Annotated in this window: 103 protein-coding genes and 3 tRNA genes (1 of these 106 cut by a window edge); 55 read left to right on the top strand and 51 right to left on the bottom strand. The window is 74.2% G+C overall.

Annotated elements, in window-relative coordinates; all coding sequences use genetic code 11:
• Positions 1–309 carry the 3' portion of a YceI family protein gene (locus ASF50_RS15985; RefSeq protein ID WP_056905154.1) on the top strand. The gene continues 300 nt to the left of window position 1, outside the view, so 309 of the gene's 609 nt are visible here — the last part of the coding sequence; its start codon lies off the left edge, out of view; its stop codon occupies positions 307–309.
• A 375-nt stretch (positions 310–684) separates the two neighbouring features.
• Positions 685–1437 carry a DedA family protein gene (locus ASF50_RS15980; RefSeq protein ID WP_056905153.1) on the top strand — a complete coding sequence of 251 codons (753 nt, stop codon included), beginning with the start codon at positions 685–687 and terminating at the stop codon, positions 1435–1437.
• 72 nt (positions 1438–1509) lie between these two features.
• Here the strand turns inward: ASF50_RS15980 and ASF50_RS15975 are convergent, their stop codons facing one another.
• From ASF50_RS15975 to ASF50_RS15960, 4 genes are all read right to left on the bottom strand, one after another.
• Positions 1510–2271, bottom strand: a complete 762-nt coding sequence (locus ASF50_RS15975) for a TetR/AcrR family transcriptional regulator (protein WP_082500426.1) — start codon at positions 2269–2271, stop codon at positions 1510–1512.
• Positions 2272–2338: 67 nt separating this feature from the next.
• Positions 2339–2977, bottom strand: coding sequence for a hypothetical protein (locus ASF50_RS15970; protein WP_056865053.1), 639 nt, complete (start codon positions 2975–2977; stop codon positions 2339–2341).
• Between the two features lie 19 nt (positions 2978–2996).
• Positions 2997–4121 (bottom strand): FUSC family protein, encoded by a 1125-nt coding sequence (locus ASF50_RS15965; protein ID WP_156718344.1) that lies wholly within the window; start codon positions 4119–4121, stop codon positions 2997–2999.
• A gap of 133 nt (positions 4122–4254) precedes the next feature.
• The gene (locus tag ASF50_RS15960) at positions 4255–4881 is read right to left on the bottom strand and encodes a TetR/AcrR family transcriptional regulator (RefSeq protein WP_056905151.1); all 627 of its coding nucleotides are present in this window, start codon (positions 4879–4881) and stop codon (positions 4255–4257) included.
• Positions 4882–4993: 112 nt separating this feature from the next.
• Here ASF50_RS15960 and ASF50_RS15955 point away from each other — a divergent pair, with 112 nt between their 5' ends.
• Together ASF50_RS15955 and ASF50_RS15950 are read left to right on the top strand one after the other, a co-directional pair.
• Entirely contained in the window at positions 4994–6370 is a 1377-nt protein-coding gene (locus ASF50_RS15955) for a cytochrome P450 (protein ID WP_056905150.1), read from the top strand.
• A 70-nt stretch (positions 6371–6440) separates the two neighbouring features.
• Complete coding sequence (locus tag ASF50_RS15950) at positions 6441–7268, top strand: SDR family oxidoreductase (protein WP_056865056.1); 828 nt, start codon at positions 6441–6443, stop codon at positions 7266–7268.
• A gap of 381 nt (positions 7269–7649) precedes the next feature.
• Here ASF50_RS15950 and ASF50_RS15945 read toward each other — a convergent pair whose 3' ends face one another.
• Positions 7650–8087, bottom strand: coding sequence for a DUF1707 domain-containing protein (locus ASF50_RS15945; protein ID WP_056905149.1), 438 nt, complete (start codon positions 8085–8087; stop codon positions 7650–7652).
• A gap of 177 nt (positions 8088–8264) precedes the next feature.
• Here ASF50_RS15945 and ASF50_RS15940 point away from each other — a divergent pair, with 177 nt between their 5' ends.
• From ASF50_RS15940 to ASF50_RS15925, 4 genes are all read left to right on the top strand, one after another.
• Entirely contained in the window at positions 8265–9359 is a 1095-nt protein-coding gene (locus ASF50_RS15940; protein WP_082503288.1) for an ABC transporter ATP-binding protein, read from the top strand.
• Positions 9356–10198, top strand: coding sequence for an ABC transporter permease (locus tag ASF50_RS15935; RefSeq protein ID WP_056905148.1), 843 nt, complete (start codon positions 9356–9358; stop codon positions 10196–10198). The genes ASF50_RS15940 and ASF50_RS15935 overlap by 4 nt, the downstream gene beginning before the upstream one ends.
• A 185-nt stretch (positions 10199–10383) precedes the next feature.
• Positions 10384–11721 carry a sensor histidine kinase gene (locus ASF50_RS15930; RefSeq protein ID WP_056905147.1) on the top strand — a complete coding sequence of 446 codons (1338 nt, stop codon included), beginning with the start codon at positions 10384–10386 and terminating at the stop codon, positions 11719–11721.
• Positions 11718–12332: a response regulator transcription factor gene (locus tag ASF50_RS15925; RefSeq protein ID WP_056905146.1), complete on the top strand. Its 615-nt coding sequence runs from the start codon at positions 11718–11720 to the stop codon at positions 12330–12332. The genes ASF50_RS15930 and ASF50_RS15925 overlap by 4 nt, the downstream gene beginning before the upstream one ends.
• 149 nt (positions 12333–12481) lie before the next feature.
• Here the strand turns inward: ASF50_RS15925 and ASF50_RS15920 are convergent, their stop codons facing one another.
• The 3 genes from ASF50_RS15920 to ASF50_RS18610 form a co-directional block, all read right to left on the bottom strand.
• Positions 12482–13549 (bottom strand): LLM class F420-dependent oxidoreductase, encoded by a 1068-nt coding sequence (locus ASF50_RS15920; RefSeq protein WP_235557711.1) that lies wholly within the window; start codon positions 13547–13549, stop codon positions 12482–12484.
• Positions 13550–13723: 174 nt separating this feature from the next.
• Positions 13724–14194 (bottom strand): DUF1707 domain-containing protein, encoded by a 471-nt coding sequence (locus ASF50_RS15915; protein ID WP_056905145.1) that lies wholly within the window; start codon positions 14192–14194, stop codon positions 13724–13726.
• Positions 14191–15087, bottom strand: coding sequence for a PadR family transcriptional regulator (locus ASF50_RS18610; protein ID WP_082503287.1), 897 nt, complete (start codon positions 15085–15087; stop codon positions 14191–14193). The genes ASF50_RS15915 and ASF50_RS18610 overlap by 4 nt, the downstream gene beginning before the upstream one ends.
• A 288-nt stretch (positions 15088–15375) precedes the next feature.
• Here ASF50_RS18610 and ASF50_RS15905 point away from each other — a divergent pair, with 288 nt between their 5' ends.
• Positions 15376–15795, top strand: a complete 420-nt coding sequence (locus ASF50_RS15905) for a VOC family protein (RefSeq protein WP_056905144.1) — start codon at positions 15376–15378, stop codon at positions 15793–15795.
• Positions 15796–15903: 108 nt separating this feature from the next.
• Here ASF50_RS15905 and ASF50_RS15900 read toward each other — a convergent pair whose 3' ends face one another.
• From ASF50_RS15900 to ASF50_RS15885, 4 genes are all read right to left on the bottom strand, one after another.
• A complete protein-coding gene (locus tag ASF50_RS15900) occupies positions 15904–16356 on the bottom strand; it encodes a DUF427 domain-containing protein (RefSeq protein ID WP_235557710.1) in 453 nt (150 codons plus the stop codon).
• A 77-nt stretch (positions 16357–16433) separates the two neighbouring features.
• The gene (locus tag ASF50_RS15895; RefSeq protein WP_056865064.1) at positions 16434–16730 is read right to left on the bottom strand and encodes an antibiotic biosynthesis monooxygenase family protein; all 297 of its coding nucleotides are present in this window, start codon (positions 16728–16730) and stop codon (positions 16434–16436) included.
• Between the two features lie 44 nt (positions 16731–16774).
• Complete coding sequence (locus ASF50_RS15890; RefSeq protein ID WP_056905142.1) at positions 16775–17611, bottom strand: DUF6885 family protein; 837 nt, start codon at positions 17609–17611, stop codon at positions 16775–16777.
• A gap of 62 nt (positions 17612–17673) precedes the next feature.
• Positions 17674–19059, bottom strand: a complete 1386-nt coding sequence (locus ASF50_RS15885; protein WP_056905141.1) for a glutamine synthetase family protein — start codon at positions 19057–19059, stop codon at positions 17674–17676.
• Positions 19060–19207: 148 nt separating this feature from the next.
• Here ASF50_RS15885 and ASF50_RS15880 point away from each other — a divergent pair, with 148 nt between their 5' ends.
• From ASF50_RS15880 to ASF50_RS15870, 3 genes are all read left to right on the top strand, one after another.
• Positions 19208–20497 (top strand): MFS transporter, encoded by a 1290-nt coding sequence (locus ASF50_RS15880; RefSeq protein WP_235557709.1) that lies wholly within the window; start codon positions 19208–19210, stop codon positions 20495–20497.
• Between the two features lie 79 nt (positions 20498–20576).
• Positions 20577–21362 (top strand): hypothetical protein, encoded by a 786-nt coding sequence (locus ASF50_RS15875; RefSeq protein ID WP_156718343.1) that lies wholly within the window; start codon positions 20577–20579, stop codon positions 21360–21362.
• On the top strand, positions 21359–22102 hold the full coding sequence (locus ASF50_RS15870; RefSeq protein WP_156718342.1) for a peptidase E: 744 nt from the start codon (positions 21359–21361) through the stop codon (positions 22100–22102). The genes ASF50_RS15875 and ASF50_RS15870 overlap by 4 nt, the downstream gene beginning before the upstream one ends.
• A 76-nt stretch (positions 22103–22178) precedes the next feature.
• On the opposite strand, the gene ASF50_RS15865 is transcribed toward ASF50_RS15870, so the two are convergent.
• Positions 22179–22682: a mycothiol transferase gene (locus ASF50_RS15865; RefSeq protein ID WP_056905139.1), complete on the bottom strand. Its 504-nt coding sequence runs from the start codon at positions 22680–22682 to the stop codon at positions 22179–22181.
• 89 nt (positions 22683–22771) lie between these two features.
• Positions 22772–24499 carry a DUF429 domain-containing protein gene (locus ASF50_RS15860; protein ID WP_056905138.1) on the bottom strand — a complete coding sequence of 576 codons (1728 nt, stop codon included), beginning with the start codon at positions 24497–24499 and terminating at the stop codon, positions 22772–22774.
• Between the two features lie 250 nt (positions 24500–24749).
• Here ASF50_RS15860 and ASF50_RS18605 point away from each other — a divergent pair, with 250 nt between their 5' ends.
• Positions 24750–25358 (top strand): GNAT family N-acetyltransferase, encoded by a 609-nt coding sequence (locus tag ASF50_RS18605; RefSeq protein WP_228942778.1) that lies wholly within the window; start codon positions 24750–24752, stop codon positions 25356–25358.
• A 100-nt stretch (positions 25359–25458) separates the two neighbouring features.
• Here the strand turns inward: ASF50_RS18605 and ASF50_RS15850 are convergent, their stop codons facing one another.
• The 4 genes from ASF50_RS15850 to ASF50_RS15835 all read right to left on the bottom strand — a co-directional run bounded on the left by ASF50_RS15850 (position 25459) and on the right by ASF50_RS15835 (position 30952).
• A complete protein-coding gene (locus ASF50_RS15850; protein WP_056905137.1) occupies positions 25459–26664 on the bottom strand; it encodes a PQQ-dependent sugar dehydrogenase in 1206 nt (401 codons plus the stop codon).
• A 75-nt stretch (positions 26665–26739) separates the two neighbouring features.
• Complete coding sequence (locus ASF50_RS15845) at positions 26740–27585, bottom strand: Fpg/Nei family DNA glycosylase (protein WP_056905416.1); 846 nt, start codon at positions 27583–27585, stop codon at positions 26740–26742.
• Positions 27586–27737: 152 nt separating this feature from the next.
• Positions 27738–29336 (bottom strand): aldehyde dehydrogenase family protein, encoded by a 1599-nt coding sequence (locus tag ASF50_RS15840; RefSeq protein ID WP_082503285.1) that lies wholly within the window; start codon positions 29334–29336, stop codon positions 27738–27740.
• The gene (locus ASF50_RS15835; protein WP_056905136.1) at positions 29333–30952 is read right to left on the bottom strand and encodes a GMC family oxidoreductase; all 1620 of its coding nucleotides are present in this window, start codon (positions 30950–30952) and stop codon (positions 29333–29335) included. The genes ASF50_RS15840 and ASF50_RS15835 overlap by 4 nt, the downstream gene beginning before the upstream one ends.
• Before the next feature lie 354 nt (positions 30953–31306).
• Here ASF50_RS15835 and ASF50_RS15830 point away from each other — a divergent pair, with 354 nt between their 5' ends.
• The gene (locus tag ASF50_RS15830) at positions 31307–31585 is read left to right on the top strand and encodes an HU family DNA-binding protein (protein WP_056865071.1); all 279 of its coding nucleotides are present in this window, start codon (positions 31307–31309) and stop codon (positions 31583–31585) included.
• 102 nt (positions 31586–31687) lie between these two features.
• Here ASF50_RS15830 and ASF50_RS15825 read toward each other — a convergent pair whose 3' ends face one another.
• Positions 31688–32164 carry a hypothetical protein gene (locus ASF50_RS15825; protein ID WP_056865072.1) on the bottom strand — a complete coding sequence of 159 codons (477 nt, stop codon included), beginning with the start codon at positions 32162–32164 and terminating at the stop codon, positions 31688–31690.
• A gap of 56 nt (positions 32165–32220) precedes the next feature.
• Between ASF50_RS15825 and ASF50_RS15820 the strand changes: the two genes are divergently transcribed.
• Together ASF50_RS15820 and ASF50_RS15815 are read left to right on the top strand one after the other, a co-directional pair.
• Complete coding sequence (locus tag ASF50_RS15820) at positions 32221–33309, top strand: WXG100 family type VII secretion target (protein ID WP_056905134.1); 1089 nt, start codon at positions 32221–32223, stop codon at positions 33307–33309.
• Complete coding sequence (locus ASF50_RS15815; protein WP_056865074.1) at positions 33306–33734, top strand: hypothetical protein; 429 nt, start codon at positions 33306–33308, stop codon at positions 33732–33734. The genes ASF50_RS15820 and ASF50_RS15815 overlap by 4 nt, the downstream gene beginning before the upstream one ends.
• A gap of 81 nt (positions 33735–33815) precedes the next feature.
• Here ASF50_RS15815 and ASF50_RS15810 read toward each other — a convergent pair whose 3' ends face one another.
• Positions 33816–36659, bottom strand: coding sequence for an alpha-amylase family glycosyl hydrolase (locus tag ASF50_RS15810; protein ID WP_056905133.1), 2844 nt, complete (start codon positions 36657–36659; stop codon positions 33816–33818).
• Positions 36660–36779: 120 nt separating this feature from the next.
• Between ASF50_RS15810 and ASF50_RS15805 the strand changes: the two genes are divergently transcribed.
• Complete coding sequence (locus ASF50_RS15805) at positions 36780–37520, top strand: ABC transporter permease (RefSeq protein WP_056905132.1); 741 nt, start codon at positions 36780–36782, stop codon at positions 37518–37520.
• 17 nt (positions 37521–37537) lie between these two features.
• Here the strand turns inward: ASF50_RS15805 and dnaB are convergent, their stop codons facing one another.
• Positions 37538–38971 carry a replicative DNA helicase gene (gene dnaB, locus ASF50_RS15800; RefSeq protein ID WP_056865078.1) on the bottom strand — a complete coding sequence of 478 codons (1434 nt, stop codon included), beginning with the start codon at positions 38969–38971 and terminating at the stop codon, positions 37538–37540.
• A 487-nt stretch (positions 38972–39458) separates the two neighbouring features.
• Between dnaB and ASF50_RS15795 the strand changes: the two genes are divergently transcribed.
• From ASF50_RS15795 to ASF50_RS15785, 3 genes are read left to right on the top strand one after another with little or no spacing between them, the layout of a single operon-like run.
• Positions 39459–40784 (top strand): MATE family efflux transporter, encoded by a 1326-nt coding sequence (locus tag ASF50_RS15795; protein WP_235557708.1) that lies wholly within the window; start codon positions 39459–39461, stop codon positions 40782–40784.
• 43 nt (positions 40785–40827) lie between these two features.
• Positions 40828–41382, top strand: coding sequence for a hypothetical protein (locus tag ASF50_RS15790; protein WP_056905131.1), 555 nt, complete (start codon positions 40828–40830; stop codon positions 41380–41382).
• Positions 41383–41442: 60 nt separating this feature from the next.
• Positions 41443–42645, top strand: coding sequence for a hypothetical protein (locus ASF50_RS15785; RefSeq protein ID WP_056905130.1), 1203 nt, complete (start codon positions 41443–41445; stop codon positions 42643–42645).
• A gap of 128 nt (positions 42646–42773) precedes the next feature.
• Here the strand turns inward: ASF50_RS15785 and rplI are convergent, their stop codons facing one another.
• The 4 genes from rplI to rpsF all read right to left on the bottom strand — a co-directional run bounded on the left by rplI (position 42774) and on the right by rpsF (position 44623).
• A complete protein-coding gene (rplI, locus tag ASF50_RS15780; RefSeq protein WP_056865082.1) occupies positions 42774–43220 on the bottom strand; it encodes a 50S ribosomal protein L9 in 447 nt (148 codons plus the stop codon).
• 14 nt (positions 43221–43234) lie between these two features.
• Positions 43235–43471, bottom strand: coding sequence for a 30S ribosomal protein S18 (gene rpsR / locus ASF50_RS15775; protein WP_056865083.1), 237 nt, complete (start codon positions 43469–43471; stop codon positions 43235–43237).
• Positions 43472–43595: 124 nt separating this feature from the next.
• On the bottom strand, positions 43596–44186 hold the full coding sequence (locus tag ASF50_RS15770; RefSeq protein ID WP_056865084.1) for a single-stranded DNA-binding protein: 591 nt from the start codon (positions 44184–44186) through the stop codon (positions 43596–43598).
• Between the two features lie 146 nt (positions 44187–44332).
• Positions 44333–44623, bottom strand: a complete 291-nt coding sequence (gene rpsF, locus ASF50_RS15765) for a 30S ribosomal protein S6 (RefSeq protein ID WP_082500432.1) — start codon at positions 44621–44623, stop codon at positions 44333–44335.
• 285 nt (positions 44624–44908) lie between these two features.
• Here rpsF and ASF50_RS15760 point away from each other — a divergent pair, with 285 nt between their 5' ends.
• A complete protein-coding gene (locus tag ASF50_RS15760; RefSeq protein WP_235557707.1) occupies positions 44909–45901 on the top strand; it encodes a serine/threonine-protein kinase in 993 nt (330 codons plus the stop codon).
• Between the two features lie 200 nt (positions 45902–46101).
• Here the strand turns inward: ASF50_RS15760 and ASF50_RS15755 are convergent, their stop codons facing one another.
• Positions 46102–47265: a hypothetical protein gene (locus ASF50_RS15755; RefSeq protein WP_156718341.1), complete on the bottom strand. Its 1164-nt coding sequence runs from the start codon at positions 47263–47265 to the stop codon at positions 46102–46104.
• Positions 47266–48012: 747 nt separating this feature from the next.
• On the opposite strand from ASF50_RS15755, the gene ASF50_RS15745 reads away from it, so the two are divergent.
• From ASF50_RS15745 to ASF50_RS15735, 3 genes are all read left to right on the top strand, one after another.
• Positions 48013–48837: a deoxyribonuclease IV gene (locus ASF50_RS15745; RefSeq protein WP_056905126.1), complete on the top strand. Its 825-nt coding sequence runs from the start codon at positions 48013–48015 to the stop codon at positions 48835–48837.
• Positions 48838–49088: 251 nt separating this feature from the next.
• Complete coding sequence (locus ASF50_RS15740) at positions 49089–50258, top strand: lipid II:glycine glycyltransferase FemX (protein ID WP_235557706.1); 1170 nt, start codon at positions 49089–49091, stop codon at positions 50256–50258.
• A gap of 4 nt (positions 50259–50262) precedes the next feature.
• A complete protein-coding gene (locus tag ASF50_RS15735) occupies positions 50263–51345 on the top strand; it encodes an alanine racemase (RefSeq protein WP_056905125.1) in 1083 nt (360 codons plus the stop codon).
• On the opposite strand, the gene ASF50_RS15730 is transcribed toward ASF50_RS15735, so the two are convergent.
• Together ASF50_RS15730 and ASF50_RS15725 are read right to left on the bottom strand one after the other, a co-directional pair.
• Positions 51306–52817, bottom strand: coding sequence for a glycosyltransferase family 87 protein (locus tag ASF50_RS15730; RefSeq protein ID WP_235557705.1), 1512 nt, complete (start codon positions 52815–52817; stop codon positions 51306–51308). The genes ASF50_RS15735 and ASF50_RS15730 overlap by 40 nt on opposite strands.
• Positions 52818–52823: 6 nt before the next feature.
• A complete protein-coding gene (locus ASF50_RS15725) occupies positions 52824–55160 on the bottom strand; it encodes a transglycosylase domain-containing protein (RefSeq protein WP_235557704.1) in 2337 nt (778 codons plus the stop codon).
• A 218-nt stretch (positions 55161–55378) separates the two neighbouring features.
• Between ASF50_RS15725 and ASF50_RS15720 the strand changes: the two genes are divergently transcribed.
• Both ASF50_RS15720 and ASF50_RS15715 read left to right on the top strand, forming a co-directional pair.
• Positions 55379–56005 (top strand): PadR family transcriptional regulator, encoded by a 627-nt coding sequence (locus tag ASF50_RS15720; RefSeq protein WP_056865091.1) that lies wholly within the window; start codon positions 55379–55381, stop codon positions 56003–56005.
• Between the two features lie 12 nt (positions 56006–56017).
• Positions 56018–57103 (top strand): inositol-3-phosphate synthase, encoded by a 1086-nt coding sequence (locus ASF50_RS15715; RefSeq protein WP_056865092.1) that lies wholly within the window; start codon positions 56018–56020, stop codon positions 57101–57103.
• A gap of 148 nt (positions 57104–57251) precedes the next feature.
• On the opposite strand, the gene ASF50_RS15710 is transcribed toward ASF50_RS15715, so the two are convergent.
• The 3 genes from ASF50_RS15710 to ASF50_RS15700 form a co-directional block, all read right to left on the bottom strand.
• Complete coding sequence (locus ASF50_RS15710) at positions 57252–58445, bottom strand: MerR family transcriptional regulator (protein ID WP_056905124.1); 1194 nt, start codon at positions 58443–58445, stop codon at positions 57252–57254.
• A gap of 97 nt (positions 58446–58542) precedes the next feature.
• Positions 58543–59016, bottom strand: a complete 474-nt coding sequence (locus tag ASF50_RS15705) for an SRPBCC family protein (RefSeq protein ID WP_056905123.1) — start codon at positions 59014–59016, stop codon at positions 58543–58545.
• A gap of 32 nt (positions 59017–59048) precedes the next feature.
• A complete protein-coding gene (locus ASF50_RS15700; protein ID WP_414855746.1) occupies positions 59049–60512 on the bottom strand; it encodes a CCA tRNA nucleotidyltransferase in 1464 nt (487 codons plus the stop codon).
• A 75-nt stretch (positions 60513–60587) separates the two neighbouring features.
• Here ASF50_RS15700 and ASF50_RS15695 point away from each other — a divergent pair, with 75 nt between their 5' ends.
• From ASF50_RS15695 to trxA, 7 genes are all read left to right on the top strand, one after another.
• Positions 60588–63110 carry a DUF6049 family protein gene (locus ASF50_RS15695; protein ID WP_056905122.1) on the top strand — a complete coding sequence of 841 codons (2523 nt, stop codon included), beginning with the start codon at positions 60588–60590 and terminating at the stop codon, positions 63108–63110.
• On the top strand, positions 63107–64900 hold the full coding sequence (murJ, locus tag ASF50_RS15690) for a murein biosynthesis integral membrane protein MurJ (RefSeq protein WP_082503281.1): 1794 nt from the start codon (positions 63107–63109) through the stop codon (positions 64898–64900). Before ASF50_RS15695 ends, murJ begins: the two co-directional genes overlap by 4 nt.
• Positions 64901–65176: 276 nt before the next feature.
• Positions 65177–67342, top strand: a complete 2166-nt coding sequence (locus tag ASF50_RS19950) for a protein kinase family protein (protein WP_056905121.1) — start codon at positions 65177–65179, stop codon at positions 67340–67342.
• Positions 67339–68082, top strand: coding sequence for an RNA polymerase sigma factor SigM (gene sigM, locus ASF50_RS15680; RefSeq protein ID WP_082503280.1), 744 nt, complete (start codon positions 67339–67341; stop codon positions 68080–68082). The genes ASF50_RS19950 and sigM overlap by 4 nt, the downstream gene beginning before the upstream one ends.
• A 139-nt stretch (positions 68083–68221) precedes the next feature.
• Complete coding sequence (locus ASF50_RS15675) at positions 68222–69058, top strand: hypothetical protein (RefSeq protein WP_056905120.1); 837 nt, start codon at positions 68222–68224, stop codon at positions 69056–69058.
• 177 nt (positions 69059–69235) lie between these two features.
• Complete coding sequence (trxB, locus tag ASF50_RS15670) at positions 69236–70261, top strand: thioredoxin-disulfide reductase (protein ID WP_056905119.1); 1026 nt, start codon at positions 69236–69238, stop codon at positions 70259–70261.
• An 85-nt stretch (positions 70262–70346) separates the two neighbouring features.
• Positions 70347–70679, top strand: coding sequence for a thioredoxin (trxA, locus tag ASF50_RS15665; protein WP_156697989.1), 333 nt, complete (start codon positions 70347–70349; stop codon positions 70677–70679).
• Between the two features lie 30 nt (positions 70680–70709).
• Here the strand turns inward: trxA and ASF50_RS15660 are convergent, their stop codons facing one another.
• A complete protein-coding gene (locus ASF50_RS15660) occupies positions 70710–71399 on the bottom strand; it encodes a GNAT family N-acetyltransferase (RefSeq protein WP_056905118.1) in 690 nt (229 codons plus the stop codon).
• Between the two features lie 153 nt (positions 71400–71552).
• Here ASF50_RS15660 and ASF50_RS15655 point away from each other — a divergent pair, with 153 nt between their 5' ends.
• Both ASF50_RS15655 and ASF50_RS15650 read left to right on the top strand, forming a co-directional pair.
• On the top strand, positions 71553–72872 hold the full coding sequence (locus ASF50_RS15655; protein WP_056905117.1) for a PLP-dependent aminotransferase family protein: 1320 nt from the start codon (positions 71553–71555) through the stop codon (positions 72870–72872).
• Complete coding sequence (locus tag ASF50_RS15650; RefSeq protein ID WP_319804932.1) at positions 72872–73642, top strand: lysophospholipid acyltransferase family protein; 771 nt, start codon at positions 72872–72874, stop codon at positions 73640–73642. Before ASF50_RS15655 ends, ASF50_RS15650 begins: the two co-directional genes overlap by 1 nt.
• Before the next feature lie 101 nt (positions 73643–73743).
• Here the strand turns inward: ASF50_RS15650 and ASF50_RS15645 are convergent, their stop codons facing one another.
• The 8 genes from ASF50_RS15645 to rpmH form a co-directional block, all read right to left on the bottom strand.
• On the bottom strand, positions 73744–74793 hold the full coding sequence (locus tag ASF50_RS15645) for a ParB/RepB/Spo0J family partition protein (RefSeq protein ID WP_056905115.1): 1050 nt from the start codon (positions 74791–74793) through the stop codon (positions 73744–73746).
• A complete protein-coding gene (locus ASF50_RS15640) occupies positions 74790–75710 on the bottom strand; it encodes a ParA family protein (RefSeq protein WP_156697963.1) in 921 nt (306 codons plus the stop codon). The genes ASF50_RS15645 and ASF50_RS15640 overlap by 4 nt, the downstream gene beginning before the upstream one ends.
• A gap of 206 nt (positions 75711–75916) precedes the next feature.
• A complete protein-coding gene (gene rsmG, locus ASF50_RS15635; RefSeq protein WP_082503278.1) occupies positions 75917–76612 on the bottom strand; it encodes a 16S rRNA (guanine(527)-N(7))-methyltransferase RsmG in 696 nt (231 codons plus the stop codon).
• Between the two features lie 102 nt (positions 76613–76714).
• Positions 76715–77338, bottom strand: coding sequence for a protein jag (locus ASF50_RS15630; protein WP_414855745.1), 624 nt, complete (start codon positions 77336–77338; stop codon positions 76715–76717).
• Positions 77335–78336, bottom strand: a complete 1002-nt coding sequence (yidC, locus tag ASF50_RS15625; RefSeq protein WP_056905113.1) for a membrane protein insertase YidC — start codon at positions 78334–78336, stop codon at positions 77335–77337. The genes ASF50_RS15630 and yidC overlap by 4 nt, the downstream gene beginning before the upstream one ends.
• Before the next feature lie 3 nt (positions 78337–78339).
• Positions 78340–78609, bottom strand: coding sequence for a membrane protein insertion efficiency factor YidD (gene yidD / locus ASF50_RS15620; protein WP_056865107.1), 270 nt, complete (start codon positions 78607–78609; stop codon positions 78340–78342).
• The gene (gene rnpA / locus ASF50_RS15615) at positions 78606–78938 is read right to left on the bottom strand and encodes a ribonuclease P protein component (protein WP_056865108.1); all 333 of its coding nucleotides are present in this window, start codon (positions 78936–78938) and stop codon (positions 78606–78608) included. Before rnpA ends, yidD begins: the two co-directional genes overlap by 4 nt.
• Positions 78939–78963: 25 nt before the next feature.
• Positions 78964–79101 (bottom strand): 50S ribosomal protein L34, encoded by a 138-nt coding sequence (gene rpmH / locus ASF50_RS15610; protein WP_056156542.1) that lies wholly within the window; start codon positions 79099–79101, stop codon positions 78964–78966.
• A gap of 555 nt (positions 79102–79656) precedes the next feature.
• On the opposite strand from rpmH, the gene dnaA reads away from it, so the two are divergent.
• From dnaA to ASF50_RS15560, 11 genes are all read left to right on the top strand, one after another.
• Entirely contained in the window at positions 79657–81090 is a 1434-nt protein-coding gene (dnaA, locus tag ASF50_RS15605; protein WP_082503277.1) for a chromosomal replication initiator protein DnaA, read from the top strand.
• 461 nt (positions 81091–81551) lie between these two features.
• A complete protein-coding gene (gene dnaN / locus ASF50_RS15600) occupies positions 81552–82691 on the top strand; it encodes a DNA polymerase III subunit beta (RefSeq protein ID WP_056865110.1) in 1140 nt (379 codons plus the stop codon).
• Between the two features lie 58 nt (positions 82692–82749).
• Entirely contained in the window at positions 82750–83667 is a 918-nt protein-coding gene (gene gnd, locus ASF50_RS15595) for a phosphogluconate dehydrogenase (NAD(+)-dependent, decarboxylating) (RefSeq protein WP_056905111.1), read from the top strand.
• A 13-nt stretch (positions 83668–83680) separates the two neighbouring features.
• Entirely contained in the window at positions 83681–84949 is a 1269-nt protein-coding gene (gene recF, locus ASF50_RS15590) for a DNA replication/repair protein RecF (RefSeq protein ID WP_056905110.1), read from the top strand.
• On the top strand, positions 84942–85583 hold the full coding sequence (locus tag ASF50_RS15585) for a DUF721 domain-containing protein (RefSeq protein WP_056905109.1): 642 nt from the start codon (positions 84942–84944) through the stop codon (positions 85581–85583). Before recF ends, ASF50_RS15585 begins: the two co-directional genes overlap by 8 nt.
• A 184-nt stretch (positions 85584–85767) precedes the next feature.
• The gene (gyrB, locus tag ASF50_RS15580; RefSeq protein ID WP_082500440.1) at positions 85768–87951 is read left to right on the top strand and encodes a DNA topoisomerase (ATP-hydrolyzing) subunit B; all 2184 of its coding nucleotides are present in this window, start codon (positions 85768–85770) and stop codon (positions 87949–87951) included.
• A gap of 138 nt (positions 87952–88089) precedes the next feature.
• Positions 88090–90765, top strand: coding sequence for a DNA gyrase subunit A (gyrA, locus tag ASF50_RS15575; protein WP_228942018.1), 2676 nt, complete (start codon positions 88090–88092; stop codon positions 90763–90765).
• On the top strand, positions 90765–91355 hold the full coding sequence (locus ASF50_RS15570; RefSeq protein WP_056865115.1) for a DUF3566 domain-containing protein: 591 nt from the start codon (positions 90765–90767) through the stop codon (positions 91353–91355). The genes gyrA and ASF50_RS15570 overlap by 1 nt, the downstream gene beginning before the upstream one ends.
• A gap of 117 nt (positions 91356–91472) precedes the next feature.
• Positions 91473–91549: transfer RNA gene (locus ASF50_RS15565), tRNA-Ile, on the top strand.
• 73 nt (positions 91550–91622) lie between these two features.
• Positions 91623–91748 (top strand): DLW-39 family protein, encoded by a 126-nt coding sequence (locus tag ASF50_RS19760; RefSeq protein WP_228941994.1) that lies wholly within the window; start codon positions 91623–91625, stop codon positions 91746–91748.
• Between the two features lie 68 nt (positions 91749–91816).
• Positions 91817–91889 (top strand) — tRNA-Ala (locus ASF50_RS15560).
• A gap of 29 nt (positions 91890–91918) precedes the next feature.
• On the opposite strand, the gene ASF50_RS15555 is transcribed toward ASF50_RS15560, so the two are convergent.
• Positions 91919–92836: an HNH endonuclease gene (locus ASF50_RS15555; RefSeq protein WP_056905107.1), complete on the bottom strand. Its 918-nt coding sequence runs from the start codon at positions 92834–92836 to the stop codon at positions 91919–91921.
• 226 nt (positions 92837–93062) lie between these two features.
• Here ASF50_RS15555 and ASF50_RS15550 point away from each other — a divergent pair, with 226 nt between their 5' ends.
• From ASF50_RS15550 to ASF50_RS15530, 5 genes are all read left to right on the top strand, one after another.
• Positions 93063–93971, top strand: a complete 909-nt coding sequence (locus tag ASF50_RS15550; protein WP_056905106.1) for a hypothetical protein — start codon at positions 93063–93065, stop codon at positions 93969–93971.
• A 694-nt stretch (positions 93972–94665) separates the two neighbouring features.
• Positions 94666–95652 carry an SURF1 family protein gene (locus tag ASF50_RS15545; protein ID WP_056905105.1) on the top strand — a complete coding sequence of 329 codons (987 nt, stop codon included), beginning with the start codon at positions 94666–94668 and terminating at the stop codon, positions 95650–95652.
• The gene (locus tag ASF50_RS15540; RefSeq protein WP_056905104.1) at positions 95649–96089 is read left to right on the top strand and encodes a DUF3817 domain-containing protein; all 441 of its coding nucleotides are present in this window, start codon (positions 95649–95651) and stop codon (positions 96087–96089) included. The genes ASF50_RS15545 and ASF50_RS15540 overlap by 4 nt, the downstream gene beginning before the upstream one ends.
• Complete coding sequence (locus tag ASF50_RS15535; RefSeq protein WP_321163146.1) at positions 96086–96943, top strand: patatin-like phospholipase family protein; 858 nt, start codon at positions 96086–96088, stop codon at positions 96941–96943. Before ASF50_RS15540 ends, ASF50_RS15535 begins: the two co-directional genes overlap by 4 nt.
• Positions 96940–97995 carry a 1-acyl-sn-glycerol-3-phosphate acyltransferase gene (locus ASF50_RS15530; protein ID WP_235557702.1) on the top strand — a complete coding sequence of 352 codons (1056 nt, stop codon included), beginning with the start codon at positions 96940–96942 and terminating at the stop codon, positions 97993–97995. The genes ASF50_RS15535 and ASF50_RS15530 overlap by 4 nt, the downstream gene beginning before the upstream one ends.
• A gap of 125 nt (positions 97996–98120) precedes the next feature.
• On the opposite strand, the gene ASF50_RS15525 is transcribed toward ASF50_RS15530, so the two are convergent.
• Positions 98121–98924, bottom strand: a complete 804-nt coding sequence (locus ASF50_RS15525) for a hypothetical protein (protein WP_056905103.1) — start codon at positions 98922–98924, stop codon at positions 98121–98123.
• Between the two features lie 165 nt (positions 98925–99089).
• Here ASF50_RS15525 and ASF50_RS15520 point away from each other — a divergent pair, with 165 nt between their 5' ends.
• Positions 99090–99602, top strand: coding sequence for a peptidylprolyl isomerase (locus ASF50_RS15520; protein ID WP_056865121.1), 513 nt, complete (start codon positions 99090–99092; stop codon positions 99600–99602).
• A 128-nt stretch (positions 99603–99730) separates the two neighbouring features.
• Here ASF50_RS15520 and ASF50_RS19755 read toward each other — a convergent pair whose 3' ends face one another.
• A complete protein-coding gene (locus tag ASF50_RS19755; protein ID WP_227488773.1) occupies positions 99731–99907 on the bottom strand; it encodes a hypothetical protein in 177 nt (58 codons plus the stop codon).
• Here ASF50_RS19755 and ASF50_RS15515 point away from each other — a divergent pair.
• A complete protein-coding gene (locus ASF50_RS15515; RefSeq protein WP_235557701.1) occupies positions 99897–100601 on the top strand; it encodes a rhomboid family intramembrane serine protease in 705 nt (234 codons plus the stop codon). The genes ASF50_RS19755 and ASF50_RS15515 overlap by 11 nt on opposite strands.
• Before the next feature lie 353 nt (positions 100602–100954).
• On the opposite strand, the gene ASF50_RS15510 is transcribed toward ASF50_RS15515, so the two are convergent.
• A complete protein-coding gene (locus ASF50_RS15510) occupies positions 100955–101413 on the bottom strand; it encodes a cell division protein CrgA (protein ID WP_056865123.1) in 459 nt (152 codons plus the stop codon).
• 92 nt (positions 101414–101505) lie between these two features.
• Here ASF50_RS15510 and ASF50_RS15505 point away from each other — a divergent pair, with 92 nt between their 5' ends.
• The gene (locus ASF50_RS15505; protein WP_082503276.1) at positions 101506–102387 is read left to right on the top strand and encodes a DUF881 domain-containing protein; all 882 of its coding nucleotides are present in this window, start codon (positions 101506–101508) and stop codon (positions 102385–102387) included.
• Here the strand turns inward: ASF50_RS15505 and pknB are convergent.
• The 7 genes from pknB to ASF50_RS15470 all read right to left on the bottom strand — a co-directional run bounded on the left by pknB (position 102363) and on the right by ASF50_RS15470 (position 111561).
• A complete protein-coding gene (gene pknB, locus ASF50_RS15500; protein ID WP_082503275.1) occupies positions 102363–104237 on the bottom strand; it encodes a Stk1 family PASTA domain-containing Ser/Thr kinase in 1875 nt (624 codons plus the stop codon). The genes ASF50_RS15505 and pknB overlap by 25 nt on opposite strands.
• Positions 104234–105928, bottom strand: a complete 1695-nt coding sequence (locus ASF50_RS15495; RefSeq protein WP_082503274.1) for a serine/threonine protein kinase — start codon at positions 105926–105928, stop codon at positions 104234–104236. Before ASF50_RS15495 ends, pknB begins: the two co-directional genes overlap by 4 nt.
• Positions 105925–107424, bottom strand: a complete 1500-nt coding sequence (locus ASF50_RS15490; RefSeq protein ID WP_056905101.1) for a peptidoglycan D,D-transpeptidase FtsI family protein — start codon at positions 107422–107424, stop codon at positions 105925–105927. The genes ASF50_RS15495 and ASF50_RS15490 overlap by 4 nt, the downstream gene beginning before the upstream one ends.
• A gap of 76 nt (positions 107425–107500) precedes the next feature.
• On the bottom strand, positions 107501–108913 hold the full coding sequence (locus ASF50_RS15485) for an FtsW/RodA/SpoVE family cell cycle protein (protein WP_056865127.1): 1413 nt from the start codon (positions 108911–108913) through the stop codon (positions 107501–107503).
• On the bottom strand, positions 108913–110328 hold the full coding sequence (locus tag ASF50_RS15480) for a PP2C family protein-serine/threonine phosphatase (RefSeq protein ID WP_082503273.1): 1416 nt from the start codon (positions 110326–110328) through the stop codon (positions 108913–108915). The genes ASF50_RS15485 and ASF50_RS15480 overlap by 1 nt, the downstream gene beginning before the upstream one ends.
• Positions 110325–110801, bottom strand: coding sequence for an FHA domain-containing protein (locus ASF50_RS15475; protein ID WP_056865128.1), 477 nt, complete (start codon positions 110799–110801; stop codon positions 110325–110327). Before ASF50_RS15475 ends, ASF50_RS15480 begins: the two co-directional genes overlap by 4 nt.
• On the bottom strand, positions 110794–111561 hold the full coding sequence (locus ASF50_RS15470; RefSeq protein ID WP_227488770.1) for an FhaA domain-containing protein: 768 nt from the start codon (positions 111559–111561) through the stop codon (positions 110794–110796). Before ASF50_RS15470 ends, ASF50_RS15475 begins: the two co-directional genes overlap by 8 nt.
• 174 nt (positions 111562–111735) lie before the next feature.
• Here ASF50_RS15470 and ASF50_RS15465 point away from each other — a divergent pair.
• Positions 111736–111819: transfer RNA gene (locus tag ASF50_RS15465), tRNA-Leu, on the top strand.
• Positions 111820–112161 lie beyond the last annotated feature (342 nt).

Below are 112161 nucleotides of genomic sequence, written 5' to 3'. Positions count from 1 at the left end.
TTCTTCGACGCCGAGAAGAACCCCACCATCACCTTCACCTCGACCGACGTCAGCCGCGACGGCGACGACTGGACCATCACGGGCGACCTGACGATCGCCGGCACCACCAACTCGGTCGCCATCGAGTTCGAGCAGACCGGCTCGGCCACCGACCCCTTCGGCAACACCCGCGTGGGCTTCGAGGGCGCCTCGGCCCTCAACCGCAAGGACTTCGGCCTCACCTGGAACGCCGCCCTCGAGACCGGCGGCGTCCTCGTCTCCGAGAAGATCAAGCTCGAGTTCGACATCTCGGCGATCAAGAACGTCTGATCCACCCGTCCCCGGCAGGGGACGCAGCGACACCGCGCCGACCGGCACACCCGGCGGCGCGCGACACCACACGACGGGGCCCCGGTGATCCGGGGCCCCGTCGTCGTCCGCCGACGCGACCCCGGTGGGTCCACCGCCGCCCACCGCCGCCCGCCGCCGCAGGGCCGCCCCGGGCCCCGCCTCGGCGCGTCCGGCCAGGCTGTCGGCCCAGACCCGCACCTGTCGGCCCACGCGTCGGGCGACCAGTGCGGGTTTCACCGGCCGACCGGTGAAACCCGCCACCAGCCACAGCGACCCAAACGGAATAAATCCTCCGGTTGCGTTGTCGGACCTGTCGTCCCACCGCACCCGGCGGCGGACGGAGCGGGGGACCCGATGACCTTCCTGCTGGGCTTCCTCCTGGCGCTCGCCGAGTCGTCGCTCGGCCTGGGGGCCGTGCTGCCCGGCGAGGTCGCGATCACCGGGCTGTCGGCGGCGACCGACGGGACCGGAGCCTCGGCCCTGCTGGTGCTCGCGGTGGCCCTCGGGGCGACCAGCGGCGACCACCTCGGCTACCTGCTGGGCCACCACACCGGGCCGCGGCTGCGGGCCGGCCGTCTCGTGGGGCGCCTCGGTGTGGCGCGGTGGGACCGGGCCACCGACCTCGTCGCCCTCCACGGCACGACCGCGGTGCTGGTGAGCCGCATGCTCCCCTTCGTGCGCACCGTCATGCCCGCGGTCGCCGGCGCTGCCCACCTGCCCTACCGGCGCTTCCTGCCCGCCTCCGTCGTCGGTGCGCTCGCGTGGGCCTCGGCCTGGGTCGTCGCCGGCAGCGCGATCGCGGCCAGCGGCGTGCTCGACCACCTCGGCACCGCCGTGGTCGTCCTCGCCGCGTCGCTCGTCGTCGTCCTGGCCGCACGCCACGTCGTACGCCGGCGCCGCGCGGCCGGTCGCACGCTCGCACCCGTGGCCGCCGTGGCCCCGGTGGCCCCGGTGGCCGCCGTGGCGGTGCCGGCACGCGGACCGGTCGACCGGGAGTCGACCGGCGGGCACCTGGCCGCCGGGCACCCGGACAGCGGTGAGCCGAGCAGCGAGGAGCCTCCCGGGTCCCGACGCCCGCGGTGTCGCGACCGGCTGCCCGTCTGCTGAGCCGTCCCCACGGGTCCAGCCGCCCTCGAGCCCGACCTCGGTCCCGGCCGTGACCGACAGGTGGGGCCGGCCTCAGCGCCGGCGGCCCGGACGGGCCTTGTGCGCCACCCGGGCCAGCTCGGCCTCGTCGGGGCAGGCCCGCGGCAGCGGCGTGGGCCGCTCGGGGCGGGCGCGCAGACCGTCGAGCAGGATGGCGAGGTAGCGGCGCCACAGGTCAGGGGTGGCCTCGGTGCCGATCTGGGAGACCGCGCGGGAGAGCACCGCCAGGTCGAGGGGAGCGACGTCGTCGCGCAGCAGCCCGGCGGCCTGGGCCCGCGCGACGACCGCGCCGACCGCCGGCTGCATGCGCTCCCGGGCCCGCTCGAGGCGCTCGGCCCCGCGCAGGCCGTCGCCCAGCACCTCGCTGAGCCCCCGGTCGCAGGACTGGGCCGCGACCGACTCCTCCAGGAACCACACCAGGGCCTCCCACGGGTCCTCCCTCTCACCCGCGCGCGCGGTGAGCGCGACCAGCTCGTCGAGGCGCCGGGCGAAGAGGGCGTCGATGAGGTCGTCGCGGTCGGGGAAGCGGCGGTAGACCGTGCCCACGCCCACCCCCGCGCGACGCGCCACCTCCTCGAAGCCGGCCTCCAGGCCGCGCTCGGCGAAGACCGCGCTGGCGGCGTCGAGGATCAGGCGCCGGTTGCGCTCGGCGTCGGCGCGCAGCGGCCGCTGGCCGTCCTCCACACCCGGGTCGCCCGGGTCACCCGGATCGGGCGCACGGCCCGGGTCGATCGAGCCACCGGGGTCCGGGTGCGCGGGGTCGGCCGCGTGGGGGCGCTGCGAGCCGGGAGCCATGTCCGGCACCGTAGCCGCCGGCGGCAGGCTCCGCTCGCGGCGAGGACCGGCGGCGCCGCTCCCGCCCTCAGCCGCGCTGGGCCCCGGGCACCTCGACGGTGGTCACCACGGTCGTGACCGACGGCCGGCGGGGCGTGGAGGAGAAGCCGAAGCGCGGGGGCGGGCTCACCGGCGCCAGCGCGCCGAGGTCGCGGCCCTCGAGGTGCCCCGTCGCGGCGCGCACGCGGTGGTGGTCGGTGGCGCCGTACCACTCCCGTCGACCGCCGCCGGCGCTGCCGCGGGTGCGGACCCCGCGCAGCACGAGACGGGCCACGACGTCGGTGAGCGAGCACCAGGCCGGGCTGGTCGCCACCCGGTCGGGCACCAGGGCCAGCAGCCGGCCCAGCGCGGTGCGGCGGCCGACGACGAGGTCGAGGTCGAGGGAGGGCGAGCGCACGGACCAGGCGGTCGCCGTGGCCACCGCCGTCACCGGCTCGATCCGCACCTCGTCGAAGGAGTACGTCGCCCCGATGAAGTCGGCCGCCTCCCGGTGCGGGGCGATCAGCACGCGGTGCCCGTCGGGCCCTTCCACCATCGCGTCGGAGAAGCGGCCCAGCGGGGTGTCGTGCCAGTGCCCGACCACCACCCGCACCCCGCTGGCGCTGCCGACGCCGGCGATGCGACCGACGAAGCGCTGCCGACGGGGACGCCCTGACCGGCGGGTCACTGGGGGGTCACTGGGCTGGTCACTCGGCGGCCTCTCCGCCCGCGGCCACCCGGGCCCGGCGGCGCACGACCGTGGACAGCGGCAGCGGCGGCTGGCCGAGGGGGTTGGCCGCGGCGACCTCGTCCATGGCGTCGAGGATGTTGCGCAGGTTGATCATCAGGCCGCCGAAGACCGGCCACAGCTCCGGGGTGGGCTCCTGCGCGCCGATCTGGTCCACCAGCACGTTGAGCCGGGAGCGCACCTCGCGCAGCGGCTCGGGATCGGCGTCCTTGACCGCCTCGCCGGCGGCCACCAGCAGCGCGACCCACCCGGCCCGGAAGGGGTCGGCCCAGTCGTCGCGGCAGGTGGTCTCGTGGCCGAGGGTGCGCGCCATGCTGCGGGTCTCCGCGACCGCCTGCTCCATGCGGCGCAGCAGGGAGTACCACTGCCGGGGGTCGCGCAGCTCGTGGGCCGAGCGGCGCGGGTTCATCCGCGCGCTCTCGCGGGCCTGGCGCACCAGCGACCAGGCGTTGTCGAGCTCGCCGTCGAGGTCGCGGGTGCGGTCGATCCAGTCGTCGACGTCCTCGTCGCTGCAGCCGTCGGTCAGCCCGCGACCGATGTCGACGAGGAGGGCGCCGATGGCGTCGTCGATGCGGTCGAGCGCCACGACCGCCGTACGCCGCCGCAGCGGCGGCCACACCAGCAGGTTGACCAGCAGGCCGACGCCGATGCCGATCGCGGTGTCGGCCAGGCGCGAGACGAGCATGCCGTCGTTGTCGGAGAAGCCGGTGGTGAGCACCACGAGGGCCGTGGCCGCCACGGCGGTGGACTCCTCGCCGAACCACGGCAGCGCGCCGATGGCCAGCCCGAGCGCCAGCACCATGACCACCGCCGCGGTGTCGAGGCCGAGCACGTTGCCGGTCGCCCAGGCGAGCAGCACGCCGGTCACGGCGGCGGCGACCTGGCGCACGCCGCGCGAGAAGGTGCGGTAGACCGTGGCGTGCACGACCAGCAGCGCCGCCCACGGCGCCAGGAACGACTGCGGCAGCTCGAAGACGCTCGTGGCCAGCACCCAGGCGAGCACCGCCGCGAGCACCGTCTTGGCCAGCTGCGTGACGTCGTTCCAGAAGATCGGGTCGCGCGCGCGTGCAGTCCAACCGGGCATCAGGCGACCGTAGCCAGCGCCGGCGACCGGCGTCACACCCCGGTGGTCGAGCAGCGCTCGCGTGCTCCGACGCCGCCGGGCCGGTCGGCCCGCGCCGGTCGGGTCGGGATGGGTCGGGCCGGATCGGGCCGACTCAGTCCTGCGCGCCCCGGGCGGTGGCCGCGAAGGCGCGGGTGGCGGCCTCGACGATGTCGTCGGGGGTGACGTCGAGCGTGCCGTCGAGCCAGGCGGTGACCAGCTCCTGGACCCCGCCGACGAACATCAGCCCGGCGAGGTCGCCGGGCTGGCCGGCCCACGCGTCGTCGCCGTAGAGCGCGCGTCCCTCGCGTGTGGCCAGCTCGGCGAAGGCGCGCAGCAGCGCGTTGCGCGCCGGACGCAGCTCGGGGCGCCCGGGGGCCTCGAGCATGGTGACCCGGCCCTTGCGGGGGTCGTCGGTGATGATCGCGACAAAGGCGCCGATGGCGGCGCGGATGCGCTCGGTGGGCCCGCCCTCGGTCTCCTCGATCGCCGCCAGGGCGGCCACGGTGATCTCGTCGCCGACCTGCTGCATGGCGGCGGTGAGGGCCTCGTCGAGGGAGGCGAAGTGCTCGTAGAAGTACCGCTCGGTGAGGCCGGCCTCGGCGCAGATGCGGGTCATGGTGACGCGGGGTCCGCCGTCGGCGCCCCAGACGTCGAGGGTCGCCGCGAGCAGCTGGGCGCGGCGGGTGGCGGCGCGCTCCTGCGCCGACCTGCCGCGATACCTCCCCGCCTTGACCGCCATGGGCCCATCCTCACACCCGCTGCGCGCCCGTCCCAGGGACCGGACCGGACCGGTGCGGCCCGGGGGGCCGAGGACATTGACAGGACGTCCTGTCTGAATCACTCTGGACGACGTGACCCAGGCCACGTCCCGCACCCCCGACCCGGCCGCCGGCGCGACGGCCCGCCCGCTCCCCGCCGTCGCCCGCGAGCACCGCGGCTGGCCCGTGATCGGGCGCAGCCTGGAGTACGCCCGCGACCCCGTCGGCCTCTTCGAGAAGCAGTGGGCGACCTACGGACCCGTCTCCCCGCTGCGCATCCTGGGCGACCCCTGGGTGATGCTGCTCGGCCCCGACGCCTGCGCCACGGCGCTCACCAACCCCGACAAGGCCTTCGTCAACGGGCCGGCCTGGAGCTACCTCGTCGGCCCGTTCTTCGACCGCGGCCTCATGCTCCTCGACGGCGAGGAGCACCACGTGCACCGCCGGATCATGCAGCAGGCCTTTACCCGCCCGCGGCTGGAGGGCTACGCCGCGGCCATGCACGCCCCGATCGCCCGCGGCCTCGACGCGTGGCGCCCGGGGCCGGGCTTCCCGGCGTACCCCGCCCTCAAGGTGCTCACCCTCGACGTCGCCGCCGAGATCTTCATGGGCGGGGCGGAGGGCACCGACCGCGCCGAGATGGCCCGGGTCAACGCCGCCTTCATCGACTGCGTGCAGAGCGCGGCCGCCCTGGTGCGTCGCGACCTGCCTGGCACCCGCTGGCGCAAGGGACTGCGTGGGCGGGAGGTCGTCGAGCGGTTCCTGCGCGACTACCTGCCCTCGCGGCGCGCCCGCGAGAGCGACGACCTCTTCTCCCAGCTGTGCCACGTCGAGAGCGAGGAGGGCGAGCGCTTCTCCGACGACGACGTCGTCAACCACATGGTCTTCCTCATGATGGCCGCCCACGACACCTCGACCATCACCCTCTCCACGATGCTCGAGCTGCTCGGCAAGCACCCCGCCTGGCGCGAGCGGTGCCGCGCGGAGTCGCTCGCCCTGGGCGAGGCGCCCACCCTGGCCGAGCTCGACGCGCTGGTCTCCCTCGACCTGGTGATGAAGGAGTGCCTGCGGCTGCGCGCCCCCGTGCCCGTCGTCGTGCGCCGCACGGTCAAGGAGACCGTCGTCGAGGGCGTGCGGGTGCCGGCCGACCGCTACGTCATCGTCGCCCCCCAGTTCAGCCACCTGATGCCCTCGCTGTGGAGCGAGCCCACGGCCTTCGACCCCGAGCGCTTCTCCCCCGAGCGCCGCGAGGACCGCTCCCACCGCTTCTCCTGGGAGCCCTTCGGCGGCGGGGTCCACAAGTGCCTCGGGCTGTTCTTCGCCGGCGCCGAGGTCAAGGCGGTGATGCACCAGCTGCTGCGCCGCTTCGACTGGAGCGTCGACCCGGCCTACGTCGCGCCGATGAACAACCACTCGCTGCCCTTCCCCGCCGACGGCCAGCCCGTCGACCTCGTCCACCGCACCGCCTGACCCGCCCCTCCCCCGCCCGACCCGCACCCGCACCCGCACCCGCACCCGCACCCGACCGCAGGAGACCACCGTGACCGCACCCCGCGACCTCACCGACGCCCTCGTCGTCATCACCGGAGCCGGCCGCGGCATCGGCCTGGCCACCGCCCACCGCTTCGCCGCCGCCGGCGCCCGTGTGGTCATCGGCGACCTCGATGACGACGTGGCCGCCAAGGCCGCCGCCGCGGTCGGCCACGACGCCGTCGGGCTCGTGGTCGACGTCGCCGACCGCGGCTCCTACGCCCGCTTCGTCGAGCAGGCGGCGGCCCTCGCGCCGGTCGACGTGCTCGTCAACAACGCCGGCATCATGCCGCTGACCCCGCTGCTCGAGCAGAGCGACGACTCCGTCGACCGCACGCTCGAGATCAACCTGCGCGCCGTCGTCACCGGCACCCGCCTGGTCGCCCCGGCGATGGTCGCGCGAGGGCGCGGCCACGTCGTCAACGTCGCCTCCGCGGTCGGTCGGCTCGGCATGGCGGGCGCGGCGGTCTACAGCGCCAGCAAGTTCGGCGTGCTCGGGTTCTCCGAGGCCGCCCACGCCGAGCTGCGCCCGCACGGCGTCGACGTCTCCACGGTGCTGCCCACCGTGGTCGCCACCGAGCTCGCCGCCGGCGTCCACGCCACCCGGGGCATGCGGGCCTGCACCCCCGAGGAGGTCGCCGACGCCATCGTCTCGGTCGCGCAGCGCCCCCGGTTCGAGACCTGGGTGCCGGCCCACGCCAAGGGCGTCTTCCACTCCTCCAACGTGCTCCCCCGCCGGGTGCGCGACCTGGTCGGCCGCGCCATGGGTGCCGACACCACCCTCACCGACGTCGACGTGGCCGCACGCGCCGACTACGAGCGGCGCGCCAGCCGCTGAGTACCGCTCCGCCGCCGACGCCCGGACGGCCTGGCGTCACGACGGTGCGGGGCGCGACGGCAGCACGTGCGGCCGGTGCCTGCGGGAACACCGCAATTGCGCGGACCCGCACCGACCCCACGGACAGGTTTGCGCGGTCCCGGCAACCCCCCGCCCCCGACACCTGCCCAAGCAGCGCGTTTGCGCGGACCGGCACCGACCCCACGGACAGGTTTGCGCGGTCCCGGCAACCCCCCCGCCCCCGACACCTGCCCATGCAGCGCGTTTGCGCGGACCGGCACCGACCCCACGGACAGGTTTGCGCGGTCCCGGCAACCCCCCGCCCCCGACACCTGCCCGAGCAGCGCAATTGCCCGGTCCCGCACCGGTCCGGCGGGAGGGTCAGGACCGGGGACGCCGGGGCCGGATGACCAGCAGCACGACGACCACGAGGGTCACCAGGAACCACCGCCGGCCCTGGGTGAGCGACAGGAAGACCCCCGCGCCGGTGACGGCCAGGACCAGCCAGGTGGTGAGGCTCGTGCCGCTGCGGACCGGACCGTACGGCGTCGAGGCCGGCCCGCCGACGACGGGCGGGTAGGCCGGCGGCGGTCCGGGGACCGCGGCGGCCGGAGCCTGGGAGGCCCAGCCCGGCTGCTGGTGCGGGCCCGGCAGGTCGGCGAAGAGCGGCACGAGGTCGCCCCGGGTGGTGGCGGCCCAGATGCGACCGACCCGGTCGGAGTGCTCCTCGGCGGTGAGCATGCCGCGCGCGTACATCGCCGCGAGGTAGGCCGAGGCCTGCTCCCGCTCGGCGTCGCCGATGCGCAGCTGGTCGCTCATGACACCACCTTGCCCCACCGCCGGGCGGGCCACACCCCGACCCCGCCGCTGCGCGACCACCGCGTCCCTCGCCCACGAGCACCCATGACACCTGTCATGGTCCGAGCGTGCACGGCCCACGTGGACCGGTGAGTGCACGCACTGCCGCCCGGCCGCTGCGACGGGGAGGCTGGACGCATGACACCGACCCCCCGCCGCCCGAGCACCAGCCGCCCCGGCCGCCCCGGACCCTCGCCCCGCCGGTCGCCGGGCGACGCGGCCGGCACCCCGACCGGGGCACCCGCCATCGAGCTGCGCGACCTGCGCCGCACCTACGGTCGCGGCTCCACCGCCTACGACGCCGTGCGCGGGGTCGACCTCGAGGTGGCGGCAGGGTCGGTCACCGCACTGCTCGGCACCAACGGGGCCGGCAAGACCTCCACCCTCGAGCTGGTCGAGGGCCTCGCCGCGCCGACCGGAGGGGAGGTCAGGGTGCTCGGGCTCGACCCCGTGGCCGACCGGGCCCGGGTGCGACCGCGCACCGGGGTGCTGCTGCAGTCCAGCGGCTTCCCCGCCGACCTGACCGTGCGCGAGACGCTGCGCATGTGGGCCGCCACCGTCACCGCACCGCGCCCGGTGGAGGAGTCGCTGGAGCGCCTCACCCTCGCCGACCGCGCCGACGTCAGGGTCGGCGCGCTCTCCGGGGGCGAGCAGCGCCGCCTCGACCTGGCCTGCACCCTCATGGGGCGTCCTGAGGTCGTGCTGCTCGACGAGCCCACCACCGGGCTCGACCCCGAGTCGCGACGCGACGTGTGGCAGATCGTGCGCGACCTGCGCGACGACGGCGCCGCCGTCCTGCTCACCACGCACTACCTCGAGGAGGCCGAGGCGCTGGCCGACCACCTCGCGATCATGCACGCCGGGCGGGTCCGCCGCGCCGGCACGCCCGCCGAGATCGCCGAGGGTCACCCCTCGACGGTCAGGCTCGACACCCCCGACCGCACCCTGCCGGCCCTGCCGGCCGGCCGGGTCGAGGACGACGGGCGCACCACCACCCTGCACACCACCGACCTCCAGGCCACGCTGACCGCGCTGCTCGCCTGGGCCGACGCCGAGGGTGTGCGCCTCGACCGGCTCGACGCCCGCACCGCCAGCCTCGAGTCGGTGTTCCTCGCCATCGCCGAGGGCCGCGACGCCGCCTCCCCGGCCCGGCGCTCCGACCCGATCCCCAGCGAGACGACCGCGACCGCCGACCAGGCCAGGGCCACCGCCACCGAGGGAGCCGCCCGATGAGCACCACCACACCCCGCACCGAGCCCACCGCCCCGGCCGCCCCGGCCACCGACGCCGCCGGCGGGTCCGAGCGCGGAGCCGGCGTACGGCGGGTGCGCGGGCTGGCCCGCGCCAACGCCACCCTCATGACGCGCAACCGGCTCACCCTGCTCTACGCCGTGGTGCTGCCCGTGCTGCCGCTGGTGCTGCTGCTCACCGGGCCGCGCGGCGACGTCGCCGTCGGCGCCGCCACCGTGGTGACCGCGCTGATGATGACGCTGCTCTTCCCGGTCTACTACAACCTGCTCTCGCAGTTCGTGACCCGCCGCGACGAGCTCGTCCTCAAGCGCCTGCGCACCGGGGAGACCCGCGACGCGGAGATCCTGGTGGCCCTGGCCCTGCCCGGCCTGGTGGTCGCGGTCCTCGTCTCGCTGGTCACGGTGGTCGTGGCGCTCGCGCTCGGCGCGCCCGCCCCGGTCAACCCCGTCCTGTACGCCGGGGCCGTGCTCCTCGGCGCCCTGATGTCGGTCGCGCTGGCCTACTGGACCGCCGCCTGGACCCGCAACGCCGAGGCCGCGCAGATGACCAGCCTGCCCGTCATCCTGCTGCTCGTGGTCGGCCAGGTGGCGATCAGCTTCCCCGACTCCGTGCAGCGCTGGACCGACTGGACCCCCGGCGCCGCCCTCACCGCGCTCGTGCGGATCGGCTGGTTCGGCCTCGACGACGGCTCCACCACCCCCAGCCTCGACCTCGCCGACACCTGGTCGGTCGGGCTCCAGCCGGTGCTCGTGCTGGTGCTCTGGACCGCCGTCGGCCTCGACCTGGCCCGCCGCTCCCTGCGGTGGGAGCCGCAGCGCTGACCCCTTGCCGACCGCAGCTGCCGACCGCAGCTCGCGTCGCCCGGGCCCGGACGTGTCTAGGGTGGTGAGGGGGCGAGCGGCGCGGTCGGCGCGGTCGGCACGATCAGGGCCCGCCCCGCGGCACCCGCCGCCGCCCCCCCCTCCCCCGCAGCGCACCGACCACCCCCCTCCCCCGAGAGGACGCCATGAGCCCGACCGACGCCCACCTCGGCGACCCCCCTCTCGACGACCCCCCTCTCGACGACGCGCGGCCGGCCGGCGCGGGCGCGGGCCCCGCCCGAGGTCGTGACGCCGCACGGCGCGGGCGCTGGAAGCGCTGGTCGGAGCGCAGCGAGGTCGAGCGCGTGGACCTCTACACGCGCCAGTCGATCTACCTCCTGCTCTGGTCGAGCACGGGCTTCATCCTGTGGCGTGGCTCCGCGGACTGGGGCGAGCAGCCACCCGCCCTGGTGGCGCTCGTGGTCGCAGCGGTCGCGGTGACCTGCGCGCTGGGCACGCCGGTCGTGCGCGACGTCGCCGCGCTCTACCCCGCGGCGCGCCCCGTGCCCTGGCGCAGCGTCGGCCCCCTGCTGGCGGCCACCGCGGTGGTGCTCGTCGGCGACCGGCTGCTGCCCGACGGGCTGCGCGGGGTCGGCGCCATGGTCGTCCTCAGCGTGCTGAGCTGGAGCGTCGGCGGGCTGCGCGACGACCGGGTCTCCGCCGCCCTCGTCGCAGGCCTCGGGCTGGTCTTCTGGGCCACCACCGGGCTGCTCGTCGCCGGTCTCGGCGCCGCCGGCGTCACGGCCTTCTTCGTCTTCACCGCGCGCGTGTCGCTGTGGCTGCTCGGCGTGGTCTCCGAGCTCGACCGCGCCCGCGCCCTCCAGGCCGATCTCGCGGTGGCCGAGGAGCGGCTGCGCTTCTCCCGCGACGTGCACGACGTGCTCGGGCGCCGGCTCTCCGCGATCGCCCTGCAGTCGGAGCTGGCCGCCCGGCTCAGCGAGCGCGGCGACACCGCGGCCGCCGCGACCATGCTGGAGGTGCGCGGCGTCGCCCACACCGCCCTGCGCGAGGCACGCGCCCTGGCCCGCGGCTACCGCGCCACCGACCTCGCCCAGGAGCTGGAGGGGGCGCGCTCGCTGCTCGACGCGGCCGGCATCGCAGTGGCCCTGGACGTCGCCGACCTCCCCACCGCCTGGCACGAGCCGGCCGGCTGGGTGGTGCGCGAGTGCGTCACCAACGTGCTGCGCCACTCCGCCGCCACCCGGGTCGAGATCACCTACGCCGCGGGCGCCCTGGTCGTCGGCAACGACGGGGTCGGCCCGGCCGGTCCGGGCCCGACCCCCGGCAGCGGGCTCACCGGACTGCGGGAGCGCCTGGCGCCCCTCGGCGCCCGGCTCGACGCCGGTACGACGGGCCTCACCGGCAGCACCGGCAGCAGCGGCAGCGATGGCGGCAGCAGCGGCGGCGACGGCGACGGCGGGACCGGGCGGTTCGTCGTACGGGTCAGCGGTCTGGACTCCCCGCCCGCGCAGGTGACGCCGTGAGCACGACGATCCGCGTCCTGCTGGCCGACGACGAGCACCTCATCCGGGCGGCACTGGCCCAGCTGCTCGCCCTGGAGGACGACCTCGAGGTCGTCGCCCAGGCCGCGTCGGGCCCCGAGGCGGTCGCCCAGGCGGTCGCTGCCGAAGTCCACGTCGCGGTGCTCGACCTGCAGATGCCGGGGCTCGACGGCATCGCGGTCGCCGAGCGCCTGGGCGCCGACCTGCCGGGCTGCGCCACCGTCATCGTCACCAGCCACGGGCGACCCGGTCACCTCAAGCGGGCGCTCGCCGGTGGGGTGCGCGGCTTCCTGCCCAAGACCACGTCGGCCGCGACCCTGGCCGCGGTGGTGCGCACCGTGCACGCGGGCGGGCGCCACGTGGACCCCGAGCTCGCGGCCGAGGCGATCGCCGCCGGCGACAGCCCCCTCACGCCCCGTGAGGCCGACGTGCTCGAGCTGGCCGCCGACGGCGCGCCGGTGGAGGAGATCGCCGAGCGCGCGTCGCTCTCACCCGGCACCGTGCGCAACTACCTGTCCAACGCCGTCGGCAAGCTGGGCGCCGCCAACCGCCACGACGCCTGCGCGATCGCGCGGCGGATGGGCTGGATCTAGGCGCCCTGCTGCTCCTCGCCCTGCTGCTCCTCGCCCGGCCGGCCCGGCCCGGCCCGGCCCGGTCAGGCCGGGCCGGTCCAGCCCGGTCCAGCCCGGTCCAGCCCGGCCCAGCCTGGTGCAGCCGCCCGCGGCGGTGGACGGCAGGCGGGTCAGCCGAGCAGCCCGGCCATCGTGCGCATGACGTCGGGGCGGGGCGGCACGATCATCGTGGTCAGCAGCGAGTCCTGCCAGCGGGGCAGCTCCGCGGCGATCTTGTCGCGCGGGCCGACGAGCGCGACCTGCTCGACCATGGCCAGCGGCACGGCGGCGACGGCCTCCTCCTTGCGACCCGAGAGGTAGAGCTCCTGGATGTGCTCGCACTCGGCCTCGAAGCCCATCCGGGCGAAGACGTCGTAGTGGAAGTTGGCGCCCTTGGCGCCCATGCCGCCGATGTAGAGCGCGTAGTGGGGTCGCAGGGTGTCGGCGGCGGCCTCCACGTCGTCGTCGAGCACGACCTGCACCATGCAGGCCACCTCGAAGTCCTCGGCGCTGCGGCGCGCGCCGGGGCGGGCGAAGCCCTCGGCCAGGGCGGCGCGGTAGTGCTCGTCGTGGGCCGGGGAGTAGAAGAGCGGCAGCCAGCCGTCGGCGATCTCGGCGGCCATGGCGACGTTCTTGGGGCCCTCGGCGGCCAGCAGCACCGGCAGGTCGGGGCGCACCGGGTGCAGCGTCGAGCGCAGCGCCTTGCCCAGCCCGGTGGTCGGCAGGTCGCCGCCGGTGACCGCGGCGCCGCCGGTGAAGGGCACCTGGAAGTGCTCGCCGTCGAGCTGGAGCCTCTCGCGGGCGATCGCCTGGCGCACGAGTGCGACGTACTCCCTCGTGCGGGCCAGCGGCTTGGGGTAGGTCTGGCCGTACCACCCCTCCACCACCTGCGGGCCCGAGGCGCCGAGGCCGAGCACGAAGCGACCGCCGCTGAGGTGGTCCATGGTCATCGCGGCCATCGCCGTGGCCGCGGGCGTGCGCGCGGACATCTGCATGATGGAGGTGCCCAGGCGCAGCGTCGAGGTCTGCCCGCCGAGCCAGGCGAGCGGGGTGAGGGCGTCGGAGCCGTAGGCCTCCGCCGACCACACCGAGTCGAGACCGAGGTCCTCGGCCAGCGCCACCGCCTCGGCCTGGCCGGGCGGCGGGCCGGCGCCCCAGTAGCCCAGGGAGACGCCCAGCCGCAGCCCGCCCGCGCTCATCGCGACGCCCCGGTCACGTGCGGCGGCGTGCGGGCCGGCTGGACCGGCTGGGCCGGCTGGACCGGCTGGATCGGCGGTGCGGTGAGCGGGTGGCCCATGCTCGTCCTCCTGGGGTGGTGTGACGCCCATCATGCCCGGCCGCGCCGACGGCGGCGCGACACGACGGGCCGGTGCTCACCCGGCCTGGGGCCGACGCGCCCGCTGCGGGCGCGCCGCGCGGTGGCGGGTGTGGACGAAGAGCCACGCCCCGAGCCCGAGCAGCAGCAGCGGGAGGTGGGTGACCACGGTCAGCACCAGCAGCACGGCCAGCACGGCGACGACGGGCGCGGGCAGCCCGCGCGGTCGCAGCGCCCGGCCGCCCGACCAGTACGCCGCGCGTCCCGGCACCCAGCGACCCGGGTCGCGCGCGGCGCCGCCGGACCCGGAGCGCTGCGCGAGGGTCGCCGGGAGGAGGCCGTCGGGCCATTGGGCGGGCAGGTCGGCGAAGAGGGGGCCGAGGTCGGCCCGGGTGCGCGCGGTCCAGACCCGCTCGAGACGCTCGGCGTGCTCGTCGTGGTCGAGGCGGCCCCGGACGTAGTGCTCGCCCAGCGCGGCCGCCGCCTGCTCCCGCTCGGCGTCGCCGATGCGCAGGTGCTGCTCGCTCATGACTCGTCCGCCTCCCGGGCGGTCCCGTCGCGCGACCGGTCGGTCGGCGCGCCCTCGGCGCGCTCCGCGGCCGGGCCCCGGACGTGGTCGTGGCCGGTGCCGTGGCCGCCGTACCCGCCGGCCTCCCCGCCGGTCTCCTCGCCGGTCTCCTCGCCGGTCTCCTCGCCGGTCTCCTCGGTGTCACCGCCGTCGGCGAGCACGCCGTAGAGCTTGCGCCGGGCGTCGACGAGCACGTCGACGGCGGCGCGGCGCTGGGCGTCGGTGCCGGTGGTGACGATCTGCCACACCGCGCTCATCACCTGGCCGATCTCCGGGCGCAGGTCGACGCGCGGCCCGGTCGCCGCCTCGCGGGCGGTGGCCTCGAAGGGCGCCCAGACGGCGTCGAGCTCGTCGCGGTGCGTCGCGACGTACTCCTCACCGGCCGGCGTGAGGCGCAGGGTGCGGCGGCTGCGCTCGTCGTCGGACTCCACCAGGCCCTCGTCCTGCAGCTGCGCGACGGTCGGGTAGACCGAGCCGGGGCTGGGGCGCCACGCGTCGCCGGAGCGCTCCGCGATCTGCTGGATCACCTGGTAGCCGTTGACGGCCTCGCCCGCCTCACCGGCGGCGCGCAGCACGTCGAGGATGGCCGCGCGCACGTCGCCGCGCCGCACCTTCGGGCCCCGCGAGGCCTCCGGGTCGCCGAGGCCGAAGAGGCCCGCGAGCCACGGCGGGGGGCCGGGGCGTCCCCCGCGACCGCGGGGTCCGCCGGGTCCGCCCGGTCCGGGACCGAAGGCTCCGAAGGGGCCGCCGAAGCCCGGCCCGGGCCCCCAGCCTCCGTGGCGGTGCTGGGACCAGAGCGCCTCGGCGCGGTCGGCCCACTCCCGCTGCTGCTGCTTGTCGAATCCGTGCCTCATGGCCGGACTCCTCTCGCCCGTCGCGCCCGGCGACCGACTGTCGTCGAGTGTTTCGCGATATATCGTGAGCGTACGTCGGGGTGGTGGTGGTGACAAGGGCCGCGCGGGTTTCACCAGCCGGCTGGCGAAACCCGCACCAGTCGGCCGGTGCGCGGGCCGACAGGTGCGGGTCCGGGCCGACAGGTGGCGCCGACCGGCCGCGGCGGCGTGGCGGCGGCGTGACGGGCGGGATCGCGGCCGGCGTGGTGGCGGCGGGGGACCGGCCCGGGGTCGGCGTAGGTTCACCGGATGACGACGCCCACCTTCCGCCTCGCCTCGACAGTGCTCGGCGCGCGCGACCCGGAGGCCCTGGCCGCCTTCTACGTCGCGCTGCTCGGCTGGCGCCACCGCGACAGCGCGCAGGAGCGCGCGGCCGACCCGGGGTGGGTGGTCGTCAAGCCGGTCGGGCCCGACGGCGCGGTCGACCCGGCCGCCGCGGGGCTGGCGTTCCAGCGCGAGGACGACCACGTGCCGCCGACCTGGCCCCCGGCACCGGGCGCGCAGCAGATGCAGGCGCACCTCGACGTGGCCGTCGACGACCTCGCCGCCGCGGTCGCACGGGCGCTGGAGCTGGGCGCCGTGCTGGCGCCGCACCAGCCGCAGGACCTCGTGCGGGTGGTGCTCGACCCGGAGGGCCACCCGCTCTGCCTGTTCGCCCCCGGCGGCTGAGGACGCGCGCCAGCGTCGCGCGGGTCGCGGTGGCCTGGGACGGTCACCGGGGGCCGGGTCACCGGGCGCCGGATCGCCGGGGGCGGGGGCGGGCTCAGCCCGGGCGGGTCACCAGCCCCAGGTGCCGGGGGCGCCCTTGAAGGGGCCGACGACGCGCGAGGTGATCCAGCCGCCGTAGAAGCCGCCCTCCTGGGGCACCACCACCTCGTCGTTCACCGTGATCCGGTCGACCGAGGCCGGCATGATCGCGATCGCCCCGGTGATCGCCTCGAAGCCGGGGGTGGGCGTGAGGTAGGTCCAGGCGGCGCGCGGGGCGACGGTGTCGCCGGAGACGAGGTCGAAGTAGGTGGCCAGGCCCTTCCACTCGCAGAAGCTGTTGCCCTCCGCGTCGCGCAGCGCGCCGTCGACGAAGGCCTCGCGGGGCAGGTAGTAGGTCGGGGGGTGGCTGGTCTCCATGACCCGCCAGCTGCGGGTCGTGCGCGCCACGACGACGCCGCCGAGGGTGACCTCGATCGACTCCTTGCTCTCGTCGAGGGCGGGCGGGCGCGGGTAGTCCCACACCGATTCCTGTCCCGGACCGGGCTTCTCTCGCTTCAGCGGGTTCAAGGGGCGCACACCCCGACCCTAGGCGGCCGCGCTCACGCCTCCATCACCCTCTCGGCGTGCTCCACGACCGGGAAGGGGTCGTAGAAGTGGTGCAGCATCGCGCGCCACTGCTCGTAGGCGGGCGAGCCGCGGAAGCCCTCGGTGTGGTCCTCGAGGCGCTCCCACTCGACGAGCAGGAGGTAGGTGCCGGGGCGCTCCACGAGCCGCGAGAGCGTCAGCCCGCCGAAGCCGGGCGAGGCGGCGATGATCGAGCGCGCCTGGGCGAACGCGGCCTCGAAGGCCTCCTCCTGACCGGGGCGGACGGGCAGCAGGGCGTGCTCGAGGACCATGCGCGCAGGCTAGCCGCCGTACGCCGCCGCGGCGCCGGGCCCGCTCAGGTGGCCCACACGCCGCGGGGCAGCCCGGCGGCGTCGACGAGGCCGGCCACGGCCGCCTCGTCCTCGCGCCCCGCCAGCAGCAGCAGGCCGCGCCCGGGCGGGGCGGCGAGCGCCTCGGCCAGCGCCTCGACCGCCACCCAGCGGCAGCCCGGCGGCAGCCCGGGCGCGCCGAGCTCGGCGTAGGTGTCGCCCACCAGCGCCCGGCCCCCGGACTCGGACCCGGGGCCAGACCCGCCCTCGGGGTCGTGGGCGAGCAGCACGACGAAGTGCCCGACGTCCCAGGTGGCGCCGGGCGGGCTGATCGGGCCGGTGCGCACGTTGGCGACCACCCCCACGGGCCGCCCGGCCGCCCGGAGCCGCTCCAGCAGCGCTCCGAGCGCGCCGGAGTCGAGCGCCGACCCGGGCACGGGCACGACGACCACGCGGTCGCCCGCCGCGGCCTCGACGCCGCGCAGCAGACCGGTCGCGTCGGTGCCGCTGTGCTCGAGCGCGGCGGCCCGGGGCAGCTCGTCCCAGCCGGTGCGCAGCAGCGGGGCACCCTCCGGTCGCCAGTCGGCGACGTCGTGGGGCCAGATCGCGGTGCCGGCGGCCACCGCGATCGCCGTGGCCGAGGGCACCGCGGGGTCTGCCGGGGACGGCGCCGGGCCCTGCGTCGCCGCCGGCGCCGCGGCCCGGGTGCTGGCCGGCGGGGCGGCCCCGGTGGACGCGGGCGACGCCAGCACCGCGTGCAGGGCCAGGGCGGCGGCGAAGGGTCCGCAGAGCTGGTCGGGCTGGGGCAGCGCCGGGCCGTGGGCCGCGAGCACGCGCTCGGCGCCGGGCAGCAGCCCCGGCACCGCGGGCGGTCCTGCCTGGGTTCGGGCCGGGGTCGGTCGGTCGGGCACCGGTCGACCGGGCATCAGTACAGCCACCGGTGGGAGGCGACGACCTCCTCGACGGTGTGCTCGGCGGCCCAGGCGGCGTCGGAGTCGCGGCAGGCGACAAAGGCGCCGAGGAGGTCGGCGCCGAGCACGTCGCGCACGAGCGCGCTGCCCAGCAGGTGGGCGCGCTGCTCCTCGTGGGTGGTGGCGAGGGCGACGATCCCGGCGGCGTCGCGGCGCGCGTCGTCCCAGGCGCCGACGTCCTCCTGCACCGGGTCGGGCAGCTCGGCCCCGTCGCGCACCCCAGCGAGGCCGGCGCCGATGACCACCGCGAGGGAGAGGTAGGGGTTGGCCGAGGCGTCGCTGGCCTTGAGCTCCACGTTGGTGTGCTCGGGGCCCAGCAGGCGCGAGGCGGGCACCAGCCGCAGCGCGGCCTCGCGGTTCTCGACGCCCCAGAAGCCGTAGGCGCCGGCCCAGTAGCCGGGCCGGCGGCGCAGCAGCGACCCCGCGCTGGGCGCGGTGACGGCGACGATCCCGGGCAGCTCGCGCAGCAGGCCGGCGAGGTAGCCGCGGCCCACGTCGGAGAGCCCGTGGGGGCCGTCGCCGGTCAGCGCGTTGCGGCCCTCGCGCACCAGTGAGGTGTGCAGGTGCCAGCCGTTGCCGGCGCCCGCGGCGGTCGTCACCGGCGCGAAGCTGACCCGCAGGCCCTCGGCCCGCGCGGCCGACTGCACGGTCTGGCGCACCAGCACCTGCGTGTCGGCCATGGCCAGCGGGTCGAGCGCGGAGAGGGCGAGCTCGACCTGCGACTCGCCGTACTCCGCGTGGAGCTGACCGATCGCGATGCCGTCGGCGGCGAGGTCGCGCAGCAGGCGACGGGTGAACTCGTCGACCTCGCGCAGCGCGTTGGGCCCGTAGGCCGGGCCGTGGTGGGCGGGGGTGAAGTCCTCGCCCTCGCGCACGACGACCATCTCCACCTCGAAGCCGGCGCGCACCGCGAAGCCGGCCTCGGCGGCGGCGTCGACCTGTCGCTCCAGCACGCTGCGCTGGCAGTAGGGCCACGGGTCGCCGTCGGCGTCGAGCTGGCGGCCGTGGACCCAGGCCAGGCCGGGCTGCCCGGCGAGGGGCACGACGCTGTCGGCGCGGTCGACCACGGGCACGAGCCGCACGTCGCCGGAAGGCGTGGCGAGTCCCTCGTGGGCGAAGGTGATGACGTCGTGGGAGTCGAAGACCGCGAAGACGGCCGTCACCCCGACCCCGCGGCGCGCGGCGGCCGGCAGCTCGGCGGTGGGCACGGTGCGGGAGCGGACGATGCCGTTGTTGTCGACCCAGCCGATGGTGACGCCCACGACGCCCTCGCGGGCCAGGCGGTCGGTGAGCTCGTGGACGTCGGGGGCGTGGACGTCGGGGACGCCGGTGGCGGTCATGACGGCACGCTACCGGCGGCGCGCCGGCCCTGCCCCGCCCATCCACAGCCGGCCCGTCCACAGCCGGCCCGTCCACGGCCCGCCCGTCGGGGAGGGCCACCCCGGGCGCGGGTGGGAACAGCGCGGACCCGACGTAGGTTGGCGACCCGTGGGCATCCGGGACCTCGTCGCAGACACGCGACCGCTGCAGAACCGTCACTTCAAGCGGCTGTGGCTGGCCAACATCGGCACCGTCGTCGGCGCCCAGCTCACCGTCGTCGCCGTGCCCGCGCAGATCTACGCCGACACCGGCTCCTCGGCCTACGTCGGCCTCACCGGCCTCTTCGGGCTGGTGCCCCTGGTCGTCTTCGGGCTGTACGGCGGCGCCCTGGCCGACGTCTTCGACCGCCGCACCATCCTGCTGGTCACCACCGTCGGGCTCATCGTCACCAGCGCGCTGTTCTGGCTGCAGGCCGCCGCGGGCTCGACGAACGTGTGGCTGCTGCTGTGCCTCTTCGCGGTGCAGCAGGCCTTCTTCGCCGTCAACCAGCCCACCCGCAGCGCCGTGCTGCCCAAGCTGCTGCCCCCCGAGCTGCTGCCGGCGGCCAACTCGCTCAACATGACCGTCATGCAGGCCGGCGCCATCGCCGGGCCGCTGGTGGCGGGGGTGCTCATCCCCGTGCTGGGCTTCGAGTGGCTCTACCTCATCGACACGATCACCCTGCTGGCCACGCTCGGCGCGGTGCTCGGCCTGCCGAGCCTGGCGGTGGTCGACGCGGCCACGACCACCCCCGGCCTGCGCTCGGTGGTCGAGGGCCTGGCCTACCTGCGCCAGCAGCCGGTGCTGCTGATGTCCTTCGTGGTCGACCTGATCGCGATGGTCTTCGGCATGCCCCGCGCGCTCTTCCCCGAGATCGCCGCGGTCGACTTCGGGGGTCCCGAGGAGGGCGGCATCGTCTTCGCGCTGCTCTTCGCCGCCATCCCCGCCGGCGCGGTGCTCGGCGGCGTGCTCAGCGGGTGGGTCTCGCGCATCGAGCGGCAGGGTCTGGCCGTCATCGTGTGCATCCTGGTCTGGGGAGCGGCCGTCGTCGGCTTCGGCACGGCGGTGCTGCTGGCCGGCGTCGACGGGTGGCGCACCCCGATGCTCGTGGTGGCGCTGCTGATGCTCATGGTGGGCGGCGCCGCCGACATGGCCTCGGCGGCCTTCCGCAGCTCGATGCTGATGACCGCCGCCGACGACGCCGTGCGCGGGCGCCTGCAGGGCGTCTTCATCGTCGTGGTCGCCGGCGGCCCCCGCATCGCCGACGTCGCCCACGGCGCGGCCGCCGCCTCGGTCGGCGCCGGGGCCGCCGCGGCCGGCGGCGGGGTGCTGGTGGTCGTCGGCACGGTGGTCGCGGCGCTCGCCGTGCCGTCCTTCGTCCGCTACCGCCTCACCCGCACCGCTGCACCCCTGACCTGAGCGACCGGGGGCGCCACCCGGCTCGGGCCTCGGCCCCCGGGGTGGAGCCGGGCGGGCCGGCGCGGCCTAGGTTGAGGTGATGAGACTCCCCCCGCTGCCCGGTCCCTCCGACGTCAGGTGGCTGGTGGACCAGGCCGTGGCCGCCGGTCCCCGCGTGGTCGGCCTGCTCGCGGGCGCCGAGGCGCTGCTGGCCTCGGCCCAGGGGCTGGTGGGCGAGGCCCGGCTGCTGCTGGAGCGCGTCGACGCCACCCGCCTGGCCGCCGACGAGGTGGTCGCGGAGGTCGACCGCACCCGGGCGCGGGCCGACCGGGCGCTCACGTCCTTCGAGCCGCTCGCCGACCGGGTCGCGGGCCTCCTCGACGACGTCGAGCCGCTGCTGGGCCGCGCCGACCGCCTCGTCGGGCAGGCCGCGCCGCTGCTCGGCCGCGCCGACGGGCTGCTGGACGCCGGGGCGCCGCTGGTCGAGCGGGCCGGCAGCCTCCTCGACGAGGGCGCCCCGCTCGTGGGCCGTGCCGAGGCGCTCGTGGGCCGCGCCGAGTCGATGGTCGAGCGCGTCGAGCCCCTGCTCGAGCAGGTCGTGCCGCCGCTGACCCGGCTGCTGCCGGTGCTCGACCGGCTCGCCGAGACCACCCACCCCCACGAGGTCGACGCGATGGTCGCGCTCGTCGACCAACTGCCCCTGCTGGCGCAGAAGATGGAGTCCGACGTCGTGCCGATGCTGGAGTCGCTGAGCAGCGTCGCGCCCGACCTGCACGACCTGCTCGACGTCTCCCGCGAGCTCAACGAGATGCTGGGCAAGCTCCCCGGGCTCCGCGGCATCAAGAAGCGGGTCGAGCGGGAGCAGGACGAGGAGGAGAGAGCGTGAGCACCACCATCCTGACCCTCGGCGGGGGCGGCTTCCTGATGGAGCCCGACAACCCGCTGCTCGACGACTTCCTGCTCTCGCTGGCCACCCGCCGGCGCGGTGCCGGCGACCGGCCGCGGGTGCTCTACGTGCCGACGGCCGCCGGCGACGACCAGGGCCGGATCGCCGACTTCGAGTCCGCCTTCGCCGAGCGCGCCGAGACCGACGTGCTGAGCCTCTTCCGCCGCGACGGGCGCGACCTGCGCGAGCAGGTCCTGGCCGCCGACGTCGTCTACGTCGGCGGCGGCTCCACCCTCAACCTGCTGGCCCTGTGGCGCCTGCACGGCCTCGACGAGGTGCTGCGCGAGGCCGGGGAGGCCGGGGTGGTGCTGGCCGGGATCAGCGCCGGCATGAACTGCTGGTTCGAGGGCTCGGTCACCGACTCCTGGGGCCCGCTCGACGCCCTGCCCGACGGGCTCGGGCTGCTGCGCGGCAGCGCCTGCCCGCACTACGACGGCGAGGCCGAGCGGCAGCCGACCTACGTCGACCTCGTCGGGCGCGGCGTCCTGCCCTCCGGCTACGCCGCCGACGACGGCTGCGCGCTGCTCTTCCGCGACGGCGAGCTGGTCGAGGCGGTCTCCTCACGCCCCGACGCTCGGGCCTTCCGGGTGCACCGCACCGGCGACGCCGACGGCCTCGACGACGCCATGGAGGCCGTGCCCGTGGCCGAGAGCCCGGTCGACGTCCGCTACCTCGGCTGACCTCGGCCGCCCGCCCGGGCCGCCTCGGTGCGGGTCGGGCGGCGCGGGTCGGGCGGTGCGGGTCGGGCGGTGCGGGTCAGGCGCCGAGCAGCCCGCGCACGTAGGCGGCCTGGCCGACGTGCTGGAGGTCGTCGTTGACCACGCTGACCAGGCGCACGGCCAGGGTCACCGGCGGGTCCCAGTGCTCGTCGACGACCCGGTCGAGGTCCTCGGCGCCGAGCGTCGCGACGTACGCCGTGGTCTGGGTGTGCACCGCGCGGAGGTACTCCACCAGCAGGTCGGCCTCGGTCCGCAGCGCCCCGACCTCCTCGCCGGACTGGCCGTAGCCGATCGCGGCGTCGTCGTAGGGCAGGTCGAAGCGGCGGGCGAAGCCCTGCGCGGTCCAGACCTGCTCGAGGTCGGCGACACCGGCGACGTGGTCGTCCTGCACCCGCGCGGCGTGCCAGACCAGCCAGCCGATCGGGTTGGCGTCGGCGCCCGGGCGGTGGGCGAGCTGGTCGGCGTCGAGCCCGTCGACCGCGGCGGTGCCCGCCTCGAGGATGCGCTCGAAGGCGTCGGTGAGCAGCTGTGCGGGAGTCATGACCCGAACCTACGTCGACCCCGCCGCCGCGCTCCTCGCCCGCCCGGGCGGGCGCGGCTCCGGGGAGCGGGTCGCCGGTCGGGCGCGGGTCAGCCGCGCAGCCGCTCCAGCCGGGAGGCCAGCAGCGCGACGCGGTGGGCGTTGCCGTGCAGGTCGACGTAGGTCTGGCCGAAGGAGGCGAGCAGGGCGTCGTCGAGGCGTCGCACCGCGCCGGGCGGGTAGCGGTAGTCCATGCGGGCGTTGAGGTCGAGGTCGGCGACCGGGCGCAGGGCGGTGGCCAGCTCGTCGAGGGAGGTGATCCCGAGCTCGAGCAGCAGCCCGGAGATCCAGGCGTAGTGGTCGGTGCGCGACCACCCGGCGTCGGCGTACTGCCCGGCCAGGAAGGCCGCCAGCTCGCGCGCGTCGAGGCGCGGGTCGAGGTCGCCGTCGATCTCGTCCTCGGAGGTCCCCACCGACCCGCGCGGCCCGGCGCGCAGCCGGTCGCGGATCTCCGCGAACTCCCGGTCGGCCAACTCCAGCAGGCCCGCGGCGAGGGTGAAGCGGCGGTCGAAGTCGGCGGCGTGCTCCTCGGGCACGACGCCCTTGTAGCGGATGTCGTGCTCGAACTCCGCCCATGCGTGCTGCAGCACGGTGCGCACCTGCACCTGGGCGGTGCGGCCCTCGAGGTGGGCCAGCGCCGGGTCGCCCTCACGGGTCGGGTCGGGGGTGATGAGGAGGTGGCGGCTGGCGTAGCCGAAGCCGCCGGCGCTGATGGCGTCCTGGCCCATGTCGCGGTCGTCCTTGACGACGACCTGGTCGCCGAGCAGGTCGGCCACCGCGTCGACGTCGCTGACGACGTAGGCGATGACCCGCACGCCGACCTGGTCGGTGATCTGGGTCAGCGGGTCGGAGTAGAGCGGCACGCCGGCGCTGGTGCGTCCCGCCTTCTCGGCGAAGGACGCGACGCTCTTGGCCCGCGAGGTGACGGTGAGGTAGTTGATGCCGGCCTCGTCGAGGATCCGGGTGACCAGGGCGGCGGCCTCCTCGGCGGCCAGGCGGAGCTCGGCGTGCTCGGCGTCGTAGGCCCGCACGGCCGCGCGCACGACGTCCTCGCGGGCCAGCTCCGGCTCTGCCCCGGGCAGCGCGGGGGTGACGATGTAGCCGGTCTCGAGGTCGCCGTAGGTCGTGACCCGGTCGGGCGAGCGGGAGGCGAAGAGCGCGACGTAGGCGCAGACCACCGCGTCGACCTGGTCCTCGACCACCCGCAGCTCGCTCTTGCGCGTGGCCTGCTCGACCTGGGCGCGCAGTCCGCGCCAGGTCTCGTCGACGTCGACGACGGTCTCGACGTGCGACATCAGCGTCAGCAGCGCCTCGCGCAGGCCGTCGAGGTCGCGGCCGCGCTTGTTCTTGTACTTCAGCGTGCGCGGCAGGTCGAAGAGCACCACCGTCGCCGGGTGGGGGTAGACCTCGATCGCGCGGCGGCTGCGCGCCGAGCGGGGGTCGATGTCGAGGTCGAGGCGCTCCGCCACCCTTCCTCCGCGCGTGCCGTGCGCGAACTCCGGCTTGCCGGTGTTGGCCGGGTGGGCGCCGGCCTCGAACCGGCGGAAGTCCTTGCTCAGCGCCTTCTCCGCGGGCCGCGACCCGGTCGGGTTGGTCACCACGAGCGGCGCGTCGATGGCCACCAGGCAGTCGCCGGTCACGTACGGCGCCAGCGCCTCCGCGATCTCGTCGTCGGAGCGCACCGCCGAGAGGTGCAGCAGCCGCGACGTCCCGTCCACCACCGCCAGGCCCGTCGGGCTCCGGTCGCCCCACGCGAGGTCGACGCCGATGAAGTACACCCCCTCACCCTGCCCTATCGGCCCTGGCCGCGGGGCGGGAGAGGTGGTTGGGCGGGTCGTGGGGTGTGGGTCGTGGGGCTGCGGGTTTCACCGGTCAGCCGGTGAAACCCGCACCTGTCGGCCCGGACCTCCCACCTGTCGGCCCGGACCCGCACATGTCGGCTCGCGCGTGGGCCGACCAGTGCGGGTGTCGCCGGCCGGCTGGCGAAACCCGCGTGACCGCCCCCGCCCGACCAGGCACCATCGAGGCGTGAGCGAGCACGCCGTGGCCGACCCGTCGGACCCGCTGACCCGGGTGCCGTGGCCGGTGAGGACCGAGCGGCTGCTGCTGCGACGCGCCGAGCGGGCCGACGTCACGGCCACCTACGCGATCCGTCGTCGCCCCGAGGTGCACGAGTGGCTGTCCTCGGCCGCGCTCGGGCCGGGGGAGTACGCCGCGATGTTCACCCGCCCGCAGCGGCTGGCGACGTCGCTGGTGGTCGAGCGGCGCGAGCGGCCCGGCGTGGTGGTGGGCGACCTCATGCTCGCCGTCGAGGACGCCTGGGCCCAGACCGAGGTCGCCGACCGCGCGGCCGGCACGCAGGCGCGGCTCGGGTGGGTCCTCGACCCGGCGTACGGCGGGCAGGGCCTGGCCACCGAGGCGGTCGGGGCGCTGCTCGGCGTCTGCTTCGACGCCCTCGGGCTGCGCCGGGTGGTGGCCGACTGCTTCGCCGACAACACGCCGTCGTGGCGGCTGATGGAGCGCGTCGGGATGCGCCGCGAGGCCCGCACCGTGGGCGACTCGCTGCACCGCTCGCGCGGCTGGCTCGACGGCCTCACCTACGCCCTGCTGGCCGAGGAGTGGCGCGCCCGCTCGTGACCGGATCCCGCAGCGCGCGGTGCCGCCCGGTCGACGGGCGAGTCAGCGGCCGCCCGGTCGACGGGCGAGGGTCTGCGACCGAGCGCCAGAGACCGACCGGTCAGCGGGTCAGCTCGAGCACGCGGTCGTCGCCGCCGCGCACGTCGCCGCGGCCGTCGGTGTTGGAGGTCGCCAGCCACAGCCCGCTGCCGTCGGGCAGCGTAGTGACCGTGCGCAGCCGGCCGTACTCCCCGGCCAGGTGCGAGACCGGCTGCCCGACCTCGTCGGTCCGTGCCGACCCGTCGGCCCCGGCGCCGGACCCGTCGAGCGGCACCTCCCACAGCTGCTGGCCGCGCAGGGCGGCCATCCACAGCGAGCCGTCCCAGAAGGCCAGGCCCGAGGGGGAGGCGTCGGCGGTGCGCCAGACGGCGACGGGGTCGACGTACTCCGGCTCCCCGCCGGTGCCCTCGACCCGCGGCCAGCCGTAGTTGGCGCCGGCCTCGATGAGGTTGAGCTCGTCCCAGCTGGCGTCGCCGAACTCCGAGGCCCACAGCCGGCCCTCGTCGTCGAAGGCCAGGCCCTGCACGTTGCGGTGCCCGAGGCTGTAGACCGCGTCGCCGAAGGGGTTGCCCGGGGCGGGCTCGCCCTCGACGGTGTAGCGCAGGATCTTGCCGCCCAGCGACTCCGGGTCCTGGGCCAGCTCGACGTCGCCGGTCTCGCCGGTGCTGACGTAGAGGTAGCCGTCGGGGCCGACCAGCATCCGTCCGCCGTGGTGGTAGGTCGCGCCGGCGGGGATGCCGTCGACGATCACCCGCGGCTCGCCGAGGCGGCGACCGTCCCAGCTCATCGCGGCGATCCGGTTGTCCTCGGCGGTGGTGTAGTAGGCCAGCACGGTGCGCTCGTCGGGCGTGGCGGCCAGACCCAGCAGTCCGGCCTCGCCGGTGGGCTCGGCGGCCTCGACGGTGGCCACGACGCGCGGGCGGCCGGGGTCGCCCGCGGGCAGCAGCTTGATGTCGGTGGTGTCGCGCTCGCTGACCAGCGCGCCGCCGTCCTCGAGCAGCACCATGCCCCAGGGGCTGGTGAGGCCCGTGGCGACCTCGGCGACGTCGAGGTCCTCGCCGGTGCGCGGGGCGTCGGCGCCCCGGTCCTCCCCGGCCGGCTCCTCCGACGCGGTTGTCGACGGCTCGGCCGTGCGGGTGGCGGGGTTGGGCTCGCCGGTGGCGGCCGTGTCCTCGTCACCGCAGCCGACCAGCACGGCCGCCAGCAGACCGGTGGTCGCGAGGGTGGCGAGACGGCTCGGGAGGCGGCTCGGGAGGCGGGAGGTCATGCAGCCATGGTGGCAAGAGGGCCCAACCGGGCGGCCGCGATGTTTCACGTGGATCCGCCGCGCCTCAGCGGCCGCTCACGGGTCGGGCTGGCAGGTGGGGCACCAGAACACCCGCCGTGCGCCGAGCTCGGCCGCCTCGACGGGGGTGTCGCAGATCCGGCAAGGCAGCCCCGTGCGGCCGTAGACGTACGTCGCGTCGACGCGACGCGGGCGCCCCGCCGGCCGCTCGCGGTGGTCGGGCTCGGTGGTGACGATGCGCCCGGCCCTGACCCCGGCCTCCATGAGCACCTTGAGGTCCTCCCACAGGTGGCTCCACGTGGTGGCGTCGAGGTCGCGCCCGGGCAGGAAGGGGCTCACGCGGCTGCGCAGCAGCACCTCGGCGCGGTAGACGTTGCCGATGCCGGCCACGACCGACTGGTCCATCAGCAGGGTGCCGATGGGGGCGCGGCTGCGCCCGATCCGGCGGGTGGCGGGTGCGGGGTCGCAGGCGGGGTCGAGCGGGTCGGGCCCGAGACGGTCGAGGATCGCCTGGCGCTCCCCCGGGGTCAGCAGCTCGCAGGCCGTCGGGCCCCGCAGGTCGAACCAGTGGGAGTCGCTGACCAGGCGCAGCCGCAGCGCACCCCGTGGCGCCTCGGGCTCACCGCAGCCGTCGGCCCACTTGCCGTAGAGGCCGAGGTGCACGTGCAGCCACCGGTCGTCGGGTCCGGCGGGAGCGTCGCGGCCCTGCGGCCAGGCCGCGGGGTCGACGTAGCGGTGGAAGAGGTGCTTGCCGCGGGCGTGGGTCTGGGCGAGCACCCGCCCGTCGAGCAGGGCCGCGCCCTCGGCGAAGCGGCCCTGCGGGCTGCTGGCCGCGACGCGGTGGCCGACGAGCAGGCGGTCGTGGCGCCGGGCCAGGCGGTGGATGGAGTGGCCCTCGGGCATGCCCACCAGTGGAGCAGGCCGCTCCAAGCCGCCGTGCCGTGGCCGGGGTCCCGCCGACGCAGCGGCGGGACCCCGACCGGACCCGGCCGGACCCGACCGGACCCGGCCGGACCCGGCCGGACCCGGCAGGACCGGAGCGGACCGGAGCGGGCTCAGTCCTTGCGGGTGCGCAGCGGCTTGCGCGGCTTCTTCGGCAGCTGGCTGGCGCGCCCGTGCAGCGCGGTGAGCAGGGTGGCGAAGGTGGTGTCCTGCTCGGGGGTGCGGTCGAAGGTCGTCAGGTTGAGCACCGGCTTGAAGCGCTGGCGGGTGACGGCCTTGGCGTAGGTGAACTCCTTGAGACCGTCGGGGCCGTGGATGCGCCCGAAGCCGGAGTCGCCGACCCCGCCGAAGGGCAGCCCCGGCACGGCGGCGAAGGAGATGACGGAGTTGACCGCGGTCATGCCGGTGCGCAGCCGGCGGGCGATCTCGGGCCCGCGCTTGGCGGAGAAGACCGTGGAGCCCAGGCCGTACTTGCCGGCGTTGGTCAGCGCGACCGCCTCGTCCATGTCGCGCACCTTGCGCACGGTCACGGTGGGCCCGAAGGTCTCCTCGGTGACGGCGAGGGAGTCCTCGGGCACGTCGACGAGCACGGTGGGCTGCACGAAGCGCTCCCCGACCGTGTCCTCCCCGCCCACGACCGCGCGCCCGCCGCGCTGCAGGGCGTCGCTGACGTGGCTGCGCACGACGTCGACCTGGCTGGCCATCGTCATCGGGCCCAGCTTGGCGGCGGGGTCGTTGCCGGCGTGCACGGCGCGGGCGCGGTCGCTGAGCTCGGCGAGGAAGCGGTCGTAGACCTGCTCGTGCACGTAGACCCGCTCGACGCCGATGCAGGTCTGCCCGGCGTTGGAGAAGGCACCCCAGGCCGCGGCGTCGGCGGCGGCCGTGACGTCGGCGTCGGCGTCGACCAGCAGGGCGTCCTTGCCGCCGGCCTCGATCACCACCGGCGTGAGCCGCTCGGCGCAGGTGGCCATCACCCGCTTGCCGGTGGCCGTCGACCCGGTGAAGGCGAGCTTGTCGATGTCGGCGCGGCACAGCGCGGCGCCGGTCTCGCCGAAGCCGGTCACGACCTGGAGCAGGGCGCGGTCGCCGACGACCTCGCGCAGGCTGTCGGCCAGCCAGCGCCCGACGCCGGGGGTGAGCTCGCTGGGCTTGAACACCACGGCGTTGCCGGCGGCCAGGGCGTAGGCGATCGAGCCCATGGGCGTGAAGACGGGGTAGTTCCACGGGCCGATGACGCCGACCACGCCGAGCGGGAGGTACTCCACCGACGCCGTCTGGTTCGACAGCAGCAGGCCGGGTGAGACCCGCTTGCGGCCCAGCACCTTCTCGGCGTGCGCGCCGACCCAGGCCAGGTGGTCGATGGCCAGGCCGATCTCGAGGGCGGCGTCGGCGTGGGGCTTGCCGGTCTCGGCGTGCACGACGGCGGCGAGCTGGCCGAGGCGCCGGGTCATCACCCCGCGCCACTGGGCGAGCACCTCCTTGCGCCCGTCGAAGCCGAGCGCGGCCCACCAGCCCGCGCTCTGCCGGGCGCGGGCCACCGCGGCGTCGACCGCGGCGGCGTCGTCGACCGGGTGGGTGCCCACGACGTCGCCGGTGGCGGGGTCGAGGGAGTCGAAGGTCGGTCCGTCGGCGGGCCCGCCCTGGCCCTCCGGCAGGCCGAGGCCCTCGGCGTGGGGGTCGGCGTGGGCGTCGAGACCGGTGTCGAGGCTCATCGGTGGTCCTTCCCGGCGGCGGTGCGGCCTCGCAGGAGGTCCGCGGCGCGCTCGCCGATCATGATCGAGGGGGCGTTGGTGTTGCCGCGGGTGACCATCGGCATGACGCTGGCGTCGGCGACGCGCAGGCCCTCGACGCCGCGCACGCGCAGCTCGGGGTCGACCACGGCGCGCTCGTCGGAGCCCATCGCGCAGGTGCCGACGGGGTGGTAGAGGGTCTGGGTCTGGGCGCGCACGTGCTCCACGATCTGCGCGTCGGTGGGGTCGGCGCCCCAGCCCTGCATCGTGGGCAGGCCGGGCCCGACGACGTGGGCCGCCAGCGGCCCGGTCGCGGCGACCTCCAGCATCCGGCGCACCCCCGCGGTCATGGCGTCGAGGTCGGCCTGGTCGTCGTAGTAGCCCGGGTCGATGTCGGGGTGCCAGCGCGGGTCGGTCGAGCGCAGCCGCACCGAGCCGCGGCTGGCCACGTGCACCAGGGTCGGGGCGAGGGTGACGTTGCGGGTAGTGGGCTCGTGCAGGCCGTTGTCGTAGAAGCCGGTCGGCGCCACGTGCACCTGCAGGTCGGGTGCGGCCAGGTCGTCGCGGGTGCGCCAGAAGCCGCCGCCCTCGCCGATGTTGGAGACCAGCGGCCCGGTGCCGGTGGCCTTGGCCCGGGCGAACTGCACCAGCGTGTTGTGGTCCATCAGGTCGGTGGTGTCGCGGGTGCGGAAGACCAGCGGCACGGCCGGGTGGTCGTGGAGGTTCTGGCCCACGCCCGGCAGGTCGACGAGCACGTCGACGCCGACCTCGCGCAGGTGGGCCCCCGGCCCGATGCCCGAGAGCATCAGCAGCTGCGGGGAGTTCACCGCGCCGCCTGCGAGCACCACCTCGGCGTCGACGTACGCCGTGCGCACGGTCGGGCCCTGCTGGTAGCTGACCCCGACCGCCCGGCCGCCCTCGACCAGCACCTTCTCCACGAAGGCCCCGGTGCGCACCGTCAGGTTGGGCCGGTCGGCGGCGGGCTCGAGGTACGCCTTGGCCACCGACCAGCGCCGTCCCTTGCGCTGGGTGACCTGGTAGAGCCCCGCCCCCTCCTGCTCGGCGCCGTTGAAGTCGTCGGTGGGCTTGAAGCCCGACGCGACCGCGGCGTCGACGAAGGCGTGGGTCAGCGGGTGGGTGTAGCGGCGGTCCTCGACGTGCAGCGGGCCGTCCTGGCCGTGGTGGGGCCCGCCGAGGCGGGTGTTGCCCTCGGAGCGCACGAAGTAGGGCAGCACGTCGGCGTGCCCCCAGCCGGTGGCGCCGTGGGCGTCGCGCCAGGTGTCGAAGTCGGCGTGGTTGCCGCGGATGTAGATCATGGCGTTCATCGACGAGCAGCCGCCGAGCGCCTTCATGCGCGGCCAGTAGGCACGCCTGCTCTCGAGCTGCTTCTGCTCGGTGGTGGTGTAGTTCCAGTCCCACCGGGTCTTGAAGAGGTTGGCGAAGGCCGCGGGGATGGTGATCTCGTCGGCGTCGGCCGCTCCCCCCGCCTCGAGCAGCAGCACGGAGACCGACGGGTCCTCGGTCAGCCTGGCGGCCACCACCGCTCCGCCGCTGCCGGCTCCCACGACCACGTAGTCGAAGCTCTCGCGCTCGGCCACGGCACCTCCTCGCCCGGGCGGCCCCTGCCGGGCCGCGATCCCCCGAACCTACGGCGTGGTGGTGGGCGTCACAACGCGCTGTCCACGGCGTCCGCGGTGCGCGGACGTCCGCCGCCGACGCCGAGGCGCCCGCGGAGGGTCAAATCCGCGCCAGATCGGGCTCTTCCGGCCCGACGGCGGGCCCGTGACCGGTGCGTCGACTTGGCAGGAGCCCCCTCGGCGCGGTGGGATCGAGGCTGCGCCGTACGACGACGGCACCGGTCGCAGGCCCCACAACCCTGTGGACGAGCCCCGTCGTCGTCGCGTCATCCGATACTCGACCGGGGTGCTCCGCACCCGAGAGGTGGTTCCACCATGAACAAGACCGAGCTCCGCGACGCCGTCGCGTCCGCCGCCGACATCACCGGCGCCCAGGCCGACAAGGCCGTCAACGCCGTCATCGACTCCATCACCTCGGCCCTCGCCGCCGGTGACAAGGTCACCATCCCCGGCTTCGGCACCTTCGAGACCCGTGAGCGCTCGGCTCGCCAGGGCCGCAACCCGCAGACCGGCGAGACCATGGAGATCGCGGCCAGCACCGCTCCCGCGTTCAAGGCCGGCGCCCAGCTCAAGAAGGCCGTCGCTAAGAGCTGACCCGACCCCGGCCGACCGGCCGGACGTCGTACGACGAGGCCGCCCCCGGGACTCCCGGTGGGCGGCCTCGTCGCGTCCGGGCCGGGCCGGGCCGCCCCCGGCTCAGCGGCCGAACCAGCGGTCGGCCTCGACCGGGTCGGTCGGCTCCTGCAGCTCGGGCTCGAGGGTGGCGCCCGCGCGGGCCGCACGCTCGCGCAGCTGGCGGATGAAGCCCATCCGGCCCGGGTTCACGATGTCGTCGCCCTCGGAGATCATCCACAGCTGGATCGCCTTGCCGTGGCGCGGCTGCACCCAGGCGGCGGCGAAGGTCGAGAGACCGACCTGGGTGATCTCGCGCAGGTCGAGGCGGCGGCGCGAGAAGCGGCCCTGCGCCACGAGGTGGTCCTCGTGCACGGTCACCTTGCGCCACAGGTTCGACACCATGGCGAAGCCGAGCACGACGAGCACCAGTCCGACGGGGTTGAGGCGCACCGCCACCAGGAAGAGACCGATGAGCAGCATCGGCACACCCGGCAGCACGGCCACCATCCGCTGCGTGGAGTGGGGTCGGCCGACGAGGTCGTTTGAGGTGGTCGCCACGAGGAGACCCTACGGGTGGCCGTCCGCCCGTCCGGTCACCCAGCCCAGGAGCAGCCATGTCCTTCCAGGTCGTCCCCCCCGACATCGACGCGTTCGCCGACTTCCTCACCAACTACGGGGGTGGTGCCACCATGAGCGGCGCCTGCCAGGAGGCGCAGTCCTACGTCGCCTCCTACTCCGGGGTGCCGCACGACGAGGGCGACCTCTTCGCCGACATCTACCTCGCCAACCGCGGCGTCGTCGAGCGCCTCGACGCCTCCTACCAGCAGCTCAGCTTCGTCTTCGGCGGGTGCGGCATCTCGCTGCGACAGGCGGCCGGCATCTACCGCCAGACCGACGACGCGCAGTCGGCGCGGATGGACGGGGTCCTCCCTGGCACGGCCGCCCCGCCGATGCCGGAGTCGACGGGCAGGCGGCCCGACGCCGGCGACACCACCTCGGCCTTGTCGGCCACGCCGTCCAAGGACGCGCCCATCCCCGACATGGTGCACTGGATCATGGACAAGGCCGGGTGGTTCTCCATCGCCGGCATGGCCATGAAGATCGCCAGCGTGCTGGGGCTCGACCCCGTCAAGGAGCTCACCCAGTCCGTCCTCGGCGACTACGACGAGCTGGCCCAGGCCGGCCACGCGGCCGAGGCGCTGGCCGACTTCGACCGCGCCCTCGCCGCCGCGCTCGAGCAGGGTCTGGTCACCGTGCGCTCGACCTGGAGCGGTCACGCCGCCGACGCGGCCCAGGCCTACTTCATGGAGCTGTCGGGCGCGATCACCGACCACGCCACCGAGCTCGACGAGCTCGGCGCCAAGTACGCCGAGCTCGTGCAGTGCTGCGCCCAGATCGCCGAGGTCGTCGGCGGGGCGCTGGCCACCGCCATCGATCAGGTCCTCATCTGTGTGGCCGAGCTGGCCGCCGCGGGGTGCCTGGCCAGCGTGCCCGGGATCAACGTCATCATCGCCGCGATCGGCGCTTACCAGGTCTTCGTGACCCGCGAGGCCATCGCGCTGTTCCTCAAGTACACCGGCAACATCGCCACGGTGGTGGAGAGCTTCGTGGGGCTGGTGCTCTACGTCGACCAGGCCTTCAAGGACACCGACACCACCGACCGGTTCCCGGCGATCCCCTTCACCAACGGCGTCCCCGGATGAGCGCCACCGGAGGCCCCACGGAGCCCGACTACTCCGGCATCGACGCGATGACCCGCGGCGACCAGCGCCAGGCCCGCCAGCTGCGGGCCACGCTCGCCGTGATCGCGCGACGCACCGAGGACCCCGACCTGCGCCGGCTGTGCGTGAGCGTGCTCGGCGGCGAGCAGAGCGTGCGTCGCGTCTTCGAGCACCCGACCTTCTGGGCCATGGCCAGCCGCAACTACGAGAACCTTGAGGAAGGCATCGCCCGTCTCTCCCCCGAGGAGCGCGAGCAGGTCACCGAGCGCCTGCACGACCCCGGCGGGGACATCACCGACGACGCGGTGGTCCAGACCCTCCAGGAGGAGGGGCGGATGCCGCCCGAGGACCCGCCGCCCGGCGGCGCTCCCGGCCGCGACGACCGGGGGCCGAGCCGCTGGGGGTGACCCCGGCGGTGACCGGGCCGGTGACCGGGCCGGTGACCGGGCCGGGCCGCGAGTCGTCGCGGCCCGGCTCGCACCGGGCGCTCAGCCCGCGGGCTCGACCGACGGCACGTGGCTGACCTGGTCCCAGGTGAAGAGGTAGTCACCGCCGCCGGCGGGCACGTCCAGGGCGAGGTTGTCGCCGCCGGCCGCGCCGCCGGCGCCGTAGTTCTCCTCCCAGCCGCCGTCGACCGCGATCTTCCAGCTGTAGGAGCCCGCCGGCAGCGCGAACCTCGCGTGCCAGCGCCCGTCGGTGGGGTCGAAGGCCAGCCGGCTCTGCTCGCAGGCGGGGTCCCAGTCGCCCGGGCACCCGATCTCGCTCTGCAGGTCGCCGGCCACGACCACGCTGTCGCGCTGGGCCACGGGCTCGGCGGTGCGCACCGTGACGACGTCGCTGCGCACGGCGGGGGTCCCGGGCTCGAGCAGCGTGGCGCGGTAGCGGACCCGCGAGCCGACGGGCAGCTGGGTCACGTCGTCGCGCCAGGTGTAGACGGGCGAGGAGGAGTCGACGCCCAGGCGGGTCCAGTCGCCGGCGCCCACGCGTCGCTCGAAGCGCACCCGCTGGTCGGCTCGCTCGGGGTCGACGCCCGCGGTCACCGTCACGGGGTCGATGCTGCTCACCGTGCCGGCCTCGTCGGCCCCGGCGTCGAGGGTGAGCGCCGGAGCGGCGACCCGGGCCGCGCGCACCTGGCTCGACCGGGTGTGCCCGGCGTTGTCGAGGACCACGGCGCGGTAGTCCACGCGCGCCCCGGTGGGCAGCGCGCTGGTGTCGTGGAAGACGCGGTAGGGCGCGGAGTCGTCGGTGCCGATCGAGCGCCACGACCCGCCGGCTCGTCGGGCCAGGAAGGTGACCTCGGCGAAGGAGGTGGTGTCGACGTCGGCGCGCACCTGCATCCGGCCGCGGGCGGCGGCCGCGGGCGCGGGGCGGTCCAGCTCGATCCGGGGCGCGCGGGTCGAGGCCGGCAGCGCGCGGGTGGCGCGGTAGACCACGGTGGACAGCGGGCCCACCTCGACGGGCAGGCTGCGGTCGCGGCCGGTCACGAGGTCGGCCGGCCCGTCGCCGTGCACCAGCCGGAAGCCGGCGCGAGCGGCGTACGTCGGGACCGCTGCGGTGCGTGCCTCGGTGGAGTTGTTGACGGCCACGACGTACTCGACCTGCTCGCGGGCGTCGGTGCGGGAGAAGGCCACGACGCCCGGCCCGTCGTCGGCGTGGCGCACCTGGAGGGCGCCGTCGCGCAGGGCGGGGTGCTCCTCGGTGAGCGCGTCGAGACCGGCGATGGCCTGGTAGAGCGGGTGGTCGGTGACGAAGTTGTCGTCGGCGCCGGTGCGGTCGGTGCCGAGCTGGGTGTCGTCGGCGTACTCCGGCACCTGGCTGGCGAACATGGTCTGGCGCGCCAGCTGGTCGCCGCCCTCGCCGGCGAAGCCCTGCTCGTCGCCGTAGTAGACGACCGGGTTGCCGCGGGAGAGGTACATCAGCTCGTGGGCCAGGACGTCGCGGCGCAGCAGCTCCGCGTCGTCGGCGCCCGGGTTGTCGGCGCGCAGGAAGTGCGCGAAGCGGCCCATGTCGTGGTTGCCGAGGAAGGTGGGCAGCTGGTAGGCGTTCGAGTCGGCGTCGGTGTACCAGTCGTCGGCGGTGAAGAAGCGGGCCACGGCCGCGGCCGAGCCCCCGCGCGAGGCGAACCCGCGGGCGGCGTCCTGGAAGGGGAAGTCGAGCACCGACTGCATCCGGTCGGTCGTGGTGTAGCGGGAGGTGAAGGCCTTGGCCGCGGTGCCGCTGCCGTCGAGGGCGACCTCGCCGAACATGAAGAAGTCGTCCTTGCCCTGCGCACGGGCGTAGTCGACCATCCCGGGGCCGAACTCCTGCCAGAACTCGTCGTTGACGTGCTTCATGGTGTCGATGCGGAAGCCGTCGATGCCGAAGTCGCCGACCCACGTGCGGTAGATGTCGAGCATGCCCTCGACCACCTCGGGCCGCTCGGTGAAGAGGTCGTCGAGGCCGAAGAAGTCGCCGTACTGGCTGTCCTCGCCGGTGAAGGTGGTGTTGCCGCGGTTGTGGTACATCCGCGGGTCGTTGAGCCACGCCGGGACCTTGAGGTCCTCCTCGCCCTCCTCCAGCACCGGGGTGTAGGGGAAGGACGTGGCGGCGTCGAGCTCGGGGAAGGCGCGGCCGGCGACGTCGCGGTCGTCGAAGGCCCGGCCGCCGGCGGTGCGGTAGGGCTCGACGTCCTTGGGCACGTAGGCGGTGCGCGCACCCTCCTCGTAGCCGATGACGTCGGCGGTGTGGTTGGTGATGATGTCGAAGAAGACCTTCATGCCCCGCTCGTGGGCCGCGTCGACGAGCGCCGCGAGGTCCTCGTTGGTGCCGAGGTGGGGGTCGACCTGGGTGAAGTCGGTGATCCAGTAGCCGTGGTAGCCGGCCGAGGGGCCGTCCTCCAGCTGCACCGGCTTGTTCTTGAAGACCGGCGTCAGCCAGATCGCGTCGGTGCCGAGGCCCTGCACGTAGTCGAGCTGCTCGCGCAGGCCGACCAGGTCGCCGCCGTTGAAGAAGCCCTTGCCGGTGGGGTCGAAGCCGGTGACCTCGCGCTCCCCCTCGAGGCCGCCGCGGTCGTTGGAGGGATCGCCGTTGGCGAACCGGTCGCCCATGACGAAGTAGAAGCTCTGGTCGGTCAGGTCGCCGCGCAGCGAGTGCCGGGCCCGCGCCGCCGGCCGCGGGTCAGCGGCCGGGGCACCGGGCGACCCCGTCGTGGTGGTGCCGGTCGCGGTGGCTGCGGACGCCGGGTCGGCGGCGGCCGGCGAGGTCGCCAGCGGCGCGGCGGCCAGAGGGGCGAGGACCGCGGCGACGGCGAGGCCGAGGAGGGCGGGACGGGCAGGACGGGTGGTGCGTGGCATGGGAGCTCCCGAGATCGATCCGGTGACGTGCGTCACAGCAGGCGACACCGTAGTGGGGGCCGCCGACACCCGTCACCTCCGGGACCCCGCGCGTCCCCCCGCCTCGGGGAGACTGGGCGCGTGACGGCCTGGCAGGACCACCTCGGGTTCGGCCTGGGTCTCGGCGCGCTCGTGGCGGCGACGGTGCTGCTGGCCCGGGCGGCGGGGCTGTCCCTGGGGCTGGCCCCGCTCACCGCGCTGCTGCGGGCCGTGGTCCAGCTGGGCGTCGTGGCGCTGCTGCTGCGCGGCATCCTCTCCGCGCCCTGGACGGTCGTGGCCTTCCTCGCGCTCATGCTGGCCACGGCGTCGTGGACGGCCCGCGGCCGCCTGCGCGGGCTGTGGGGCGGGCGCCGCGCGGCCGTGCTCGGCGTCGTCTGCGGCGCCGTGGTCGCCCTGGGCGCGGTGCTCGCGCTGCGCCTGGTCGAGCCGGAGGTGCGCTACGTCGTGGCCGTGGCCGGCATCGTCATCGGCAACGCGATGAGCGCCGCGACCCTCACCGGGCGCACCTTCCTGCGCAGTGCCACCCAGCGGTCCGGGGAGGTCGAGGCCTGGCTCTCGCTGGGCGCCACCCCGACCCGGGCGCACCGCGACATCGGCCGCGAGGCCACGCGCGAGATGCTCCTGCCCACGCTCGACCAGACCCGCTCGACGGGGCTGGTGACCCTGCCCGGCGCCTTCGTCGGCGCGCTCTTCGGCGGCGCGAGCCCGGCCGAGGCCGCGCAGTTCCAGCTCGTGGTGCTCGCGGCCATCGCGCTGGCGATGACCGTCACCGGCGTCGTGGTCACCCGGCTGGTCGGTCGCTCGCCGTACGTCGCGGCGTGAGCTGCCCGGCGACCGGGTCAGTGGGCCATGTCGACGAAGCGGCTGTAGTGGCCCTGAAAGGCCACGGTGATGTCGCGGGTCGCGCCGTTGCGGTGCTTGGCCACGATGAGGTCTGCCTCGCCGGGGCGGGTCGACTCCTTCTCGTAGACGTCGTCGCGGTGGAGCAGGATGACCATGTCGGCGTCCTGCTCGATCGAGCCCGACTCGCGCAGGTCGCTCATCATCGGGCGCTTGTCGCCGCGCTGCTCGGGGCCACGGTTGAGCTGGGAGAGCGCGATGATGGGCAGCTCGAGCTCCTTGGCCAGCAGCTTGATCTGGCGGGAGAACTCCGAGACCTCCAGCTGGCGCGACTCGACCTTCTTGCCCGAGCTCATCAGCTGCAGGTAGTCGATGACGATGAGCTTGAGGTCGTGGCGCTGCTTGAGCCGGCGCGCCTTGGCCCGGATCTCCATCATCGTCATGTTGGGCGAGTCGTCGATGAACATCGGCGCCGAGGAGACCTCGCCCATCTTGCGGGCCAGCTTGGTCCAGTCGTCGTCGTTCATGTTGCCGTTGCGGATGTGGTTGAGCGGCACCTTCGCCTCGGCCGAGAGCAGGCGCATCGTGATCTCCGAGCGCGTCATCTCGAGGCTGAAGAAGACGCTGGAGAGGTTGTTGTGGATCGAGGCGGAGCGGCAGAAGTCGAGGGCGAGGGTCGACTTCCCCATGGCGGGTCGGGCCGCGACGATGATCATCTGGCCCGAGTGCAGGCCGTTGGTCAGGTCGTCGAGGTCGGCGAAGCCGGTGGGCACGCCGTAGAGCCCGTTCTCCCGGTTGCCGATGGCCTCGATCTCGTCGAGGACGCCGTCCATGATGTCGGAGAGCGGCGCGTAGTCCTCGGTGCTGCGCTTGTCGGCGATCTTGTAGACCTCGGCCTGGGCCTGGTCGACGATGTCGTCGACGTCGCCCTCGCCGGCGTAGCCGATCTGGACGATCTTGGTGCCGGCGTCGACGAGGCGGCGCAGGACCGCCTTCTCGTGGACGATCTGGGCGTACCACCCCGCGTTGGCCGCGATCGGCACGTTGGCCGAGAGCGTGTGGAGGTAGGGCGCCCCGCCGATCTTCTGCAGCTCGCCACGGCGCTGGAGCTCGTTGGCCACGGTGATCATGTCGACCGGCTCGGAGCGGCCGTAGAGATCGATGATCGCGTCGTGGATCGTCTCGTGGCTGGGGCGGTAGTAGTCGACGCCGCGCAGCACCTCGGAGACCTCGGCGATGGCGTCCTTGGAGATCAGCATCGAGCCGAGCACCGACTGCTCGGCGGCCATGTCCTGCGGGGGCGTGCGCGCGCCGGGGGTGGTCGGTCGCTCGCCCGGCGCGTAGGAGACCGGGCCGTCGCCCCAGTCCTCGAAGGGCGGCTCGTCGAGGGGAGCGGAGCCCCCGGAGTGACCGGCCTGCTCGGTGACGCTCATGCTGTGGCTCCTCCTCGTCCCGACCCCGGACCGTGCGTCGGCGACCCCGTCACCGGGTCGCGCCGGGGGTGCCCGGCCGCTGCCGACGGTAGGGACGTCCACCGACAGTCGTCGGACCGTACGTGGTCGGAGGGGGTCGGCGACACCACCTTGTCCACAGGCCCTGGGGATAACTCGGGGCGACCCGTGGACGACACGCGTGGCGTTGTGCACCGCCTGGGGACAACCCTGTGGACAACAAACGGACTTTCCCCGACCGCACCGCGCTGACCTGCGCAAACAGTGCTGAGGCCATGTGGAACCAAAGTATTTTCACGCCGTGGGCGTTCACACCCCGGCTACCGGGCGGATGCCTGGGTGTTTGTCGACAAAGCACCGGGCCCGTGCGATATGCACAGGCAGGCCCGAGTTATCCACTGGTCGCCACGGACTACGGCGGTCAGGACCGGAACGGCCGGGAGCCCCTTACGTGACTACACTGCGACCCGTGCGGCGGGCCGAGGACAGGGAGATCCTGCGCCTGGCCGTGCCGGCGTTCCTGGCCCTCGTGGCCGAGCCGCTCTTCCTGCTCACCGACGCCGCCATCGTGGGCCACCTCGGCACCCCGGAGCTGGCCGGTCTCGGCATCGCCGCCGTGGTCCTCCAGACGGCCGTCGGCCTGTGCGTCTTCCTCGCCTACGGCACCACGGCGGCCGTCGCGCGCCACCTCGGCGCCGGCGATACACGGCGGGCGATGGCGCAGGGCGTCGACGGGGTGTGGCTGGCCGTGGTCATCGGCGCCGTGGTGACCGTCGGCGGCGTCCTGGGCACCACGCCGCTGGTGGCCGCCTTCGGCACCGGACCCGAGGTCGCGGCGCAGGCCGAGACCTACCTGCGCCTGGCCTTCCTCGGCACCACTCCCCTGCTGGTCATGCTGGCCACGACCGGCATCCTGCGCGGCCTCCAGGACACCCGCACCCCCCTGGTCGTCGCCGTCGCCGGCAACCTGCTCAACGTCGTGCTCAACGTGCTGCTCGTCTACGGCCTCGACCTCGGCATCGCCGGCTCCGCGATCGGCTCGGTGCTGGCCCAGGTCGCCTCCGCCGCGGCGCTGCTCGCCGTCGTCGTGCGCGCCGCGCGACGCGAGGGCGCCCCCCTGCGGCCCGACCTCCCCGGCATCCGAGCGGCCGGCCGCGCCGGCGTGCCGCTGGTGGTGCGCACCCTCACCCTGCGGGCGGCGCTGCTCGTGACCACCTACGCCGTGACGCTCGGCGTCGTGGGCGGCGCCCAGGACGTCGACCTCGCCACCCATCAGCTGGCCATGACCCTGTGGACCTTCCTGGCCTTCGTGCTCGACGCCATCGCCATCGCCGCCCAGGCCCTCACCGGTCGCGCCCTCGGGGCCGGCGACCTGGCGGGCACCCGCGCGACCACCCGCCGCATGCTGCAGTGGGGCGTGGGCGCCGGGGTCGTGACCGGCCTGGGACTGGCCGCGGTCAGCCCCGTGCTCGGGCGGCTCTTCACCGACGACCCCGCCGTCGCCGAGCGACTCGTGCCGGTGCTGCTCGTCGCCGCCCTCGGACAACCGGTCGCCGGGGTGGTCTTCGTGCTCGACGGCGTGCTCATCGGTGCCGGCGACGGCGTCTACCTCGCCTGGGGCGGCGTGGCGACGCTGCTGGTCTACGCCCCGGTGGCGCTGCTGGCCGCACCGACGGGCGGGCTCGTGCTGCTCTGGGTGGGGTTCAGCGCGGTGTTCATGGGGGCGCGTCTGGTGGTGCTCGTCGCGCGCGCCCGCGGCGACGCGTGGATGGTCACCGGCCCGGCTCGCGCCTGACCGCCCCTCCGGCGGCGCAGGGGCGCGGCCTACCATCACGGCCATGAAGCCGCTCCAGTCCGTCGCGATGGGGCTGCTGATCATCCTGCTCGTCGCTCCCGTGCGCGGCCACGACCTGCTCGCCGACCCCGTCGGGTGGGTCCTCGTGCTGCTCGGCGTGCGCGACCTGCCGGTCGCGCGTCGCCTCCCGCTGCTGGCGCTGGGGGCCGTGGCGGGCGCGGTGTCGGTGGCGGTGTGGTTCCCCGAGGTCGCGACCCGCCTGGCCGAGGGCGACCCGGCGCTGCTGTGGAGCGCCAACCTGCCCCAGCTCGCGCTCGTGCTGCTGCTGTGCCACGAGCTGGCCGAGCGGGCGCGGGCCGCGGGCGACACCCGCGCGTCGGCCTGGCTGCGCACCCTGCGGCTGCTCGCCGTCGTCGTCGCCGTCCTGCCCCCGCTGGTCTTCGGCGCCGGCGTCGCCGCGCTCGAGGTGCCGGCGTACGTCACCGCGCAGCTGCTGCTGCTCGTGCTGGTCTGGCTCGGCTTCCGGTACGCCGCGCGCCCCTGGGCCACCCGCGAGCAGTTGTCTGGAGCAGCTGGGATTCCCGGCGCGGCTTCGTAGCCTGGGCGGGCCCCGGGGCGTTGTCCAGCCACCACCGGTCCCGCTGCCCCAGGAGTCGTCATGCCCACCTCGCCCCGCGTCCGCCACGTCCGCCGCGTCGGACGCCGCGTCGGACTCCTGGCCACCGGCGGTCTCGTCGCCGGGCTGCTCCCCCTGGTCGGCCCCGCCGGGGTCGCACAGGCCGCCGAGGCCTGCACCACCGAGGTGGCACCTCGCAGCGTGCTGGGCCTGCCCACCGGCCCGCCGTGCGACGACATCGCCCCGCCGGAGACCACGATCACCGCGCTCACCCGGCCGCCCAACGCGGCCGGCTACCTGCGCACCGACGACCTGACCTTCACCTTCTCGGGGCGCCACACCGACGGCGACACCGACCCGATCTCCTTCGAGTGCCAGCTCGACGACGACGGCGCGTCGACCAACGACCGCTGGGAGGCCTGCCAGAGCCCCCGGACCTACCAGGACCTCGACGACAGCTCCGCGGCCCCCTACACCTTCCGGGTGCGCGCGATCGACACCGCCGACGACGCCATCGACGCCACCGCGTCACCCGGTCTGCTGGTCGCGGGCGCCGAGACCGACCTGCCCGACCTCGACGAGTCGGCCGCGGTGAGCGTGGTGCGCGTCGACACCGTCGCACCCAACACCTTCGTGCTCAGCTCCCCGCCCCAGCTCGAGGGCTACCGATTGCCGATCGCCGACTCGCTGAGCCCGCAGGTGCGACTGGCCGCCGACGAGGGCGGCTCGACCTTCGCCTGCGACGTCGACGGCGCCGCCGTGCCGTGCGCGGAGGGTGTCACGACCCTGCGCGGCCTCGGGCCGGGAGACAAGACGCTCACGGTGCGTGCCACCGACAAGGCCGGCAACACCGACCCCACCGTCAAGGACAGCACCGCGGTCTTCGCGGTGCCGGCCGACCTCACCGCGGGCGACGGCGGCCGCTGGCGCTCGCTGCGCTCCGCCGACGCGCTGGGCGGCAGCTTCCTGGAGACCCGGGAGAGGGGCGCGACCCTGCGCTACTACGGGCGCAACGTGCGCGAGCTGGTGCTCATCGGCCCCAGCGGTCCCGGTGCGGGCAGCGTCGAGGTCAAGATCGGCCGGGCCCGGAAGTGGCAGCCGGTGGACCTCGCCACCCCGACCGTGGACCGCCAGCACCTCTACACCGTGCGCGACCAGAACAGCCCGCTGCGCACCGGCACCATCCGCATCCGCGTCACCAGCGACGGTCGGCCCGTGCGGCTCGACGGCATCCTGGCCCACTGACAGCGGGCCACTGACACCCGCCCAGCGACACCGAGGGCCCCGGGAACGCCGGACGGGGCCGCCCCTCCCGGAGGAGGGACGGCCCCGTCGGCGTGAGGGCCGCCGAGCGGCCCGGGGTCGTGCTGGGATCAGCCCTTGACGACGTTGAGGGCCACCGTGGCGGACACCTCGTCGTGCAGCTTGACCGACACCTGGTGGGCGCCGAGCGAGCGGATCGGGTTGGTCACCGCGATGGTGCGCTTGTCGACGGCCTCGCCGGTCGCGTCGGTGACCGCCGTGGCGATCTCGGTGACGCTGACCGAGCCGAACATGCGGCCACCCTCGCCGGCGCGCACCTTGACGGTGACGGGCGAGGCCTCGAGCTTGGCCTTGATCTCGGCGGCGTGGTCGTGGTCGCGGACCGCGCGCGAGGCGCGGGCGGCCTTGATCGACTCGACGGTCTTCTCGGCACCGCGGGTCCAGCGGATGCCGAGGCCGCGCGGGACGAGGTAGTTGCGGCCGTAGCCGTCCTTCACCTCGACGATGTCGCCGGGGGCACCGAGACCGGTGACTTCCTGGGTCAGGATGAGCTTCATCTTCTCCGCTCCTCTCAGCGACCGGTGGACGTGTAGGGCAGCAGGGCGACCTCGCGGGCGTTCTTGACCGCGGTGGCGACGTCGCGCTGGTGCTGGACGCAGTTGCCGGTCACCCGACGCGCGCGGATCTTGCCGCGGTCGGAGATGAACTTGCGGAGCAGGGTGGTGTCCTTGTAGTCGACACCGGTCGCCTTCTCCTTGCAGAACTGGCAAACCTTCTTCTTCGGCTTGCGGATCACTGCCTTGGCCATTGTGGTGCTTCCTTTCTAGAAGCCCGTCCCGGAGTGGCTACCAGGTCGGAATGGTTGAGGTGGACGGACAGGACGCCGGTCGAGCGACCGGCGGTGGTGCGGGTCGTGCAGGTGGTGCAGCGCGTCAGAACGGGGGCTCGTCCTGGACGCCGGGGGCGGCCCAGGGGTCGTTGCCGGCCGCAGGGGCGGGACGGGACTGCCCGCCGCCACCGCCGCCGCCGTAGCCACCGCCGGACCCACCGGCACCGCCCGAGGGAGCGGGGCTGGCCCACGGGTCGTCGCCGCCCTGGGAGGACCCGCCCTGCGAGCCTCCCTGGCCGCCGCCGGAGTAGCCGCCCCCGCCGCCCTGACGGGAGGCGCGGGTGACCTTGGCGGTGGCGAACTTCAGCGACGGACCGACCTCTTCGACCTCGAGCTCGAAGACGGTGCGCTTCTCGCCCTCGCGGGTCTCGTAGGAGCGGGCCTTGAGGCGGCCCTGCACCACGACACGCATGCCGCGCTGCAGGGACTCGGCGACGTTCTCCGCGGCCTGGCGCCAGATCGAGCACCGGAGGAACATGGCTTCGCCGTCCTCCCACTCGTTGGTCTGACGGTTGAAGGTGCGCGGAGTCGAGGCGACCGTGAAGTTGGCGACCGCGGCCCCGGACGGGGTGAAGCGGAGCTCCGGGTCGTCGGTCAGGTTGCCGACCACGGTGATGATGGTCTCGCCGGCCATGGGTTCTCCCTCAGGGTGTCGGGTGGTGCGTGCGCATCAGTCGGGTCCGATGTCGGTGCTGCCATGGTGGCGGCAGCCGCCGACAACGGCCAGAGGTCCTCCACAGGCGGCGGGGACGGGCTCGGGGCCCGACCTGCCGCCACGCCTCACTTGGCGTCGGGGCGGATGACCTTCGTGCGCAGGATGGACTCGTTGAGCGTGAGCTGGCGGTCGAGCTCCTTGACCGTGGCCGGCTCGGCGTTCAGCGAGATCACCGCGTAGATGCCCTCGGCGTTCTTCTTCACCTCGTAGGCGAGGCGACGACGTCCCCAGACGTCGACCGACTCGACGGTGCCACCGTCCTTGGTGACGACGTTGAGGTACTTCTCGAGCGAGGGCGCGATCGTGCGCTCCTCGAGGCTGGGGTCGAGGATGACCATCACTTCATAAGCACGCATAGCGGTCTCCACCTCCTCTGGACTCGGCGGCCACGGTCTCTCCGTGGCAGGAGGGCTGTGCGTCGCCCGAGCCCCGGCGCACCGGGGACATCGAGCGTGTCCCGCGCGAGCCCGATCCCATCGGTGGGGAGCGCGCGCGAGGACACTCGAGATTACCAGCGCCCCGACGCCGCCCGGCAATCCCCGTCCCGGCCGCCCCCGGGTCGCCCCCGGGCCGGCCGGCCCCGGTCGGGGGGCTGTGGAGAGCCGCTGCGGCGAGCCGGCGCTCCGGCTAGCGTCGTCACGGTGAGCCCGGTGCCGCCGATCCCGCCCCTGGCGGGTCGCTTCGTGCTGGCCGACCAGGTCGGCGCCGGCGGCATGGGCAGCGTCTGGCGGGCGTGGGACCTGCGTCAGGAGCGCTTCGTCGCCGTGAAGGTGCTGGGGCAGCACGACGCCTCGCTGCTGCTGCGCTTCGTGCGCGAGCAGTCGGTGCGGGTGCGCCACCCCCACGTGATCGCCCCCCACGGCTGGGCCGCCGACGACGACCTGGTCGTCCTGGCCATGGACCTCGTGCGCGGGGGCTCGCTGCAGTCGCTGCTGGAGACCCACGGCCCCCTGCCCGCCGACTTCGTCGCCGTCGTGCTGGACCAGCTGCTGCAGGCGCTCGCCGCCGTGCACGCGGCCGGCGTGGTCCACCGCGACGTCAAGCCGGCCAACCTGCTCCTCGACGCGACCGGCTCGGCGCGGCCGCACGTGCGCCTGGGCGACTTCGGTGTGGCCGCGCTCGCCGAGGACGTGCGCCTGACGCGCACCCCCGGTGCCGTCGGCACCGACGGCTACATGGCCCCCGAGCAGGCGGCGGGCGAGCCCCCCGACCCCGGCCAGGACCTCTACGCCGCCGGCGTCGTCGCCCTCCAGCTGCTCAGCGGTCGTGCCCCGACCCGCTCCGGACCGCCACCCACACCGCCCCCGGGGCGTCTCGTGCCGCTGCTCGACGCCCTGACCGCGCACGACCCCCGGCGACGGCCGGCCTCGGCGGCCGCGGCGCTGGGCCTGCTGCGGCGGGCCGGGGTGCCGTCGGGCGCCCCGTGGAGGGACGGTCCCCGGCCCCCGGTGGTCGTGGACCGGCTCGGACCCCCGCCCTGGCCGGCGCCGCCGGGGGCGCGGCCCGTGACGGACCCCTCCCGGGCCCGCCCGCCCGACCGCGCGCACCGATGGGCCCTGGGGCTGGCCGGCGCGGGCTGCCTCGGTGGCGCCGGCGGGCTCGCCGCCGCAGGCGTCCGGCTGCTGGCCGGCTGAGCGTCACCCGGCCCCACGCGCCCACCTCCCCGGGCGGAGGCGGACCCCCGGACGCGGACCCGGGGACGCGGACCCGGGGACCGCGTGCGCAGGGCGCGGGCGAGGGCACCAGCGGGACCAGACCCCGGGAGGACATGGCGCGGCGCCGGTCCGGCGTCGCCGAGCGCGGGCACGACCGAGGGCGAGGGCTCCGCCTCGGGTCAGCGACGCCGGGCCCGGCGCAGCAGGACCGTCCCCGCGCCGCCGAGGGCCACCGCGCCCAGCAGCAGTGCCACGCCACCGACCGTGCGGCCCGGGACCGCGGGGGTCCGGGCCGCCGACTCCCCGGAGGCGTCCGCGGGCCCGGCAGCGCCGACGTCGCCGCGCGCGCCGGGCCACGCCGCGGGTGACGCTCCGGTGGGGAGGGGCAGGTCGCGCGGCGGACCGGCGTACGACCAGCCGGCGCCGGTGCGTGGCGCGCCCGGCACCGCCGCGGTGGTCACCGTGACCTCGGCCGTGCCCGACCCCGCCACCCACAGGGCGACGAGGTGCACCCCGGGCTCCGACGCGGCGCCCGCGCCGGGGTCGCCGCCGGCCCGGGAGGCGGGGGTCACCACCGCGCCGTCGGCCCCGAGCACGAGCGGCCCGGGCCCGGCGCGGCCCCGGGAGCCGGCGTCGGGCGGGCTGGCCAGGCCGCCGGCGGGGCCGACCAGCGCCAGCTCCGCGGCCGGCCGGCCGGGCAGGGGGTCGACGTCGGCGCGCACCGCCAGCTCCTCCCCCACCCCGACCGGCACGCCGAGCCAGCCGACCCGCCCGCGGGCGAGCGCGACGTGGACGCCCGCGCCCGGCTCGAGCACCGGTGCCGTGGCGGGCGACGCGGCCGCGACGACCGTGGTGGTGGCGACGCCCGGGTCGGGGTGCGCCCCGGCGCCCGGGGCCGGCTCCGGCAGCGACGTCCCACCCGGCGCGGGGACCTCCCACACGTCGAGCTCGTAGGCACTGCCGACCGGCACCCCGGACGTCCGCACGGCGAAGACCGCGACCCTGAGCTCGGCCCGGGCCGGGCAGCCGCGGGCCTCGGCCGACCAGGCGACGTCGGTGGACAGGGGCATCCGCGCCGCGCGGGTCAGCGGCGAGCGGTCGGAGCGCCCGCAGGGCACGAAGCCGCCACCGTCGGCGCGGGGGTAACCCAGGAGCACGGTCAGCCGACCGGGCCCCGGGGCGCCCGTGCCTGCGGGAGCGCCCTGGCCACCCTGGCCGCCCGGCCCGTGGGTGACGGTGGCCCCGACCACCACGGTCGAGCCGGGCAGGGTGCGGCGCACGGAGTAGATGTTCTGCGAGGCGGGCTCCACCGTGCGGTCGCGGTAGCGCCCGGTCGTGAGCACCGGCGGCCGCCGGGGACCGGTGGCCCCGTCGACCGGGCGGAGCCCCTCGTCGCCGACCGACCCTCGCGCGGTGAGCGGGCCGCCCACCGCGGGGCCGGTCGACCACGCGGTCGCCGCGACGGGGCTTAACAGGGCGACCACCACGGCGGTGAGCGCGACGGCGACCGCGGCAGCAGCGGCGAGGCGGGACGCACCACGACGCGGGGCACCGGTGGCGACGGGAGCACCGGGAGCACCGGGAGCACCGGGAGCACCGGGAGCACCGGGAGCACCGGGAGCACCGGGAGCACCGGGAGGCCACGGAGCCACGCTCCCCCCTCCCGGTCGTCGGCCTGACCCTCCGAGGCTGTCACCGCACCCGCTCGCGCGCGACCGCTCCTCCACAGGCACCGTTCCACAGGTGGGCGGGCCCGTCAGGCGCGCCCGCGGACGGTTTGCGTGGTTGCGGCGGTCCTCAACGCGCGGCGACGGCGCGAGCCACGCAAAGCCACACCCAGCACCGCCCCCGCTCCGCGCAATTGCGCGATCCACGACCCAGCACCACGCGGCCGCAGCCAGCACCGCCCCCGCTCCACGCAATTGCGCGATCCACGACCCAGCACCCCCGGGCCACACCGCCGGCCGCACCCCCGGGCCACACCGCCGGCCGCACCCCCGGGCCGCACCCCCGGGCCACAGCGCCGGCCGCACCCCCGGGCCACACCGCCGGCCGCACCCGGCGTCGGCGGACGCTCGTAGGGTGGCGCCATGAGCGAGGCAACCCAGGCAGCGGGGCAGGCAGGCATCGAGATCGGGGCCCACGTCGACCAGGTCGACCCGATCACCGAGGCCCAGGAGCGGAGCGCGCCGCTGGTGCAGCTCTTCCTCGGCGACCCGCAGAGCTACAAGGGTCCGGTGGTGGCCTACGCCGGCGGCGCGGCCGGGCTGCGCGACGCCGCCGAAGCCGCGGGGGTGGCCCTCTACGTCCACGCCCCCTACGTCATCAACGTGGCCACGACCAACAACCGCATCCGCATCCCGAGCCGCAAGCTGCTCCAGCAGCACGTCGACGCCGCCGCGGAGATCGGCGCCCAGGGGCTCGTCGTGCACGGCGGCCACGTCGGCAAGGCCGACGACCCGGAGAAGGGCTTCGACAACTGGCGCAAGGCCGTCGAGGCCACCGACCTCAAGGTCCCGCTGCTGATCGAGAACACCGCCGGCGGCGACAACGCCATGACCCGCCACCTCGAGCGCATCGGCCGGGTCTGGGACGCGATCTCCGGCGCCGAGCAGGCCGACCGCGTCGGCTTCTGCCTCGACACCTGCCACGCCCACGCCGGCGGCAACGCGCTGGAGAGCGTCGTCGCCGACGTCCTCGCGATCACCGGGCGCATCGACCTCGTGCACTGCAACGACAGCCGCGACGACTTCGACTCCGGCGCCGACCGCCACGCCAACTTCGGCGCCGGACGCATCGACCCCGACCTCCTCGCCGCGGTGGTCCGCGACGCCGGCGCCCCGGTCGTCTGCGAGACCCCCGGCCCCGCCGAGGCCCACGTCGCCGACTTCGCCTGGCTGCGCGCGCGGCTCTGACGTACGCCGGCCCCCGTCCCGCCGCCGCCCGCACGACCGGGCCCGCACCCCTGGCCCGCACCCACGGCCCGCACCACCGCCCGCACCACGACCCCCACCACGACCCCCACCACGACCCCCACCACGACCCCCACCACGACCCGCACCACGACCCGCACCACGACGGGCGCCCCGTGGCCCGCACCACGGCCCACGAGGGGGCCGCGGAGGGGTGCCGGGACCGGCCGGCGAGGACCGGTAGCCTCGCAGCCGTGCCCCGTGACAAGACCGCCAGCGCCCTGAGCGTGCGCCCGATCTCCGACGCGGAGCACCTGGCCTTCCTGGCCACGCAGCGCTCCGCGAGCTTCCTGCAGACCCCCGCGTGGGGCCGGGTGAAGGCGGAGTGGCGCCGCGAGTCGATCGGCTTCTTCGAGCCCGGCGGCGCCGCCCCCGTCGGCGCCGCGCTCGTGCTCTACCGCCAGCTGCCCAAGCTCAGGCGCTACCTCGCCTACCTGCCCGAGGGCCCCGTGATCGACTGGGCCGGCGACGACCTGCGCGCCTGGCTCGACCCGCTCACCGAGCACCTGCGCGGCCAGGGCGCCTTCGGTGTGCGCATGGGCCCGCCCGTGGTCCTCCGCCGGTGGAGCGCCGCCCAGGTCAAGGCCGGCATCGCCGACGACGGCGTGCGCACCCTGGGCCAGGTCGCGCCCTCCGAGCGCGACCACACCGGCGCGCGCGTGGTCTCGCAGCTGCGCGAGCTGGGCTGGTTGCCGCAGCAGGTCGAGGGCGGCTTCGCCGCCGGTCAGCCGCAGTACGTCTTCCAGGTGCCGCTGCGCACGGCCGACGGCAGCCCCCGCAGCGAGGACGACGTGCTCAAGGGCATGAACCAGCTGTGGCGGCGCAACATCAAGAAGGCCGCCAAGGAAGGCGTGGTGGTCACCGCCACCACCGGCGCGGCCGAGGCCCTGGCCGAGCTCGAGGCCTTCCACGCCCTCTACGTCCACACCGCGGAGCGCGACCACTTCACCCCGCGACCCCTGTCCTACTTCCGCACCATGGTGGAGGCCCTCGCCGCCGAGGACCCCGACCGGATCAAGCTCTTCCTGGCGCGCCACGAGGGCGACCTGGTGGCCGCGACCATCGCGATCCGTGTCGGCGCCCACAGCTGGTACTCCTACGGCGCCTCCTCCACCGAGAAGCGCGAGGTGCGCGGCTCCAACGCCGCCCAGTGGGCGATGGTGCAGGACGCCCTGGCCGCCGGCGCCGACGTCTACGACCTGCGCGGCATCACCGACACCCTCGACAGCGACGACTCCCACGTCGGGCTGATCCAGTTCAAGGTCGGCACCGGCGGCGAGGCCGTCGAGTACGCCGGCGAGTGGGACCTGCCACTGAGCACGGTCCTCTACAAGGCCTTCGACCTCTACATGAAGCGGCGCTGACGACATGAGCCTCACCCTGACCGTCGACGGCGAGCGCTGGCGCCAGCACCTGCTCGCCACCGCCGAGAAGCACCCCGGCCTGGTGCCGGTCTGCAAGGGCAACGGCTACGGCTTCACGCTGGGCCGCCTGGCCCGCAGGGCCCAGTGGCTCGACGAGCGCGGCCACGGCGTCGACACCATCGCCGTGGGCACCTACGACGAGCTGCCGCACCTGGTCAGCCGCTTCGACGGCGACCTCCTGGTGCTCACCCCGTGGCGGCCCTTCGAGTCGGCGCTGGAGGTCGACCCCGCGCTGTCGGGGCGCCTGGTGCACACCCTGAGCCGCCCCGAGGACGTGCGCGACCTGCTGGCGCGCCAGCCCGACGCCCGCTTCGTGCTGGAGCGCCTCACCAGCATGCAGCGCCACGGCCTGAGCGCACGCGACCTGTGGGCCGTCGCCGCCGAGCTGCGCTCCCACCCCCGGGCCCGGCTCGAGGGCATCGCCTTCCACCTGCCGCTGCAGCAGGGCTCCCACGTCGGCGAGGTGCACCGCCTCATGACCGACGTGGCGGGCGCCGAGCTGCCCGACACCCCCGGCGCGCGCACCATCTGGGTCAGCCACCTGACCGACGCCGAGCTGGCCGAGCTGCGCGCGGCGTACCCCGACTTCCGGCTGCGCCCGCGCATCGGCACGGCGCTGTGGCTGGGCGCGCGGGAGGCGATGCGGGTGACCTCGACCGTGCTGGACGTGCACCCGGTCAGCCGGGGCGACGCCTTCGGCTACCGCTCGCGCACCGCCCCCAAGGACGGCCACCTGCTCATCGTCTCCGGCGGCACCGCTCACGGCATCGGCCTGGAGGCGCCCACGGGCGACTCGAGCATCAAGGCCCGCGCCGGCGCCCTGGCGCGGGGCGGCCTCGACGCCGTCGGGTTCGTGCGCTCGCCCTTCTCCACCGACGGCAAGCAGCGACTCTTCGCCGAGCCCCCGCACATGCAGGCCTCGATGCTGTTCCTGCCCGGCGGCGCCCGCGTGCCGCAGGTGGGCGAGCTGGTCGACGTGCGGGTGCGCTACACCACCACGTCGTTCGACCGCGTCGTCGTCGCCTGACCCGCCCCGCCGCCCGGCGGCAGGCCCGGCGCGGCTGAGCCCCGACCCAGGTCGGGCGCGGCCCGCACGGGGTCGCGCTCCGGGCGCAGCACGTCGCGCACGACGAGCGCGGTGAGGTAGAGCTCGCCGGCGACACGCACGACGATCGCGACCCAGTAGAAGCCGGCGTCGCCGCCGCCGCCCGGGGCGAGGTAGCCGCCGAGGTACCACCACACCGAGGCGAAGTAGAGGATCTCGGCGCCCTGCCAGACCACCTGGTCGCGCCAGCGCGGGCGGGCCAGCACCGCCAGCGGGAGCAGCCACAGGACGTACTGCGGCGAGTAGACCTTGTTGACCAGCAGGAAGCCGACCACGACGAGGAAGCCGAGCTGGGCCAGCCGCGGGGTCTGCGGGGCGCGCAGCCCCAGCACCAGCACGCCCAGGCACCACGCGCCGAAGAACAGCCACGAGCCGACGTTGACGGTGTGAGCGGTGATGTCGGTGTCGAGGGCGTCGCGCGCCACCAGCCACAGCGAGCCCAGGTCGGGTCCGCGCTCGGAGTTGAAGCTCCAGAAGACCCGCCACTGCTCGGGTCCGGTGAGCAGGGCCGGCAGGTTGGCCACCAGCCACGCCGCCACCGCCACCGCGATGGTGACGCCGAGGTCGCGGTAGCGCCGCTGGCGCAGGCACACGACGAGCACCCCGCCGAGCAGGAAGAGCGGGTAGAGCTTGGCCGCCGTGCCGAGGCCGACCATGACTCCGGTGAGCACGGGCCGGTCGCGCGACCAGGCCCACACCGCGCCGGCGGTCAGGGCCACGGCGAGCAGGTCCCAGTTGATCAGCCCGGTCAGCAGCAGGGTCGGCGAGGCGGCCAGCATCGCGGCGTCCCAGGGGCGGCGCCGGTGGGTGCCGGCCACGAACCACGTCGTGAGCAGGGCCAGCGCGGCGAAGACCAGCGCGCTGACGACCATGAACCACCGGATCTCCTGGCTGACCTCGGGGTCGACGAAGAGCTGGTCGGTCGCGAGCGCCTGACGGGGCGCGAGGTCGGGCCACCCGACCACGGCCTGGGTGAGCAGGCTCGTGCCGTAGGCGAGGTAGGAGATCCCCACGGGGTACTCCATGACCTCGGGGAAGCGCTCGCGCACGGCCGGGTCGTCGGAGTAGGGCCAGGCCCGCTCCACCAGGCCGCGGCCGGTGTAGAGGTAGGGCAGGTCGGAGTAGCACATCTGGGCGTAGCCGGCCTGGTTGTCCTGCCAGGTCCGCTCGAAGCACCCGCTCTTCTGCACCATGCCCAGGGCGAAGCACACCGCGGTGAGCGCGAGCAGCACCCGCACCGGCGTCCACCACCGGTGGCGCCCGGCGTGCTCGCCCACCGGGCCGCCGAGGCCCTCGCTGAGCGCGCGGGCCACGGCGTCGTCGCGCGTGGGGTGGACGTGGCCGTCGAGGGGGCGCACGCCGGTGGCCCCGGCGTCGCCGGCGACCTCACCCACGCGGGGTCACCACGGCCAGAGCCAGCCGGTCGTCCAGGGTGACCGGGCCGCCATCACGGGAGTGGACGTCGCCGTCGTACGCCGCTCCGCGGGACCCGTGTCGGCCGCGGGCGAGGGGCTCGCGCCCCGGCTCCCGCCCTGGGAGGGCGTCGGGCTGGGCGTCGGCTCCTCGGGCGGGGGCGGCGGCAGGATCGTCGGGTCGTCGGTCGGCTCGGTGGGCGTCGGCTCCTCGGTGGGCGTCGGCTCCTCGGTCGGGGTCGGCTCCTCCGTGGGCGTCGGCTGGGCCGAGGGGGTCCGGCTCGGCTGCGGCTGGGGCTGCGTGGGCGCCGGCTCGGGGGCCTCGGTGCTCGGCGGCACGTAGTCCTCCTGGCCGTCGGGGGCGTCGCCGTCGACGTAGACGGGGTCGGCCAGCTCCTCGACCTCGCGGCCCTCCATCAGCGGCTGCATCACCGCCAGCCAGGTGTCGGTGGGGTAGTCGGAGCCGAAGTACGACGGCAGCCAGCCGTCGAGCTGGTCGTCGCCGTCGCCGCGCACGTACATCACCGCGGTCGACAGCTGCGGGGTGAAGCCGACGAACCACGCCGAGGAGACCTCGTCGTCGTCGTTGGTCGCCGTGCCGGTCTTGCCCGCGGCCGGTCGGCCCAGGTTGCTCGCGGTGGCGCCCGTGCCCTCGAGCACGGTCTGCTCCATCGTGTAGGACACGTCGGCGGCGATGTCCTCGTCGAGCGCGCGGCGGGTGGGGCCGTCCCACTCGTAGTCGTCGCCGGTGGGGCTGACGACCTTCTCGATCAGGTGCACGTCGGCCCGCTCGCCGCCGTTGGCGATGGTGGCGTAGGAGTTGGCCATGTTGATCGGGCTGATCCGCGCGCGACCGAGGGTGATGAGGGTGTCCTCGGGGCTCAGGTCGACGCTGGTGCGTGGGATGCCGGGGTACTCCTGGTCGGCCTCCGGCGGCGGCACGCCCATCTTCTCGGCCGTCTCGTAGATCTTGGCCGGGCCGTCGTCCATGCTCGCCGACATGTCGACGAACGCGGTGTTGATCGACTGCTCCATGGCGTAGACGCCGTCGACGCTCGAGCCGTAGTCGTTGCCGAGCCCGTCGGGGCCCACACCCTCGTTGCGCACCTGCAGGCCGTCGGGGAACTCGTAGGGGGAGTTGCCCTCGAAGCTGTCACGGATGGAGTAGCCCTGCTGGATCGCCGTGGCCAGGGCGAACGGCTTGAAGGTCGAGCCCACCATGCCGCCCTCGACGGCCCAGTTCAGCTGCGACTGCAGGTAGTCCTGGCCGCCGTAGAAGCCGCGCAGCGCCCCCGTGCCGGGCTCGACGCTGGCCACCGCGATGTGCAGCTGCTTGTCGCCGAAGCCCTCGGGCTTGGCCGCGAGCACGCCGTCCTCGGCGGCCTTCATCGCCTGCGGGGTCAGCGTGGTGGTGACCTCGAGGCCCCCGCCGTCGATCTCCTCGTCGGAGTAGCCCAGCCGGCGCAGCTCGCTGCGCACGAGGGTCAGCACGTGGCCCTTCTGGCCGCCGTAGGTGCTCTCGGCGTCGATCTCGGGGAACGTGGGGAGCCGCTTGAGCGCCTTCTCGGCGGCGGCGGGCTCGACCATGTCGAGCTCGGCCATGCTCTCGAGCACGTAGTCGTAGCGGCCCTTGAGCTCCTGCCGGGCGTCGCGGCCGTTGTCGGGGTCGAGGTTGGTCGGGTTGTTGAGCACCGAGGCGAGCACCGCCGACTCGCGCAGGGTGAGGTCGCCGACGTCCTTGGTGAAGTACGCCTGCGCCGCCGCCTGCACGCCGTAGGCGCCGCGACCGAAGTAGATGGTGTTGAGGTAGTTGGTGAGGATCTCGGTCTTGCTCTGCTGGCGCGCCACCTTCAGCGACAGGATCGCCTCCTTCACCTTGCGGGTGTAGGAGCGCTCCTGGGTGAGGTAGAGGACCTTGACGTACTGCTGGGTGATCGTCGAGGCGCCCTGGGTCGACTCGCCGGTGGCGTTGTTGAGGAACGCCCGCGCGATCCCCTTGGGGTCGATGCCGCTGTCGGTCCAGAAGGTGCGGTTCTCGGCGGCGACGACGGCGTCGCGCAGTTCCTGGGGGATCTCCTCGAAGGCGACCGGCACGCGGTTCTGGGTGGCGTAGCTGCCGATCTCCTCGGTGCCGCCGGCGTAGTAGACGAACGACGTCTGCGCCTCGAAGTCCTCGTTGGCGTCAGGGATGTCGGTGACGGTGTAGAGGTAGTAGAAGCCGCCGGCGGCCAGCAGCAGGCCCACGACCCCGAGGATCGAGAGCCACTTCACCGTCTTCAGCACGCGGCGCTTCAGGGCACCCTTCTGCTTCGGGGCCCGTGTCACGGGGGGCCCGTCGGCCCTGCGCTTGCCACTCACGTCGTCTCTCCCGGGGGTGCTCGAGGGTCGTCCCGGCCCGCAGCGCGCCGCGCGGCGCCCCCGGACCGTCCCTCAGGGTACGCACCCGGCCCGCGCCGGCACCGGCGTACGACGTGTCACGCGACACGGTGACCTGGATAGGTCCAGCGTTCGCGTTCGCCGGATATATCGCTACGATAGGTCGTATGGCACGTCGTGGAGAGACCATCGAGCTGGCAGTCCTCGGGCTGCTGCACGAGGGACCCATGCACGGCTACGAGCTGCGCAAGCGGCTCAACCTCATGCTCGGGTGGGGGCGGGTGCTGTCCTACGGCTCGCTCTACCCCACGCTGAAGAAGATGCTCAAGGGCAGCCTCATCGAGGAGGTCGCGGCCACGCAGGCACCGGGCACCCCGGTCAGCCGCCGGCCGCGCATCGTCTACCAGGTCACCGACGCCGGCCACCGCGAGTTCGAGCGGCTGATGTCGGAGGTCGGTCCCACCGCCTGGGAGGACGACAACTTCGACATCCGGTTCGCCTTCTTCGGACGCACCGACATGGAGATCCGGCTGCGGGTGCTCGAGGGACGGCGCACCCGCCTGCAGGAGCGGCTGGACCGGGTCCAGGGCCAGCTCTCGATGACGCAGAAGGAGGTCGACCGCTACGCGGCCGAGCTCCAGCGACACGGGGTCGAGTCGGTCGAGCGCGAAGTGCGCTGGCTGTCCGACCTCATCGACGCGGAGCGGGTCGCCGACGACCTCGCCCGTCGTCCCGACCGCATGACCAGCACGACCACACCGCCCGCGAGCCCCGCGGCCGACCAGCAGAAGTAAGGAAGGAATCCGATGGGTTCGGTTCGAGTAGCCATCGTGGGAGTCGGCAACTGCGCCACCTCCCTCATCCAGGGTGTCGAGTACTACAAGGACGCCACCCCCGACACCACCGTGCCTGGTCTCATGCACGTGATGTTCGGCGACTACCACGTCAGCGACGTCGAGTTCGTGGCGGCGTTCGACGTCGACGACAAGAAGGTCGGCAAGGACCTCTCCGAGGCCATCAACGCCTCCGAGAACAACACGATCAAGATCGCCGACGTGCCGACCCTCGGTGTCGAGGTCCAGCGCGGCCCGACCCTCGACGGCCTCGGCAAGTACTACCGCCAGACCATCGAGGAGAGCGGCGCCGAGCCGGTCGACGTGGTCCAGGTTCTCAAGGACACCCAGGCCGACGTCATCGTGTCCTACCTCCCGGTGGGCTCGGAGGAGGCCGACAAGTTCTACGCCCAGTGCGCCATCGACGCCGGCGTGGCCTTCGTCAACGCCCTGCCCGTCTTCATCGCCTCCGACCCCGAGTGGGCCAAGAAGTTCGAGGACGCCGGCGTCCCGATCGTCGGCGACGACATCAAGAGCCAGGTCGGCGCCACCATCACCCACCGCGTGATGGCGAAGCTGTTCGAGGACCGCGGCGTCGCGCTGGACCGCACCTACCAGCTCAACGTCGGCGGCAACATGGACTTCAAGAACATGCTCGAGCGCGAGCGCCTGGAGTCCAAGAAGGTCTCCAAGACCCAGGCCGTCACCTCCAACCTGCACGGTGAGCTCGCGGACAAGATCCACGACCGCAACGTGCACATCGGCCCCTCGGACTACGTCCAGTGGCTCGACGACCGCAAGTGGGCCTACGTCCGCCTCGAGGGTCGCGCCTTCGGCGACGTCCCGCTCAACCTCGAGTACAAGCTCGAGGTCTGGGACTCCCCGAACTCCGCCGGCATCATCATCGACGCCCTGCGCGCCGCGAAGATCGCCAAGGACCGCGGCATCGGCGGCCCGATCATCTCGGCCTCGTCCTACCTGATGAAGTCCCCGCCGGTGCAGCTGCCCGACGACGAGGGCCGCCGTCGCGTGGAGGCCTTCATCCGCGGCGAGGAGTGACCTAGCAGCACCGGTCACCCAGCAGCACCCAGCAGCACCCGGCAGCGCCGGTCCCCGCGAGGGGGCCGGCGCTGCCGTCGTACGTCGGCCGGGCCGGGCCGGGCCGGATCGGATCGGGCCGGATCGGGTCGGGTCAGGTCGGGTCAGGTCAGGCCACGTCGACGACGACCACGGCGAGGTTGTCGTCGGCGCCGGCGGCCTCCACCGCGGCGACGACGGCGTCGGCGACCTGCTGCGGGTCCCCGCCACCGGCGAGCAGGTCGGCCAGCACCGCCGGTCCGACGCGACCGTGCACGCCGTCGGTGGTGAGCACCAGCCGGTCGCCGGGCCGCACGGCGTGCACGGCGAGGTCGGGCTCGGCGGGGCGGCCGCTCTCGAGCGCACGGTTGAGCTGCACCCGCCGCTCGTCGGAGCGGGCCTCCTCGGTGGTGAGGCGGCCCTCGTCGACGAGGGTCTGCACGACCGTGTGGTCGCGGGTCAGCCGGGTGAGCCGGCCCTCGCGCACCAGGTGGGCCCGCGAGTCGCCCACGTGGGCCACGACCAGCTGACCGGCGTGCAGCGCCAGCGCCGTCAGGGTGGTGGCGTCGCCGGGCGCGAGCGCCGCGGCGGCCCGGGCGAGCACCGTCTCGACGGCGCCCAGCGCCGCTGCCCCGTCGAGCCGACCGTCGAGGAGCCCGTCGAGGAGCCCGTCGCGCTCGGCGGCCGCGAGGGCGGCCACGGCGCGCTCGCCGCTGCCGCCCGCCGAGCCCACGCCGTCGGCGACGGCCACCAGCCGGGTGCCGACCAGGACGGCGTCCTCCTGGGTGGCCCGGCCGCCCTGCTCGAGTCGGGCGGCGCAGCGCAGCGTCGGCCCGGGGAGCGCGGGGCCGCCGGGGTCGGTGCTGCGGTCGGTGCTGCGGTCGGTGCTGCGGTCGGTGCTGTCGTCCGGGGTGGGGCGGGGGTCGTCGGTGCTCATCGGGGTCTCCTCGTCCGGCGCGTGGCCGAGCTCGTCGACGAGGGACGCCAGGAGGGCGCGGGCGCTGGCCGTGTCGGCGCTCAGCTGGCGGCCGTAGGAGACCAGCTCCGCCACGGCAGCGGCGGGCCCGAGCCCGGCCACCACGCGGATGCGGGCCAGCGGCATGCCGACCAGACGCAGCCGCGCGACCAGCCGGGCGCGGGGGAGCTGCTGCTCGGCGTACCAGCGGTAGCCGGTGTGGGGGTCGACCTCGGCCGGGTCCAGCAGGCCCGAGTCGTCGTAGAGCCGCAGCGCCTTGGGCGTGAGCCCGCTGGCGCGCGCGAAGTCGCCGATGCTCATCAGCCGCGGTGGGTCCGCGGTGCCGCTCCTGCCGGCCGGTCCGTCCACGCCGCCTCCTGGGTCCTCGTCACCGGTGGGGGATCCACCGGTGAGGAGACCGTGGGGCCTGCCGCAGGGTCAAGGTCAAGGGCCCCACGGCCCGGGCTCAGCGCTCGAGCTCGGCCTTGATCCGCTCCAGCGTCTGGCGCATGCCCTGCCGGAGCTCGCCGACGAAGGTCGGCACCCCGCCCATGGCCACGCCCACCAGCTTGTTGGACAGCGTCGAGATGCCGTCGGGCGCCTCGCGGCGCTGCACGATCCGCGTGCCACCGCCGTCGGTGGGCTCGAGGGTGAAGGACCAGATCGTGCGGTTCTCCGCGACCCGGAAGGCCACGCTGGTGTGGGGCTCGAAGCGCACGACCTTGGCGGTCGTCGGCCACACCAGCGCGCCGCGGTGGTTGACGTTGATCATGCGGCTGCCGAGCCTCACCGGCCCGCCGGGGATGAACGTGCGCAGCACCTGGGGGCTCCACTCGCGCATGCGGCGCAGGTCGGAGACCAGGGCCCAGGTCTGGGCGGGGGAGGTGGAGACCTCGATGGAGGCCTCCAGCTCGTCGGGGGCGGCTGTGGTGTCGGTCATGTCCGGACCGTACCGTCAGTACGCCGCCCGCGTCAGCGTGTCGACCACCATGCGAGGAGCTCCTCGCGCGCCACCTCGGGCTCGACCGGTCCGCGGTCCATGCGCCGCTCCAGCAGCCACCGGTAGGCCTCGCCGACCTCGCGGCCCGGCGGGAGGCCCAGCAGCTCCATGATCGCGTTGCCGTCGAGGTCGGGTCGCAGGGCGTCGAGCTCCTCGGCCTCGGCCAGGACGGCGATGCGCTCCTCGAGCTCGTCGTAGGTGCGCCGCAGCCGCTCGGCCTTGCGCCGGTTGCGGGTCGTGCAGTCGGCGCGGGTCAGCACGTGGAGTCGCTCGACCTGGTCGCCGGCATCGCGCACGTAGCGGCGCACGGCGGAGTCGGTCCACTCCCCCGAGCCGTAGCCGTGGAAGCGCAGGTGCAGCTCGACCAGCCGGCTGACCGCCTCGATCTGGTCGTTGGAGAAGCGCAGCGCCTTCATCCGCTTGCGGGTCATCTTCGCGCCGACCACGTCGTGGTGGTGGAAGGTGACCGTGCCGTCGTCGAGGAACTTGCGGGTGCGGGGCTTGCCCACGTCGTGCATGAGCGCGGCGAAGCGCGACACGAAGTCGGGCCCGCCGCCGAGGCGCTCCTCGAGGTCGATCGACTGCTCGAGCACCGTGAGGGTGTGCTCGTAGACGTCCTTGTGGCGGTGGTGCTCGTCACGCTCCAGCGCCAGCGCCGGCAGCTCGGGCAGCACCTTCTCGGCCAGGCCGGTCTCGACCAGCAGGGTCAGCCCGAGGCGCGGGTGCGGGGCGCAGATGAGCTTGACCAGCTCGTCGCGCACCCGCTCGGCGGAGATGATCGAGATCCGGTCGGCCATCGCCGTCATCGCCGCGGTGACGCCCGGGTCCACGGTGAAGCCGAGCTGGGCGGCGAAGCGTGCGGCACGCAGCATGCGCAGCGGGTCGTCGGAGAAGGAGTCCTCCGGCGTGCCGGGTGTGCGCAGCACCCGGTGGGCCAGGTCGACGACGCCGCCGAAGGGGTCCTCGACCTCGCGGCCGGGCAGGCGCACGGCCATGGCGTTGACCGTGAAGTCGCGCCGGCCCAGGTCGCCGGCCAGCGAGTCGCCGTACTGCACCTCGGGGTTGCGCGAGGACGGGTCGTAGACCTCGGAGCGGTACGTCGTGATCTCGACCTGCCACTCGCCGCGGCGGCAGCCGATGGTGCCGAAGGCGCGCCCCATGTCCCAGGTCGCGTCGGCCCAACCCTTGATCAGCCGCTCGGTCTCCTCCGGGCGCGCCGAGGTCGTGAGGTCGAGGTCGTTGTGGGCGCGGCCCAGCATGGCGTCGCGCACCGGCCCGCCGACCAGGGCGATCTCGTGGCCCGCGGCGCTGAAGCGGCGGCCCAGCTCGTCGATGACCTCGGCGATGCGGTCGAGCTCGGTCGTGACGGCCCGTTGCACCTCGACCACGCTGAGGGGGCCGGGGGTGCGCAGCGGTGCGGGATCGTCGGTCGACACGGGCGGGCAGTCTATCCGCGCCCGGGCGGTGCCGCGCTCCCCGGGAGCCACAGCGACACCGTCTAGCATCGGGGGGTGTCCCGCCCGTCCTCGCTGCTGCCTGCCCTCGCGGCGGTGGTCGCGGTCGCCGGTGGCGCCGCGGGACTCGGGCCGGGCGTCGCACCCGCCGTCGCGTCCGCCCCGACGAGCCTGTCCGCCGCGCCGCCGCCCGCCACCGTGCAGCCCGGGTCGGTGCTGCGCCCGGCGACCGGTCCCCTGCCGCGCCGCGCCGAGGAGGAGCCGGTCGAGCCGCTGTCGGTGACCATCGAGTCGATGACGCCCTCGGTCGTGCCCGAGTCGGGACCGGTGCGCGTGACCGGCACCGTGACCAACCTCGACGACACCGCGTGGTCGGCCATCAACCTCTACCCCGTGGTGGGCGACGCGCCGCTGACCACCGCCGGCGACCTCCGGGCCGCCGTGGCCTCCGACCCGCTGTCCTACGTCGGGGAGCGGATCACCGACCCCGGGCCCTACGACACGATCGACTCCCTGGCCCCCGGCGAGAGCGCCGACTACCGGATCACCCTGCCCAGCAACCGCATCGAGGTCACCGAGCCGGGCGTCTACTGGTTCGGCGTGCACGCCAACGGCGAGAACGAGGACGGTCGCGAGGACACCGCCGACGGCCGCGCCCGCACCTTCCTGCCCCTCGTGAGGCTGCGGGAGCGCTCGCTGCCGGTCTCCATCGTCGTGCCGCTGCGCCGCCAGCTCGACTACACCCCCGAGGGCGCGCTCGACGACGTCGCGGACTGGGACGAGGACCTCGGCGAGGGCGGCCGGCTGCGGTCGCTGCTCGACTTCGGGGCCGCGGCCGGGTCGCGTCCGGTGAGCTGGCTGGTCGACCCCGCGCTCACCGACGCCGTCACCCGCCTCGCGGCCGGCAACCCCGAGCGCTCGCTGGCCCCCACGATCGACCCGCAGCAGCCCGGTGGCGACGGGGAGGGCTCCGACGGGGACTCCCCGGCCGACGGCGGGTCGGGCGCCGTCGGCGACACGGGGGACTCGTCCGGCTCCCCCTCCGCCTCCCTCGGCACGGCCGGTGCGGAGCCCACGAGCCCCGGCGACCCGACGACCGGACCGGGTGACGGGGGCAGCGGCGAGGGCGACGACGAGGGCGAGGACGTCGACCCGCTCGACCCGGTGACAGCCGCTGCGGCCGAGACCGGCCAGACCTGGCTCGACGACCTCGGCGACGCCCTGGGCGCCAACAGCCAGGTGCTGGCGCTGCCGTACGGCGACGTCGACGTGGCCGGAGCGCAGGCCCACGACCCTGACCTCTACGACCGCGCCCGGCGTCGTGGCGGGTCGACCCTGGCCCCCTTCGGCGTGGAGACCACCCCGGCCATCGGCTCCCCGGTGGGCTTCCTGCCCGGGGCCGCCGTTGCGGGTGCGGTCGACGGCGAGACCGTCCTCCTCACCGATCGCGCCGTGCCCCGCGACCGGGCGGCCGAGCTGCGCGACGACGCCGGCACCCTGCCCGCGGTCGCCTCCGTCGACGGTCGCCGGGTCGTGCTCACCTCCTCCGGCGCGGTGGCGGGCGGACCCGGACCGGGCGAGCAGCGCACCGCGACCGCCATGCGTCAGCGGATCCTGGCCGAGGCCGCCGTGCGCGTGCTGGCCAAGGGACGCCACCACCCGCTGGTCACCGTGCTGCCCTTCGACTGGCTCCCCGAGGACGGTGAGGAGTTCTTCTCCGGCCTCGACCAGGGCTGGGTCGACCTGGCCACCGTCGAGGACGCCACCGCCGACGAGACCGCGCGCGACGCCTCCGTGGCCGGCGACGCCCTCACCTACCCCGAGCACCAGCGCGAGATCACGCTCCCCGCCTCGGGCTTCCAGGCCGCCGACGACCTCATCACGGCCGGCGAGTCGCTCCAGGACCTGCTGACGCTCAACGACCAGGTGGGCACCGCCGTGCTCGACCAGGCCCTGGCCTCGGTCTCCTACACCGCGCGCACCGCCCCGCTCGACGCCCTCGCCTCGGCCGGCGCCGCGGAGGCGAGCATCGACGCCCTGCGGGGCCAGGTCGACGTGATGGCGCCTCGGGCGGTGACGCTGTCGAGCGAGAGCGGGCGCTTCGGCGCCACCATCGTCAACGGCCTCGACCAGCCGGTGACGATCCGGCTGCGCTACGAGTCCGACCGGCCGATGACCATCGAGGGACCGCCCGGCAGCATCGAGGTGCCGGCCGACAGCGCCACCACGGTGCTGCTCAACGCCAGCACCTCCGAGCTCGGCGTGCACGACCTGCGTCTGGTGCTCACCGACGAGGAGGGCCGCGTGCTCGGCTCCAGCGACGACCTCGCCGTGCGCTCCGCGCAGGTCAGCCAGGTGATCTGGCTGATCATGGGCACCGGCCTGGTGCTGCTCTTCGGCACCATCGGCCTGCGCCTCGTACGCCGGCTCCGCGACGCGCGACGCGGCGGGCCGTCCGACCAGCCGTCCGACCAGCCGTCCGACCGGCCCTCGGACGCCGGCCCCGCCGACGACCTCCCCGCCACCACCCCCGGCAGCGCCGGCGACCCGGCGCCCGCGCCGAGAGGCACCCCCGCATGAGGCACCGCGCCCCCGGCCCCCCCGTCGTCGGCTACAGCGACGCCGCCGACGCCGTCGACGACCCCACGGGCTCCTTCGAGGCCGTGGGCGCCGCCCGCGAGGAGGCCCGCCCCTCCGACTCCTCCGACCCCGGGAGCCCCGGCACCGCCGAGTCGTCGGCGGCCGAGCAGCGCTCGATCCTGTCCTCCAGCGCGGTCATGGCCGCCGGCACGGTGGTCTCGCGGCTCAGCGGCTTCGTGCGCTCGGCCCTGCTGGCCGCGGCGCTGGGCATCCAGCTGCACGGCGAGATCTTCACCGTCGCCAACACCATCCCCAACATGCTCTACATCCTGCTGGCCGGCGGGGTGTTCAACGCGGTGCTGGTGCCCCAGCTCGTGCGCTCGATGAAGCACGACCCCGACGGCGGAGAGGCCTACGCCAACCGGGTGGTCACCCTCGCGCTGCTGTTCCTCGGGGCGGTGACGCTGCTGCTGGTGGCGGTGGCGCCCTGGGTGATGGCGATCTACCTGCCCGACTCGTGGCCGCCCGAGGCGCGCGACTCCGCGATCGACTTCGCCCGCTACTGCCTGCCGCAGGTCTTCTTCTACGGCATGTTCGTGCTGGTCGGGCAGATCCTCAACGCGCGCGGCCGCTTCGGGCCGATGATGTGGGCCCCGATCGCCAACAACGTCATCGCCGTCGCGGTGCTGGTGGTCTACCTGGTGGTCTTCGGCGCCGCCTCCGGTGCGGAGGTCGTGGGCCCCTTCAGCGCCTCCCAGGAGCTGCTGCTGGGCCTGGGGTCCACGCTCGGCATCGCCGCGCAGCTGCTCATCCTCGTGCCCTACCTGCGCTCGGCCGGCTTCCGGTTCCGCCCGCGCTTCGACTTCCGCGGCACGGGCCTGGGCCACACCCTGCGCCTGGCCCGCTGGACGGTGGCCTTCGTCATCGTCAACCAGGTCGCCTACACCGTGGTGGTGCGCCTGGCCGGCACCGGCGTGGCCGACGGCAGCGCCGACGGCACCGGCAACGCCGTCTACGCCTCGGCCTTCCTCATCGTGATGGTGCCCCACTCGATCATCACGGTCTCGCTGGCCACGGCGATCCTGCCGCGGCTCTCCCAGCGCGCCGCCGACGGCGACCTCGCCGGGCTGGGCCGCTCGCTGGGCGCGACGCTGCGCACCTCGCTGGCCGTGCTGCTGCCCTTCGCCGCGCTGCTGCCGGTGGTCGCGCCCGAGGTCGCCCGGGTGGTGTGGGGCTACGCCGCCGCCTCGCAGTCGTGGCCCAACGCCGTGCCGACGCTGGCCCTCTTCGGCCCCGGGATCGTGCTCTTCACCGTCCACTACCTGATGCTGCGCGGCTTCTACGCCCTCGAGGCCACCCGCACCGTGTTCTGGATCCAGTGCGGCGTCGCGGCCACCAACATCGGCGCGGCCGTCGTCCTCGTGGCCCTCGCCGACGCCGCCGCGACCTCGGCCGCCCTGGCCACCGCCTACGCCGCGGCCTACCTCGTCGGCACCGCCGTCTCCTACTCCGTGCTCGAGCGCCGCACCGGCGACCTCGGCGGGCGCACGACCTCGCGCTTCCTGGTGCGCCTTGGCCTGGTGGTCGCGCTGTCCACCGGCCTGGCCTACGCCGTCTCGGCCCTGCTGGGCGACCTGCCGCTCGACGCCGCCGTGCTGCCGACCCTGGCCCGCGGCGTGGGGGTGACCCTGGTCGACGTGGTCGCCTTCCTGGCGCTGGCCCGGGTCTTCCGGCTCACCGAGGTCACCGACGTGCTGGCCACCGTGACCGGGCGCCTTGGGCGCCGCTGACCCGGGGCTCCTCGCACTCCCCGCACTCCCCCCGGTCCCCCCTGCCCCTCTCTCCTGCCCCTCCCCCGGGACCCGGCACCACCGGCCCGGCGCCCGGGCGAGGCGCGGTCCGGACCCGGCGTACGGCACCCGGCGCGGGCGTCTCGCGGCTGTGCGACGTCGGTCGCCCCGTCCCGACCCGGGCGCCTACCATGGTCCGGGCGCCGCTGGCGCCCGCGCGCCCGGCTCACCCGGGCCCGACGCCCGCCCCCAGCGCACGAAGGAGCCAGGACCGCGGTGCCCCACTCGATCAGGCACGGAGACCAGCTCGCCGGTCGCTACCGGCTGGTCGACCTGCTCAGCGAGAGCGGCGACGGTCGCTTCTGGCGGGCCCACGACCGCGTGCTCGAGCGGCAGGTGGCGATCCACGTCATCGCCGCCGACGACGACCGGGCCGCCGGTCTGCTCGAGGCCGCGCGACGCTCGGCCACGGTGCACGACCCCCACGTGCTGCGCGTGCTCGACGCCGAGCGCACCGACGCCCTCTGCTACGTCGTCAACGAGTGGGGGTCGGGCACGTCGCTCGACATCATGCTGGCCGCGGGCGGCCCGCTGGCCCCGCGGCGGGCGGCCTGGCTGGTCGCCGAGGTCGCGGCCGCCGCCGCCACCGCCCACCGGGCCGGGGTCTCCCACGGGCGGCTCAACCCCGAGAACGTCCTCGTCGACCGCAACGGCTCGGTGCGGCTGATCGGCCTGTGCGTCGACGCCGCCCTCCACGGGCTGACCCACACCGACCCCGACGACGACCTCACCGACCTCGCCGGCCTGCTGTACGCCGCCCTCACGGGCCGGTGGGCCGGCATCTCCGGGTCGGTCGTCGTGCCGGCCCCGCAGGAGCACGGGCGCCTGCTGCGACCGCGCCAGGTGCGCGCCGGCATCCCCCGGATGCTCGACCAGCTGTGCGACAACGTCCTCAACCCCGCCACCGCCGCCCAGCGGGGCCACGACCCCCGCTGCCCCGCCACGGCCCAGGCTCTCGCCGACCAGCTGGTCGAGTTCGTCGGCGACCCGGTCGGCATCCCCGAGGAGCTCGCCACCCGCCTGGTCGATCGCGGCGACGAGACCATCAGCCTGCCCGCGGTCCCCGGACCGACCCCGGGCCCGGCCCCCGTGACGACCGCGGTGCCGACCACCGGGCCGACCGTGGTGGCGTCGCCCGCCGCGGCCCCGCTCCGCTCGAGCGACCCGCTGGGTCCCGCGCCCTCCCCGGCCTCCCAGACCCCCGGTGCGGAGCCTGCTGACCAGGAGCCCACCACGGTCGTGCCCCTGACCGCCGGGACCCCCGAGACCCCCGCCGACACCACCGACACCGCCGACACCGCCGGTGAGAGCCCCGACGCGGCCACCGACGCACCCACCACCGTCGTGGCGCTCCCCGACACCGCGACGCACCCGGCGGACGACACCACCCGGGCCGCGCGCGCCGACGAGCCCGCCCGCCCCTCGGCGCTCGGCGACGGGCTGCTCGCGGGCTCCTCCCCCACCCCGGTGGCCGCCGAGCAGCCCACCCAGGCCGGGCTGCCGATCTTCGACGACGAGACCGACGACGTGTCCTGGCTGCAGGCGCGCAGCGAGCCGGTGCCGCCTCCCCCGCCCTTCGAGGACCCGCCCGAGCGCCCGCTCTTCGCCCCCGAGCCCGACGACGGCGGGCCCGTGCGTCGCGCCCGCCCCGGCGCCGAGCAGGCGGAGTCGGGGGAGTTCTGGCCGTGGGGGCCCGCGGCGCCGCCGCCCCCGCCGGGCACCGACGACGCCGACCCCGACGACGGCGCCGCGGGTGAGGTCCCCGGTCGCAACACCTTCCGCCTGGCCGCGGCGCTGCTGCTGGGCCTGGTGCTGCTCGTGGGCGTCGTGGTCGCCGTCAACGTCGGCCGCGGTCGCACCCCGCTGGGCGCCGAGCCGGAGCCGGAGGGGTCGAGCTCCCCGAGCGCGTCGTCGTCGGCCACGCCCACCGCGGCGCCGACCCCGCTCACGGGGCTCAGCGCGAGCGACCTCGACCCCCAGGGCGACCCGCCGCAGGAGGAGTACCCCGAGCTGACCCCGCTCGCCGTCGACGGCGACCCCGCGACGGTCTGGCGCACCGCGACCTACCTCCAGAACTTCGGGCCGGGCGGCCTCAAGACCGGCGTGGGCCTGGTGATCGACCTCGGCGGCGAGCAGGAGGTCAGCGAGGTCGACCTCACGCTCGTCGGCGAGGGCACCACCACCGCGCTCTACGTCACCGACACCGCCCCCACCGACGTGGAGGGTCTCGACCCCGTGGCCGAGACCTCCGGCGGCACCCAGCAGCAGGCGGTGCTCGACGAGCCCGCCGCCGGCTCCTACCTCACGGTCTGGCTCACCTCGCTGCCCGCCGTCGAGGGCGGCTGGCGCGGCGAGGTGGCCGAGGTCGAGGTCCGCGGGTGAGCGAGCCCGGGGCGGCGGGGCCGCGACCCGACGACGCCGAGGACGCCGACGACCCCACTGCCGCCGAGGCCGGCGCCGGGTCCCGCAGCGACGTCGAGCTCCTCCACGCCCACGTCGGCGGTGACCACGCGGCCTTCGGCGAGCTCTTCGCCCGCCACCGCGACCGGCTGTGGGCGGTGGCCCTGCGCACGACCGGGCACCCCGAGGACGCCGCCGACGGCCTCCAGGACGCCATGATCGCGGCCTACCGCCGCGCGGGGTCCTTCCGCGGCGACGCCGCCGTGACGACCTGGCTGCACCGCATCGTGGTCAACGCCTGCCTCGACCGCCTCCGTGCGGCGCGCGTGCGCCGCACCGACGCCCTGCCCGACGACCTCGAGGAGTACGGCGACCGCGGCTCGCGCCTCTCCGCCGCGCCGGAGGCCGAGGACCCCGCCGACCGGTCGGTGCGCGCCGAGCAGCGGCGACAGGTGCTCGCCGCGCTGGCCTCGCTGCCCCCGGAGCAGCGCGCCGCCCTGGTGCTGGTCGACATGGAGGGCTACTCGGTGGCCGAGGCGGCCGCCGTGCTCGACTGCGCCGTCGGCACCGTGAAGTCGCGGTGCTCGCGCGGGCGGGCCCGGCTGGCCCCGCTCCTCGGGGTGCTGCGCGAGCGGCGTGACGACGACCACCCCGAGCCTCGGAACCCGACCGCGCCGTCGGCCGTCCGATCCGAGGCCGACCCACGAGGCCCACCGGCCTGACCGGGCCCCCGCCACACTGGACCAGCAGCCCACCCGGACCGACGCCGGCACCGGACCCCCGGCCGGCACGACCAGCACGACCAGCCCCGCACCCACCACCATCACCAGCACCAGCACCGGCCCCGAGAGGAGGAGCCCGATGGCCCACGACCCCGACCTCACCCCCGAGCAGCAGCGGGAGGTGACCCGGCGGCTGGCCGACGCCCGCCACACCGAGCCCCTCCCGGTCGACGTGGCCGCGCGGCTCGACCAGGTGCTGGCCCGTCTCGACGCCGGCGAGGACGTCGCCACCTCCCCGGCCCCGATCGACCTCGCCGCCCACCAGGCGCGCCGGCGACGCCGCGTCACCCGGCTCCTCGTGGCCGCCGCGGCGGTCGTCGTGGTCGGTGTCGGCGCCGCCCAGGTCGTCCCCGGGCTCACCCTCGCCGGCTCGGGCGACGCCAACGAGTCCACCGCCGACGTCGGCGCCGAGGCGGCCGGCTCCGCCGGGTCGGGCGCCGACCCGTCCCAGACCGCTCCCGCCACCGAGGACCGGGCCGACGTGGAGTCCGACACCGCGGCCGCCGACGGCTTCCTCGAGTCGGCCCAGCTCGCGGTGCCCGGCGTACGCCGCCTCACCGAGCGCGACTTCACCGGCTCGGTCTCGCGGGTGCGCGACGAGGCCTCCGCCGCCGCCCGCCGCGTCGACGCCTTCGCCGCCGAGGACGACGGCTCCGAGGAGCTGGCCGGTCCGAGCAACGACAGCAGCCTCAACGCCCTCGCCGAGCGGTCGGCGCGGCGGGCCGCCCGCGCCCTCGCGGGATGGGACGTCTGCGAGAGCGCCGACTGGGGGCCCGGCCTGCTGGTGCGCGTGCGCTACGCCGGCGAGCCCGCGGTGCTGGCCTTCCGCAGCCCCGCCGGCGACACCCAGGTCGTCGACCTGCTCCAGTGCGGCACCGCCGAGGTGCTCCGCTCGGTCACCCTCCCCCGGCGCTGAGCCCGCCACCGCCACCACGAGCGCCGCCACCACACACCGCCGCGACCCCGCGCCCGGCCACCCTGGCGCGACGGCGCCGGCCCGGGAATGCCGCTCACCTAGGATCGGTTCCACCCGCAGGTGCCGCAGCACCCCTTCCCAGGCACCGCCCCCGTCATCCCGAGGAGACTGGACTCCATGTCCGACACCCGCCCAGACGTCACCCGACAGGTCATCATCATCGGCTCGGGTCCCTCCGGCTACACCGCCGCGGTCTACGCCGCGCGCGCGAGCCTGGAGCCCCTGGTCTTCGAGGGCTCGGTCACCGCCGGTGGTGCGCTGATGAACACCACCGAGGTGGAGAACTTCCCCGGCTTCCGCGACGGCATCATGGGCCCGGCGCTGATGGACGAGATGCGCGCCCAGGCCGAGCGCTTCGGTGCCGAGCTGGTCTCCGACGACATCGTCGAGGTCGACCTCACCGGCGACGTCAAGACCGTGCGCACGGCCACCGACACCTACACCGCACGCTCGGTGATCCTCGCCACCGGCTCGGGCTACCGCAAGCTCGGCATCGCCCGCGAGGACGAGCTGTCGGGCCGCGGCGTCTCGTGGTGCGCGACGTGCGACGGCTTCTTCTTCCGCGAGCAGCACATCGCGGTCGTGGGCGGCGGCGACTCCGCGGTCGAGGAGGCCACCTTCCTGACCCGCTTCGCCTCCAAGGCCTCCCTCATCGTGCGTCGCGACGAGCTGCGCGCCTCCAAGATCATGCAGGAGCGCGCCTTCGCCGACCCCAAGCTCGAGATCGTCTGGAACTCCGCGGTCAAGGAGATCCACGGCGCCGACAAGCTGGAGTCGCTCACCCTCGAGGACACCACCACGGGCGAGACCCGTGCGCTGGAGGCCACCGGCCTCTTCATCGCCATCGGCCACGACCCGCGCTCTGAGCTGCTCACCGGCCAGGTCGACCTCGACGACGAGGGCTACGTGCTCGTCGAGCACCCCTCGACGGCCACCAACATCCCCGGCGTCTTCGCCTGCGGCGACCTGGTCGACCACCACTACCGCCAGGCCATCACCGCGGCCGGCACGGGCTGCGCCGCCGCCCTCGACGCCGAGCGCTACGTCGCCGAGCTCGACCACACCGCGGCCACCCGCGCCGAGGCGCAGGACGCCGTGGCCGGCTCCGCCGCCACCGACGCGGTCAAGACCGCCGGGCTCTGAGCGCCCCCGCGCGGCCGTCGCGGGGAACAACCACCCCGCGCGCCGCGTTCCACCACCACAGACGTCAGCAGAGAGAGTAGGGATCATCGTGGCCAACATCAGTGCCGTCACCGACGCCGAGTTCGAGGCTCAGGTGCTCAAGTCCGACAAGCCGGTCCTCGTGGACTTCTGGGCCGAGTGGTGCGGCCCGTGCCGCCAGGTCGCCCCGATCCTCGACGAGATCGCCACGGCCCACGGCGACAAGATCACCTTCATGAAGATGAACGTCGACGAGAACCCCGTCACGCCCTCGTCCTACCGCGTGACCGGCATCCCGACGATCAACGTCTACCAGGGCGGCGAGGTCGTCAAGACCATCGTCGGCGCCCGCCCCAAGGCGACGCTGCTCAACGAGCTGTCGGACTTCATCAACGCCTGACGCACCGGAGCACCCGCGGTCGCCGCGGGCTCACTCCTCCGTCCCCGGCACCCCTCGTGGGGTGCCGGGGACGCGTGCGTCCGGGCTCGGCGCGCGCGCGGGCGCCGGGCGCACCACCCCGCGCAGCCGCTCCAGCGCCACCTCGACCTCGTCGCGCCACGTCAGCGCCGAGCGCAGGTCCATCCGCATCCGCGGCACCCCGCCGTGGGCGCGGCGGGTGCCGAAGCCCACGCGGCCCAGGAAGTCGGCCGGCAGCAGGCACTGCCGTCCTCGCCGGCCCGGCGCGCCGGGGCCGTCGACGCGGCCGAAGGCCTCGACCGCGCGGTAGCCGCCGCGCTCCACGAGGTCGCGCGCCATCGCCTGCACGAGCAGCCGGCCCAGCCCGGCGCCCGCGTGCGCGGGGTCGACGTACGCCGAGGCGAGCAGGACGGCGTCGGGCGAGACCGGCGAGGTGGGGAAGGCGTCGGCGCTCGGCAGCAGCGCCGGCGGCGCGTAGACCACGTGGCCCACGGGCCGTCCCTCGACGAGCACCACCCGCCCGCAGGAGCCCCAGTCGCGCAGCACGGCCGAGAGCCACGCCCGCTTCTCCTCCCCCGCGTCGCCCTCCAGGTCGACGCGGGCGCGCCGCACCGGGTCGAGCTGCCAGAACACGCAGTCGCGGCACGGCGCGTCGAGCGCGGCGAGGTGGTCGAGGGTGAGGTGCACGACCTTGCGCGACATAGGACCTCCCGGACTCCCCCGCACCGGGCGGGGCTCGTGGCCGCTCGACCCTGCCTCCACGCCGGCCCGCGTCACGGGCCAGGGCAAAGGTGGCCGACCGAACAGCGATCCGCGCGTGCGCGAGCCGCCTCCATCGTTCATGCTAGAGGGGTCATGGAATCCACGCCTGCGCGCTCACAGTCCCGTCTCGACTCCTACGTCGACCGATACGCCGCGCGCACGGCCGGCATGACCGCCTCGGAGATCCGAGCTCTCTTCGCCGTCGCGTCGCGGCCCGAGGTGGTCTCGCTCGCCGGCGGCATGCCGAACATCTCCGGGCTCCCCCTCGACGTCGTGAGCAGCGCCATCGGCGACCTCGTGACCCAGCAGGGCCCGGTGGCGATGCAGTACGGGTCGGGCCAGGGCGTGCCGGAGCTGCGCGAGCAGATCACCGACGTCATGCGCCTCGAGGGCATCGAGGCCCACCCCGACGACGTCGTGGTCACCGTGGGCTCCCAGCAGGCCGTCGACCTGGTCACGCGGATCTTCTGCGACCCCGGTGACGTCGTGCTGTGCGAGGCCCCCTCCTACGTCGGCGCGCTCGGCGTCTTCAAGGCCTACCAGGCCGACGTCGTGCACGTGGAGATGGACGCCCACGGGCTCGTGCCCGAGGCCCTCGAGCAGGCCATCGCCTCGGTGCAGGCCTCCGGTCGCCGGATCAAGTTCCTCTACACGATCCCCAACTTCCACAACCCCGCCGGCATCACGCTCTCGGCCGAGCGGCGCCCCCGCATCCTCGACATCTGCCGCCGCGAGGGCGTCCTGGTGCTCGAGGACAATCCCTACGGTCTGCTCGGCTTCGACCAGGAGCCGATGCGCGCGCTGCGCGCCGACGAGGCCGAGGGCGTCATCTACCTCGGGTCGTTCTCCAAGACCTTCGCCCCGGGCTTCCGGGTCGGGTGGGCGCTCGCGCCGCACCCGGTGCGCGAGAAGCTCGTGCTGGCCCAGGAGTCGGCCACGCTGTGCCCGCCGCAGTTCTCGCAGATGGCGGTGTCGGCGTACCTCGCCAACCACGACTGGCAGGGCCAGATCAAGCAGTTCCGCGAGATGTACCGCGAGCGGCGCGACGCCATGGTCTCGGCGCTCGAGGACCTGATGCCGGCGGCCTGCCAGTGGAACGTCCCCGACGGCGGGTTCTACGTCTGGCTCACCCTCCCCCCGGGCATCGACGCGAAGTCGATGCTCCCCCGCGCCGTGACCGCCCGGGTGGCCTACGTGCCCGGCACCGCGTTCTTCGCCGACGGTTACGGCTCGAGCTCGATGCGGCTGTCCTTCTGCTACCCCACGCCCGAGCGGATCCGTGAGGGCGTGCGCCGCCTCGCCGGCGTGCTCGAGGCCGAGATGGAGCTGCGGGCCACCTTCGGTGCCGCCGCCCCCGAGCGCGGGATCGGTCCCTACCAGGGCTACGACGCGCCCGGGACGGACCTGTCCTGATGGACCTCACCTACCCGCCGATCATCGTCGCGGCCAAGACCGGCTTCAAGCTGCTCGGGCAGCGCTTCGTCATGACCGGCACCGAGCACGTGCCCCGCAGCGGCGGAGTGCTGCTGGCCTACAACCACATCGGCTACGTCGACTTCGTCTACGGCGGCCTGGCCGCCAACCCGTCGGGTCGCCTGGTGCGCTTCATGGCCAAGCGGGAGATCTTCGACCACCGCCTGGGCGGACCGCTGATGCGCTCGCTGCACCACATCGAGGTCGACCGCGGCGAGGGCGTCGCGTCGTTCCGCACCGCCGTCGACCGGCTGCGCGAGGGCGAGGCCGTCGGCATCTTCCCCGAGGCCACCATCTCCCGCTCCATGGAGCTCAAGGAGTTCAAGTCCGGCGCGGTGCGCATCGCCGCCGAGGCGGGCGTGCCGCTGGTGCCCGTCATCATGTGGGGCACCCAGCGGATGATGACCAAGGACCACCCCCGCGACTTCTCCCGCGGCAAGACCATCGCCCTCACCGTCGGTGCCCCCCTGCACCCGACCGGTGCCGACCCCGTGGGCGAGACCGCCGAGCTCCGCTCGGTGATGTCGCGCATGCTCGACGAGACCATCGCGGCCTACCCCGCCGACGAGCAGCCGCCCGGATCGTGGTGGCTCCCCGCCCGTCACGGCGGTTCGGCGCCCACTCCCGAGCGCGCTGAGGAGCTCGACGCGGCCGAGAAGCGCGATCGCGCGGCGCGGCGCGCGGCCAAGCGCGCTCAGAATCGCTCCTGACGAACTCCGGAGCGCCGATCAGACGCCTGTCGGCGCCTGATCGCGCTGCATGTGTCGTCGTTTGATCGATAGATTGCTTTGTCGACAAAGCGATCTATGGATTAGTTGCCGGGCGCTTCGGTGTTCGGGTCCATCAGGTCGATGATCCGCTGCAGGTCCTCCAGCGTCGCGAACTCCACGGTGATCCGACCCTTGCTCTTGCCCAGGTCGATCTTCACCCTGGTCTCGAGCCGGTCCGCCAGCCGGTCCGACAGGACGGCCAGACCGGGTGCCGTCGGCTTGCGGCGGCGCACGCGCGGCTCGTCCTCGGCGCCGGTCTCCCCCAGCGCGACGATCTCCTCCAGCGCCCGCACGCTGATGCCCTCGGCCACCACCCGGCTGGCCAGCCGGTCCTGCGCGTCGGCGTCGGCCACGGCGAGCAGCGAGCGGGCGTGGCCCGCGCTCAGCACGCCCGCGGCCACGCGCCGCTGGACCGCCGGGCTCAGCCGCAGCAGCCGCAGCGTGTTGCTGATCTGCGGGCGCGAGCGCCCGATCCGCTGCGCCAGCTCGTCGTGGGTGCAGCCGAAGTCCTCGAGGAGCTGGGCGTAGGCCGAGGCCTCCTCGAGCGGGTTGAGCTGGCTGCGGTGGAGGTTCTCCAGCAGCGCGTCGCGCAGCATGTCGGTGTCATCGGTGGAGCGCACGATCGCCGGGATGGTGCCCGTGCCGGCCTGCTGGGAGGCGCGCCAGCGCCGCTCCCCCATCACCAGCTCGTAGGACTCCGGCCCCGTGCGCCGCACCACCACGGGCTGCAGCAGCCCGACCTCGGAGATCGAGTGGACCAGCTCGGCCATCGCCTCCTCGTCGAAGACCTGCCGCGGCTGCGCGTGGTTGGGGTGCACCTGGTCGAGCGGGATCTCGGCGAAGTAGGCGCCCGCCACCGGGGCCAGCTCCTCACCGGTGCTCCCGGGCGCGGGCCGGCGTACGTCGGCCTGCGCGGGCGCCGCGCCGCCCACGGCGTGGGTCGGGGCCGAGCCCTCGGCGGCGCGTCCCAGGCTGGCCCCGTCAAGAGACGTCGAGGCGTCGTCGGCCTCCGCCGGCGGGGCGGAGGTCGGGATGAGCGAGCCCAGGCCGCGTCCGAGGCCCCGACGCGCGGGAGGCCGGGAGCCGCTCACACCGCCACCGCCTTCGTCGCGATCTCCCGGGCCGCCTCCAGGTAGCTGAGCGCGCCGGGGGAGCCGGGGTCGTAGGTCATCACGGTCTGGGCGTAGGACGGCGCCTCGGAGACCCGCACCGAGCGGGGGATGTTGGTGCGGAGCACCTGCTCCCCGAAGTGCTCGCGCACCTCGCTGGCCACGCCGGCGGCCAGGCGGGTGCGCGCGTCGTACATGGTGATGAGGATGGTCGAGACCGACAGCTCCGGGTTGAGGTGCTTGCGCACCATGTCGACGGTCTCCAGGAGTTGTCCCAGCCCTTCCAACGCGTAGTACTCCGCCTGGATCGGGATCATCATCTCGTCCCCGGCGACCAGGGCGTTGAGGGTGAGCAGCCCCAGGGACGGCGGGCAGTCGATGAGCACGTAGTCGATGCGCTCGTCCCCGATCTCCTCGAGGCTGCCGACCAGGGGATGGCCGTGGATGGCCTTGCGCAGCCGGCCCTCGCGCGCCACGACGCTCACGAGCTCGATCTCGGCACCGGCCAGGTCGATGGTCGCCGGCACGACCATGAGGCCCGCCACGTCGGGGCACGCCACGGCGACCTCCTCCAGGGGAGCGCCGTCGACCAGGGCGTCGTAGGTCGACGCGACACCGCGCCGGTGCTCGATGTTCAACGCGGTCGAGGCGTTGCCCTGCGGGTCGAGGTCGACCACCAGCACCTTCTGGCCCAGCTGGGCCAAGGCGGCGGCGACGTTCACCGTGGAGGTGGTCTTCCCGACCCCGCCCTTCTGGTTGGCCACCACGAAGACGCGGGTCTCGCGGGGCCGGGGGAGGGCCGGTCCCGTGCGCCGCCCCTCGCGTGCCAGCACCGTGTGCTCGGCCGCGCGGGCCAGGGGAGTGGCGTCGTCGTGCAGCGAGGGCTCGTAGGCCGCCATCTCGCCCGCCGTCCTCACCGTGTAGCCCGACGACCCCGCGGCCCCGGGGCCGCTGCTCGCCGGTCCCGTTTCACGTGAAACGGACTGGTCTGACGACGTCGGTACGCCCTGTGGAGAATGGTGTGCCATCTGTGGAGAACTGGCCTCTCTGAGCGTGGAACAGGCGGAATGCAGGGGCGCGTCCCGGTGGATAACTCCGGGGCCCCTCAGCGGGGGCGGCGACCGCCACGACGACGGGCGGGCCCCCCGCGGGCGGGTCTGCGGGGCTCGTCGCGCGTCGGCGCAGGAGGCCAACGTACCGTCGCCGGGTCGGACCAGGCCACCCGGAGGGCCGTGGTCGGGGGATCGACGGTGCCTGCCCCCAGCGTGAGCACCTCAGGCTCCGCGCATCCCCAGCGTTGCAGCGCGCCGCGCGACTCCTCCACCTCGTCGGCCACCGAGGACCCCTTCATCGCCACCAGGGCGCCCTCCGACGCCACCAGGGGCATCGACCATCCCAGCAGCCGCTCCAGCGGCGCCACGGCCCGGGAGGTGACGACGTCGAAGGTCTGCTCGCCATGGAGGTCGTCGGCGCGTCCACGGCGTACGACCACGTTGTCGAGGCCGAGCTCCTCCACCGCCTCGTCGAGGAACGTCGTGCGCCGCAGCAACGGCTCGACCAGGGTCAGCCTCAGGTCGGGCCGTCGCACCGCGAGCACGAGCCCGGGCAGGCCGGCCCCGGACCCGATGTCGCACACCGAGGACCCCGCCGGCAGGGCGTCGGCGAGCACCGCACAGTTGAGGAGGTGCCGGTCCCACAGTCGCGGGACCTCGCGCGGGCCGATCAGCCCCCGGACCACGCCGACGTCGGCCAGCAGCTCCCAGAGCCGGACGGCCAGGGCAAGGCGGTCGAGCGAGAACACCCTCCCGGCCACGTCGGGCGGGGAGGGTGTTTCACGTGGAACGTCAGCCTCGGACACGCCGGTCCACCGAGGCGTCCCGACCGCGGGCGGGGGAGTGGACCGTCACTCCGGCAGCACCACCACGTACCGCCGCGGCTCGACACCCTCGGACTCCGAGGACAGCCCGGCCTCGGCGACCGCGTCGTGGACGACCTTGCGCTCGAAGGGCGACATCGGCTGCAGCGAGAGACGCTCCCCGGAGTCACGCACCTGCGCCACGCTGTCGGCCGCGAGGGCCTCCAGCTCGGTCCGCTTCTGCGCGCGGAAGCCGGAGATGTCCAGCATGAGACGCGAGCGCTCGCCCGTCTCGCGGTAGACCGCGAGACGGGTCAGCTCCTGCAGGGCGTCGAGCACCTCGCCGCGCTGCCCGACGAGCTGGCTGAGGTCGGCACCGACGATGGAGACCGACGCCCGGTCGCCCTCCACGTCCATGTCGAGGTCGCCGTCGAGGTCGGCGATGTCGAGGAGCTCCTCGAGGTAGTCGGCGGCGATGTCGCCCTCGGCCTCGAGCTCGGCCAGGCGACGCTCGGCGGCCGACGACTCGCTGCCGGGCCCCTGGGCCGCCTGGGCGGTGAGGTCGTGGGTGACCTCCTCCACGCCGGCGACGGTCGAGGTCCGGGCGTCGTCGGTCGAGGCGGCCTGCTCCTCGCCCTCGAGGGCCTCCTGCTGGGCGGACTCCTGCGTCACTTCTTGCCTCCCTGGGTGCCGCCGCCGGGCTTGCTGCCGCCCGACTTGCGCTGCTGCTTCGTGGTCTTCTTGGGCTGCTGCCGCACGGCGGGACGGCGGGGCTCCTCGACGGGTGCCTCCACCTCCGCGACGACCGTGCCGTGCTTCGCAGCCTTGGCCTTGTCGCGGTCCGCCTTGGCCGCGAAGGCCGGCGTGCCGGGCGCGGGGTTGTTGCGGATGACGTAGAACTGCTGACCCATGGTCCACAGGTTGGAGGTGGTCCAGTAGAGGAGCACGCCGATCGGGAAGGCCACGCCGCCGAGGCCGAAGGCGACGGGCAGGACGTAGAGCAGCAGCTTCTGCTGCTGGGCGTAGGGGCCCGAGAGGGCATCGGCAGGCATGTTCTTGCTCATCAGCTGACGCTGGGTGAAGAACGTCGTGGCCGTCATGGCGAGCACCAGGAAGAGCGCCAGGAGCATGACGCTGAGGTCGCCACCACCCTCGCGCCAGACGCCCGAGCCCCAGAAGCTGTCGGCCAGGGGGATCGACCCGAAGAGCTTCGAGTCACCGAACTGCCGGGCCAGGGTGCTGGTCAGGAAGCCGCGGGCCGTGTAGTCCTTCGCGGCCTCGTTGAGCAGGTGGAACAGGGTGAAGAAGATCGGCATCTGCAGCAGGATCGGCAGGCACGAGGCGAACGGGTTGGTGCCCGTGTCCTTGTAGAGCTTCATCGTCTCCTGCGCGAGACGCTCCCGGTCGTGGCCGTACTTCTTCTGCAGCTCCTTGACCTTGGGCTGGATCAGCTGCATGTTGCGGCTGGACTTGATCTGCTTGACGAACAGCGGGATCAGCGCCGCGCGGATCACCAGCGTCAGGCCCACGATCGACAGCGCCCACGAGGCGCCACCGGCCGGGTCGAGGCCCAGGGCCGTGAACAGCTTGTGCCACAGGATCAGCACGCCCGAGATCGCGTAGTAGAGCGGGGTCGCGATGAAGGTGAAGAAGTCGCCGATTGCGCCCACCGATCAGGCTCCTTGCTGGGATGTCGAGACGGGTCCCGCCGAGCGGCGGGTGGGACGGACAGAGGGTGGCACGGGGTCGTAGCCGCCGGCGGCCCACGGGTGGCACCGCGCCACACGACGGGCCGCGAGCCAGCTGCCGCGGGCACTGCCGTGCACGGTCACCGCCTCCAGCGCGTAGGCGGAGCACGACGGGTGGTAGCGGCAGACCTGACCGTAGAGCGGGCTCACCACCGCGCGGTAGAGCCGGAGGAAGCCGATGAGCAGGTACTTCACACCATCACCCGCTGGAGGCAACGCTCGAGGTCGGAGCGGAGTTCCGCGCTGGGGGCGCCCGCGGCGGCCGGCAGCGCACGGACCACGAGCACAGCAGCGCCCGGGAGCGTGTCGAGCTGCTCCCGGGCGAGGTGTCGCAGCCGCCGCTTGACGCTGTTGCGCGCCACGGCGTTGCCGACGGCCTTGCTGACGACGAAGCCGACCCGTGCCGGTCCCGCGGCGTCCGGGGTGCTCAGGTGCACCACGAGCGTGCGGCTCCCCGCGCGCCGACCACGCCCCGCGCGTCGGAACGAGTCCGAGTCGCGGAGCCTGTGGTCGCGGGGGAGCACCGGGTGGCCGAGGCCGTCGTCAGGCTCAGACGGCCAGGCTCTTGCGGCCCTTGCGGCGGCGCGAGGAGAGGATCGACCGGCCGGCGCGGGTGCGCATGCGCAGGCGGAACCCGTGCACCTTGTGGCGACGACGGTTGTTCGGCTGGTACGTACGCTTGCTCACGAGCTTCTCTTTCGGTTCAAGGGACTGGCGGTCAACGGCTCTGCGAGCCCGGACCCCGGGGGCGTCCGGCGGACCGGACCCCCGACGCACCTGTCGGCTGGCACCGCCCACCCAGGTCCACTGCTGCACCTGGACATGCGGCACCCGTCGACGCCGGATGACCGGCAAACGGTACGCGTTCGAATTCCACAGGGTCAAACCCTCGGGCGGCCCCAGCCTACGGGGTCGCCCCAGCCTGTGGATGACGTCTTGCTCGCGGCTCGCGCACCGCGTTACGTTCGCGGTCTCCGACGACCCGTGCACCCACGGCTCCGACGAGGTGGCCAGCACCGCCACACCGCGCCGCAGCACCGGCGCATCACCCCTCTGACCTGGGAAGACGCTGGGGGGAGCGGGCGCACCCGGCTCCTCGGCACCACGGCGACGACGAGGTCGCGACGGAGTTTCACAACCTGTGGACAAAGGTGTGGAGAAGCAGAGCACCGTGCGGCCCGCCCGGGCCGGGGTCCCCTCCGGAGGGCCGAACCAGAAGGTCAACCAGAAGGCGGCAAGGACGTGGACCAAGACGTGGACCAGACGCCCCCGGAGCTCGGCCCGGCCTGGCGGTCGGTGGTGGCGGACCTGCAGCCCAACCAGCGCGCCTGGCTCAACGCCAGCGAGCCGGTGACGCTCCACGGCAACACGGCGATCATCGCCGTGCCCAACGACTTCACGCGGGGACAGCTCGAGGGGCGGCTGCGCGGTCAGCTGGAGGACGCCCTCACGGTCTCCTTCGGCCGGGAGATCCGCATCGCGGTCACGGTGAACCCCCAGCTCGAGGACGAGCCCCGCCCCACCAGTCCCGACCCGACCCCGGTCGAGACCATTGATCGACATGTCGACATAGACACACGGCGCGCCGAGCCCGCCCCCGTCGCGGAGCAGGCGGGCAGCCGGCAGACGAGCGCGCTGGAGACCCGGCTCAACCCCAAGTACACCTTCGAGACGTTCGTCATCGGCTCGTCCAACCGCTTCCCCCACGCGGCGGCCGTCGCTGTCGCCGAGGCTCCCGGCAAGGCCTACAACCCGTTGCTGGTCTACGGCGACTCCGGGCTGGGCAAGACCCACCTGCTCCACGCCATCGGCCACTACGTGCGCTCGCTCTACACCGGCGCCAAGGTCCGCTACGTGTCGAGCGAGGAGTTCACCAACGAGTTCATCAACGCGATCCGCGACGACCGGCAGGACCGCTTCAAGCGGCGCTACCGCGACGTCGACGTGCTGCTGATCGACGACATCCAGTTCCTGGAGGGCAAGACCCAGACCCAGGAGGAGTTCTTCCACACGTTCAACACCCTCCACAACGCCAACAAGCAGATCGTGCTGACCTCCGACCGCGCGCCCAAGCGGCTCGAGGCGCTCGAGGACCGGCTGCGCAACCGCTTCGAGTGGGGGCTGATCACCGACGTCCAGCCCCCCGACCTCGAGACGCGCATCGCGATCCTGCGCAAGAAGGCCGCCATGGACCGCCTGACCGCGCCGCCGGACGTGCTGGAGTTCATCGCCTCGAAGATCCAGACCAACATCCGCGAGCTCGAGGGCGCGCTGATCCGGGTGACGGCCTTCGCCAACCTCAACCGCCAGGAGGTCGACATGACCCTGGCCGAGATCGTGCTGAAGGACCTGATCCCCGAGGGCGGGGAGCCCGAGATCACCGCGGCGCTGATCATCGCCCAGACGGCGGCGTACTTCGGTCTGTCCATCGAGGAGCTCACCGGCCCCTCACGCGGTCGGCACCTCGTCATGGCCCGCCAGATCGCGATGTACCTGTGCCGCGAGCTCACCGATCTGTCGCTGCCGAAGATCGGCGCGCAGTTCGGCAACCGCGACCACACCACGGTCATGTACGCCGATCGCAAGATCAACCAGCTGCTGGCCGAGCGCCGGGCCGTCTTCAACCAGGTCAGCGAGCTCACCAACCGCGTGAAGATGCAGGCCCGTCAGGTCTGATCGACTCGTCGCCACCTCGTCGGTGCGCGGGTGAACTACACCGTTGTGTGATGTGGAGCCGCCTGTGCGCCGGCCCCGGATCGCCGGGAGAGGCTGTGGACGAGCGGTGGACGGAGCTCACGGGCCGCCCACGACTGCACACCGGCCCTTGTGGTTCCACGGCGTCCTGCACAGGGCCTGTGAGCGAGCGCCACGCGGCCTGACCTGCACAGACGCCGGCTGTCCACAGATTCCACCGCTGCTATGACTCCTCCGTACCTCCAGACGTCCAGATCCTCCGTGAACATGTTCCGACCCCCCTGCCTGTGCACAACTCGCTCGCCCGGCGCCTGCGACGGACCGAGGAGCGCAGGGCGAGCACCCGGTGCACGGAGCACGACAGGACGCACCGGACTCCCAGCGGCCGGGACGACGTGGCAGGATCAGCCCCCCAGAGCCCAGCCGCACCCGAAGGACACACCGTGAAGTTCCGCGTCGAACGCGACGTGCTCGCCGATGCCGTCGCCTGGGCTGCCCGCAGCCTGCCGGTCCGTCCGAGCGTCCCCGTCCTCGCCGGCCTGCTGATCGAGACCGACGACGAGGGCCTGGTGCTCTCGACCTTCGACTACGAGACCTCGGCCCGCGCCACGCTCAAGGCCGACGTGACCACCGAGGGCCGCGCCCTGGTCAGCGGCCGGCTGCTCGCCGACATCTGCCGCAGCCTGCCGGCCAAGCCGGTCGAGATGGTGCTCGACGGCTCACGGGTGTCCCTCACCTGCGGCTCGGCCCGCTTCAGCCTCCAGACCATGCCGGTGGCCGACTACCCGTCGCTGCCCGACATGCCCGCGGCGACCGGCACGGTGCAGAGCGACGTCTTCGCCCACTCGGTGGCCCAGGCCGTCACGGCGGCCGGGCGCGACGACATGCTCCCGGTGCTGACCGGCGTGCGGCTCGAGATCGACGGCTCGAGCATCTCGCTGCTGGCCACCGACCGCTTCCGCCTCTCCCAGCGCGAGCTGGGCTGGGACCCCCGCACCCCCGACGAGACCCTCGCGGCGCTGGTGCCGGCGAAGGTGCTCGGCGACACCGCCAAGTCGCTGACCGCCGGCAGCGAGGTCGTCATCGCGCTGGCCGCCAGCGGCAGCGGCGAGGGCATCATCGGCTTCGAGGGCGCGGCGCCGGGCGGGGTGCGGCGTACGACGACGCGACTGCTCGACGGTGAGTTCCCCAAGGTCCGCAGCCTCTTCCCCAGCGAGCACCTCACCGTGGCCAAGGTCGACAAGGCCGCGCTGATCGAGTCGGTCAAGCGGGTCTCGCTCGTCGCCGAGCGCAACACCGCCGTGCAGCTGGCCTTCAGTGACGGTGTGCTCACCCTCGACGCCGGGTCGGGCGACGAGGCGCAGGCCTCGGAGTCGATCGAGGCCCAGATCGAGGGCGACGACATCACGACCGGCTTCAACCCCCAGTTCCTGCTCGACGGGCTGAGCGCCATCGACGAGCCGATCGTCGAGCTGGCCTTCACCCAGGCCGCCAAGCCGGTCGTCATCAGCGGGTCGCCGGCCGAGGCGGGCACCGACACCGGCTTCCGCTACCTGCTCATGCCGCGCCGCCTGCTCTCCTGACCCACCACCCCTCGGCCCCCGCCGGGGCCCACCCCTGCCCGCGCACCCGGAGGTACTCATGGACATCGGACTCGTCGGACTCGGGAAGATGGGCGGCAACATGCGCTCGCGCCTGCGGGAGGCCGGCCACACCGTCGTCGGCTACGACCGCAACCCCGACCTGGCCGACGCCGACAGCCTGGCCTCGATGGTCGAGCAGCTGCCCTCGCCGAAGGTCGTGTGGGTGATGGTGCCCGCGGGCGACCCCACCCGCGAGACCGTCGCGGCCCTGGGGGAGCTGCTCGGCGAGGGCGACCTGGTCGTCGACGGCGGCAACTCCAAGTGGACCGACGACCAGGCCAATGCCGCGATGCTCGCCGAGAAGGACGTCGGCTTCGTCGACTGCGGCGTCTCCGGCGGTGTGTGGGGCCTGCAGAACGGCTACGCGCTGATGTGCGGCGGCTCCGACGAGGACGTCGCCAAGGTCCAGCCGGCCCTCGACGCCCTCAAGCCCGCCGAGGGCGGGTTCGTCCACGCCGGCCGCAAGCCCGGCGCGGGCCACTTCGCCAAGATGGTCCACAACGGCATCGAGTACGCCATGATGCAGAGCTACGCCGAGGGCTGGGAGCTGCTGGAGAAGGTCGACCTCGTCGAGGACGTCCCGGCGGTGTTCGACTCCTGGCGCTCCGGCACCGTCATCCGCTCGTGGCTGCTCGACCTGCTCGTGGCGGCCATCGAGGACGACACCCACCTCGACCAGCTGCGCGGCTACGCCGACGACTCCGGCGAGGGCCGGTGGACGGTGGAGGCGGCCATCGACAACGCCGTACCGATGAACGTCATCGCCGCCTCGCTCTTCGCCCGGTTCACCTCGCGCCAGGACGACAGCCCGGCGATGAAGGCGATCGCGGCTATGCGCAACCAGTTCGGCGGTCACGCCGTGCACACCGAGGCCCCCGTCGGCGGCGACGCCAACCCCGACGTCCGCGGCGGCTAGGCCCGGCCGCCGGGTGTACGTCTCCCACCTCACCCTCCACGACTTCCGCTCCTACCCCGCGGCCGACGTCGCGCTCGAGCCGGGCGTCACGGCCTTCATCGGCCGCAACGGCCAGGGCAAGACCAACCTGGTCGAGGCGATCGACTACCTCTCGCGCCTGGCCTCCCACCGGGTGGCCAGCGACGCCCCGCTGATCCGGGCCGGCGCGGAGCAGGCGATCGTGCGGGCCGCCGTCGTGCGCGACGGGCGCACGGCGGTGCTCGAGGTCGAGCTCAACCCCGGCAGGAGCAACCGCGCCCGGATCAACCGCTCCCCGCTGCCGCGGGCCCGCGACCTGGTCGGTCTGGTGCGCACCGTGGTCTTCTCGCCGGAGGACCTCACGCTGGTCAAGGGCGACCCGTCGGACCGGCGCAAGTTCCTCGACGACCTGCTCGTGCTGCGCACCCCGCGCCTGGCCGGGGTCCGCTCCGACTACGACCGGGTGCTGCGCCAGCGCAACTCGCTGCTCAAGACCGCGGGCGCCGCGCGCCGCGGCAGCTCGGCGCAGGAGGGCGCGCTGTCGACGCTCGGCGTCTGGGACTCCCACCTGGCCACGACCGGCGCCGAGCTGCTCGCCGAGCGGCTGGCGCTGGTCGAGCAGCTGCGGCCCTACGTCGGCTCCGCCTACGCGACCGTCGCGCGGGGCGCGCGCCGCGACGACGCCGACATCGAGTACCGCCCCAGCCTCGAGCTCGGCGGTGCCCGCACCCAGCCCGAGCTGGCCGAGGCGCTGCTGGCCGAGGTGGAGCGGCGTCGCAAGGACGAGCTCGACCGCGGCATCTCGCTGGTGGGACCCCACCGCGACGAGCTGCTGCTCACGATCGGCCACGGCGCCGGGCCCTCGACCGGTGCCTCGGCCGATGCGGCGGCCGGTGCCTCGGCCGATGCGGCGGCCGAGGCCGACGCCGACCCCGGCGCCGGTGACGGCGAGGAGGCCCCGACCAGCGGCGGGCCGCGGCTGCCGGTGAAGGGCTACGCCTCCCACGGCGAGTCGTGGTCGTTCGCGCTGGCGCTGCGCCTGGCCTCCTACGACCTGTTGCGCTCCGACGGCGACGACCCGATCCTGATCCTGGACGACGTCTTCGCCGAGCTCGACACGGAGCGGCGGGCGCAGCTCGCCGAGCTGGTCGCGGGGGCCGAGCAGGTCCTGGTGACCGCGGCCGTCGCCGCCGACGTGCCGGCCGCGCTGGCCGGAGCGAGGTTCCTGGTGGGGGAGGGGAAGGTACGCCGCGACGATGCCTGACCCCACCGAACCCGCTGACGGCCCCCGCCCCGACCGCCCCGACCGCCCCGAGCGGCCCGACCGCCCCGAGCGGCCCGAGCGGCCCGCCGGGCCCGCCGCCTCCGACGGCCCGACCGCGGCGGAGCCCGACGAGCAGCCGGAGCACCGCCCCGACGGGCTGGAGCTGGCCCGGGCGATCGCACGGGCCACGGCCGGCACGACGTCGGCGGCGCGCCGGCGCAGGCCGCGCCGCGACCGCGGCGGCGGCGGTCGGGTCAGCGGCTCGCACCCCGACGACCGCGACCCCCAGCTGCTCGACGCCACGCTGGCGCGGCTCGTGGGCGACCACGGCTGGGAGCTCGACCTGCGGGTGCACGGCGTCTTCGGGCGCTGGCCCGAGCTGGTCGGCCAGGAGGTCTCCTCGCACTGCACGCCGGAGTCGTTCGCCGACGGGCGCCTGGTAGTGCGCACCGACTCCACCGCCTGGGCCACCCAGCTCAAGCTGCTGGCGCCGACGCTGGTGCGCCGGCTCAACGAGGAGCTGGGCCACGGCACGGTCGTGGTGATCGAGGTGCTCGGCCCCCACGGGCCGACGTGGAAGAAGGGCCCGCGCTCGGTGCGCGACGGTCGCGGCCCGCGCGACACCTACGGCTGACCCGCGGCCGCGTCGCGCCTGCGCCGCTCGGCGCCCCACGGAGCGGCTCCGGCGTACCCGTCCCTGTCCGACCCCCTCCCGTGCGCTCCACGAGGCCCTCAGGGAGCGCTCAGGGCGGTTTTTTCCACAGTGAGGACCCCCGGCTGGGGACGCCTGCGTGAGCAGAGGCCCTCAGCGGGCTATCATGGGACTCTGGGTCGCCTCGCGCGACCCTGCTCATGTCACGCTCCTCGCGGAGCCGGAGTCTGAAGAGGTGGACGTGTCCGAGGACAACCAGGCAGAGATCCCGGAGACGACAGCCCCCCAGCCGCCCAACGGCGTCGAGTACGACGCCTCCGCGATCCAGGTCCTCGAGGGCCTCGAGGCCGTGCGCAAGCGTCCGGGCATGTACATCGGCTCCACCGGCGTGCGCGGCCTGCACCACCTGATCTGGGAGATCGTCGACAACGCGGTCGACGAGTCGCTCGCGGGCTACTGCGACCGGATCGTCGTGACGCTGACCGACGACGGCGCCATCCGGGTCGAGGACAACGGGCGCGGCATCCCCACCGACACCGCTCCGGGCCAGGAGATGCCGGCGGTCACGATGGCGCTGACCATGCTCCACGCCGGCGGCAAGTTCGGCGGGGGCGGCTACAAGGTCTCCGGTGGTCTGCACGGCGTCGGCGTCTCCGTGGTCAACGCCCTGTCGACCCACCTGGTCGTCGAGGTGCGCAACCGCGGCCACCTGTGGCGCCAGTCCTTCACCATCGGGGTGCCCGACGGCCCGCTCGAGCAGGTCCGCGCGATGGAGCCCGGCGAGCGGACCGGCACGACGGTCACCTACTGGGCCTCGCCGGAGATCTTCGAGACCACCGAGTACTCCCTCGAGACCATCTCCGCCCGCTTCCGCGAGATGGCCTTCCTCAACAAGGGCCTCGAGATCGTCCTGCGCGACGAGCGGCCCGCGGCCAGCGAGGTCGCCGACGCGGTCGAGGACAACACCGTCGACCCCGACGACGAGGGCGGCATCGACGACGCCGGCCACGACGCGATCAAGCGCGGCGACGCCGGCGGCCTGGAGCAGGTCTTCAAGTACGACCGCGGCCTGGTCGACTACGTCGAGCACCTCAACCGCCGCAAGACCGCCGCCAACCCGACGGTGATCTCCTTCGAGGCCGAGACCCCGGAGTCGGTGGAGAACCACATGTCGCTCGAGGTCGCGATGCAGTGGAACACCAGCTTCACCGAGTCGGTCCACACCTTCGCCAACACCATCAACACCCACGAGGGCGGCACCCACGAGGAGGGCTTCCGAGCGGCGCTGACCGGGCTGGTCAACACGTGGGGCTTCGAGTGGGGCCTGATGAAGAAGCAGGAGGACCGCGTCTCCGGCGACGACATCCGCGAGGGCCTCACCGCGATCATCTCGATCAAGATGGGCGAGCCGCAGTTCGAGGGCCAGACCAAGACCAAGCTCGGCAACACCGAGGCCAAGGGCTTCGTCCAGCGCCTGATGAACGAGCAGCTCGGCGACTGGCTGGAGAAGAACCCCGCCGAGGGCAAGGACATCGTGCGCAAGGCCCAGGCCGCGCAGTCGGCTCGCCTCGCCGCCCGCAAGGCGCGCGACCTGGCCCGCAACCGCAAGGGCCTGCTCGGCGGCGGCGGCCTGCCCGGCAAGCTCTCGGACTGCCAGTCGACCAACCCCGCGGAGTGCGAGGTCTTCATCGTCGAGGGCGACTCGGCCGGCGGCTCGGCCCGTCAGGGCCGCGACCCGCGCATCCAGGCGATCCTCCCGATCCGCGGCAAGATCCTCAACGTCGAGAAGGCCCGCATCGACAAGGTGCTGGGCAACACCGAGGTGCAGTCGATCATCTCCGCCCTGGGCACAGGCATCCAGGAGGAGTACGACCCCGCCAAGTTGCGCTACCACAAGGTCGTGCTGATGGCCGACGCCGACGTCGACGGCCACCACATCAACACGCTGCTGCTGACGCTGCTCTTCCGCTTCATGCGCCCCCTCATCGAGGGCGGCTACGTCTACATGGCCCAGCCCCCGCTCTACCGCCTGCGGTGGAACAAGCCGGCCGAGCACGAGTTCGTCTACTCCGACGCCGAGCGCGACGCGCTGCTGCGCGAGGGCCAGGCCGCGGGCAAGAAGCTGCCCAAGGAGAACCCGGTCCAGCGCTACAAGGGCCTCGGCGAGATGAACGCCAAGGAGCTGTGGGAGACGACCATGGATCCCGACCAGCGGCTGATGCTGCAGGTCACCCTCGACGACGCCGCCCACGCCGACGAGATCTTCTCGATCCTCATGGGCGAGGACGTCGAGCAGCGGCGCTCCTTCATCCAGCGCAACGCCAAGGACGTCCGATTCCTGGATATCTAGCTCTCTCGCGAGATCGCTAGATTCCGGTAGAACCGACCAGAGAGACCGAGACACGTGACCCAGACCCCGACCGACGGCACCCCTCCCTCCGACGGAGGACCCGGGGGGCGCATCGAGCCCGTCGAGCTGCAGACCTCGATGCAGCGCGCCTACATCGACTACGCCATGGCCGTCATCGTCGGGCGCGCGCTGCCCGACGTGCGCGACGGCCTCAAGCCGGTGCACCGCCGCGTGCTCTACGCGATGTTCGACGGCGGCTACCGCCCCGACCGCGGCTTCTCGAAGTGCTCGCGCGTGGTCGGCGACGTCATGGGTCAGTACCATCCCCACGGCGACACCGCGATCTACGACACCCTGGTGCGCCTCGCGCAGCCGTGGGTGATGCGCGCCCCGCTCATCAACGGTCAGGGCAACTTCGGCTCGCCGGGCAACGACTCCGCCGCGGCCATGCGGTACACCGAGTGCCGGATGGCGCCGCTGGCTATGGAGATGGTCCGTGACATCGAGAAGGAGACCGTCGACTTCCAGCCCAACTACGACGGTCGCTCGCAGGAGCCCGTCGTCCTTCCCTCGCGCATCCCCAACCTGCTGGTCAACGGCTCGGCCGGCATCGCGGTCGGCATGGCCACCAACATCCCGCCGCACAACCTGCGCGAGGTCGCCGCCGGCGCTCGCTGGGCCCTCGAGCACCCCGACGCCAGCCGCGAGGAGCTCCAGGACGCCCTGATCGAGCGGATCAAGGGCCCCGACTTCCCCAACGGCGCGCTCATCACCGGCCGTCAGGGCATCGAGCAGGCCTACCGCACCGGTCGCGGCTCGATCACCCAGCGCGCGGTGATCGAGGTCGACGAGGACGCCAAGGGCCGCACCTGCCTGGTGGTCACCGAGCTGCCCTACATGGTCAACCCCGACAACCTCGCGCTGAAGATCGCCGAGCTCGCCGACTCCGGCAAGGTCCAGGGCATCTCCGACGTCCGCGACGACACCTCCGACCGCACCGGTCAGCGCCTCGTGGTCGTGCTCAAGCGCGACGCCGTGGCCCGCGTCGTGCTCAACAACCTGCTCAAGCACACCGAGCTGCAGACCAACTTCAGCGCCAACATGCTGGCGCTGGTCGACGGCGTGCCGCGCACCCTGAGCATCGACCAGTTCATCAGCAACTGGGTCGAGCACCAGGTCGAGGTCATCCGCAGGCGCACCGAGTACCTGCTGCGCGAGGCCGAGCGGCGCGCCCACATCCTGCGCGGCCTGGCCAAGGCCCTCGACCAGCTCGACGAAGTCATCGCGCTCATCCGCCGCTCGCCCGAGGTCGCCGACGCGCGCGACGGGCTGATGGAGCTGCTCGAGATCGACGACGTGCAGGCCATGGCGATCCTCGACCTCCAGCTGCGCCGCCTGGCCGCGCTGGAGCGGCAGAAGATCATCGACGAGCTGGCCGAGATCGAGCTGACCATCGCCGACCTCCAGGACATCCTGGCCAACGTCACCCGCCAGCGTCAGATCGTCTCCGACGAGCTGGGCGAGATCGTGGAGAAGTACGGCGACGACCGGCGCACCCAGATCATCGCGGCCGACGGCGACCTGTCGATGGAGGACCTGATCCCCGACGAGGAGCTCGTCGTCTCCATCACCCGCGGTGGCTACGCCAAGCGCACCCAGCGGGCGCAGTACCGCACCCAGAAGCGTGGCGGTAAGGGCGTGCGCGGCGCCACGCTGCGCGGCGACGACGTCGTCGAGCACTTCATCGCCACCTCCAACCACCACTGGCTGCTCTTCTTCACCACCGCCGGCCGGGTCTACCGCACCAAGGCCTACAACCTGCCCGAGGCCTCCCGCGACGCCAAGGGCGGTCACGTGGCCGGCCTGCTGTCGTTCCAGCCCGACGAGTCGATCGCCCAGGTGCTCGCGATCCGCGACTACGACCAGGCCGACTACCTCGTCCTGGCGACCCGCAGCGGGCTGGTCAAGAAGACCCGCCTCGGCGACTACAACAGCCCGCGTCAGGCCGGCGTCATCGCGATCAACTTCCGCGAGGACGACGACGAGCTGATCGGCGCCGAGCTGGTGGGCTCCGAGGACGACATCCTGCTGGTCTCGCGCAAGGGCCAGTCGATCCGCTTCCGCGCCGACGACACCCAGCTGCGCCCGATGGGCCGCGCGACCTCGGGCGTCTCGGGCATGAAGTTCCGCGACGGCGACTCACTGCTGTCGATGTCGGTCATCCGTGCGGCGCAGGTGGCCGCGGAGATGGCCGCGGGCCTCGACACCGAGACCGATCTGGACGCCCCCGACGTGGAGGCCTCCCCGGAGCAGGTGGAGGAGGTCAAGCCGCAGTACGTCTTCACCATCACCGACGGGGGCTTCGCCAAGCGCACCCGGATCTCGGAGTACCGCCTGCAGTCGCGCGGCGGCATCGGCATCAAGGCGATGTCGCTGGCCAACGAGGACCGCGGCGGCCTGGTCGGTGCGTTCATCGTCGAGGACGGCGACGAGATCATGGCCATCACCCAGAGCGGCCAGGTCGTGCGCAGCCCTGTCAACGAGGAGTTCCGCCCCACGGGCCGCTCCACGATGGGCGTGAAGTTCGTCGGCCCGAAGGCCGGTGACGCGGTCGCCGTGGTGGCCCGCTCGGTCGAGGCCAAGGTGGAGGAGCAGGTCGAGGAGTCGGCCGATGCAGACGCGGATGCAACAATCGAAGGCGGTGACGCGTCGCAGGACGTGAGCGCCACCGCTGATGATGTCGCCGACGCCGCTGTCGACGGCGCCGCCGACGAGACCACCTCCGTGACCGATGACGGAGAGGGCGAGGACTGATGACCGACCGACCCGCCGAGCGGGGCGCCACCCGCACCGATCCCCAGCCCGGGGGCAGCGCCTCCGGCGCGAGGGCCGCCGACGACCCCGACGCCACCGCCACGCGGCCGGCGCTGACCGACCGGGTGCAGTCGGCCTTCTCCTCGATGACGCAGGAGAAGAAGGCCAAGGCGACGGGCACTACCGTCACCCCGGCGGCCGGCGGCGCTCCTTCCCGGGGCCCGCGGCGGGCGCGCCTGCGGCTGACCCGCATCGACCCCTGGTCGGTGATGAAGACGTCGTTCCTGCTGGCCATCGCCTTCGCCGTCGTCACCGTCGTCTCGGTGCTCATGGTCTGGTCGGTGCTCGGCGCCGCTGGCGTGTGGGACTCCATCAACGAGACCGTGCGCAACATGATCGGCGGCCAGGAGGCCGGCGACTTCGACGTCGAGAACTACGTCGGCACCTCCCGCGTCCTGGGCTTCACGATGCTGGTGGCCGCCATCGACGTCGTGCTGATCACCGCCGTCGCCACCCTCGGCGCGTTCCTCTACAACATGGCCGCCGCGCTGCTCGGCGGCATCGAGGTCACCCTCTCCGAGGACAACTGACACCTCGCGGCGCCGCGGCCGGACCACCGGCCGCGGCCCGTTTTGTCCCGGCCCGGCGCGGTGGGGTAACGTCACGCCTCGGTCGCCCGGCGTCCACCCCGATCCAGGTCGGGAAGAGGGCCTATAGCTCAGACGGTTAGAGCGCTTCCCTGATAAGGAAGAGGTCACAGGTTCAAGTCCTGTTAGGCCCACCAGCACGACCACCGCCTCCCGCTCCACGAGGCACAGCCGGAGTCACCGATCGCCCCACCACTGCGGAGGCACACCGTGAAGAAGATCGTCCTGCTGGCCCTCGCCGCCGCCGGAGCCGTCCTCACCAAGCGCAAGCTCGACGAGAGCCGCTCGGAGCAGGCCCTGTGGGCCGAGGCCACCGACCCGGTCGCCCGCTCCTGAGGCCTCGGCCTCCCACCGACTGATCCACCCGGTGGCCCCCGCGGCCACACCCGCGGCTCGCGCCGTACGGGGCCTTGGCGCAATTGGTAGCGCACCTGCTTTGCAAGCAGGGGGTTAGGGGTTCGAGTCCCCTAGGCTCCACCGATCAAGACCGGGTCAGCTGCTGTAGGTCAGCTGGCGTCGAGGAATGCCTGATAGCGAGCCTCGAGCAACTCCGAGTCGGGGTGCTGGCTGCGTCGCTCGGGAAGCACCATGAGGCGTTTGCCGTGGAACTCCTGGATCCCATGACGGAGCATCGGCCCGTCCACTTCCTCCAGAACGGCGGCGTTGACCCTGACCTCGTGGCTGGGGGTGATGCCCAAGATCTTTCTGTCGTAGGCCGCGTGGTGCATCTTGCACAGCGTGAGGCCGTTGGTGATCACCGGACGGCCACCGGCACTGTCCTCATGGATGTGCGCTGCGTCGAGCAAGTCACCGTGCCGGAAGGAGCAGATCGCGCAGGACGTGCGGTAGGCCCGGAGCACCGCCGCGCGGAACGGGCGTTGATGGAGCCGGATGCGCGTCAGCTGTTGGCGATAGGCCGGGTCGAGCTCGAGGTCGGCGGCGGGCCAGACGATGTCCGTCTGCGGCACGGCATCGATGTCGACCACGAACTGCAGAGCGACGGGTTCCTCGTCGACCAGGTGAACCGGATACAGCGCGCTGTAACCGCCTCCTTGCACGCCGAGCCACCAGATGAGGGGGAGGCGCGCGGTCATCGCCTCGCGTAGCGCCCGGTTCTGGTAGTGACCGGGATCGTCGCCGCGCATCTTGTACCGGTAGAAACCGTCGGCCCCTACGGCGTCGTCGTACGGCCGGTCAGTTCCTTCGGGTCGGTAGACCGTGCGGATGGACAGCGCGGCCGCGAGGTGACCGGGTTTCCAGATCCCCTGCTGAGTCGGCATCAGGCGCACGGTCTCTCCAGCCAGGGACAGCTCACTGGTGTCGTTCTGACTGAAGACCTCCTTGCCCGCGGCTCGCTGCCGGTCGAGCCAGGCGAAGGCGGCGTGCCGAACCGCCAGTTCTCGTAGCCGCTGGTCGGGGTCCACCGCTGGATTGTGGCAGCTTCGTCCGCCCCGCGGGGGCGACCGCGACGAGACCCGGCGTGCTTCTACGTCTCGGGAACGGTCGGAGGAGGTGGATCGGCGCGTCGATGTTCCACGGGAAACACCCGGTTGACGCTGCCGTCGGAGGGGTGGCCACGGGCAGCGACGCGCTGGGCGGACTTCGGCGGACTCGGCCCGCCCACGGTGGCCGGGTGGCAGACTGCCGCGCGTGCTTCCCCGCCTGACTCTCGCCGTCTGCGCGGCCACCCTGCTGCTCGGCGGGTGCGCCGAGGAGATCCCGCCGCCCGACGCCGACCAGCCGCCGCCCGCCGCGGTGGAGACAGTGGTCGCCGGCGGCGTGCCGGAGCCCGCGGTGCTGGCGCTGCCCTACGTGCCGGCCGACGCGGCACGCCTCGAGGTCACCGACTTCGCCCGGGTGGCGGTGCAGCTGGGTGTCGAGGACCCGACCTCGCAGGACCCCGCGGCCGACCGGGCGGCCTTCGAGCGGCGTACGACGGCCGAGACCGCGGCGCTCACCGACGGCACCCTGCTGCCGGTGGACGAGCAGCTCGTGCAGCGATTCGGCTTCGGGCAGGCCGACGTCACCTGGGAGGCCCACGTCTTCGCCGAGGACGGCACCGAGACCGGCTTCGTGCTCGGCATCGACCGGGTCGTCGACCCCGAGGCGCTGACCCGCGCGGTGGAGGCGGGCGTGGGCCCGCTGGCCGGGGCGAGCGTGGTGGCCGAGGACAGCGTCATCGTGCAGGGGCTCGACGCCTCCGGCGGCTCGTACGCCGACGACCCGGCGGTCGTCGCGCTGGTCGGGGCGCCGGCGATCTCGACCTACCTCGCCCGGGGCTGCCTCGACCCCGACGGGGCGGACGTGTCGGGGCTGGACGACCTCCAGGTGTGGGCCATGTCCTTCCAGGGCGGGCTGGCCACGGCCACGCTGGGCCCCGACCGGGCCGACCTCTTCGACCGGCTGGAGGTGGCCGAGGCCTCGACGAGCTTCGCGCGCAGCTTCACCGACGGGGTGGCCGACCCCTCGACGGGGCGCATCGGCTTCCGGCTCAGCGACCCGCCCGCGGCGGCGGACCTGGTCGCCTCGGGTGACGTGCCGGTCGCCTCCTGCGACTGAGCGGCCCGGTGGCCGATCGTGCGGTGAGTGGCGGGAGACGACACCTGTGGCGGGCGTTGACCGGTCGTATGCCGCCACTTCTCGCGCGGTCCGGCCGGGACGCGAGGAAGCCCCGCGTGGCGGGGCCGGTGCCGGCGGCGCTCGTGGTGGCCGATCGTGCGGTGAGTGGCGGGAGACGACGCCTGCGGCGGCCGTCGACGGGGCGTTTGCCGCCACCTCCCGGGCGGGCCGGCCGGGGACGCGAGGCAGCCCCGCGTGGCCGGTGCTGGCGGCGCTCGCGGGGGCCGTTCGTGCGGGAAGTGGCGGGAGACGACACCTGCGGCGGCCGTCGACCGGGCGTCTGCCGCCACTTCTCGGGCGACCCGGCCGGGGACGCGAGGCAGCCCCGCGTGGCCGGTCGGCGGCGCTCGCGGTGACCGGCCGTCCGGGGCCGGGTGCTCGAGACCTCCACCGACTACTCGGGCACCGACGGGTCACGACGCGACGATCCATGGGAGCGCCGGTGGGTCGCGCTCCATCCCCAACACCGTGAGGGTGGGGTGGTTTCGAGACGGTCGCTGGCGCTCCCTCCTCAACCACCGTGTGGGTGTGGGGCTCCCTCCTCGACCACCGCGGCTGAGTCGTGGCTCACGAGGAGCGGGGTGCACGGCCTCGTCGGGGCGCTGCGGCGTGGGGTGCTTCGTAGACTGGGGGCGTGTCGTCGCCGCTCGCCCCGCGCCTGTGGGGCGTGCACGCCCTGGGGGTCGCCGCGATCGTGGCGGCGTCGGGGCTGGGCATGTGGCAGCTCGACTCGTGGCAGGCCCAGCGCGCCGCCGAGGCCTCCGACCTGACCCGGCTCGACCCCGAGCCGTTGGCCGACGTGATCGGCGCTGACGACCGGTTCCCCGGTGACAAGGTCGGGCAGCCGGTCGTGGTGAGCGGGGTCTGGGTGCCCGACGGCACCGTCTACGTCTCGGGTCGCGAGCTCGACGGGCAGGACGGCTACTGGGTCGTGACGCCCCTGGCGATCGGGCCGGTCGACGCGGCCGACGACCCCGGCGCGGGCGACGCCCCTGCCCTGCCGATCGTGCGGGGCTGGACCGCCGACCCGGCCGAGGCGCCCGCGCCGCCCGAGGGTGCGGCCGAGATGGTCGCCTGGCTGCAGCCCGCGGAGGGCACGGGCGAGGCCGACACCGACCGCAGCGACGACGTCATCCCGCAGGTGCGCACGGCCGACCTGATCCAGCGCGTCGACCAGGACCTCTACGGCGCCTACGGCGTCGTCGCCACCGACGTGGCCCCCGGCGACTGGCCCACCGGCGGCACCGCCGTCAACGACGGCACCGAGGGCCTCTCCGCCGCGACCCTGGAGCAGCTGCCGGCCGCCGACCGGTTCACCGGGCTGCGCAACTTCCTCTACGCCCTGGAGTGGTGGATCTTCGCGGCCTTCGCGGCCTTCGTGTGGTGGCGCTACGTGCGCGAGGTGACCGCCGAGCCCGAGGACGAGGCCGAGCCCCTCGACGAAGACGGGCAGGGCGACGGCCCTGGAGGCGACACCGGAGACGACCCCGGGGGAAACCCCGCCCCGGGCCCCGGCGAGCCCGCCCGCGCCGGGGGTGGTGAGGTGGCCGACACCGACGACGCCTCCGCCCCGGGAGCGGGCACGCGGCCGGTGGCCGACCCGGTACCGTCGAAGCCGTGAGCACCGCACCCGCCTCGTCCCGCCGCACGACCACGCTGACCGAGTCGGAGGTGCGCGGCACGCTGCTGCGCTACCGGATCATGGCCAGCGTCGTGGGCGTGCTGCTCGTCGTGCTCATCCTGGTCGGCGTGCCCCTGGCCAACTTCGACGGCAGCTCGATGTGGGGCTTCATCCCCGGCACCCCCGAGCTGGTCACCCCGGGCTCGGGCGTGCAGCAGGTGGGCGAGGACATCACCGAGTACCTCGGCGTCGCCCACGGCTGGCTCTACATGATCTTCCTCGTCACCGCCTTCCTGCTGGCCCGCAAGGCGCGCTGGGAGCCCGGCTTCACCGTGGTCACGCTGCTGTGCGGCACCGTGCCGCTGCTGAGCTTCTGGGCCGAGCGCCGCGCCACCCGCGCGACCCGCGCGCTCACCGCGCCCGACCCGGTGGCCTGAGCATCACCACCGCCTTCGTCCTCGGCGGGGGCGGTGCCCTGGGCGCCGTCGAGGTCGGCATGCTCCGGGCCCTGCTCGAGCACGGCGTGCGCCCCGACCTCGTGCTCGGCACCAGCGTCGGCGCCCTCAACGGCGCCCTGGTGGCCCGCGAGCCCACCCTCGACGTCGTCGAGCACCTCACCGGGCTGTGGCAGGCCGCGGCCGGCGCGGCGAGCGGCGTACGGCGTGCCCGCGAGGAGGCGGTGTTCGGCGACCGCCCGCTGCGCAGCGTGCGGCGGGCGGTGGCCAGCGGCACCCACCTGTGGTCGGCCGGTCCGCTGGAGCGGCGGCTGCGCGCGGAGCTGGGCGAGGTCACCTTCGCCGAGCTCGCCGTGCCGCTCCAGGTGTGCGCGGCCAGCATCGAGCGCGCGGCGGAGCACTGGTTCGACTCCGGGCCGGTGGTCGACGCGGTGATGGCCAGCGCCGCGGTGCCGGGCCTGCTCCCGCCCGCGCGCGTGGGCGGGGAGCACTTCCTCGACGGCGGCATCGTCAACTCCGTGCCGCTGGCGCGCGCCCACCAGCTCGGCGCGACGCGGGTCTTCGTGCTGCAGGTCGGTCGCTTCGACCGCCCGCTGCGCCCGCCGCGGCGGCCCTGGGAGGTGGCCCGGGTGTCCTTCGAGGTGGCCCGGCGCCACCGCTTCACCCGCGAGCTGGCCGAGCTGCCCGCCGGCGTGGAGGCCCACGTGCTCCCGGCCCGCGGCACCAGCAGCCGCGACGACGGGCTGCGGGCCGGCAGCGACTTCCGCGACGTGGAGACCCGGGTGCAGCTGACCTACGAGGCCTCCCGCGACTACCTGCGCGAGCACCTGCAGTGAGCGCGCCCGGTCGCCGCCGCCTGCCCGCCGGGGCGGCCCGAGTGCTGCGCCTGGGGCTGGTGGCCCCGCTCGTCGTGGGCCTGACAGCGGTGCTCTGGCTGGCCCTGCCGCTGTGGCTGCTCGGCGCCGCCGCGGTCTCGCCGTGGGTGCCGGGGCGCTGGCGCGCGCTGCGCCTGGCCTGGCTCGCGGTGGTCTACCTGACCATGGAGACGGTGCTGCTCGCGGTGCTGCTGGGGCTGTGGCTCTCGTCGGGCTTCGGGCGGCGCCTGCGCACGCCGTACTTCGAGGGGATCCACTACGACCTCGTGCAGGGCGTGATGTGGGTGCTGTTCTCCGAGGCGCGCCGTGTGCTGCACCTGTCGATCACCACGGTCGGGCCGGCGCCCGACGCCCACCCCGGCCACCCGCTGCTCGTGTGCTGCCGCCACGCCGGGCCGGGTGACTCCTTCACCCTCGTGCACGCCCTCATGGACTGGTACGACAGGGAGCCGCGGGTGGTGCTCAAGGACACCCTCGCGTGGGACCCCGTCATCGGCTGCCTGCTCACCCGGCTGCCGGCGCGCTTCATCTCCCCCAGCCCCGGCGACGGGGAGGACCTGGAGTCGCAGATCGCCTCGCTGGCCACCGGCCTCGACCGCGACGACGCTTTCGTGATCTTCCCCGAGGGCGGGAACTTCTCCCCCGAGCGGCGCGAGCGCGCCATCGCCCGGCTGCACCGCCTCGGCCTGCACGCCATGGCGGGGCGCGCCGAGGCGATGCTCCACGTGCTCGCACCGAAGCCGGGTGGACTGCTGGCCGCCCTCGAGGCCGCGCCCGAGGCCGACGTGGTGATGGTGGCCCACACCGGCCTCGACCACGTGCTCGGCGTGCGCGACCTGTGGCGCGAGCTGCCGATGGACAAGCGGATCACGATGCGGTGGTGGCAGGTGCCGCGCGCCGAGATCCCCACCGACCGCGACGAGCAGATCGCCTGGCTCTACGACTGGTGGGAGCGCATCGACGCCTGGGTCGAGGAGCACCGCCCCGAGGACCTGCCGGCCCGTCGCCGCTGACGCCGGCCGCTGACCGGGGCCGGGCCCGGACGCGACGAGGGCGCCGGACCGTGGTGGTCCGGCGCCCTCGTGGCGGTGCCGTGGTCTCGCGGGGGTCGTGCGTGCCGCGGTGGCGGCCCCGGGTGCTACTTCTTGTCGCCGTCGAGGTCGACGACCTCGGCCGGCTCGTCGGGGGTGGTGATGGGGTGGGCGGCCTCGGCGCGGTCGGCGATGGCCTCGTCGGGCGAGGAGCCGGCGGCGTCGTCGGCGTCGTCCTCGCTGACACCGGCCAGCGGCGCGGCGGGGGAGGCCGGGGTCGCCGGGGCCGCGGGAGCGGGGCTCGGCACGTAGGAGGACTGCCAGTTGTCGGCCTGCTTGCCGCCCTGGAGCTTCTTGGCCACGACGCCGCCGACGGCGGCGAGCACGACGACCAGGAGCAGCTTCTTCAGCTTGCTGCCCTTGGAGGGGGCGGGCTCGCCCTTGACCTGGGCGATCTTGGCCTGCGCGAGGTCCTGCAGGTCGGAGGCCTTGCTGCTGGCCAGCGCCGTGCCGGTGGCGCCGAGCGCCGCGGCCTTGGTCTTGGCGTCGCTGGAGACGGAGGAGGCGGTGTCGGCGGCCCTGCTCCGGGCCTCCGCGCTCAGGTCGGCGGCCTTGCTGCGGGCGTCGGCGGCACGCTCGGCGGCCTTGCTGCGGGCTTCCGCGCTCAGGTCGGCGGCCTTGCTGCGGGCCTCGGCGGCGCGCTCGGCGGCCTTGTCGCGGGCGTCGGCGACGTAGGGGGCCGCCTTGTCGCGCGCGTCGGAGACGTAGGGGGCGGCCTTGTCGCGGGCCTCGCCGAGCAGGTGCACGGCCTCGTCGCGGGCGGTGGAGACGGCGGCCTCGATCTGGGGCCGCACGGACTCGACGTAGTCACCCGCCTGCTCGATCAGGGTCTTCTTCTTGCGCAGACGCATCGCGCCACTTCCTCTCGTCGGGTGCTCAGCCATCAGACCACGCCCGCACCGGCGGGGCGAGCCCGGCCGGGACGGGCCTGCTCTTGCGGCTCGTGCGAGGATCGTCCCGCACGGGTGGGCACGTAGCGCACACCCCGAAGTACCCAATCAGCGCGAAAGGCAGTCATGGCGCAGCCGCAGGCGGTCCTCAAGACCAACCAGGGCGACATCGTCCTCGACCTCTTCCCCGACCACGCCCCGGAGACGGTGGCCAACTTCACCGGTCTCGCGACCGGCGAGAAGAAGTACGACGCCGGCAACGGCAAGACCGGTCCGTTCTACGACGGTCTCGGCTTCCACCGCGTCATCGCCGGCTTCATGATCCAGGGCGGGTGCCCCCTCGGCACCGGCACCGGCGGTCCGGGCTACACGTTCAAGGACGAGCCGCACCCCGAGCTCACCTTCGACAAGCCCTACCTGCTCGCGATGGCCAACGCCGGCCCGGGCACCAACGGCTCGCAGTTCTTCGTCACCGTGGGCGCGACCCCGTGGCTGAACTTCAAGCACACGATCTTCGGCGAGGTGGCCGACCAGGCCTCCCGCGACGTCGTCGACAAGATCGCCGCCACGAAGACCGGCCCGGGCGACCGTCCCGTGGAGCCCGTCGTCTTCGAGTCGGTGGAGATCCGCGAGGGCTGAGCCCTCCCCGACGCCCGCTCCTGACCCCTCGCCCCCGCTCCGACCACACGACCAGGCCGAGCCGTGACCGCTGACCCGACCTCCCAGACCGGGGTGCCCACCTGCTACCGGCACCCCGACCGGGAGACCTACATCCGGTGCCAGCGGTGCGGCCGGCCCATCTGCCCCGACTGCATGCGTGATGCCGCGGTCGGGTTCCAGTGCCCGTCGTGCGTGGCGGAGGGGGCGAAGAGCACCAGGAGCGGGCGCACGGCGTACGGCGGGCTGCGCCCGACCAAGGCGTCGACGACGTCGATGGTGCTCATCGGTGTCAACGTGGTCGTCTTCCTGATGGCTCTCGCGTCGGGCGGCACGGCCGGCAAGCTGGTCGCCTACCTCGGCCAGCACACCCTCGGGCGCTGCGAGCTGCCCGACGGCCGCTACTTCCCCGGGGTCACGCAGGCGGTGTGCGAGGGCGCCGGGCCCAGCAGCGCCTACTTCGCCCCCGGCGTGGCCGACGGGGCGCTGTGGCAGCTGCTCAGCAACGGCTTCCTGCACGCCTCGATCCTCCACATCGGGCTCAACATGCTGGCGCTCTACGCCCTCGGCCCGCAGCTCGAGGTGGCGCTGGGCCGCACCCGCTTCCTCGCGCTCTACGTCGTGTCGCTGCTCGCCGGATCCACGCTGGTGCTCTGGGCGGCCGACGAGAACACGCTCACCCTCGGCGCCTCCGGCGCGATCTTCGGGCTGCTCGGCGCCACGCTCGTCATCGCCTACAAGGTCGGCGGCAACGTCCAGCAGATCCTGCTGTGGGTCGGCCTCAACGCGCTGATCACCTTCACCGTGCCCTACATCTCTTGGCAGGGCCACCTCGGCGGCTTCCTCGGCGGCGCCGCCGTCGCCGCCGTGCTCGTCTACTCGCCCCGCGGACCCCGACGCTCCGTCGTCCAGGCCGCCGGGCTCGCCGGCGTCGTCGCCGTGCTCGCCGCCGCCGTCGTGCTGCGGCTGCTCACCGTCTGAGCCGAGCCTGGCCCTCTCCGGCCACCCGTTGGTGCGGGTGGTTTCGAGACGCTCGCTGGCGCTCTCTCCTCAACCACCGGGGTGCGGGTGGTTTCGAGACGCTCGCTGGCGCTCGCTCCTCAACCACCGTGGTGGTTGAGGAGCGAGGAGCGCTAGTGACGAGCGTCTCGAAACCACCGGCGCGGGGGCGGGTTGTCCACAGCTGTGGAATCACATGTGGAGAACTACACACGTGTAGTTCTCCACAGGTTTGTCCCCAGATGTGCAGAACCGCCCGCCGTCCGGGGGGACGACGGGCGGTGCGGGTGCTGCGGCGGGGACGGGTCCGGGGGCCGGCGAGGGCCCCGGGGGACTCACTCCCAGCGGGTGGCGAAGACGAAGCCGACGGCCATGAAGGCGATGCCGACGATGAGGTTGGACTGGTTGAGGTCGTTGAAGACCGGCACGTCGGTGAGGTCGTTGCTGAAGACGTAGAACGTGCAGATCCAGATCAGGCCGACCACGAAGCAGCCCAGCATGCCGACGACGACGCCGCGCCCACGACCCAGCGGGGTCGAGGGGTGGGCCGAGACCACGAGTCCGAGGAGGACCAGGCCGAAGCCGATGACGTAGTTCCACCGCTCGATGTCGCCCATGAAGGCCGGGCCCGAGGCCTCGGCGTCCAGCACGGACGGGTCGGCGCGGACCCCGAGGTAGTAGTAGGCGATCCAGGCGATGCCGGCCGCGACGAGCAGGAGCGCGACGACGAAGCGGGGGCCGACCGCCGGGCCCTGGCGGGGTTCGGCGAAGGGGTCCTTGTCCTTCAACTTCACGGTGGTGCTCCTCGTCGAGGGCGCGGACGCCTCGGGGTTCGGGGTGGGCGGGGACGGGGTCCCGTCGCTTGTCGCGGGTTACCTTAGTCGGCATGACCCCGACTTCCCACGCCGCGCCGCCGCAGCCGCCGGACCCGTCGGAGCCGTCGGGGCCGTCGGGTCACCGAGAGCCGCAGGACGGCTCGCGGGCCGTGGCCGGGTGGCACCGCGTCGCGGCGTCGCTGCGTGCGCGCCGCCGGCCGGGCGCCGGGCGTCCGCTGGCGTGGCGGGTCGGCACCCCCCTGGTGGTGCTGCTCAGCGGGTCGCTCTTCGTCATCAGCGCCCAGTCCAGCGAGGGCACCGACCTGCGACCGGGCCGCTACACCGACCTGTCGTCGCTCGTGGGCGCGGAGGCCGACCGGTACGACGAGCTGCGCCAGCGGGTGCAGGACCTCACCGGCGAGGTCGCCACGCTCGGCGCCCAGGTCGGCGACGCCGACACCCGGCGGGTGCAGGAGCGCATCGAGACCCTGCGCGACCCCGCGGGTCTCGAGCCGCGCGAGGGCGCCGGTGTCTCGGTCACGCTGGCTGACGCCCCGCTCGAGGTCGCCCAGGTCACCGAGCAGCCGCTGGAGCTGCTCGTGGTGCACCAGCAGGACATCCAGGCCGTCGTCAACGCCATGTGGCGCGGCGGGGCGACGGCGGTGACCGTCGCGGGCCAGCGGGTCGTGTCGACCACCGGCATCAAGTGCGAGGGCAATTCCGTGCTGCTGCAGAACGTGCCCTACCCCCAGCCCTACGTCATCGAGGCCGTCGGCGACCCCTCCGCGCTGGCCGCCTCCATCGAGGGCGACGACTACCTCGCGCGCTACCGCGCCCAGAGCGAGCTGCCCGACGTGCAGATCGGCTGGGACTTCGCCGCCGAGTCCGACGTCGTTGCGCCCGCCTTCGACGGGTTGCTCGACCTCAGCTACGCCGAGCCGCTCGAGGGCTGAGCCGGCCCGCGCCGCGCGCGCCGCCCCGCCGTACGCCGGGAGGGCGTGGCCGGGAGCAGGGCGCGGCCACCGCCGCGCCCGGGCGAGGTCGTGTCGCCGGGGCTCGGCGACGGCGAGCCCGACGGGTCCTCGCTGGGCGACTCCGACGGTGACTCCGAGGGCTCCTCCGTGGGCTCCTCGAAGGTGGTGACGAAGATGTAGACGTCGTTGCCCTGGGCCAGCTCCTCGCCGGCCTCGGGCACCTGGTCGACCACGGTGCCGGTCTCGGCGTCGGTCTCGCCGTCCTCCTCGCGGACCACGGGGTTGAAGCCGGCCGCGATGATCTGGCGGCGCGCCTCGGCCTCGGTGAGACCCTCGACCGAGGGCACGGTCTCGGGGCCGTCGGAGACGGTGAGGGTCACCGTGGAGCCCGACTCGACCTGCTGGCCGGCCTCGGGGGCGGTGGAGACGACCTGGCCCGCGGGCAGGTCGGACTGGGTCTCGGTGACCCGGGCCACGAGGTCGACGTCCTCCAGCGCCGCCACGGCGGCGCGCTGCTGGAGGCCGACCACGCTCGGCACCGGCACCTCGGGGGTGCCGGTGGAGACGGTGAGGTCGATGGTGCTCCCGGGGTCGACGAAGCTGTCGCCGGAGGGGTCCTGGGAGATGACGCGGTCGGCGGCGACGTTCTCGTTGGCGACGTAGTTGATGTCGCCGAGGGTCAGCCCGGCCTCGCCGATGGCGGCGCGGGCGCGGTCGATGTTGGTGCGCACGACGTCGGGCACCTGGGTCTGCTCGGGCGCGGTGGGGAAGAGCCGCGGCCACAGCAGCACGCCGGCCACGATCAGCCCGATGAGCAGCAGCACGAGGGGCACGACCAGACCGCCGCGCGAGGAGGAGGACTCCTCCTCGCCGGTGGCGTCGGGGGTCGGTGCCGGGGCGGCGACGGGCATGGGGCGCGGCGGCGGGGTCTGCGAGACGGGCAGGAGCGGCGGCGGCGGCGTGGCCTGCACCGGGCGGCCGGCGAGGTAGCGCTCGATGTCGCTGCGCATCGCGGCCGCGGACTGGTAGCGGTCCTCGACCCGCTTGGCCAGCGCCTTCATCACGATCGCGTCGATCTCCGGCGGCAGCGAGGTGTCGTGGTCCGAGGGCGGCTGGGCCTGCTCGCGCACGTGCTGGTAGGCCACGGCGACCGGGCTGTCGCCGACGAAGGGCGGACGGCCGGCGAGGAGCTCGTAGAGCAGGCAGCCGGCGGAGTAGACGTCGGAGCGGGAGTCGACGGTCTCGCCGCGGGCCTGCTCGGGGGAGAGGTACTGCGCGGTGCCCACGACGGCGGCGGTCTGGGTCATCGTGGAGGAGGCGTCGCTGATGGCGCGGGCGATGCCGAAGTCCATGACCTTGACGTCGCCCGACGGGGTCAGCATGACGTTGCCGGGCTTGATGTCGCGGTGGATGATGCCCGCGCGGTGGCTGTAGTCGAGGGCCGAGAGCACGCCGCTGGTGATCTCCAGGGCCCGCTCGGGCAGGATCTTGCGGCCCTCGCGCAGGATGTCGCGCAGCGTCCGGCCGGCCACGAACTCCATCACGATGTAGGGCTGCTGCACCCCCGAGCCGTCGGCGGCCGGCTCCTCGCCGGTGTCGTAGACGGCCACGATCGAGGGGTGGTTGAGCGAGGCCGACGACTGCGCCTCGCGGCGGAAGCGGGCCTGGAAGGTGGCGTCGCTGGCCAGGTCGGTGCGCAGGCGCTTGACGGCCACCACCCGCCCCAGACGGGTGTCGGTGCCCTTGCGGACCTCGGCCATGCCGCCGCGACCGAGCAGCTCACCGATCTGGTAGCGCCCGCCGATGAGGATCGGCTGCGAGCCCGTCATGGCGTGGTCCCTTCGGTGCGGGCGGTGTCGGCGGTGTCGGCGGTGTCGGCGGAGCGGCCGGAGGTGGTGGTCCCGCCGGACCCGGTGGCGGTCGAGGGGCTGGTCGTCGTGGCGGCCGGGTCGGTGGCCCCGGGGGTCGCGTCGGGGGCGGGCGGTGTGGCGGGGTCGGCAGGGGCCCGTCCCTCGGCCGGCGACGCGGCGGTCGGGGTCGGGGTGGGTGTGGGAGTGGGCGTCGGGGTGGGCGTCGGGGTGGGGGTCGGGGTGGGGGTCGGGGTGGGCTCGGGGGCGGCGCCCCAGTAGCTCACCGTGACGGTGTCGCCCTCGGTGAGGGTGCCGGTGGGGTTGACCGAGTCGACGATGCCCTGCTCCTCCTCGCCCGGGTTGTCGACCTCGTTGAGGGTGACGTTGAGGCCGAGGGCCTCCAGAGCCTCCTGGACGTCGCGGTAGTCACGCCCGACGTACTGGTCGGGGTCGACCTCGACGGTGGCCGGGGCCTCCTCGGTCGGGCTGGAGCTCGGCGACTCGCTGGGGCTCTGCTGCGTGCGTGTCGGGCTCGGCCGCTGCTGCGGGGTCTCCTCGGTGTCGTCACCGCCGCCGGAGAGGGCCAGCCACAGCACCAGGGCGCCGACGGCGAGCAGCGCGAGCAGCACCAGGGCCCACACCCAGCCGGCGGTGCCCCTGCGGCGCCCGTCGTCGGCCGGGGGCGGGGTGGACGTGGGCGTCGGGGTGGGGTCGGGCGTCACGGGGGCGCCGACGCCGGTCATGACCTGGGTGCGGTCGGCGGGCACCGCCCCGGGGGCGAGCACCTGCGTGGAGGCGGCCGACGGTGCGTCGGGGCCCAGCGAGGAGGGGTCGCGCAGCGCGGCGGCGAAGGCCGCGGCGTCGGCGTACCGCTCGGCGGGCTCCTTGGCCAGGGCCCGGCGCACGACGCGGGCGAGGTCGGCGGGCACCGCGGCCGGCAGGTCGGGCACGGGCTGGTTGAGGTGGGCCAGGGCGGTGGTGACCGGGGTGTCGCCCTGGAAGGGGCGACGCCCGGCCAGGCACTCGAAGGCCACGACGCCGAGGCTGTAGACGTCGGAGACGCCGGTCGCGGTGGTGCCGCGGGCCTGCTCGGGGGAGAGGTACTGCGGGGTGCCCATGACCTGGCCGGTCTGGGTCAGCCCGACCGACTGGGCCGCGCGGGCGATGCCGAAGTCGGTGATCTTGACCTGCCGGTCGGCGGTGACCAGCAGGTTGGCCGGCTTCACGTCGCGGTGCACGATGCCCGCGGCGTGGGCCGCGGCCAGGCCGTCGGCGGCCTGGGCCACCAGGTCGCGGGCGACGTCGGGGTCCATCGGCTGGCCCGGGCGCAGCAGCGCCGAGAGCGGCTGGCCCTCGACGAGCTCCATCACGAGGTAGGGCCGCGGCACGCCGGACCCGTCGGCGCTCTGCGCCTCGCCGAAGTCGTAGACCGCGGCGATGTGGGGGTGGTGCAGCGAGGCCGCGTGTCGGGCCTCGGTCTCGAAGCGCGACCGGAACGACGGGTCGTCGGCGTACTCGCTCTTGAGCAGCTTGACCGCCACCGTGCGACCCAGCGTCGTGTCGGTGGCCCGCCAGACCGCGCCCATGCCGCCGGTGGCGATGCGGGCGTCGAGGCGGTAGCGGCCGGCGTCGTCGGCGGAGCCGCCGATCTCGGGCATCGAGGTGGTCATCGGATCACGGCCTCCATGACGGCCTTGGCGATGGGCCCGCCGAGCAGGCCGCCGGCGATCTCGCCGCGGTCGATGCCGGGGGCCTTCTGGATGACGATGGCCACGGCGACCTGGGGGTCGTCGGCCGGGGCGAAGGACGTGAACCAGGCGTAGGGCGGCACGTCGTCGATGCCGCTCTGGGCCGTGCCGGTCTTGCCGGCCACGCTGATGCCGTCGATCGCGGCCGGCGAGGCCGTGCCGTTGTCGACGGTGGAGACCATGAGCTCGGTGACCTGGTTGGCCGTCGACTCGCTGACCGCCTCGGAGAGCAGCTCGGGCTCGGTGGCCTCGATCCGCTCGAACTCCGGCGACTGCACCTCGTCGACGAGGTAGGGCCGCATGACCTTCCCGTCGTTGGCGATGCCGGCCGCGACCATGGCCATCTGCAGGGGGGTGGCCCGCACCTCGAACTGGCCGATGCCGCTCTGGCCGGTCTCCGGCTCGTTCATGTCGGTGGGGAACACCGACTCGGCCTGCGGCTGGAGGTCGTCGAAGTACTCCTCGTTGAAGCCGAACGCCTCGGCCTGGTCGCGCATCGCGTCGGCGCCGACCTCGACGGCCAGGCGCGCGAAGGTGGTGTTGCACGACTGCTCCATCGCCTGGGCGAAGGGGATGAGGCTCGTGCCGCAGGAGCGGCCCTCGTTGTCGATGAGCCCGGTCTCGCCCGAGGTCAGCGGCAGCTGGTACGTCGCCCCGCCGGGCACCTGGTCGGCGGCGGTGTACTGGCCGCTCTCGATCGCCGCGGCGGCCGTGACGATCTTGAAGGTCGACCCCGGCGGGAGCGTGGTCTGGATGGCGCGGTTGTTGAGCGGGTCGTCCTCGTCGGCGTCGAGCTGCTCGTAGGCGGCGTTGACCTCGCTGAGGTCGTGGGAGGCCAGCCGGTTGGGGTCGAAGGACGGCAGCGAGACCATCGCGAGGACCTTGCCGGTGCGCGGGTCGAGCGCGACGACCGAGCCCTGGCCGTCGGGGCCGATGGTCTGGCGCAGACCGTCGAAGGCGGCCTGCTGGGCCTCGGGGTCGAGGGTGAGCTGGACGTTGCCGCCCTTCTGGCCCTGGTTGCTGAGCAGGTCGACCAGACGGGTCACGAAGAGGCGGTCGTCGTCGCCGGAGAGGATGTCGTTCTGGGTCTGCTCGATCCACTGCTGGCAGGTCGTGCAGTCGCTGGACTGGGCGTTGTAGTAGTTGAACCAGCCCGTGGCGTGGGCGTAGAGCAGCGGCTTGGCGTAGGTGCGCTGGAACTCGTAGCGGTCGTCGGAGGGCACGCTCTCGGCGACGGCCTGCCGACCCACGAGCACCGCGCCCCGCTCCTGGGAGAAGGTCGCGTCGACCGCGCGGCGGTTCTCGGGGTCGCTGTCGAGGCTGTCGGCGCGCCAGTACTGCAGGTAGGTCACGTTGAGCATCAGGGCGAGGAACAGCAGCATGATGCCGACCGAGACCGTGCGGATGGGCTTGTTCACCGGTGGTGCTCCTCTCCTGGGCGGGTGCTGGCGGGGGCGCTGACGGGGGTGGCGCTCGGTCGGCGGGTCGGGGTGGTCAGAGCTTGATCACCTGGGTCGACTCGTCGGCGTCGTCCTCGGCGTCGGCGGTGAGGTCGGGCACCGGGCTCCGGGCGAGGTCGGAGATGCGCAGCAGCAGGGCGATGACCACCCAGTTGGCGACCAGCGAGGACCCGCCCTGCGACAGGAACGGCGTGGTGAGACCGGTGAGCGGGATCAGGCCGGTGACGCCGCCGATGACGACGAAGACCTGCAGCGCGAAGACGCTGCCCAGGCCCGTGGCCAGCAGCTTGCCGAAGCCGTCGCGGGAGATGATCGCGGCGCGCAGCGCGCGCTCCACGATGAGGCCGTAGAGCAGCAGGATGGCGATGACGCCGGTCAGGCCGAGCTCCTCGCCGAGGCCGGCGATGATGAAGTCGGACTCCACGATGGGGATGCGGGTCGGGTCGCCGCCGCCGAAGCCGCGGCCCAGCAGGCCGCCCCAGGCCATGCCGAAGAGGCCCTCGACGTTCTGGAAGCCGGTGTCGTTGGTGCCCTCGCCGTAGTAGGCGAAGGGGTCCAGCCACACCGACACGCGGGTCTGCACGTGGCCGAAGAGCCGCCAGGCGGTGAGGGCGCCGCCGAGGAAGAGGGCGCCGCCGACCACGAGCCAGCCGGGCCGCTCGGTGGAGACGTAGAGCATCACCAGGAAGAGGCCGAAGAAGAGCAGGCTCGAGCCCAGGTCCTTCTGGAAGATGAGGATGCCCAGGCTGACCAGCCACATGCCGAGGATCGGGCCCAGGTCGCGCCCGCGGGGCAGGTCGACGAAGAGCACGCGGCGCCCCGCGAGCGCGAGCGCGTCGCGGTGGAGCACGAGGTAGCCCGCGAAGGCGATGACCAGCAGGACCTTGGCCACCTCGCCGGGCTGGAAGCTGAAGGGGCCCAGCGAGATCCAGATCCGCGCGCCGCGGATCTCGGTGCCGAGCACCGGCATCATCGGCAGCAGGAGCAGCACGATCGCGCTGAGCCCGGCGGTGTAGGTGAAGCGGGTCAGCACCCGGTGGTCGCGCAGCACGACGAGGGTGACCATGAAGAGCACCGCGCCGAGGGTCATCCAGATCAGCTGGTTGCGGGCCAGGTCGGTGCCGTCGACCAGGTCGACGCGGTGGATGAAGGCCAGGCCGAGGCCGTTGAGCGCGGCCACGACCGGCAGCAGCACCGGGTCGGCGTACGGCGCGACGATGCGCACGACCACGTGGGCGGCCACCACCAGCGCGGTCAGCCAGCCGCCGTAGCCGACGATGTCGGCCGGCACCCGCCCCTGCACGCCGATGCCGACCGCGGCGTAGGCGCCGATGCCGACCGCGAGGGCGAGCACCAGCAGGAAGAGCTCGGCGCCGCGGCGGCGCCGGTGGACGAAGCCGATGATGGGGTTGGCGCCCTGCGCGGGCAGCGCGGTGCGGGCGGCCATCAGCGGGCTCCCGCGGTGGCCGGGCTCGACGAGGCGTCGGCGCTCGGCTCGGTGCCGGCGTCACCGGTGCCCGAGTCGGTGCCCGAGTCGCTGCCGGAGTCGGCGGTCTCGTCCTCCATCGCGGCCACCAGGTTCTCGATGATCTGGCGGGCGCCGTCGAGGCTGCCGGCGCTCATGCCCTGGCGGACGTTGTCGGCCTGCAGCTCGGTGAGCCGGTCGAGGTCGACGTTGGTGCGCTCGTAGGGCTCGTAGAGCGAGGCACCGGGCAGCTCGGTGTTGACGCCGCGGTAGATGTAGACGACGCCCTCCTCCTCGCTGACGAAGTACTGCTGCTGGCTCCAGGACCAGGCCGCGGCCGCGGCGATCCACACCAGGCCGACGACGACGGCGGCCACCATCACCCAGCGCAGCCAGGCGAAGCGGGCCGGCGGGCGCAGGGCGTAGCGGGCGGCCTCGGGGTCGATGGGGTCCGACGGGATCGCGTGGGCGTCGGGCGGCAGGCCCTCGGGGATCTCGGCGAGCACGGGCTCGAGCTCACCGGTGTCGCCGGAGCGGTGGCCGCGGAAGAGGCTGGGGCTGCGGGTGCCGCGCGGCACCCGGCGGCGCAGCTCGGCGGCCGCACCGACCAGCAGCGGCTCGAGGGCGGCGAGCTCGTCGGCGCGCTGGGCCGCGCCCGTCTCGTCGAGCACGTCGGCGACGATGCAGGTGACGTTGTCGGAGCTGCCCGCCTCGAGGCTGGCGCGCACCAGCTCGACGGCGGCGTAGTCGGGGGTGCCGGAGGAGAGGATGTCGGCCAGCCGGGCGTCGTCGAGCACGCCGCAGGCGCCGTCGCTGCACAGGAAGAGCCGGTCACCGGCCTCGAGCTCGACGAGGAAGAGGTCGGGCTCGGCCTCGTGGATGCCGTCGAGGGCCTTGAGGATGAGGTTGCGGTGGGGGTGGACCCGCGCCTCGGCCTCGGTGATGCGGCCCTCGTCGATGAGGCTCTGCACGAAGGTGTGGTCGCTGGTGAGCTGGCTGATGCGGCCGTCGCGGTAGAGGTAGGCCCGGCTGTCGCCGACGTGGCCGACGGCGACGCGGTGGCCGTCGAAGAGCAGCACGGTGGCGGTGGTGCTGGTGCCGTTGAGGGCGGGGTCCTCGTCGACCAGCTCGCCGATGCGGTCGTGCGCGCGGTGCAGGGCGCCCGCGACCTGGCCGACCAGGTCGTCGGGGGCCAGCTCGCCGGGGGGCTGCTCGTCGAGGCGGCGCAGCTGCTGCACGGCGGTGCCGCTGGCGATGTCGCCGCGGGCCGCGCCGCCGACGCCGTCGCAGACGCTGAGCAGCCAGGGGCCGGCGTACCCGGAGTCCTGGTTGTCCTTGCGCACCCGCCCGACGTCGGAGATGGCGGAGTAGTCGAGGACCAGCGTCGGGGAGCTCACTTGCGCAGCTCCAGGATGGTCTTGCCGATCCTCACCTGGGTGCCGAGGGTGATCGTGGTCGGCTGCGTGATGCGGACCGTGCCGATGTAGGTGCCGTTGGTGGAGCCGAGGTCCTCCACGAACCACTGGTCGCCGGCGGCGGCGATCCGGGCGTGGCGGGTGGAGACGTAGTCGTCCTCGAGGCGGATCGCCGCGTCGTTGCCGCGGCCGATGAGGATGGGGGCCTGGTCGAGCTCGGCGCGCTCGCCGGCGCTGGAGCCCTCCACGACCAGCACGTGGGTGGGGGAGCCGCGCCGGGGCTTGGCCGCCTTGGCCTTCTTCTCCTTGGGCGCCTTCTGCCCCCGGCCGCGGGCGGCCTCGGGCACGCGCGCGCCGAACATGTCGGAGCGGATGACCGAGATGGCCGAGAGCACGAAGATCCACAGGATCGCCAGGTAGGCGATGCGGACCAGCAGCAGGGTGAGCTCAGACATCGATGCGCTCCTCGACGATGCGGACCGTCAGCGTGGTGTTGCCGATGCGCACCTCGGTGCCGTCGTCGGCGATCGAGCGGCTCATCTTCTGGCCGTTGACGAGCATGCCGTTGGTCGAGCCCAGGTCGTGGACCTCGATGTGGACGCCCTCGCGGGTGCCGATCGTGCGGGCCGCGACGCGGAACTCGATGTGGCGGCGGCTCACGCCGGGGTCGTTGATGCGCAGGTCGGCGTCGTTGCCGCGACCCACGACCACGCCGGGCGGGTGCAGCGGCTGGCGGGTGCCGTTGACCTCGAGGATCGCGCGGGCCCGGCTGACCTGGGTGTGGGTGGCGTTGCCCGTCACGCGCGCCTGCGCGCGGCTGCGGATGCGGAAGCGACCGGTGGTGAGGTCGCCGGACTCCTCGAACTCGATGCTGATCGGGCCGGGGAAGGAGTAGCCCTGAGCGTCGGCGTGCTCCTGGAGCTGGCCGGTGAGGTCGTCGGCCAGCGCGGTGTCGTAGGGCGCGAGGCGGTCGAGGTCGGTGATCGACAGCTCGACGTGGAAGGCGTTGGGCACGAGGCGGCGCTCGCGGGAGAGGATCTGCGCGTTGTTGTCGCACTCGCGCTGCAGGGCGGCCGCGATCTCCACCGGCTGCACCGCGGAGCGGAAGGCGCGGGCGAACGCGCCGGAGATCATGCTCTCGAGCCGCTGCTCGAACTTCTGGATCCCACCCACCGTGTCGCCTCCTTCCCTGGTGTCGGCCCTGGTGCTGGCCATCGTGTCGGCACTGGTCGGTGCGCGGCCCGCGCACGGCAGGCCTAGCGACCCGGTGTGTGCCCGGGTTGCCGACGATCGTAACGGGACGGGGCCGTGCGGCTGGTCACCCCGAGCGGGGGGTCGGCCCGGGTTTGGGGATGGCCTCGCGTCTGGGATACCGTGCAGTCGCTTCACGCGCGAGTGGCGGAATAGGCAGACGCGCACGGTTCAGGTCCGTGTGTCCGAAAGGACGTGGGGGTTCAACTCCCCCCTCGCGCACGTGGACCCGAGGACAGCTCCTCGGGACAGCACGACGACGGAAGGCCGGATCACCCCAGGGTGGTCCGGCCTTCTGCTGTTCCCGGCCCCTCGCCGACGCAGGGGGCGGCGATCGGGGCGGCGGGCGGGTGCCGGTAAATGCGACCCGCCCCCGAGGGCCGGTGCGTGACCGGGTCGGGGGCGGGGAGCGCTTGTTCTGGGTGCCTGACACCTTCATGCCCGGGCCCGTACTCGTTGAAACTCGAAAGATGCAGGTTTTTTTCGAGGTTCTGTTGAGGTCCCGTGTGCGTCGGTCGCGGACGGGCCGGATCGGGCCCGTCCGCGACCTCTCACGCGGGGGAG

The sequence above is a fragment of the Nocardioides sp. Leaf307 genome (assembly GCF_001423135.1).
In the GTDB taxonomy this organism is placed as follows: Bacteria; Actinomycetota; Actinomycetes; order Propionibacteriales; family Nocardioidaceae; genus Nocardioides; species Nocardioides kribbensis.
The sequence above is the reverse complement of the archived record's forward strand: the minus strand, read 5'-3'. Positions and strand labels throughout refer to the sequence as shown.

What these genes read in the sequence shown, in the direction of transcription:
- ASF50_RS15980 (WP_056905153.1), top strand. Translation starts at nt 685, where the DNA reads ATGACCTTCCTGCTGGGCTTCCTCCTGGCGCTCGCCGAGTCGTCGCTC.
- ASF50_RS15975 (WP_082500426.1), bottom strand. Translation starts at nt 2,271, where the DNA reads ATGGCTCCCGGCTCGCAGCGCCCCCACGCGGCCGACCCCGCGCACCCG.
- ASF50_RS15965 (WP_156718344.1), bottom strand. Translation starts at nt 4,121, where the DNA reads ATGCCCGGTTGGACTGCACGCGCGCGCGACCCGATCTTCTGGAACGAC.
- ASF50_RS15960 (WP_056905151.1), bottom strand. Translation starts at nt 4,881, where the DNA reads ATGGCGGTCAAGGCGGGGAGGTATCGCGGCAGGTCGGCGCAGGAGCGC.
- ASF50_RS15945 (WP_056905149.1), bottom strand. Translation starts at nt 8,087, where the DNA reads ATGAGCGACCAGCTGCGCATCGGCGACGCCGAGCGGGAGCAGGCCTCG.
- ASF50_RS15940 (WP_082503288.1), top strand. Translation starts at nt 8,265, where the DNA reads ATGACACCGACCCCCCGCCGCCCGAGCACCAGCCGCCCCGGCCGCCCC.
- ASF50_RS15935 (WP_056905148.1), top strand. Translation starts at nt 9,356, where the DNA reads ATGAGCACCACCACACCCCGCACCGAGCCCACCGCCCCGGCCGCCCCG.
- ASF50_RS15930 (WP_056905147.1), top strand. Translation starts at nt 10,384, where the DNA reads ATGAGCCCGACCGACGCCCACCTCGGCGACCCCCCTCTCGACGACCCC.
- ASF50_RS15920 (WP_235557711.1), bottom strand. Translation starts at nt 13,549, where the DNA reads ATGAGCGCGGGCGGGCTGCGGCTGGGCGTCTCCCTGGGCTACTGGGGC.
- ASF50_RS15915 (WP_056905145.1), bottom strand. Translation starts at nt 14,194, where the DNA reads ATGAGCGAGCAGCACCTGCGCATCGGCGACGCCGAGCGGGAGCAGGCG.
- ASF50_RS18610 (WP_082503287.1), bottom strand. Translation starts at nt 15,087, where the DNA reads ATGAGGCACGGATTCGACAAGCAGCAGCAGCGGGAGTGGGCCGACCGC.
- ASF50_RS15905 (WP_056905144.1), top strand. Translation starts at nt 15,376, where the DNA reads ATGACGACGCCCACCTTCCGCCTCGCCTCGACAGTGCTCGGCGCGCGC.
- ASF50_RS15895 (WP_056865064.1), bottom strand. Translation starts at nt 16,730, where the DNA reads ATGGTCCTCGAGCACGCCCTGCTGCCCGTCCGCCCCGGTCAGGAGGAG.
- ASF50_RS15885 (WP_056905141.1), bottom strand. Translation starts at nt 19,059, where the DNA reads ATGACCGCCACCGGCGTCCCCGACGTCCACGCCCCCGACGTCCACGAG.
- ASF50_RS15875 (WP_156718343.1), top strand. Translation starts at nt 20,577, where the DNA reads ATGAGACTCCCCCCGCTGCCCGGTCCCTCCGACGTCAGGTGGCTGGTG.
- ASF50_RS15865 (WP_056905139.1), bottom strand. Translation starts at nt 22,682, where the DNA reads ATGACTCCCGCACAGCTGCTCACCGACGCCTTCGAGCGCATCCTCGAG.
- ASF50_RS15850 (WP_056905137.1), bottom strand. Translation starts at nt 26,664, where the DNA reads ATGACCTCCCGCCTCCCGAGCCGCCTCCCGAGCCGTCTCGCCACCCTC.
- ASF50_RS15845 (WP_056905416.1), bottom strand. Translation starts at nt 27,585, where the DNA reads ATGCCCGAGGGCCACTCCATCCACCGCCTGGCCCGGCGCCACGACCGC.
- ASF50_RS15840 (WP_082503285.1), bottom strand. Translation starts at nt 29,336, where the DNA reads ATGAGCCTCGACACCGGTCTCGACGCCCACGCCGACCCCCACGCCGAG.
- ASF50_RS15830 (WP_056865071.1), top strand. Translation starts at nt 31,307, where the DNA reads ATGAACAAGACCGAGCTCCGCGACGCCGTCGCGTCCGCCGCCGACATC.
- ASF50_RS15820 (WP_056905134.1), top strand. Translation starts at nt 32,221, where the DNA reads ATGTCCTTCCAGGTCGTCCCCCCCGACATCGACGCGTTCGCCGACTTC.
- ASF50_RS15815 (WP_056865074.1), top strand. Translation starts at nt 33,306, where the DNA reads ATGAGCGCCACCGGAGGCCCCACGGAGCCCGACTACTCCGGCATCGAC.
- ASF50_RS15810 (WP_056905133.1), bottom strand. Translation starts at nt 36,659, where the DNA reads ATGCCACGCACCACCCGTCCTGCCCGTCCCGCCCTCCTCGGCCTCGCC.
- dnaB (WP_056865078.1), bottom strand. Translation starts at nt 38,971, where the DNA reads ATGAGCGTCACCGAGCAGGCCGGTCACTCCGGGGGCTCCGCTCCCCTC.
- ASF50_RS15790 (WP_056905131.1), top strand. Translation starts at nt 40,828, where the DNA reads ATGAAGCCGCTCCAGTCCGTCGCGATGGGGCTGCTGATCATCCTGCTC.
- ASF50_RS15785 (WP_056905130.1), top strand. Translation starts at nt 41,443, where the DNA reads ATGCCCACCTCGCCCCGCGTCCGCCACGTCCGCCGCGTCGGACGCCGC.
- rplI (WP_056865082.1), bottom strand. Translation starts at nt 43,220, where the DNA reads ATGAAGCTCATCCTGACCCAGGAAGTCACCGGTCTCGGTGCCCCCGGC.
- rpsR (WP_056865083.1), bottom strand. Translation starts at nt 43,471, where the DNA reads ATGGCCAAGGCAGTGATCCGCAAGCCGAAGAAGAAGGTTTGCCAGTTC.
- ASF50_RS15770 (WP_056865084.1), bottom strand. Translation starts at nt 44,186, where the DNA reads ATGGCCGGCGAGACCATCATCACCGTGGTCGGCAACCTGACCGACGAC.
- rpsF (WP_082500432.1), bottom strand. Translation starts at nt 44,623, where the DNA reads ATGCGTGCTTATGAAGTGATGGTCATCCTCGACCCCAGCCTCGAGGAG.
- ASF50_RS15745 (WP_056905126.1), top strand. Translation starts at nt 48,013, where the DNA reads ATGAGCGAGGCAACCCAGGCAGCGGGGCAGGCAGGCATCGAGATCGGG.
- ASF50_RS15735 (WP_056905125.1), top strand. Translation starts at nt 50,263, where the DNA reads ATGAGCCTCACCCTGACCGTCGACGGCGAGCGCTGGCGCCAGCACCTG.
- ASF50_RS15720 (WP_056865091.1), top strand. Translation starts at nt 55,379, where the DNA reads ATGGCACGTCGTGGAGAGACCATCGAGCTGGCAGTCCTCGGGCTGCTG.
- ASF50_RS15715 (WP_056865092.1), top strand. Translation starts at nt 56,018, where the DNA reads ATGGGTTCGGTTCGAGTAGCCATCGTGGGAGTCGGCAACTGCGCCACC.
- ASF50_RS15705 (WP_056905123.1), bottom strand. Translation starts at nt 59,016, where the DNA reads ATGACCGACACCACAGCCGCCCCCGACGAGCTGGAGGCCTCCATCGAG.
- murJ (WP_082503281.1), top strand. Translation starts at nt 63,107, where the DNA reads ATGAGGCACCGCGCCCCCGGCCCCCCCGTCGTCGGCTACAGCGACGCC.
- ASF50_RS15675 (WP_056905120.1), top strand. Translation starts at nt 68,222, where the DNA reads ATGGCCCACGACCCCGACCTCACCCCCGAGCAGCAGCGGGAGGTGACC.
- trxB (WP_056905119.1), top strand. Translation starts at nt 69,236, where the DNA reads ATGTCCGACACCCGCCCAGACGTCACCCGACAGGTCATCATCATCGGC.
- ASF50_RS15660 (WP_056905118.1), bottom strand. Translation starts at nt 71,399, where the DNA reads ATGTCGCGCAAGGTCGTGCACCTCACCCTCGACCACCTCGCCGCGCTC.
- ASF50_RS15655 (WP_056905117.1), top strand. Translation starts at nt 71,553, where the DNA reads ATGGAATCCACGCCTGCGCGCTCACAGTCCCGTCTCGACTCCTACGTC.
- ASF50_RS15650 (WP_319804932.1), top strand. Translation starts at nt 72,872, where the DNA reads ATGGACCTCACCTACCCGCCGATCATCGTCGCGGCCAAGACCGGCTTC.
- ASF50_RS15640 (WP_156697963.1), bottom strand. Translation starts at nt 75,710, where the DNA reads ATGGCGGCCTACGAGCCCTCGCTGCACGACGACGCCACTCCCCTGGCC.
- gnd (WP_056905111.1), top strand. Translation starts at nt 82,750, where the DNA reads ATGGACATCGGACTCGTCGGACTCGGGAAGATGGGCGGCAACATGCGC.
- ASF50_RS15585 (WP_056905109.1), top strand. Translation starts at nt 84,942, where the DNA reads ATGCCTGACCCCACCGAACCCGCTGACGGCCCCCGCCCCGACCGCCCC.
- gyrB (WP_082500440.1), top strand. Translation starts at nt 85,768, where the DNA reads ATGGGACTCTGGGTCGCCTCGCGCGACCCTGCTCATGTCACGCTCCTC.
- gyrA (WP_228942018.1), top strand. Translation starts at nt 88,090, where the DNA reads ATGCAGCGCGCCTACATCGACTACGCCATGGCCGTCATCGTCGGGCGC.
- ASF50_RS15570 (WP_056865115.1), top strand. Translation starts at nt 90,765, where the DNA reads ATGACCGACCGACCCGCCGAGCGGGGCGCCACCCGCACCGATCCCCAG.
- ASF50_RS15525 (WP_056905103.1), bottom strand. Translation starts at nt 98,924, where the DNA reads ATGCGTCTGCGCAAGAAGAAGACCCTGATCGAGCAGGCGGGTGACTAC.
- ASF50_RS15520 (WP_056865121.1), top strand. Translation starts at nt 99,090, where the DNA reads ATGGCGCAGCCGCAGGCGGTCCTCAAGACCAACCAGGGCGACATCGTC.
- ASF50_RS15515 (WP_235557701.1), top strand. Translation starts at nt 99,897, where the DNA reads ATGGTGCTCATCGGTGTCAACGTGGTCGTCTTCCTGATGGCTCTCGCG.
- ASF50_RS19755 (WP_227488773.1), bottom strand. Translation starts at nt 99,907, where the DNA reads ATGAGCACCATCGACGTCGTCGACGCCTTGGTCGGGCGCAGCCCGCCG.
- ASF50_RS15505 (WP_082503276.1), top strand. Translation starts at nt 101,506, where the DNA reads ATGACCCCGACTTCCCACGCCGCGCCGCCGCAGCCGCCGGACCCGTCG.
- pknB (WP_082503275.1), bottom strand. Translation starts at nt 104,237, where the DNA reads ATGACGGGCTCGCAGCCGATCCTCATCGGCGGGCGCTACCAGATCGGT.
- ASF50_RS15495 (WP_082503274.1), bottom strand. Translation starts at nt 105,928, where the DNA reads ATGACCACCTCGATGCCCGAGATCGGCGGCTCCGCCGACGACGCCGGC.
- ASF50_RS15485 (WP_056865127.1), bottom strand. Translation starts at nt 108,913, where the DNA reads ATGGCCGCCCGCACCGCGCTGCCCGCGCAGGGCGCCAACCCCATCATC.
- ASF50_RS15475 (WP_056865128.1), bottom strand. Translation starts at nt 110,801, where the DNA reads ATGTCTGAGCTCACCCTGCTGCTGGTCCGCATCGCCTACCTGGCGATC.
- ASF50_RS15470 (WP_227488770.1), bottom strand. Translation starts at nt 111,561, where the DNA reads ATGGCCAGCACCAGGGCCGACACCAGGGAAGGAGGCGACACGGTGGGT.